The organism is Brevibacillus gelatini (assembly GCF_050920745.1).
In the GTDB taxonomy this organism is placed as follows: domain Bacteria; phylum Bacillota; class Bacilli; order Brevibacillales; family Brevibacillaceae; genus Brevibacillus; species Brevibacillus gelatini.
The window spans coordinates 4,117,843-4,233,185 of the sequence record NZ_CP154342.1 but is presented as its reverse complement, the minus strand read 5'-3'; the positions used below and the strand labels follow the sequence as shown (position 1 = coordinate 4,233,185).

The following is a 115,343-nucleotide window of genomic DNA, read 5'->3' as shown; positions in this document are numbered from 1 at the left end:
GCTTTTCCTTTTTGGGCTTTGATGCCGTGACTACGCTGACCGAGGAAACGGTCGAGGCCAAAAAGACGATTCCCCGAGGGATTTTGCTGGTCGCGCTGGCAGGGGGAGCGCTGTTCATTACCGCTTCGTACTTTATGCAGTCGTTGTTCCCTGATGTTTCCGTATTGTCTGACCCGGAAGCTGCCTCGGCGGAAATTGCGCTGTTTATCGGCGGCTCCGTGTTTCAGCTTGTCTTTTTGGCGGCAGCCTTGTCGTCTACGCTCGCATCCGGGCTTGTGTCAGTTACCAGCGTCACGCGGCTTTTGTACGCGATGGGGCGGGATGGCTATTTGCCGAAAAAATGGTTTGGCTATGTGCATCCGAAGCTGAAAACGCCGCTTCTCAACGTCCTGCTGGTCGGGACGCTGATGCTGTCCGCCCTGTACCTGGACTTGTTGACCGCGACGTCGTTCATCAACTTCGGGGCGCTGATCGCCTTCAGCTTTGTCAACCTGAGCGTCATCGCCTTCTATCTCAGGTTCAAGCAGGATAGGAGCATCGCCGATTGGTGGGGCTACCTGCTCGCGCCGCTGATTGGTACGGCGTTTCTCGCGTTTTTATGGCTCAGCCTTGACACCCAATCCATGATGCTCGGACTTTTGTGGACGTTTGTTGGCCTTGTTTATTTGCTCTATCTGGTCAAAATCAAGGGGGCGCGGCTGGAGTTGGTGAAATTTGATGAGTAGAGGATCCGCTTCATTTGCTGATGGTGACGCATCCGCAGGAGACGGTGAAGGCATTGAAAGGGACAAGCGCGCTGCTTGTCCCTTTTGTCTATCGCTATCGCTTCGCCTCGCGGAAGAGCCTGTCCAGCTCGTCCGCCATTTTTTTGTCCCGGTTGTTGTCTCGCAAATACTTTTTCACTTTTTCCAGCGAGTCGATTCCTTTTTTTGAATGGACCGTCCATATTTTCGCATCCGTGCCGTACAGGCGCTCTACGACGGTGCGCGCCTGCGTGAACAAAGCGTCCCGATCACTGGTGCCGAGCACGCCTGTCGTGTTGGTTCTCGCCTTCGCCCCTGCGATGCCGTTTGCCGTATCGTTGCCTCTGCTGCTGCTGCCCGCATAGTTGCTCAGCAGGTGGGACTGCATCGGGTCCATCGAATTGATCGAAGCCTGGTTGGCAGTCGCCGGAGCAAGAAAAATCGCATCGCCGACGATCAATGCCTGGACGCCGTGCACTCCGGCTGCACCGAGCTGTGCTTCCAGCTTGGTCGAGGGGCCGCCGCTGTGCAGATGCGAACTGCCGATGGAGCTGTACAGGTTGTTGCCCATTCCGCTGAAAGTGGTGCCGTGTGCATTGGTTGTCAGCTTTTTGTCGCGGTCTACGCTGGGAATGACCGTCTCGCCCGCTCTGTCCGGATGTACGCTTTGTGTCCGGGCCGGTTCTTGCGGCGCAGCCTGGTTGTTGCAGGCAGCAAGCAGAAGCGCGATGCCCAATCCGGTGCTGCCCACCCATGTGCCTAAGCGTTTCATTGTAATCCCTCCAACTGGTGCTGTGTAAGTAACCATATCCTTTGTTTTCCTCTGGAAACTATGTGTGGAGCATGTTGGGAAAATTTCCGGAAAATACGTTTAGCCTGTCGGAAAAATGCGCAAACCAAGGGGAGAGATAACAGGAGGTGGTAGGATTGGCAGAATCAAACAACAAATATGAGCAGCCAGTGTCACGGCGACACTTTTTGAAAAACACAGGCCTGGTGCTCGGTGGACTGGTCGTCGGGGGAGTGGCAGGCAGTCTGCTCCGCAGGCCGGAAGCACCACAGCAGCCGGGAGCGGCACCGGCTCCTGCTGCCGATTACAATCAGGCGCTGATGTATTTCAGTCCCGAGCAGTTCAAGGTAGTGGAAGCCGCATGCGAGCGAATTTTCCCAGAGGACGAGCTCGGCCCGGGGGCAAAGGCGCTCGGCGCGGCTTACTTTATCGACCACCAGTTGGCAGGCGACTGGGGGTTCAACGCCCGCGAATACATGCAAGGTCCTTTTTATCCGGGGGAAGCGACCCAGGGCTATCAGGGCAGGCTGAAGCGGCGGGAAATATTCGACATCGGGATTCAGGAGCTGAACAACTACAGCCAGTCAACATATGGCAAACGTTTTTACGAGATTACGCCTGAGCAGCAGGACGCCGTGCTGAAGGCGTTTGAGACAGACGAGGTGAAGCTGACCGCGGTCTCCGCCAGCGCTTTTTTCAAAATGCTGCGCGCAAGCACAATCGAAGGAATCTACGCTGACCCGCTCTACGGCGGCAATAAAAACATGGACGGCTGGAGACTGAAAAATTTTCCGGGAAACCAGATGACCTATACACAGGTGATCGAGCAAGACAAATTCGTGAAAATGGAACCTTTGAGTTTGCGGGATCATCAACACTGACAGGACGGGGTGAAACAACATGGCCAGAAAACTGCCCAAAGTGGATGTCGTCATCGTGGGTGTAGGCTGGGGCGGAGGAATTATCGCCTCGGAGCTGACGAAGCAAGGGCTGACAGTCGTTGGACTGGAGCGAGGCAAAGAGCGGAAAACCGAAGACTACTTCATGGTCCACGACGAACTGCGCTACGCGCTCCGCTATGAAATGATGCAGGACTTGTCCAAGGAAACGATCACCTTCCGCAGCAACACCAACGTTCGCGCGCTCCCCATGCGCTCGTACGGCTCTTTTCTGATGGGAACGGGGCTGGGCGGAGCGGGCGTTCACTGGAATGGCCACACGTTCCGGTTTTTGCCGTACGATTTTGAGATACGCAGCAAGACGATCGAACGCTATGGCGAAAAGAAAATTCCCGAGGGCATGACGCTTCAGGATTGGGGCATCACGTACGATGAACTGGAGCCTTACTTTGACAAATTCGAGCAAATGGCGGGCATTTCGGGAGCAGAAAATCCGCTCGGGGGCAAACGTTCCAAACCGTACCCGACGCCGCCGATGAAAATGACGCCGAGCTTGAAAATGTTTGAGGAAGCGGCGAAAAAGCTGAATTTGCATCCGTACCCGCTTCCGTCCGCTAACCTGTCGGAAGCGTACACCAATCCGGACGGCATTTCCCGGGCTGCCTGTCAATATTGCGGCTTTTGCGAGCGGTTTGGCTGTGAATACGGCGCGAAGGCAGACCCGGTTGTCACGGTCATTCCCGTGGCGAAAAAGACCGGGAAGTTCGAAATTCGCACGCATTCCCACGTGCGCCGCATTTTACATACAGGCAACAAAGCGACAGGCGTGCTGTACACGGATGTGACGACGGGCGAGGAAATCGAGCAGCCCGCAGATATTGTGGTGCTGACCAGCTATGTGTTCAACAATGCCCGCTTGCTGCTGCTGTCCAAGCTGGGCAGACCGTACGACCCGAATACAGGCAAGGGCGTCATCGGGAAAAACTACTGCTACCAGGTCATGCGCGGCGGAGCGACTGGCTTTTTCGAGGACAGAGAGTTCAACAACTACGCTGGCGCAGGTTCGCTCGGCATGGTGCTCGACGATTACAACGGCGACAATTTTGACCATTCCAACCTGAATTTCCTGCACGGGGCAAACATCAGCGTCTCCCAGTACGGCCAGCGCCCGATTGCCAACAACACGGTTCCGGAAGGCACGCCGAGCTGGGGCAAGGAGTTCAAGGCCGCTTCCCTCAAATACGCGAACCGGACGATCAACGTCGGGGCGCAGGGAGCTTCCTTGCCGTTCCGCCATCATTTCCTCGATCTCGATCCGACGTACAAAGACGTCTTTGGCGATCCGCTGATGCGGATTACATTTGACTTCGAGGAACAGGACAGGCAGTTGGCCGCCTTTATGTCCGAGAAATGCGGGGAGCTTGCCAGGGAAATGGGCGCCAGCAAAGTGGAGGTGCGCGGCAAGCTGGGGCCTTACGATATTACCCCGTACCAATCGACGCACAATACAGGCGGGGTCATCATGGGGGCCACGCCGGAAACATCTGCGGTCAACAACTACTTGCAAATGTGGGACGTGGAAAACGTGTTCGTCGTCGGCGCTTCCGCCTTTGCGCACAACAGCGGCTACAACCCGACAGGCACGATGGGGGCGCTCTCGTACCGTGCGGCAGAAGGCATTTTGAAGTACCACAAGAGCGGCGGCATCCTCGTCTAAGCCGTTTTTTACCCATGCAAAACTTCATTGTCAGCTTTGCGAAAAAGTCGTTGGTGTATCTGACGGCTTTTTTGCGTTTGCGGTCAAATCTTTTTGCAAAAATGCGAAGAAAACCCGGCATGAGCTGCGGAAAGGGGCGGTTTGATGCGCTTTTTTCGTTGGCACGCTCCTTGCTAATAACTTTTGTCAAAAGATGATCGAGAAAAAGGAGAGACGATAGATGAAGACAAACGGCTGGAAGCTGGACACCGCGATCATTCATACGGCTCAGGAGCCGTGCCAAAAGACAGGGGCAGTCGCGGCTGCCGTCGTGCCTGCGGTCGCCTATGCGTTTCCCGACGCGGATTCTGCTGCTGCCTGCGTGGCCGGAGAGCGGGAAGGGACGTATTACGGCAGGTACGGCAACCCGACGATTGCGACGCTGGAGCAAAAAATCGCCGCGCTCGAAAACGGCGAGGCCGCTTTGGGCGTATCGAGCGGCATGGCGGCCATTTCCGGGGCGCTGCTCGCCTTTTTGCAGCAGGGCGACCATGTGGTGTGTACACGGGACGTTTACGGCGGGAGCTACAAATTTCTGACGACGTTGGCTCCGCGCTGCGGGATCGCTGTCGATTTCGTCGATTGCACCGATTTGCAGGCGGTGGAGCGTGCGCTGCGTCCGAATACCCGTGTGCTCTACCTTGAGACGCCATCCAATCCGTGCCTGACCGTGCTGGATATTGCGGCGCTGTCCCGTCTGGCCCACGCGCGCGGGGTTGTCGTGATCGTGGACAATACGTTCATGACCCCGTACCTGCAGCGGCCGCTGGAACTGGGCGCTGACGTCGTCGTGCACAGCGCGACCAAATACTTGAACGGACACGGGGATGTCATTGCCGGGTTTATCGTCGCAAAACATGAGCAGATTCAGTTCATGAGAAAACACATTATGGGCGATTTGGGGCAAAACCTGAACGCCTGGGATGCGTTTCTGATTTTGCGCGGCTTGAAGACGCTCGGCTTGCGCGTTCGCCAGCATTGCCACAACGCCCAGGCTGTCGCGGAATTTTTGGCGCAGCACCCGGCGATTTCCCGCGTCTACTATCCCGGCCTTGCCTCCCATCCGCAGCACGAGCTGGCGAAGCGGCAGATGGCGGGAATGGGCGGAATCGTCTCGTTCGAGGTCAAGGGAGGGTACGAAGCCGCCAAATCTTTCATTAACGCGCTGCGTCTTGCTATGATATCGTTTAGCTTGGGAGATCCCGAAACGCTCGTCCAGCACCCCGCCTCGATGACGCATGCTTCTGTTCCCGTTGCAGACCGGCTTGCCTTCAATATCACGGACGGCTTGATTCGCCTGTCTACCGGGCTGGAGGATGCAAGCGACATTATTCATGATCTACAGCAGGCACTTTCCCGTGTGCCTGCGGCGGGGGCTACGGGCAGAGGGTAAGGAACGAAGGAACGCAACATGGCAGGAGGGCCGCTCATGACGGAATTTTCCCGGATAGAGGAGTTCATTCAATCGTACGCAGACAATATCGCCAAAGTGCTCGGGCTGGATGTCACGATCCTCGATGAGCAGGGAATACGGGTGAGTGGCACGGGCTACTATTCAGATCTGGTTGGCTTGCCTGCGCCGGAAGGTTCGTTTTTCCGGATGATTTTGCAGACCGGACAGCCGGGCATGATTTTTGACATGAAAAAGAACGACTCGCAGTGCATGAACTGCAAGTTTCTGCCGCAATGCCGGGAGCTGGCGACCATCGGTTTTCCGGTTCACAAGCGGGAAAAGACGGTCGGCGTGATCGGCATTATCGGGTTTTCCCCCGAGCAAAAGGAAAGGATGCTGCACCATTCGGAAAAATGGATGCCTTTTTTGCAGCATACGAGCGCACTGATCGAGCACAAGCTGCTGGAGCTGGACGCGGAGCGGGAAAAGGGCTGCAACATGCAGGAGGAAATGCCCCAGGCAACGCTCAGCCCGGTCTACTTCGCCCAGCTCATCGGCGCTGATACGGGCTTGCGCGATGTGATCGCCAAGGCGAAAAAAGTGGCGAACAGCATCTCAACGGTGTTGCTTCGGGGAGAGAGCGGAACGGGGAAAGAGCTGCTCGCCAAGGCGATCCACAGCGAGAGCCAGCGAGCCAGACAGCCGTTTGTCGCCGTCAATTGCGCAGCGATTCCCGAGACGTTGCTGGAAAGCGAGCTGTTCGGCTACGAGGGCGGAGCGTTCACAGGCTCGCGGCGCGAAGGCAAGCCGGGCAAGTTCGAGCTGGCGCACAAGGGCACGATTTTTCTCGACGAAGTAGGCGACATCCCGTTGTCGTTGCAGCCGAAGCTGCTGCGCGTCCTCCAGGAAAAAACGATTGACCGGGTCGGCGGGGTCAAGACGCTGGAGGTGGACGTCCGGGTCATTGCGGCTACGCACAGAGATTTGGAGAGCATGGTCAGAGAGGGGACGTTTCGCGAGGATTTGTACTATCGGCTGAACGTCATTCCGCTTCGCCTGAAGCCGTTGCGCGAACGGCGCGAGGACATCCCGCTTTACCTGCAGCATTTTTTGCATCGGTACAAGACGATTTTGCAAAAAGGCAAGCTGGAACTGGACGCCGGACTTGCCAGGCGGCTTGTCGCGTACGATTGGCCGGGAAATATCCGTCAGTTGGAAAATGCGGTGGAGTACATGGTCAACATGGCCGAGGGGCCGACGATTGGCGAGGCCGACTTGCCGGAGTATTTGCTCGCAGGCGAGGAGACGGTGAACGGGGAAAAGGCGGGAGTGGGACTGGAGCAGCTACTGGCTGATTACGAGCGCACCCTTTTGCAAAAGCATTTGGCGGACGGCGGCAGGCAGGGCAAGGACAAGGCGGCGATTGCCCGCGAACTGCAAATCAGCCTTTCTACGTTGTATCGGAAAATGGAAAAATACGAGCTTGATTGAACAGCGACGCGAAAAAGGACAGCGGCTCCCCCAAATGCCACTGTCCTTTTCGGTATATAGGATAAGTGCTGTTTACAGCAAAGATTTCACTTCGCCTGTGTTCGGATTCACCACGAACCAGCCGTATGTGCTGGTGTAGCTGTCGCCGGACTGGAAGTTGTTCACGACGGTTTGGTAAATATGAATGACATAATGGCCTTTTTCATCATCGTGGTCATATTCGACTACGTGTGCAGGAGTAAGGCTGGCGGCGTATTTCTTTTTGACCAGCTCGACTGCTTCCATTTTCGAGTACATTTTGGCAACTGGCAGCTTGCCGATGAAAATCGACTTTGTTTTGGCATCGTAAATGACGGATTTGTTCAGGTTTTCTGCTACGAAGCGGATGGGCACGTACACGGAGTTTTTGTACATGATGCCCTGGACATCGCTGTTTGGCGACTTGGGCACGCCGTCAAAGTAGTAGGTAAACGGCGTTTTCGTGCCTTCTGTCAGATCCGGATAGTTCGGAGCCGCGATTGCGATTCCTGAAAAGAGTGCGGAACCGACAACAATTCCCCCCAAAAATGATTTCAAGTCCCATTTCATGTCGAAAAACCTCTCCCTTTGTCTAAATCTTCCCAGAAAGTATTATGTCAAAGATCATGGGAGAAAAGCTATCAAGCGAGGGTAATAGGAAACATAGACTACGAATGGCAAAAAAGGTAGGACTGGAAGAGACAAGTCCCGGTTTGCGGCAGGACGAAGCGATGGTTCAGAGATCGGGCACTTTGTGTTAAGGTAATAGATAGAATAGCGGACAAGGTGAGGAAAATGGCAATATTGCATAACGACTGGGCGCCGATATTGGCGGAGGAATTCGAGAAACCGTACTATTTGAAGCTCCGTCAGATTTTGAAGGAAGAGTACCAGACGCGAACGATTTACCCGGACATGTATCATATTTTTACAGCGCTCCACCTGACAAGCTACGAGCAGGCGAAAGTAGTCATTTTGGGACAGGACCCGTACCACGGGCCGGGACAGGCACATGGCCTGAGCTTTTCCGTCCGGCCGGGCATCAAGCCGCCGCCGTCGCTCGTCAACATATACAAGGAGCTGCAAAACGATCTGAATTGCACCATTCCCGAGCACGGTTACTTGAGTCACTGGGCCAAGCAGGGCGTGATGATGCTGAATGCCGTGCTTACCGTGCGGGCAGGTACCCCCAATTCGCACAAGGGCATCGGCTGGGAGCAGTTTACCGATCGGATCATCCATCTGTTGAACGAGCGCGAGAGGCCGCTTGTGTTCATCCTGTGGGGAAGGCACGCGCAGGAGAAGGCAGCTTTCATCGATAAAAAGCGGCATTGCATCATCGCTTCGCCGCATCCGAGTCCGTTCTCGGCCAATCGCGGCTTTTTCGGCAGCCGCCCGTTCTCTCGCGCGAATGCGTTTTTGCGTTCACAAGGAATGGAAGAGATTGATTGGCAGCTACCGCTGCGCGTCGAAGAAGAATAGGATGAAAAAAGATCTCCACCGTTGCTGTAACGGCGAAGATCTTTTTTTGTTGGGTGCGGCTCAATCCTTGCTTTTCATGACGAGCAAAAGACCTGTCGCTACGTCAATCGTTCCTGTCTGTTCGGTGAGCACGTTGCTGATGCCGAGTGTGTCGCCGATGCAGAGCGTGGCGTTCTCCAGCGGATACAAAAAGCCGCGCAACGTAATTCCGGTGACGTCTGCCGTCAAAGGCAGCAGGGAGACGTGCGTAAAATGATCCCGCTCGATGGTGCAGTGGCTGTCGACCAGGCGAATTTCATTTCGTTCATCGACAATCCGGCAGGGAACGTTTTCCCGCAAAGCCTTGCGCAGCAAGTGCACGTTGGCGAGCGTATGGTCGAAGCGCGAGCCAAGCACGCCGAGCAGTACGATTTCCGCTGGCTGCTGCTGGAGCGCCCAGATGAGCGCCATCTCGGTATCGGTCAAATCCTTCATCACGGGGTCGCATGAAGAGACGTGAAGGCTGCGGCGTTCGATTTCCGCCATTTCTTCGGCGGTGACAGAGTCGAAATCGCCAATTGCCAGGCGCGGCGCAAAGCCGTGGCGAACGAGGAACAGTGCGCCACGGTCGACGCCGACGAGCCAGTCGTCTGCGCGAATGTGGCGGATCGCCCAGTCACCGAGCCTCCCTCCTGCGAAAAGTAGGATACGTGTTTGTTTCATGCTGCTGCCACCTTTTAATCCCGTATCGTAGAGCGAAAAGTGCTTTGACAAGCAAGGCGATAGCCGGAGGCAAGCTGTTCGGCCAGCTTTTTTGCTTCCTGCTTGGTCGGAGCTTCGAGCAGAGAGCCGCCTGATACGACCAGGACGCGGCACTTCCCGCAATAGCCTTGCCGGCATTTGTAGGAGAGCGGCTGTCCCTGCGCGATTGCCGCTTGCAGCAGCGTCTGACAGGGGGCTTGTTCAACCGAAATCGTCCGGTCGTCCTGCTTGACCTGTACCTGCTTGCGCTGGATGGTAGTTTGGGGCTTGCCCGGAAGCCTGGAAAAGCTGCCAGCTCGCCTGGTTGTTTCCGGCATGTTGGCATGCACAGGAGCAGGGGCTGGCGTCTGCACGGGAGAGCGCCCGGCGATCAGAGAGCCTACGGTGAGCTGTTTGCGCATAGGAACCTCCCGGGTACGTGATTTTTTCCATCTTACCATGCGAAAAGCAGGCGTGACAAAGAAAGCGAAATGTCGGATGGAAAAGATTGAATTTTTCGACCTCTCTGATTAAAATATTTTTATCGAAAAAGAATGGAAGGTGCATGGGATGATTACGATCAAGCGGATGAGCGACTGTACGTTTGCCGAAGTGACGAAAGCGTGGAACAGAGGATTTGAGGGCTATTTTATTCCGATTACGATGACGGAAGAGATGATGCTGCAGCGTCTGGCGAACGAGGGCTGTGTAACGTCCTTGTCTGTCGTCGCTTTTGACGGAGACGAACCGATTGGGCTGGTCGTAAACGGACTTAGGACGATTGGCGGTCAAAAAGTCGCATGGAACGGGGGAACAGGTGTCGCCACCGAATATCGCAGGCAAGGGGTGGGCCGTCAGTTGATGGACGCTACGCTTGCGCTGTACCGGGAAGCGGGCGTGGAGGTCGCCACTCTGGAAGCGATGAGCCAAAACAGCAAAGCGATTGCCTTGTACGAGCAAAAAGGCTACGAGGTGATAGACCGCCTCTTGTTCTGGCAACAAAGCGGTTCGCTGCCAGCACAAGCTTTTAACGCGCCGAACCAGTCTGACTACCGGGTCAGAAGCGTGCTGGCTCAGGAAGTGGCGGCTCTGCCGTTTTACGCGGCGGATGCTGCCTGGCAAAACCATTGGCAGAGCTCGCGCGACGGACTGGCGCTGGTGGTGGAGGACAGCAACGGACAGGCAGTCGGGTATGCGCTGTACAAACCAATGCTGAATGAAGCGGGACAGGTCAGCGCGATTGTTTTGCGCCAATGTGCGGCTCAGCCGGGGCACAACGATGCCCGCACCATTTTGAATGTCGCGCTCGCCCATGTGTATGCGCCGTATGAACTGGATTGCAAGCGGTCCACGTTCAATTTGCGCGCATCCGAGCGGCTGCTGCTCGAAGTGCTGGAAGCTGCGGGCTTTGGACCTTCGGAAACAGAGCAGGTGTACATGGTCAAGCAGATGGAGGTCGCAGAACAAGTCGGGCAGTGACCGGGCAATTTGCCCTTCAATGCTGGCAGTTGGGGCAGGCAAACACTTTGCGGGAGGAAAGCTCGCCTTTTTCAATCGGCTGTCCGCAGCGCGGGCAAGGATCTCCCCCGCGGTCGTACACCTGGCAGCGCTCGTCGAATCCGCCTGTCAAACGGTCGCCGCGATACAGCGGCTGGTCCATGTAGCCGCCGAAGCGGATCGCTTCTGCAAGCACTGTCTGCATGGAATGGTACAGTCGCACTCGCTCTTTTTCCGTCAGCTCGGGAATGCGCCGCGTCGGCAAAATTCCCGCGTGAAAGCAGATTTCGTCCGAGTAGCAGTTGCCGATGCCCGCGATCCAATGCTGGTCGACCAGTGCCGTTTTCAATACGCCGCGTTTTTCCTGGAGCCGTTCGAGAAAACGTTCGAGCGTGAAGTCTGGTGCGAGCGGCTCCGGGCCGAACGGGGCCATTCGCTCGTCGATCTGGTCAGGCGTTAAAAGGTGCAAATAGCCAAGGCGCAGCCCGTGAAAATAAAGAATGCGCTCGCCAAAAGACAGCGTCACCTGGGCTGTTCGCGCCAGCTTGTCTTCCGCTGTGCCCAAGTAGAGGAAGCCGCCCAGCATGAGGTGCAGCAGCAGGACGTGCCCGCTCTGCAAATGAAACAAAAGGTGCTTCGCGCGCCGTTCGATGAGCGTCAGGCGGTTGCCCTGTACAGTCTGAACAAACTCGGCGGGAGGAACGTTAATCGTCTTTTCCCGCTGGACAGTGGCAGCGGTAATGGCAGCGCCGCCAATTTTTTGGTGAAGCAGCCCGCGATACGTTTCCATCTCTGGCAATTCCGGCATCGACGTTTCCCCCTTTTATGGAATGGAAGTGAATGTATTTTCATAGGATTGCCAGTATCGGCAGTCCGCATGCCAGACCCGTCGCTTTTTGGTGGCGGGTCTTTCGGCATTGTTTTTGCACAAGATTACCAACCCTGTCGGCAAATCGGGTAATATAGTATAAGGGTAAGCCCGAAGCAATTTGGACGGACAGGAGATTACATCATGCAAAAAGTAGAATTGATCGCTACGGCGACTTTTGGACTGGAATCGGTGGTGGCGGAAGAAGTCAAAGCGCTCGGTTACGGCCCGGTTCAGGTGGACAACGGCAAAGTGACGTTTACCGCCGATATTTCGGCGATTCCTCGCGCAAATTTGTGGTTACGAACGGCCGACCGTGTGCGTCTAAAGATAGGGGAATTCAAAGCGACGACGTTTGACGAGCTGTTTGAACAGACAAAGGCCCTGCCTTGGGCCGACTGGATTACGGAAGACGCCACGTTTCCGGTCGAAGGAAAATCGGTCAAGTCGACCTTGTTCAGCGTGCCGGACTGCCAGGCTATCGTGAAAAAAGCGGTGGTGGAGAGTCTGAAAAAGACGTACAAGCGCGACTGGTTTGAGGAAAAAGGACCGCTGTACAAAATCGAGGTAGCGCTGCTCAAAGATGTGGCGACGCTGACGATTGACACTTCGGGGCCGGGGCTGCACAAGCGCGGCTACCGCGGGCTGATCGGCACGGCGCCGTTGAAGGAAACGATGGCGGCGGCGATGATTTTGCTATCGCGCTGGAAGCCGGATCGCGTCTTCATGGATCCGTTTTGCGGATCTGGCACGCTTCCGATTGAGGCAGCGCTGATCGGCCAAAACATCGCACCGGGAATGAACCGGGAGTTTGTGTCCGAAGCATGGCCTGTCATTCCGAGAACGGCCTGGAGGGAAGCGCGTGCCGAGACGCACGATTTGGCCCGCTACGACCAGAAGCTGGAGATTATCGGAACCGATGTGGATGACGAAATCTTGAAGGTTGCGCGCCGCAATGCCGCCGAAGCGGGCGTGGACGAGCAGATTCACTTCCAGCGCATGGACGTGCGCGATGTGCGGACCAAGCGCAAGTACGGCTATCTGATTTGCAATCCGCCGTACGGGGAGCGCCTGGGCGATTGGAAGCAGGTCAGCAGGCTGTACGGCGAAATGGGGAAGACGTTTGCAGCCATGGATACGTGGTCTTTTTACATCATCACCTCGGACGAGCAGTTTGAGGAACATTTCGGGCGGAAGGCGAGCAAAAAGCGCAAGCTCTACAACGGCAATATCAAGGTGGACTACTATCAGTTTTTCGGCCCCAAGCCACCTCGTCAGCCTGTAGTTTCCCTGACCGAATAAACGCAGGAAAAGGGGCATATTGGAGGAGAAGGTTGCAATGAAAAAGAGAACATTTGGGAGCAAGGTGCTCTCTGCCTGTCTGGCGCTGTCTGCGTTGCTGGTTCAGGCAGCTCCGCCATCGTATGCGGCAAATGGGCAGGAGCAGAAGGCAGAAACCGGAAAAGTGGCGCAGGAGACGGTTGCATTTACCGATTTGGGCAACAGCTACGCGCGCAATGCCGTCAATCGGCTGGCCGGGCAGCACCTCATCAGCGGTCAGGGCGATGGCCGCTTCAACCCGCAAGGCACAATGTCGCGTCAGGATGTCGCGGTGTTGCTGGCAAAGGTAGTGGGCTTGCAGCCGAGCCAGATTGAGCAGGCTGTTTTTGCCGACGTACCGAAGGAAAGCCCGTATGCTCCGTTTGTTTACGGTCTTTCCGACCTTGGCGTGATGACTGGAAGAGGCAATCAGACACTCGGCGGCTCCGATCCGCTTACCCGGCAGGAGCTGGCCGTCATCCTGTCGAGATTGATGAAGGCAAGCGGCGTCCCAAAAGCGCCGGCACAAAGCACAGTCGCCTACAGCGACGAAGCGGACATCGCCGACTACGCGAAAGCGGCGGTCGAGGAAGTGACCAACCAGCGCTGGATGCAGGGCGCGGCAGGCAAATTCAATCCGAACGGAACCGTGACCCGCGCCGAGGCGGCTGTCATCGCGGAGCGCGTCCTCGATGCCCGCTACCAGCAGGCGGAGCAGGCTGATTTTACCGTGAACACACCTCGTCTGAGCGTGCTTGCGGGAACGAGCGAGCGGCTGGAAGTAAAGTACACGAAGGGGGACAAGCTGCCTTTTACCCCGATCTTCGCCTTTGATCGCCCTGAGCTGGGTACGGTATTGGCGGACGGAACCTTCGTTGCTGGCCCGACTCCGGGAAAAGGGAACCTGACCGTAACGGTCGGCTATAAAACCGTGACCGTTCCTGTGGAGATCAAGGACGCTGGCAAACCGCCTGTCGCAGAGACGGAGGAGTCCAGCTCCACTGGCACAACGACCCCGCCTGCGGACAGCTCGCAAGCGGGCGAGAGCAAGTCAGCGACAGAGAGCGAGAAAGCGGCGACTGACCCGGCAAATGCTGCGGATGATAACCAGCAGCCAGCAGAAGAGGAAGAAGCGGTCGCGCCTGCCGAGCAGGACGAGCTGGTCAACATCGCACCAGGCAGCTTCACCTCGGTTGCTACTTTTGGACCACCGGACTCTTATTTCCAGCAGGTGGAAAAGCAGTATCCAGGCCCTGTAGGCGGACTGGTCACGCCTTCGGAGGAGTGGACCGGATACAACCGCCAGTTCGGCCGCAAGGTAACGGTTGCGCTCAACGAAGCAAAGCCGTTGGAGCGGGTTACTTTGACATTCAAGCAGCAAAAAACGTCTGGGATCACCCTGCCGGAATACATGGAAGTAGAAGTGTCCCGTGACGGAAAAGCATGGTCGTACGCCGGACGGGCAGTCCACGACGTTCCTGCTGCCGAGACTCAGGTGGTCGTACGCACACTCGCCGTCACCCTGCCTGATGTGCACACGCGCTATGTCCGGGTATCGTTCCCGGTGAAAGTATTTGCCTTTGCCCGTCAATTGGAAGTATGGGCGAAAAACGAGAGCGACTGGCAGGGGGGAGCAGTGCTGCTGCCGCCGCCAAGTCCGGCGCAAGTGATGGAGGACCAGAAAACGGTACGCCGCGTGGAAAACATGCTGCTTGCCTATTCGGGAGCGTATGGGGAGCGCGGAACGTGGACGAAGGAAGATTTTCTGCCGATGGTCGGCTACCGCACGGCGGACGGCTACATGCGTGACCAGATGTTTGATACGATCCTTTTCCTGCCGTACCAGAACATGCCTGTGACCAAAGAAGGCTGGCGCGGCTACATGAATGACTTGTTCGGCACCGGCAAGCAGCTCGATGCGCTGAACCAGGCGATGCGGGAGTACAACCGCCTGCGCGGCACGCTGTACACGACTCCGACCCAGGAAAATGTCGTGCTCGCCTTGCCGTATCCAAACGCTGCGCAGACGAACTTTGGCCAGATTGCGGACAACAAGCCGTCCCTGTCGTTCAATCCTGCGGGAATCGGGGAGGAACAGGCTTACCTGAACCGCAAAGCGGCGTTGGAGTGGTACTTCCAGGAGCTGCTAAAGCGTTGGAACAAGGAAGGGTACACCTATCTGAAGCTGGAGGGCATTTACTGGTTCCACGAGCTGATCGAGGACAGCGCCCCGAAAGAGCGCACCCTCATTCGTGACATGGCCAGCATGGTGCATAACGAAGCGCTGCGTTTTTACTGGATTCCGTACTTCGGGGCGCCGGGCGTGGCTGAGTGGAAGTCGCTGTCTTTTGATTACGCGTTCCTGCAGCCGAACTACTACAGCGACAAGCCTGTGCAGCTCGACCGGATCGAGGGCGTGCTGGATGTCGTCAGCAAGTACGGCATGGGTGTGGAGATCGAGGGAGACGAGCGGATGTACCGCGATCCGAAGTTTTACCAAACCTACTACAACCAGCTCGTAGCTGCCCACAAGCTGGGGATGGACAAAAACAACGTCCACGCTTACTACTACGGCTCCAAGACGCTGATCGAGTCGGCGAACAGCAAGGACCCGGTCATGCGCGCCATTTACGACGATACGTACAAATGGATGCGCGGACGTTTTGACCGGGAAGAGTATTTCGAGGCGACTGAACTTCCTTAAGTACAGTAGAAAAAAGAGTCTGTTTTCCCACGTGTGGCGGGAGACAGACTCTTTTTTGTACCAGTCGGGTTCACGTCCGGCCCGAATCGAGCGTTGATGCAGGAGAGGACGGCCTTTTCCCGAGCGTCTCGCGATAGATCGTGACGAGATCGTGCAGGATGGCTGCTCGCATGGAAAAGAGCTGCGGACATGGATGATGGTAATCTTGACCGTTGGCGCACCTTTTGCCAAACGCAGGGACGCCGGACAGGGCAATCTGTTTTTGCCACAAGCTTTTCAGTGCCGAAAAGTGCCGCCCTGTTTTCCGCTGCAAGCACCCCCAGCCGAGCAAAAGCCACGGATGCTGCCGCAGTTCCTCCAGCGGGGCGATTTGCTGCTCTAGCGTGGTTTCTTGCTTTTCCACCAGTTGCTCGAAGCTTTCGATGGCATCATTGGAGGAAGGGTTTTGCAAGGAAAACAGATGGTACACATACAAACGCCCTTTCAGGGGACGTTCCGGGTAAACGGCTTCCGTAAAACGAATCAATTGCTCCATCGTCGGATCGGGCTTGATCTGTCCCATGATCGCGTGACCAGCGGCTGGCCTTGTCTGAAAGAGAGCTGCCGACCCAGGGTTGAGCAGCAGGCAACTGCCCAGTGAGCGGGACTCTGAGGCGTCACCCCACTGGATGTACGTCGACGTGCGGTACTGATGCCCCCGCTGCTCGCGGAATGCAGTATATGCTCTCGGGTGGTTCATGCCTGCTCCCTCCTTGGACAGCTTTTCTACTACCCACTCTATGCAAAAAGGAAGCTATTATTCTGTACAGGCTGCACGACGTCCCTGAGCTAGTCCTGGCCTGTCTGTCTGGCCGGGATCATGCGGAACAAGACGATGTACAAGTAGGCGCTGAGCAGGGTAACGCCGAGTATCACGCTGAACACTCCCAGCGGCGAAAGCCATTGGGACAGCCCGATCGTCAGCGGGGCGATGAAGCGCCCGATGGAAAACTGCAGCGAGGAAGCCCCCATGTACTGACCGCGCGCGTCTTCCGGCGAGTATTTGCTGATGAAGCTTTGCGCAACCGGCGTGCGGATCAGCTCGCCCAAGGTCAGTACGCCCATACAGACGAACAGCAGCCAAATATTTGTGGTAAAGGCCATGAAAAACATGCCGAATCCGTACAGGACAGACGAAAGCACGAGACTGTTGCGGTCGCTCCAGGTCTGAAACCAGCGCGTGACAGGCAGAGTGAACAGGACGACGAGCAGGCCGTTTAGTCCCATCAGCCAGCCGAATGCGCTCGTGCCCCCGATTGACAGCTTCCAGTCGCCCCAGGACAGGAGCGTCTGGTTAAAGACGTGTTCTTTGACGTACAAAGCCATGTACATATCGAGCTGCATGAAGGCGAAAGCGATCAAGATGCCTGCGACGATGTAGAGGGCGAAAACCTTGTCGCGGAAAATAATTGCGTAGCTTTTGAATTGCTGGGCCAGGGAGAAGCGTTCCTTCGCTTTTTCCTGGCGAATGTGATCGGGCAGCGTTTCTTTTATCAGGAAAAAGAGGGCGACCGCAAACAGAAACTCGATGATCGTACAGACGAGCAACAGCTCCGAGCGGTAATGGACGAAAAAGAACGAGCCGAGAACAGGGCCAGCTACAACCCCGATGTTCATCGCGGTGTAAAACGTGGCGAACACGATCCGGCGGTCTTCCTCTGTCGTCAGGTCGGCGACCATGGCCGAGCTGGCCGGCCAGTAAAGCGCCCCGGCAATCCCGATCCCGATAAACGCGATATAGTCAATCCACGGCGATGGGGAGAAAGCAAACAGGGCAAACATCGACGTCGACATACAGAGCGAGAGCAGCATCGTAAATCGCCGTCCTGCCCGGTCAGCCAAATAGCCCCCGAACAGATTGGACAGCATGCCGAGCAGCGGCGGCACCATCAGCAGCAGCCCGGCTACGTCCTTGCCGAACGTATCGCTGAAGTACAGCGCCATAAACGGAAAGTACATCCAGAAAAAAGTATGGGTAATCAGTTCGCCAAACAGACGCACCTTTAAGTTCAAATCCCACGAACGCCATTGCATGATACAAATTCCTCCATTCCTTTTTACGTGCAAATCATCAGCAGGTGCCGTGACCGCGCATTTTCCCGTAAAAGGACAAGGCGGCTGCGCTTTTTGCCAAACATCTCGATGCACGGCTCTTCGCGGGTTTTTCCACAACAAAAAGCGCAAACGGCTGTAGAGACAGTGCTCTTTTCCGCTTGCGCTTGATCGGATACAAGGGTGGTGGGAAAGCCGAAAAATCGGGGAGCAAAGAAAGGCTTTGTGCCCACGAAAAAAGGGTACAAAAAGCCAACGACTCACACCGCATATCGGCACCCGCCAGTCATATCGGGAAAAAGACGGAAGCGGTTCAGGCATCCTGCAGTATCAAACGATAGATAGGGTTGGTTTTGGTAAGAGGCCGGGCCTCTTTCGCAAAAGGCCCTACCTAAGCAGTGATAACTACAGAAAACACCATGAACTCAGCACTCCCGTCTTTTCAAAATATTTGAATAGGTAAACTCTTGTTGATTAGAATACTCTATGGGGATGATTTTAGGCAAGAGAAATTTTTGCTTTTATTGGAATTGGACCAAAACGTGGGGATTAGCGGTCCTGTTGCGCGTTCGCAGGTGGTAGGATCGGCAGGACGTGCCGGAAAGCGGCGGAGCCTGATTGAAAAAGTGCCGCTTATTCGGTAAAATATTTTTTATTAAATTCACGATGAAAACGGGGGAAATGGCATGTTGGACACGCGAATTGTCAAGCTGGCAGAAAATCTGCTCAGTCATTCCGTGCGGTTGCAGGAGAAGGAAACGCTGTTGATTGAAGTGCGCGGGGAAGGCCACGCGCTGGCAAAAGAGCTGGTCAAGCAAGCGTACGCCATGGGAGCCTATCCGTTTGTGCGGGTTCTCGACATGCAAATCCAGCGGGAGCTGATGATGGGAACAAGCGCAGAGCGGGCGACTCATCTGGCCAAGTGGGAAGAGCCGATGTACAAGGATCTCGATACGTACATCGTTATCAACGGACCGTCCAACGACAGCGAAATGTCAGACGTGCCGGTAGACCGTCGCCGCGCCCACCTGAGCGTGATGCAAGAGCTGAACGATTACCTCGTATCGAATGTGCGCTGGACGCTGCTCAACTACCCGACAGCAGCGATGGCCCAGAGTGCCAACATGTCTACTGAGGCGTTCGAAGACTTTTACTTCGATGTCTGTTCCCTGGACTACAAAAAGATGCACGAGGCATTCCTCCCATTGAAACAACTGATGGACCGCACAGACAAAGTGCGTCTGGTCGGGCCGGGAACCGACCTGCGCTTCTCGATCAAGGACATCCCGAATGTCATCTGCTCGGGACTGCGCAATATCCCGGACGGCGAAATTTTCACCGCCCCTGTGCGCGACTCGGTGAACGGCAAAATTACGTTCAACACAGCGACCAGCTACATGGGCACCCGATTTGAAAATGTCAGCCTGACGTTTGAAAACGGCAAAATCGTAGAAGCGACCGGCAACAACACCGAAAAGCTCAACCAAATTTTCGACACGGACGAAGGCGCACGGTACATCGGCGAGTTTGCCATCGGCGTACACCCGTACATTTTGCATCCGATGAACGACATCCTGTTCGACGAGAAGATTGCGGGCAGCTTCCACTTCACGCCAGGCCGCGCGTACGAAAACGCGGACAACGGCAACCGCAGCCAGATTCACTGGGACATGGTGAACATCCAGCGCCCTGAGTACGGCGGCGGCGAAATCTGGTTTGACGACGTCCTGATTCGCAAGGACGGTCTGTTTGTCCTGCCTGAGCTGCAAGGGCTGAACCCGGAAAACCTGAAAGGGTAACAATGAGCTTGCACAAGCCATCATGCAAAAGAGCATGGTGGTTTTTTTGCAGCGAAAACTTCTGCCAATGGCATGACGCAGTCAAGCTTTGGACTGCGCTAGCATCTCGCGAAAGCAGAGTGGCTTGCCAGGCGGGCATGTCAGGCGTCCTTTTGTTACAATAGGGAAAAAGCATGGAACAGAGGGATCAGACGTGAGCCGCAAAGACTGGATGGAATACATGGTCAAGGAAGAAGACACCGGAATGAACGTGGAACAAATCGTCCGGCAAAAGCTGAGCGTATCCGGGCGGATGATGCAGCGGCTGACGAGAAGCAAGGGGATTTTGCTCAACCGCAAGCCGCCGTTTTTGCAGCGGCAGGTGAAGGCGGGCGATGTGGTCGCTGTGCGCGTAGCCGATCGACAGGAGCAGCTTCAGGCACCGCCGCAGCTTGCTGCCCAACCGCTGACAACGGACAGCAAGGTTGTTCCGGTGGACATTTTGTATGAGGACGATCATTTGCTGGTCGCAAACAAACCGGCAGGCCTGATGGTGCATCCCGTCAAGCAGGAGCATCATGAAACATTGTTGCATTCATTGGCTGACCTGTTCAACAAAAGGGGAGAGAGTGTCAGCATTCATCCTGTGCATCGACTCGATAAAGACACCTCCGGGGCGATTCTCCTGGCAAAGAGCAGCTACGGCCATCAACTGGCAGACCGCGTGCTGCGCGAGGGCGGTCTGCATCGTGAATATTTGGCGGTGGTAAGCGGACGGCTTGCGGAGGGTACAGGCACGATTGAGGCCCCAATCGGCAAAGACCCGCGCCATCCGACAAAAAGGCGGGTAACAGACGGCGGAGATCACGCTGTCACGCATTACGAGGTGAAACAGACTTCGGAAGGGATGTCTCTCGTCCGCGTCTGGCTGGAGACAGGGCGGACGCACCAGATACGCGTACACTTCGCGCATATCGGCCACCCGCTCGCAGGCGATACCTTGTACGGCGGTGCGAGAGGGCTAATGCGCAGACAGGCTTTGCACGCCGCCAGTCTGCGGTTTATGCATCCGCTGCTGGAAAAGGAGCTGGTGGTGGAAGCGCCAGTGCCAGCAGACATGAGGCGGTTGTTGCAGGCTGAATTTGCATAGGGTGTGAGGAAAAAGGACTTTGCCGGAAGTCCTTTTTTTCGTTATGGAGACGAAAGGGAGTTGATTAGCGTAACAGGCCAGACCTCGTCATTCACGGCTCGGTGAATGCTTCGGGAGGCACGTATAACAAAGTAGATGTGCAGGGCTTTGGCAAGATCAAAGGGGATGTGGAGTGCGAGAAGCTACATTGCGCGGCATGCTGAAGACGTCAGGAGATTGCGAAGCGGAAATGTTCTCGGCAAAAGGGGCATTTACCGTTGGCGGCCTGCTGAATGCAGGGCGGATCGAAGTCTATCTGCACGCCGGCTGTGAGGCAAAGGAAATAGGCGGAGAGTACATCGAGGTCAAAAAAGGCGGCAGCAGCACGCTCAACAAGCTGTTGAAGCACATTTTCAACAGCGCGACCATCCTCTCGGCAGAGACGATTGAAGGCGATGACATTTATTTGGAATATACACGGGCCAAGGTGGTTCGTGGCAAAAACGTCGCGATTGGACCGGGCTGCGAGATTGAACTGGTCGAGTCTGCGGAACAGTTTCGTCTCGATCCTGACTCCCGGGTCAAGCAGCATGTAAAGCGGTGAGGCAGACAGGTGGAAACGATGCAGCCGGACAAAAAACAAGCTGGGAGAGCTTGTTTTTTTGTTAGGGAGAAGAAGTGAATTTTTTGTTTGCCAGCGCATGCAAGTATTTACATGCATGCATTGCCAAGTTATAATGAGCGTGGAAATTACAGGAATGTAAGCAGTTGCTTGCATAGTTGGAGGTGCATTATGGATCACTCATTTTTAGATCAGGCATCTGGAGGGAGGGGAGAGGAGCAGGAGACGCGGGAGAGAATTTTGTCTGCCGCTCGTCAGTTGATGGCACAAAAAGGCTACAAGGGAGCGACGACTCGCAAAATTTCCGAGCTGGCCGGTGTCAATGAGGTAACGATTTTTCGCCACTTCAAAACAAAGGTGGCGATTTTGGAAGAGCTTCTCAAGGACATTCTCGACGTGCGAGAGCAACTGGAGAAAGGGCTTGAGGGCGAGTTCACCAACGTCAAGGAAATGCTTATTACGTATGCGAAGACGTATTACCACTTGCTGGTGGAGCGCAAGGAAATTTTAATGATTTGTCTTGTCGAGGCAGACAATCACCCGAAGGTTGTCAAGCTGTTCAGCAGCCTGCCGATGACGGCTGTGGATGTGCTGTGCGCAAAGCTCGCCGAGTTTCAGGAGCAGGGCCATCTGCCCAAATCTGATCCTTGCACACCAGCCTTGATGTTCATCTCGACATTTTTCTATGCGTTCATGGCCAAGTACCGCGTCGGCCTGGACGTTTCGATCATCAATGATGAGGAAAAGCTGTATGAGCATGCATCTGAGATTTTACTGGAAGGAATCAAACGGGCGTAATCATCCAAAATCGTGCGAAGGTACATAGGGGCGAAGGAAGTCATGAAGAGAAAATGGCTTGTAACTGTAATGATGATGGGATTGTTGACAACTACAGCATGCAGCGAGCAGCAGCCTGCCGCAGCTCCGCAAAAGGAAGTCAAGCATGTCGTCGTGGAAGCAGTCAAAAAGGAACAGGCGGAAACGGTGTCAGAATTGTCTGGAACGTTGGAGCCGCTGGAAGAGGCCGTCGTCTCCTTTGAGGTGGGCGGTCAGCTTGTGGAAATGACCAAAAACGAGGGAGACAAGGTCAAGGCGGGGGAAGTGCTGGCGCGGCTCAATGCACAGGATTATTCACTGCAGGTCGCTTCCTCGAATGCAACGGTTCAGCAGAACGCTGCCAATCTGAGCAAGATCAACAACGGAGCGCGGGAACAGGAGATCATCCAGGCGCGGCTGCAGGTCGAAAAGGCAACGGTCGCTCTGCAAAAAGTGCAGGATGATTTCAAACGGATCGAACAGCTTTATCAGCAAAAGGCGATTTCGCAAAGCGAGTTCGAGACGGCGCAGAACGGACTCACGCTTGCCCAAAAAGATTTGCAAAATGCGCAGCTGGCGTACTCGCTCGTGACCCAGGGGGCGCGTCAGGAAGACAGGGAGCTGAGCCAGGCCACCTACAACCAGGCTGTCATCGCCAAACAATTGGCGGCAAGCACCCTGGCAAAAACACAGCTCCGCTCTCCCATTAACGGAACCATTATCGCCAAGCTCACCTCTGCGGGCAATCTGGTCGGCTCCGGAACTCCTGTGTACAAAGTGGGCAATATCGACACGCTAAAAGTCGTGCTGCCCGTACCTGACCGCGAGATTTCCACCTGGAAGGCAGGCGAGACGGTTTCGCTCGATCTGTACGGAAAGAAACGAGAAGGCAAGGTCACGAAAATATACCCTGCCACCAACGAGAGCACCGGAACGATCGGGGTGGAAGTGCAGGTGGCAAACGCTGCCCATGACTGGTTTGCCGGGCAAGTCGTCAAGGCGATCAAGACAGTCAAAGGGCAGGTTGGCGTCTATGTCCCGGTCGAGGCGGTTATCAGCAGAGGCAAAGACGATGCCCATGTGTTCGTCGATGCAGGTGGAACGGCACTGAAAACAAAAGTGGAAATCGGGCAAATTTCCCATGACAAACTGGAAATCAAAAGCGGGCTGAAAGAGGGGGACCGACTGATCGTCAAGGGCGTCGACCGTTTGTTTGACGGCGATCCGATTGAGGTGGCAGGAGGGAACCAGCCGTGATTAGGTACATCGTCAAGAAGCGCAAAATCACTCTGCTGTTTTTTGTCATGGTCGTGCTGGTCGGCTTCCTCAGCTTTTTCCAGCTACCGAAGCAGGAGTCACCTGACATCATCGTCAACGTGGCGACTGTAACGACCATTTATCCGGGGGCGTCGCCAGAGAAGGTCGAGCAGACGGTGACGAAGAAGCTGGAGGAAAAAATTAACGAGCTGCAAGGATTGAGTTATATTTCCTCCACTTCTTCGCTTGGCGTTTCCTCCATTATCGTGGAAGCGAAAAGCGACGTGGACCCGAAGCAAAAGTGGGATGAACTGCGCAAAAAGGTCAAAGACGCAGAAGCCGAGCTTCCGGCAGACGCAAAGCAGCCGATTATCAACGACGACCTGAACCGCACGTTTGTCCAGACGTTTGCGGTTACGGCAGATTCGCGGGAGCAACTGTACAGCATGCGCGACATGCTGAAATCGTGGAAAGAGCAGTTGCGCACGATTCCAGGCGTAGCGGACGTCCAGGTAGAAGGCTTGCCCAAGCAGGAAGTCCACATCGAGGTGGATACGCAAAAGCTGAGCCAATACGGCATTACGTGGAGCCAGGTCATGATGGCCGTCAAACGGGAAAATGAAAAAACCCCGTTGGGCGATTTGACGACTGACAAGCGCACTTATCAATTGAAGTTGGCGGAAAACACGAATGTGGAAGAGTTGAACAACGTATTGGTCTCCCGCACACAGGAAGGCTTTCCGATCTATTTGAAGGACATCGGACAGGTGAAGCTGACGACGGAGACAGTCAAAGCAACCTCCTATTACAACGGCAAGCCTTCGGTCTCGGTCAGCATCAATGCGGAGACAGGAAGCGACGTGCCATCGCTGCAAAAGCGCGTGGACGAAATGATGCTGACACTGGACAAATCGCTGCCAGCCTGGGCGGAAAGACATTCGATCTACAGTCAGAACGAGCGCGTGGATGAGCTGTTCAGCGATCTTACCCGGGAAATGATTATCGCCGTCATCGCTGTTTTGCTCGTTTGCACACTGGGCTTGAACCTGATTACCGCGTTTGTCGTGGCGCTCGCGATCCCAATATCGCTCGCGATGGGACTTTTGTTTTTGCCGTCGCTTGGCATCACGATGAACATGATCTCGATTGTCTCGCTGATTATCGTGCTGGGGATTTTGGTCGATGACGCCGTGGTGGTGAATGACAACATCGAGCGGCGCTTGTCCGTGCTGGGCGAGAAGCCGTTGGCCGCAGCAGTCAACGGCGCCAGGGAAGTGTCCATTTCGATTGTGACTGCGACGTTGGCAACGATTGCCTCGTTTGCCCCGTTGATGTTTTTGAACGGAAACGCTGGCCAGTTCATTCGGCCTGTCCCGGCGATCATTTCGTTGACGATGCTCGCCTCCATGATTATGTCGCTGACGATCATTCCGATCTTCCGGCAATGGTATGAGCAGCGGCGCAAAGCAGGTGTGGAAGGGTACCGCAAGCCTGCGGGTCTTTTGGGCAAACAACTGACGCAGTTGACGAGCTGGTACGCAGGCAGGCTGATGCCGAAAATTCTCAAGCGTCCGCTGTTGGCCGGGATGATTGGCGTTTTGATCGGGACAGCCGCTTACGGCTTGATTCCGCTCACCCCTGTGCAATTGTTCCCGAACGATGACCGTCCGCAGTTTCTCGTCGATATTCGCGTCCCGGTCGGAAGCAGTCTGGAGGAAACAGATCGGGTCGTGCGCGGCGTGTCCGACTGGATCATGCAGCAGCATGGAATCGAGTCGGTCGCTTCCTACGCCGGGGGCAGCGCGCCGAAGATGTTTGGCGGCGACACCGCGGCAGGAAGCGGCATCACTGTCGGGCAGCTCGTGGTGCGTTTTCATGAAAAGGAAACGAAGATCGAAAACATGCTGGAGCCATGGACGGAAGAATTTAAAAAAATGTACCCGGAAGCGACCATTTTGCCAAAGCAACTGGAGGCAGGACCGCCTGTCGGCAAGCCGGTTGTGATCCGCGTGTACGGGGAAGACATCGAGACGCTCCGCTCGCTTGCCGCGCAAATCAAAGACAAGGTTGCGGGGGTTGCAGGCACTTACGACGTACAGGATGATTTCGGTGTAGAGCGGTATACGCTTGAATTTGTCGTCAACAAAGAGCTGATGGAGCAAAAGCTGGTCAACTATACGGATCTGTCAACGACACTTCGGCTGGTCAGCGAAGGCATCACTGTCAGCGAGTTCGATACAGGCGACGAGTTGATCGACATGAAACTGTTCCTGCAAAAAGGCGAAGAAGACCCTGCGCTGTTGTTCCAGCGTCTGAGCATTGCCAATGCCCGCGGCGAGCTGATTCCGCTGTCGCAACTGGCGGAAGTAAAGCCGACTTTCAGCACGCAGGCGATTCCGCATCGCGATTTGTCGCGGAGCGTCACGATCTCGGCTGACGTCAAAAACCGCACGGCAACAGAAGTGATGGAGGAAATCAAGCCGATGCTCGACAGCATGGCTTTGCCTGACGGATACCGCATTGATATTGGCGGGGAGACGTCGGAGCAGACGGATATTTTTATCGACATGGGCAAACTGTCCATTCTCGTCGTGTTCCTGATTCTGATTTTGATCGCGATGCAATTTTACTCGCTGTCCATTCCGGTGCTGGTCATGAGTACTGTCTACTTGGCGGTAGCGGGCAGTCTGATCGGGCTGTTCGTGACGCAGACGCCGCTTGGCTTCATGACGATGATGGGCGTCATCTCTTTGTCCGGGATCGTCGTGCGCAACGGCATTGTGTTCATCGAGTTCATCGAAGAAGCGCGGCACGCCGGGGCAGAGTTGAAACAGGCTGTCATTTCGGCAGGGGAGGCGCGGCTCAGACCGATTTTGCTGACCTCGTTTACGGCAGTAGCAGGTCTGATGCCACTTGCCATCTCAGGCGATGTCCTGTTCAAGCCGCTCGCTGTCACGATCATTTTCGGCTTGCTGTTCTCGACGCTGTTGACGCTGATTGTCGTGCCGTCCTTCTACACGGTGCTCGCCCAGCGCAAGCTGAAAAAGCAAGCGGAAAAAGCGGCAAAACGTCCGGATTTGTACGGACCGGAGGCAGAAATGCTGTAAGGAAAACCAGCGGCGGCAGTCTCTCGCGCCTTTTGCGAGGGGCATGCCGCTGCTTCGTTTTGCTTGCGACAAGAAACACATTCAGACGTATGATATGATAGTACCAACGATACTGTACTCATAGAAAACAGAGAGAGAACGCAAAACAGGAAGGGAGTGTCCAGGATGCAACAGCCCCAGCTTTTACATGAAGAAAAGGTATTTAAAGACCCTGTTCACCGCTACGTCCACGTGCGGGACAAATTCATTTGGGACTTAATCAACTCGCCGGAATTTCAACGTCTGCGCCGGGTCAAGCAACTGGGCACCAGCTTTTTTACCTTTCACGGTGGAGAGCACAGCCGTTTTAACCATTCGCTTGGCGTGTACGAGCTGATGCGGAGAATTTTGGAGACGTTTGAAGGCCGGATTCAACTGACGTATGAGGAAAAGCTGTTGTGTCTGTGCGCAGCCCTGCTCCACGATGTCGGGCATGGGCCGTTTTCCCATTCGTTTGAAAAGGTGTTCAAATACCATCACGAGGATTGGACGCGGGCGATCTTGCTGGGAGATACGCAGATCAACCGGATTTTGCGCCGTTTTGATGAAGAGTTCCCGAAAAAGCTGGCGGAAGTCATCAACAAAACATACGACAACAAGCTGATCGTCAGCCTGATCTCCAGTCAACTGGACGCGGATCGGATGGATTACTTGCTGCGGGACGCCTACTACACAGGTGTCAACTACGGCAATTTCGAGATCGAGCGCATTTTGCGCGTCATGCGGCCGCAGGAGGATGGCATCGTCTTCAAGTTCAGCGGAATGCACGCGGTCGAGGACTACATCATGTCGCGCTACCAAATGTACTGGCAAGTTTATTTCCACCCGGTGACGCGCAGCGCGGAAGTTGTTCTTTGCAAAATTTTCCAGAGGGCCAAGTGGCTGTTTGCGAACGGCTACCCCTTTTCCCAGGAGCCGGTCATGCTGCTTCCTTTTTTGCAGGAAAAAGTGGAGCTGGCGGATTACTTGGCGCTGGATGAATCGGCTATTCTGTTCTACATGCAGCTTTGGCGCAAGGAAGACGACCCGATTTTGAAAGATTTATGTGCCCGTTTCCTGGACAGGAATCTCTTCAAGTACGTCGAATATAATCCAAGAGATTTTCGCTTGTTAGCTGAACTGAAAGAGCAGTTCCAACAGGCAGGCATCGACCCGATGTATTATTTGGAGGTAGACACGACCTCCGATCTTCCGTATGATTTTTACCGTGCCGGAGAAGAAGAGGAGCGGATTCCGATCATGCTCCAGATGCCTTCCGGCGAGCTGGTAGAACTGTCGCAGAAGTCTGAGATTGTACAGGCCATTAGCGGAAAGCGGCGATTTGACTACAAATTGTACTTTCCATTGGATAAAGTCATGGCTTTGCCGGGGGATCTCTCCCGAAAGATTCGAGAACGTCTGGGAGTGATGGAGGATGCTTAGTCGTCACGCCAAGATCATTCGTCTGATCGAAATTGTCGGCGAAGTGAGCGGGCGAAAAAAATTGCAGAAAATGGTGTACATAGGAAAGCATCTGGAGATGGATTTCGATGAGCGCTTCGAGTTTCACATGTACGGCCCGTATTCCGAGGAACTGACGCTCCGGGTGGACGAGCTGTGCAACATGGGCCTCATTGACGAGCAGGTGGAGAGCAAAGGCGCCATTCACATGTACCGCTATTCTCTGAACGAAACGGGACGCGACTTCCTCCGTTTTCACGAAGTGGACTTCGGGCTGGGAGAGCGGGCCATTGTGCGAATGAACGAGGAAAACTCCCGCTTTCTTGAACTGGTATCCACCATCCTGTACTTCAACCATTTGCCCTACGAAGAAATGAAGGGCAAAATTTTTACTTTTAAGAGCAAGCAGCGCTACACCGAGGAAGAAATCCGGAAAGGTCAGGCGTTTATTGCGGAATTGCGGTCATTGATGCAAGGCGGCGGTACGAAACCGATGTAGCCGATTTTGAGTACGGCGTACGGAACACTTGCTACAGTTGTGGTACGTCATTTTTTTGTCATTTTCAACAGAATAAGCTTTCTCTTGCAGTCGACCACATCGCGGGTCGGCTTTTTTTGTCTCAGGGCGGCGCTGCATAATACGAGCATCGTTCTTTGACAATAGCATAGCGATCATTTTTGTGCTGATTCAGGAGGATCAAGGGAGGAAGGAAGATGAAAGGAAGCAGGTACTTGTGGCGGTGGAGTTTGCTGGTCGGCGTTTTGGTGCTTGCCGCGCTGGCCTGGCTGGCTGTTGCCAGTGCACAGGAGACGAGAATTGTTTACGTTTACAGCGAAAACTGCAGGTATTGCACGACGTTTACCCCCACATTCGAAAAAGTGATGGCGGACTACCCCGACTGGCGAGTAGAAAAGCTGGATGTCAATCAACAGGCAGATTTGGATAAAGCGACAGAAATGGGGGCTACCGCAACTCCGACTGTATTTTTGCTCAAAGATGGGGAAGTGATCGACAAGCTGGAAGGCGACGTGCCGGAGAGGGCATTTCGGGAATATTTGGAGAGGAATTTGAAAAAGGAGGATATGGAAAGCGAAGCTTAGCTGCTTGCATGGTTGATTATGCAGGTGGACTTGGGGGTGAAGGAGGCAGAGGTATTGTCCAAACTGCGGTTTTTCTTACTAGCGATTCCACCTGTGCAATATATATCCAGGTTGAAAAAGATGGTAGAATCAGGTAAGGGGGGATGTTCAATGCTGAAAAGAAAATGGGTGTCTTGCCTGTTTGCAAGTGTACTCACGTTAACGAGTGTGACGGGCGGCGTCTTTGAAAATACTGTGCAAGCTGCTGCGATAAATAAAGACTATGAATCACACGCTGCCAAAGCAGCGATTGACTTCGGCATACAGAAAGGCTATTTGTGGCTCAGTGGCGGCAAGTTCTATCCCAATAACCAAATTACGCAAGGTCAATTTGTGGCCAGCCTGGTTGCCATCCGCGGTGTAAAGGAAACGGCAGCAGTACCGCAACTACCTGCAGGGCATTGGGCTAAATATAGCTATGAACGGGCTTTAAAAGCAGGCATACTGGACAATGTAAAAATTGATCCGAATAAGCTGCTTACGAAAGAAGAAGCGGCAATGCTGGTGTTCAACGCGTGGAAGCCTTTCCGGGGAGAGAAAGACCCGAATCTTTCCAATACAGGTGCTTTGATTACCTGGGGGTGGATGAAGGCTGCTCCTAGTGGGCAACCGAAATTTCGTGAGGATTTGCCTGTAACGCGGGGGGATGCGGCGGAAATCTTCCGTTATCTTTGGACTGATAAATGGCAGCTCGAAAAGGGCGCAAAATATGCAAATGAGTTTCATAACAGCTTGAAAATTGTAAATGGAAAGATCGTGGGCAAGGTACCAAAGGGTGACAGAAACTTCACGATCATTGCAACTTTCGTCACGAAACAAAATGGAAGAGAAGGTTTTGTGAATAATCAATCGTTTAGTGTCCCGTTAAGCAATGTGAACAGTTTAGCTTTTTTTGTAATCAACAGTAACGATTCGACAGATGCAAGTTCTTTCAGATATACCAAGTTTCCAAGCCTAGAAAGAATTAACATGAATCAAAAATTTTATACACCGCGAGGCGAGGAATGATGCAAATATACTCGATGAAGCACAGGAAATTATTTTTTTCTGTGCTTATTTTGTTCCTTCTTAATGGGATTATTACTGTTCATCCGAATTATGCTGCAGCTGCCCCGAACCTCCATGGCATTACTGTTGCTACCGTTGATTCAAATAAAGAACTCGCTCCTAAAGGTAAGTTCGATATTATTCAAATTACGCGCATTGGTGGGAGTCTAGGGGCAACTATTTCACAAATTGAAGTGGATGGTAACATTGACGGGATGAGAGTTTTAGGATTTGCGGATACAGATACCAAAGCCGATAGAGGATGGTATTTTGTTGATAATAGTGAAGCTGCGTACTGGATCGCTCGTTTTGGCGGAAACCCGAACTACATTCTCGGTGGATCTGCCAACGTCTACAGTAAGACAGTTTCTAATAAGACAACTTTTAACGAATACCAAGCCTACAACCTCGCCGAACTAGCAACCGCCTCAGGCGGCGCGGGCTATACGAAAGGAGACAACCTTGTACCAAACGGTTCAGGCGGCTACATCTCAGTCGGCCACTTCCGCACAACACCACAGCCAACAGGTGCAGTAACCACCGACAAAACAAAATACAACGTCAACGAAACAGTGACGATCAGTGCAAATGCCACGGACTATTCTTACTATGACCGCGGCATTTTTGTTTGGTCGTTAAGCGTCATCAATAAAACGACAGGCCGCGGCTATAAAAGCTTCCTGACCAACCAAGATTTCCGCGACCCAAGCGGCACCGTTCCTACCGTAAATGAAACGAGCAATCCGCCTGGATACACCTGGACCTACAAAAACACTGAGTATAAGCCGACGGAGCCAGGGGTGTACGAAGTATCTTTGACGATTACCGATTTGCACCACCGGAGCCGTCAAGGTTCGAGTAGTATAAGCGTTTCTACCCCGTATATAGCTCAATTTACCGTGGGAGAAGTAACACCCGGCCCGGAAGCCCCCGATCCAGAAGAACCTGACCCAACCCCATCCTGCTCCATAGAAACCACGAAAACCAAAATGGATATTCAGGTCGTGGGCGACAAAGACATAAAAAATTACACGGCTGTTTCCAGCGGTGGTTCGGATGTCGTTGTCGAGAAAAATGCAGAGATCACCGTTTTTGCAAAGAAAAACGGCACATTCACGCTGAATGGTTCACCAATGGCTACGGGTTCCGGAGGCAACAAAAAGGTCGGAATAGGCAGTATAGGCTCATCTGGACGAGTAAAGGTAGTGTACAGAAGCGATGACGGAACCGAATGCTGGGAAAAATACTTTCGCGTGGAAGCCAAAGACGGCGAAGATAAATGCCCCATCATTACGCTAAACAATTCTGTCATCCGTAATGGGGAAACAATTGAAATTTTACCGATAGACAAGCTGTACTTCAAAGCGACGTACAAGGATAAGTACGGAGAAACTGGCCCAGCCGAGATTAAGTGGGACGTTACACAACCAAATGGCAGCGTCGTCACATTGCCTGGCCAATACGACGATAAAGACAGATGGCGGACGTACAACTCTGACAAATTAAATCTGCCATCCCCACCTGAACTCGTTTTGGAAAAAGGAAAAACATACAAACTCAAGTTAAACTACTCTTCCTCGCTATGGGAGGGTAGGCCGGAATGCGACTTCGAAATAACCATCGTCGTAAAAGACGCATCCTGCTCCATTGCTGAGCTTCGAAAAGTCGTGTTTTTTGTCCATGGACAATATCCGAATCCTTTTTCACCCGAAGGAGATTCGCTGAATAGTTCTTCCAATGGTCCGAGCACACTGCCTCAACCAGTCTACATGAGGTATTTCACTGATGCAGGAGATTACTACGAGACAAACATAGGCTTCTCCACGAAGCTCTCCGGCAGATGGTACTTGAACAGGAATGGACAAAAGCTCCCTTTAACCGATGGGGTAGTGCCGGCCAACCAAAAGTTCGATCTCAAACTACCGAACGATGTGGACGTTGGTGATACCATTCTCATCTCGTTTGAATCCGAGAATGGATGTGTCGGCGAATTGACGTTTACCATTGTATCGGACCGCAAATGCCCGGATATTCTCGTATCGGTTGAAACGAAATTAAACTCCGAAAAGTGGAGCAAGAATGTAAAACGCGGAGAAACCATCGAACTGGCAGCAGATGAACTGCAAGGGGATTACTGGTTCAGGATGTTTTTGAGCCAGGACAGCTCGTACATGGTGAAATGGTTCGATCCAAACACAGGAATGTGGGAAAGAAAACGGGACGGTAAGTATTTGTATAGTTCATCAGGTAATAAAGATGAAGACCATTGGCTCCTGTTTCCGACAGGTAATGATGGCCTACTTTTGGATGGACTCTACCAAATAGAATTCTCCTCGTATGAAGACGAGAATTGTCACGGCTTCTTTTTCGTGAAAATTGGCGAAGGTAGCCCTGGTCCAGACCCAGATGGAGAGAACCTTTTGATCGTCAAGAACAGCTTCGACATTGACCCAGGCCATCCGCAAGCTCCAGGAACGGAAGCGACGATTACTTTCAACGTGAAAAACGCTGGCAAGTTGACGCACGACACCAAACTGGCGGTGAGATGGGAAAGCTCCGAAAAAGAAACAATCCTCGATGTAAATGACTTTAAACCAGGTGAGGTTCGGAAAATCACTGTCCCAACCAAATATCCGCAAAAGACAGAGGACTTCATTGCCAATATCAATCCGTCCAAAAACAAGCCGGATAACGAAACAATATGGCCTGACAACCGCGCAGAGTGGCCTGTCAAGATCGTTGGCGGAAACATCCCGCAGCCTCCCGGAGGTGGAGAGAACTATGACGGCGGCGAAATTGCTCTGGAGATATTTGACAGTGAAAATCGCCAGTTGCAAAAGCTTCCGGTACAAGCAGACGGCGTATGGGAGCGTGAGCCGGCGAAAATTCGCGTCGTGATCGATCAGGCGAAAATTAACGAAGGCTTTCAAAAGACACAACAGCAGATCAATCAAAAAATTACGGAATACAAGCAGCAACTGGAACAGTCCGTCAGCGGAGAGGATGTCAGGAACATTACCGTGACAGCAAGTCCCGGCTGGATTGCGGACGCAAAAAGCCTTGCAGTCTACACCCCGGCTCTTCTGGATTTGCAAGTGACTGGCCCAGGAATTCCCCAGCAATGGCAGGTAGCCAGCACGTCAATGGGTGGGGAATTTGTGTATACAGGCACGCACGTTCCTACCCAGACAACGTGGAGGCAGGTGCTGCAAAATCAGCCATACAAAGCGCAAATCAACGGCTTTGTCATTGCGATGGACTACAAGATTGATTTTACGCTGACCTACGACGTGTGTTCCAAAGGCGAAGAGGACGAGGAGACGTGCGAGACACAAACTGCCGCCAGGTCGATGACAGGACGCTATACGATTACGGTAAAAGGGAGCGAGCGCACTTTTGCGGTGTTTGAGCCGAATGCGACAAGCTCTATTCAGCATACGCCGGAATGGCTGGAATACCATTCGCGGGACCGCTACAAGGACAGTGCGCCCAACGATTTTTACGCGGGCGAACGGATTTTGCCTCGTGTGGAGCTGCAGGATCGTCATCGCCACCCGGTCAGCGGCCAGTTTCCGCTGATTGTCTCAGCAAAAGCATGGATCTTTGAGACGGGGCGCAGACAGACGTCTTTGCAATCATTGCTTCCGTTACGAGCATTTTCAAACGAGCGTTGGGGTGGACATTCCTATGCTGCCTCCAAGCTGGGGACGCGCGAGGCGGGAGTGGATACACTATTGATGGGAGACAAGCAGTACGGCTTTGAAAAGGGCGGTTCCTATGCCGTGTATTATCAGGTGCAGTTTCGGTTTGGGGTGGACAAAGGCTTTCCTTATTTGAACAAGACGTCTGGACAGGGGCATGAACAGGCGGATTATCGGGTGCCTTTCCGGATTATCGCCAATGCCTGGGAGCGGCAAGGAATACGCAACCATACAACGCAATAAATATATTTGCACCCCTCATCTGTCTTTTTTTACTGTTTTAGGTAGAAAGAGGATGAGGGGGGCTTTATAATGAAAACGACCAGGCGTCTGTCTTTGTTGCTTGTGTTGCTTGCGCTTTGCTGGGTGAATGCTGTTGGCACCGGATGGGCCAAAGAGCGAGAGCTTTTCGTTGAGGATGCATGGGCTTGGGTAGAGGAGGGCGAGGTGCGCATTCAGGCGCAGCTGTCCACGAAGCCTGAGCGGATCGAACTGGAGATTGCTCAGGAGGGTGAAAGCAAAAGCCGCGTCTTTCGCAACGATTCACGCCTATCCGCTGCTGTCCGGCCTGCGGGCGACAGCCCATTGCTGATAAGCCTGCGTGAGCCGGATGAAGACGAGCCACTGGTAAGCTGGCAGCTTGATTTGGCAGATGGAGATATGTCTTACGTGGAAAAGCTGGAGGTAAAGAAGGCGGACTGGGACAGACGTGCAGAGGATAAAGCGGATAAGCTGGCATTAACCACGCTTTTCGGACAAGGAAAAGAGCTGGCGAATAGCGAGGCAAGTGAGCCTGACACAGACGAGCCAGACGCAAGCGATGCCGAGAAGACGCTGGACGAGCTGGCGCAGGAGTTCTACACAGACCTTGCAGCCAGCGGCAAGCCGGAAGAAATCGAGCTGCGCAGCAGAGAGGTTATTTTTGAACTGGAGCCTAACGATACGATTGGAAAAGCCGACTGGCTGTTTGACGCAAAAGATGCCAGAGGAAAGATCCGGACGGCTGGCGACGTGGATTATTGGAAGGTCAAAGGGGCAAAGCATGGACAGATGAATGTTTCCCTGCGCGAGATTCCGTACGGTCAGAACTACGACTTATACGTGTTGGATGAAGAGGAAAAAGAGCTTGGCCGTTCTGAACGTCCGGGAACGGACGATGAGGCTGTGGAAGGCATCGGCCTGGAAAAAGAAAAATGGTATTACATCGTGGTAAAAGGGTACAAGGAGTCTCATCATAAAGACTTCTACTACCGCCTGCGGGTTGATTTTCTGGCTGACCAGGCGGAGGCAAAAAGCGATGCGTACGAGCCGAATGACACGCCACAGGAGGCGCATGAGCTGCCATCCGATTATTCCGCGTCCCTTACCGGGAATCTCCACACGAAAACGGACGTCGATTACTACCGCTATTCGTTTTCGCTGACATCGACTTTCACAATCGATCTAAAAGACATTCCTGCGGGGATGGACATGGACCTGTATGTGCAAGATGAAAAAGGCAAGGTATTGGCCAAATCAGAAAAACCGAAAAACGCCAACGAGCAAATCGTTCTGAACGTCAATCCCGGAAGCTACATCGTAAAAGTAATGGCCAGCAAGCGGTCCGGTTTTACGCCCAATTCCTACAAGCTGGACATTACTGCGAAGACGATTCCCGTCATCCTGATTCCGGGGATAGGCGGCTCCCGCCTGATCGCAGAGGAAAACGGCAAAACCACCGAAATATGGCTCGGCCTCGGCGACAGCCTGATCGGAATCAATGACCCGAAGCATCGGCGTTTGCTCTCTCTTGTGCCGACGAAGCCGAACAGCGTCGAGGTCCGTCCAAGGGAAGCAGGCGTCTCCATTTACCCGGAACCTGACAACGAAGGGTTCAGCGCAATCGAATATCTCTCGTACTCCCCGCTCGATCCTGTCCGCAACTTGACGGAGCAGTATTACAGCATGGTGAAGGAACTGGAGAGGATCGGCTACAAAAAGCACCGCACTCTTTTCGCCATGCCGTATGACTGGCGATACAGCAATACGAAAAATGCAGCTGAACTGAAGAAAAAAATTGATCTCGCCCTGGAGCGGTCAGGGGCAAGGCAGGTTCATTTGGTCGCGCACAGCATGGGAGGCTTGCTGACGAGGGAGACGCTGCTTGCAAACGTCTCGTATCAGGCGAAAATTAATCGCATCATCTATATGGGCACGCCGTTTCTCGGTTCCCCGCGTGCGTACCAGGCGATCAAGTACGGGTATGATTTCTCCATTCCCTGGATGGATGAGGGTACGGGAAAAATCATTTCGGAATACGCTCCGGCTGTGTACGAGCTGCTGCCGTCGAAAAAGTATTTCGAAACGGCAGGCTTTCTGAGAAAAAACCGCAACGACCCTTACAGCTACACCGAATTTTTGCAGGACAAAAAAATCAAGCTGGACTACGCTCCACTGGTCAAGCAGGGCGGCTCGCTGCATGAAAAGTGGGAAAAAAAGACGATCAATGTGCCGCAGTATTCCATTATTGGCACAGGCCAACCGACTTTTTTAGGCTACTTTTTCGACGCGTACCACAACGAATGGATGCCTTATTACGACAAGGGACTGGGAGATGGAACCGTCCCCTACATCAGCGCCAACTACGCCCAGAAAGACATAAAGAAACGGTACTATGTAGTAGGGGAGCATGCCAAGCTGCCTACCATCCCGGCAGTCATGAAGCAAGTGACGCAGCTGCTAAAAGGAATCGAGGAAACTCAGCCAGGGCTGCGAAATCAAGCCCCAGGCAAGAGTGCCGAGTATTTGTACTACATTATTTCCAGGGAGGACGGAGCTTTTCCTGAGATTACCTTCCGCAAAAACGGTAAATCTATCACCCTTTCTGCCAAGGAAAAGGGAGTATGGGAAGATCTCGCTATCGAATACCACGGCAATGTTGTCGTCATCCATGTGCTGGATCGTGAAGAACTGGAGTTTGAGACATCGCCAGCGCGGTTGGATGAAAACGCGCCGAAGTTTTTCATCAAACGTTTTTCGTCGGAAGATTCACAATACGATAACGGAAACAAAAGGCGCTAAATCGGACAAGCAGCCAAAATCGACAAGCGGCAGCATCGCGTTGGGAGCGGCCGACCGATAGAAAGGATTTGGAAAAATGGACAATTTGTTTGTCTGGCTGTTTCTCGGCCCGTTTATGTATTCAATTGAATTGGGTGGCCCAATTATCGGGCTGATTGTGACAGGCTACATGCGGGCGGTTTTTGGGTTTCGCGGTTGGCCGACGTTTGGTGCAGCGTTTCTCACCAGCTTTTTGTACTACTTGGTAGCTGTTCCCTCCAGCACGATGCTGGGCGCGCTGATAATTATCAAAGCGGCGATGGCGGTTCATACTGCACTGCTTTTGACCCTAATCATGTGGGTATTTGACAAGATCATGAAGCGCTACCGGAAAAAGCAGACGGAGAGCAACGAACCGCGTGAACCATAAACGGTCTGAATGAACCGCCCGAACTGTGAACCGCCCAAAAAAATAAACGGGAAATAACCGGGCACATGGGCACTCATAATCTTTTTTCAACATATTCCCTTAAACAATAAGAAAAGTTTGCAGCGTGGTAGTGCTATCTAAAAAGTCATGGACACCCTACTTTCACACAGATGAGCTTCAAAACTAGCAAAAAAATTTTTAATAGGAGTTTTCAACTTTATGCTGGGTATGGTAATATTTTACTGTAAAGAAAATGAATTCTTTGAAGGGTGTTGTTTATGAAAAAGTTTATTTTAGGAACAATTGCAACAACTCTCTCTCTGGCCTCTCTAGCTTTCACATCAAACGTAATGGCGTCGCCAAATGCAGCATCACCTGAAAAAGTTGATGAACGGCAAACATTAACTGAGCAAGACAGGGGTGCTCAGATTAACAGACCTGATTCTATTAACGGCATAAAAGATAAAGGCATGCAAAGAGCTACTAAAAAACCGGTCAATGATTTTACAATTGCAGCCGATACTCAGCATACTATTGATTTTGATATTCCTAAAGGATACGGCTGGGTCAAAGTTTATGTACAAAACACAGGAAAAGCAGATATCAATGTCGTAGTTATCAATAACGTGACAGGGGAAGAAATGCTGAGTGGAGTAGCAAAACCTGGTAAATCTTTTTCGAAAATAAGCTCCTCACCTTGGGGAGCCGATGAACACTCCATTTCACTTACATCAGTTGAAAACATGAGTGGATCTGTGTCCGTAAAACTCGCTCAAAAAAAGAGTGAGTTACAGTAGCTAACCGCTATTTTAAAAAGCATTTTCACGAATGGTAAACATAGCTACATTTTAAATTTTCGCCCCAACAGGATACCTGCGTTGATCGATCAGGACGCGTCGATGATCCGCGGAAAAGCCAGATGCTCACCCGTGTTACATGGGCAAATTGCGTCGCTGCTGGAATCCGGGTAGAATAAAGACAGGAGAATCTGTGTCTGGAGGGCGTGTGAATGGATATTTTCGACAGCAAAAAAGGCGGCTTTACGATCATGAGCGGCAAAACCAATGTGCATGGCGGGTTTGGTCAAGGGGTGCTCGACTTGAGTGCGGTTTCGTCGGTCATCATCGACGGCGATGAGGCATACATCGATATGGGCGCTCTGCATGCGAAAAGCTCGGTTGAAAAAGGGATCAAATGGACGACCAACAAGGAGGAAGTTCCGAACGGCAAGCCTTATTGGCTCATTTGGGTGACGGTTGATCGCAACGAAAATGGTCCTTTCTATGCTGGTGCGACTGCGTGCTATATGGAGATTGATCGGGAAGCGCGCCGCGGATACAAGATTTTGGCAGACCATGTGAACCGGATGGACTACTCCATGAAGCGCCGGATCATGCTTGATGAGCTGGGGGAAAAGGAAAAAGCGGCGCTGAAAAAATTGTTAATCGACAACAATGCCGCCATGTTTGAGAATTCCTCGGAGGAATTAAAGCAAGCTTTAGCCTGAAGCGAAAAATCGTGAACGGTATGTGAACAAATTGTGAAATCAATTGTTACCAGAATTGAAGTCAGGTAAACTTATTTCTATATCTGTGTACATGTACACTAGGTCAACAAACAGGGAAAGAGCCGTCACTCTTTCCCTGTTTGTGTTTATATAGCTGTTCTTTGAAATGATGGATTTGCCCATGAACATCAGGTTTTTTTTACAGGTCATGCTTTGTGCCGAACGCGGAACACTAATGAGGCTAAAACCAAACTGTCTGACGGAAGGGGCGGTACGAATGAGTGAAAATCCGCGTGAGCTGGAGCAGTCCCATGACCATTTTGTGAAGTACGGCGGAGTCCATTTCCGTTCGCATGTGTCACCTGTTGAGATCAACAACTTCGTCCGGAAGCTCCCGGCGGGCAAACGGGAAAGCTTGTTTGAAGTAATGGATCAGCTCGAAAAAGCCGGGATGATTACCGTCGTCAATGACCACGTTTTCGCAGATGGAGATGGTGTGGTAGGCGGCGGAGACAACCAGTCGTTGACATGAATGAAAAAGGCCACCAGTAGACTTTGGTTGACCTAATCATACGAAAGGGGCAGTCTCAACAGTCGATATGTCGACTTCGAGTCGCCCCTTTTGTCTGCGAGAAACGTTGATACAGCTATCATTCCGCAGGCTTCCACCAACTGCCCATCCGTTGCCAGAACGTGGATGAATCAGGCGGGGTAAGCGGTGTAGGCTCCTGGTTCGCCGGGATATGATCGGTACAGTAGTCTTGCGGTTCTGTTCCGCTGGCGAAATAAAACAACTGGGGATTCGGGCAGTGCTCGGTCGCGAGTTTTCCCGATGCCGGATCAATGTAGACGGACACTACGCCTGCCGGCATTTCGAAGAGGGCGGGTGGCTGTCCTTTGAGCGCGCTTTCCATGAAGCTTGCCCAGATTTTTTTGGAAAAATTGCCTTCCTTGACATCGTCCACTTTTTGATTTTTGTCGTATCCGACCCATACTGTCGCTACCAGTTGCGGCGTGAAGCCGCTCAGCCAGGCATCGTAGTCGGTAGAGCCGGTTTTCCCGGCCACAGGCCGATTCAATTCGTTTGCGACCCGATACCCGGTTCCGCCGCGTTCAAATACGCTTTGCATCATATTGACCAAAAGAGCAGAAGCGACGGGATCGGCGACGCGGGTTTTTTGCGTCTTTTCTTGCACCAAAATGTTTCCTTCGCTGTCTTCAATCGACGTAATCGCGATGGGCTGAACAGCTTCTCCCGTGTTGACGATTGCGGCGTAGGCTGTATTCAGTTCCAGCGGGGAGACAGGTGATGTTCCCAGCGCCAGCGAGGGGACGGCTTGCAAGGGGCTGGTAATGCCCAGTGCTTTTGCTTGCTCGACCACTTTTTGCGGACTGAGAAAATCAATGGTTTTCACCGCGTAAATGTTGTCGGAAGTTTTGATGGCTTCGCGCATGTTAATCATCGCGTTTGCATACCGTCCGCCGAAATTGCTTGGAATGTACTGCTTGTTATTGTCGTAGGTGAACACGGTTGGTTCGCTTTTCATCATCGTGAGCGGCGTGTAGCCGTTTTGCAAGGCGGCCAGGTACATGATCGGCTTAAAGGAAGAACCGGGCTGACGTTTCCCGAGCACCCGGTTGTACTGGCTCGTTTTGTAATCGCGCCCGCCGACCATCGCCTTGATGTGCCCGGTCGCAGGGTCCATGGCAATCAATGCTGCCTGCAAGTTTGGATTGTCTTTTGGCAAAGTCGAAGCGACGATTTCCTCAGCCTTCTTCTGCATGACCGGGTCGAGGGTCGTATGGATTTTCAGGCCGCCGTGGATGAATTTTTCCTCATCAATGCCGTACTTGTTTTTCACCAGATTGGCAATGTAATCACGAAAATAGGGGGCCTGCTCAGTGACATTTTCCGCTGTGCGGTCTTTCAGCTTGATGGGCTCCGCATAAGCTTGCTCGACTTCCTTGGCCGTGAGCATTCCTTCGCGCTCCATCGCTTCGAGAATGAGCTTTTGCCGCGATTTTGCCCGCTCAAAATCAACAAAAGGAGAATAATAAGTAGGGCCTTTTGGAATGCCTGCGAGCATCGCACTTTCCGCTACGGACAAGTCTTTGGCATCTTTGCCGAAATACGTCTGCGCTGCCGCCTGGGCTCCGTAGGCAGAGTGCCCGTAAAAAATCTGGTTCATGTACATTTCCAAAATTTCATCCTTGCTATAATTCAGCTCTAGCTGGATGGCGAGCAGGGCTTCCTTGATTTTTCTTTCCCATGTTTTATCCATGGTCAAATACAGGTTGCGAGCCAACTGCTGGGTGATGGTACTGGCACCTTGACGCATGTCCATGTTGATGACGTCGACGTAGGCGGCCATGGCCAGCCGTTTCCAGTCAAAGCCGTAATGCTCCCGAAACGAACGGTCCTCGATGGCGATCGTCGCATTGATGAGCGCGGGCGCTATTTCCTGGAGCGGGACAGATATGCGGTTTTCTCCCCGATGCATCGTGTCCAGCACTTCCCCGTTGGCGGCGTAAATCGTTGTCGTTTGCTTCACGAAAGTTTCGGGAAGCGGTTGGGAACGCAAATACAAGATCAACAGCAAAATGGCAAACGATAAACACAACAGGCTGAGTATGGAAAATTTTACAAATTTCTTGACCCAGCGTAAATAACGGAGCAGGGAGGGCTCGCGAATGACTTCCATTTTGCCTTTCCTCCTTTCTATCGTTTGAATGGACAAAACGGTTTCGGTTTTTTGCAGACTGACAAGTTTGCATGAAAAACGAAGAGACGTGTTTCCCGAAAAAGAGGACATACTAAGGGACACGCGATACTTCCAGTATGGGCCAGCAGTGTATTGGATAAACTTGTCTGTCGCCTGAAAAAGTGGCAGGCCGTACAGCTTTTTCGACCCTGCAGAAAAAAAACTTGCTTTTTGATTGGCAGCTACTATAATTTTCTTGTTATATTGTATTTTCATGCGGTTAATCGAAGGAGGTTACATAACCATGAATATGGAATTGTGGTACACCGAAAAACAAACGGAAAATCACGGGATTACAACGAAAATTACTGAAACCCTATATAGTGAGAAATCCGAGTTTCAACAAATCGACGTTATTAATACGAAGCAGTTTGGTCGCATGTTGGTACTTGATGGCATGGTTATGACCACCGATGTCGATGAGTTTGTATACCACGAGATGATTTCTCACGTTGCTCTCAATACGCATCCAAACCCGAAAAAGGTTCTCGTTGTCGGTGGCGGCGACGGCGGTGCCATCCGTGAAATCGTGAAGCATGCCGCTGTGGAAAAAGCTGTTCTGGCCGAAATCGACGGGGGCGTAATTGAATCCTGCAAAAAATACTTCCCGGAAATTGCGAGCGCACTGACCGGCAATCCGAAGGTCGACGTGCAAGTCATTGACGGGATCAAGCATATCCATGACCACAAAGGCGAGTACGATGTGATTATGGTTGACTCGACAGAGCCAGTGGGACCAGCGGTAGGTCTGTTTGAAAAAGGCTTCTACCAAGGTATTTACGATGCGCTGAAACCGGACGGCATCATGGTGGCGCAAACCGAATCGCCTTGGTTCAACCGCGATCTCATCAAACGCGTATTCAAAGACCTGAAATCCATCTTCCCGGTAACTCGTCTGTACACTTGCAGCATCCCTACTTATCCATCCGGTCTGTGGAGCTTCACCATCGCTTCCAAGCAGTACGATCCGTTGGAAGTAGATCCGGCGAAAATCAAAGACCTGGGAACAAAATACTACAATGCGGAAGTTCACCACGCTGCGTTCAAACTGCCAAACTTTGTGGCTGAGCTGACCCGCGACTAATCGGAGGAGGACAACCCTGATGCGTTTTGACGAAGCATACTCTGGCAATGTCTTCATCCGCAGCCACAGCAGCTATGAAGAAAGCCAGGCAGTAATTTACGGCATGCCGATGGACTGGACGGTCAGCTTCCGTCCGGGCTCCCGTTTCGGCCCTGCCCGTATCCGTGAAGTATCCATCGGTCTGGAAGAGTATAGCCCGTATTTGGACAGGCTGCTCGAAGACATCAAATACTTTGACGCAGGCGACATTCCGCTTCCTTTTGGAAACGTTGAAGGCAGCCTCGATGCCATCCGCACGTTTGTAGCAAAAGTGCTTGCAGACGGCAAGTTCCCGCTCGGACTGGGCGGCGAGCATCTCGTGTCCTGGCCGGTATTCCAGGCAGTTTATGAAAAGTACAAGGACATGGTAGTCTTCCACTTCGACGCGCATACCGACCTGCGCGATAACTACGAAGGATACGAGTATTCCCACTCCACGCCGATCAAAAAGGTGTGCGACCTGATCGGCGGCAAAAATGTGTATTCTTTCGGTATCCGCAGCGGCATGAAGGAAGAGTTCGACTGGGCGAAGGAAAACATGAACCTGTACAAATACGATGTGCTGGAGCCAGTGAAGCAAGTGCTGCCGACAATCGGCAACCGTCCGATCTATCTGACCATCGACATTGATGTTCTGGACCCGGCACACGCACCTGGCACAGGCACAACCGAAGCAGGCGGCATTACTTCCCGCGAACTGTTGGACACCATTCACTACATGGCGAAAAACGGCGCCAACGTCATCGGCTGCGACCTGGTGGAAGTGGCTCCTGTGTACGACCACAGCGAGATGACGCAAATCGTGGCATCGAAAATCGTGCGCGAGCTGCTGCTCAGCTTTGTAAAATAACCATACGAACACAAGACAAGCTCCCGGCTCTTTTGCAAGCAGCCGGGGCTTTTTTCATGCAAAGATGCCCACCTTCCACGAAAACACTCTGCCAATCCCCGAAAAACGCGGAGGCAGACCTGTCACTTGCCACTTAATAAACATTTTCATTTACAAAGTATATTAAATGGGATAAAATGGCCATACAGAGTAAAAAGCTGCCAAGGCTTTTCGAAGGAGATGTTTCAGATGAGAGAGGTTTTTGCGCATGTAGAGTTTCGCAAGCTGTTTTTCTCTAATCTTTTCTCCGGCTTCGGTCAGGGCATGACGATGATCGGGATTGCCTGGTATTTGGTGGAGACGACAGGCTCTGCACAGTTGTTGGGGTCGACGATGTTCAGCTCGGCGGTACTGATGTTTTTCATCGGGCCGTATATCGGGACGCTGATTGACCGTTTTTCCCGCAAAAAAATGCTGCTGGCAGAAAACCTGATCGGCTTTGGCGTACTCGGGATATTGGCTGCCTGGGGATTTTTCGGAGAGTACGACGAGTGGATGCTGATTACCATTTACCTGGTGACGACCTTCATGTACCAGATTCACTATCCGGCGCAGTCTGCTCTCGTTCAGGAAGCGTTTGAGCCGAGACACTACAGCGACATCAACAGCCTGCTGGAAATCGAGGGGCAGACGGCGTCGGTACTGGCTGGAGCTTTTTCCGGGGTTTTGCTCGGTCACTATGGCTTGCACGTCGTCATCTTGTTCAATGCGCTGACCTACCTGTTTGCCTTCGGTCTGCTCTCTACGATGAAATACACGTTCACGCTGGAGGGGGAAGCCAGGCTGAGCCAGGGCGTATCCTGGGTCAGTCAGTTCGGCGAAAGCTGGCGCTACATAAAAGAGAAAAAAGGCTTTCTCGTCTTTGGCATATGTGCGCTGATGCCGTTTATCGCAGTGATGGCAAGCAATCTGCTGAAGCCCGTCTACGTCAGCCAAACTTTGCGGGCAGATGTCTCGGTGTATTCCTTCGGGGAGATGGCGTATGCGCTGGGAGCGGTAGCAGCGGGTATTCTGGTGTCGCTTGTCGTGCGCAAAATGGGCCAGCTTGCGGCAATGGTCGGAAACACGCTGCTGTTTGCCGCCGTGATCGTCGTAATGGTGGCTTTGCCCTACGGCTGGGCTTTGATCGCCGCCTACATGTTTTACGGCTGGTCGAATGCCTCCGTCCGCCTTATCCGACAGTCGCTCTACATGACTGTCGTGCCGAAGCAGTTTATGGGACGGGTGATGAGCTTTTTCAATTCGCTCGGCATGATTATGCGGCTGGTGCTGATCGGCGTCTTTACGGTCATGATCGACTACACGGGAGCAGGCGCAGGGTACCTGGTGCTCGCAGGATTGCTCTTGCTGGCGGCGGTTGGGGTCTCGGCGACGATGCGCTACCTGTTGGCTGATGCAAAAGAACAAGCTGCTGTTGCAACCCACGAGGGATGATCGTAAAATGAATGGATGATTTGTCGGACAGAAAGTAGAAATCATGGAGTGTGGAAGTCGTCATGCAAGAAGTACAGATAAAGCTGTCAGCGAGACACCGCGTCGATGGGGAATGGGATGAGTCGACGCATCAGTACGAAGGAAGACTCGTCCAAAAGGCCAGCGCCTGGTATTTGACGTACAAAGAACAGCTGGAAGGCGTAGGCGAAGTCAGCACGACGCTCAAGCTGACAGACAAAGCCGTTACGCTCGTGCGCCAGGGAGGCGTGTCGACCAGACAGCATTTTGAAAAAGGGGCCAGCACGCACGGCACTTACCAAAGCCCGTACGGCCCGTTTGCGATGGAGACGCATACGAGCAAGCTGCGCATTCGCTATGCGGAGGAAGCTCCGGTACAGGTGGAAGTTTTTTACCAAACCTGGATGAATGAACAGTACGCAGGCGAGCATGAACTGAAAATCGAGCTGGGAAAATAAGCCGCTCTTTGCAAGGGCGGTTTTTTGCACGTACAATAGAAGGTACTCGCGGCAGGATATGGAAGGGGGCACAGGCGTGTTCGTACTCGCAAATGGCCTCATTTCCGGGCAGGGTCTGACCGCCTTTTTTTGCCTTTTAGCCTGCCTGGCAAGGCGCAAATGACGCGGACCGCGTTTAACACGCCGACGCCCTCGATTCAGGTTGCGCAAAACCGGAAGGCTAATGCGCATCTGCCGAATTTTCGGCATAGTGATGATTTTTTGGCAGCAAGGTTGAAAGGAGTGGAAGCCAGCATGCCGTTGTCTGATACGGTGGAAATGTTGCAGGCAATACTGGGGGCAATTGACGAAGGGATTCATGTAGTCGATGCGGATGGCATCACCATTTTCTATAACCACGTCGCGGCCAGGCTTGACGGGCTTACGCCAGAGGAAGTGCTCGGTAAGCCGCTTTTAGAGGTGTTTCCGTCGCTTGATCGGCAGTCGAGCACGCTCTTGCGCGTGATCGAGAGCGGGGAAGCGATCTACAACCAGACACAGACGTATAAAAACTGGAAAGGGATGCGCGTCGAAACGATCAACACGACGCTTCCGGTACGCGTCGGCAAACGGCTGGTGGGCGCAGTTGAGGTCGCCAAAGATATTGGCAAGCTGAAAGAACTGTCGGAGCGCCTCGTCGACTTGCAGGCGAAGATCAGCAAGCCGAAGCGCGCCAAGCGGGGAGCGGAGGAAGTCTCTTTTCACTTCGACGACATTTTGACGAAGAGCGAAAAAATGAAGCGGCTGAAGGAGCGGGCGAAAAGAGCGGCGCGAACGACTTCGCCCGTGCTGATTTACGGCGAGACCGGGACGGGCAAGGAGCTGTTTGTCCAGTCCATCCACCAGGCGTCTTCGCGCAGCGGCAAGCCGTTTATCGCGCAAAACTGTGCGGCGCTGCCTTCGTCCCTCTTGGAAAGCCTTTTGTTCGGCACAGTGAAGGGCAGCTTTACCGGAGCCGATGACCGACCGGGGCTGTTTGAGTTGGCAAACGGCGGTACGTTATTTTTGGATGAGCTGAACAGCATGCCGCTCGATTTGCAGGCAAAGCTGCTGCGCGTACTGCAGGACGGGCAGATCAGGAGAATCGGCGGAAGCCAGTCGACCAAAGTCGATGTGCGCGTCATTGCGGCCGTCAACGAAGCCCCGCAGTCGCTTGTGGAGCGCGGCCTGATGCGAGCCGACCTGTATTACCGGATCAACGTCGTTTCCTTTGAATTGCCGCCTTTGCGCGAGCGCAGGGAAGATGTGGAACTGTTGGTCGAACACTTTTTGGCCAAGTTCAACCGCGAATTCGCCATGAACGTGCGCGGCGTCAGCGAAGAGGTGGTCCGGTTGTTTGCGCGCTACGACTGGCCGGGAAACGTCCGGGAGCTGGAGCACGTCATCGAGGCGGCGATGAACATGGTCGAAGGCGACATGTTGCAGTTGGAGCATCTGCCTGCGCACATGCTGGAGCGTGCGCTGCCGGAAACGCCCCTGCGCACAGTCGCGCCAGACCCGTTTTCCTTGCTCGTGGAAAAAGACGGCTGTACGCTGCCCGAGATTATGCGCGAGATGGAGGAGCGGCTCATCGGGGAGGCATTGAAAAAGACAGATGGCAACGTACTGCGTGCGGCGAAGCTGCTGGGCATCCCCCGCCAAACGCTGCAATACAAACTTTCGCAACGGATGATCCCGCCCTGTTGAATGCCGAAAATTCGGCAGTCCATATAGACGATCCGATTGAATCCGGTCGAAAAACGCTTACAAAATGTTCTATTTCCTATTTTCTAAATCTTTAGATTTGATTGGCACGACCCTTGCATCTTTTCTTCGTTGAGTGAAACGCATGAAGGTTCACTACAGACGAGAGGAGATGTGAAGCAGATGACAGTAGCGACAAGACGTGACTGGCGCTCTATTGAACTTTGGAAAGATGTGCCCGAAGAAAAGTGGAACGACTGGATGTGGCAGTTGACCCACACCATCAAGACCGTAGATGATTTGAAAAAGGTCATCAACCTGACGCCGGAAGAGGAAGAAGGCGTGCGTATTTCTTCGCAAACCATTCCGTTGAATATTACGCCGTACTACGCTTCCCTGATGGACGTGGACGATCCGAAAGATCCGGTGCGCATGCAATCCGTGCCGCTGTCCTCGGAAATGGTGCGCACGAAGTACGACATGGAAGACCCGCTCCACGAGGATGCCGATTCTCCGGTTCCCGGTCTGACGCACCGCTATCCGGACCGCGTGCTGTTCCTTGTGACAAACCAATGCTCGATGTATTGCCGCTACTGTACGCGCCGCAGATTTTCCGGCCAGATCGGGATGGGCGTACCCAAGAAACAGCTCGACGCCTGTATCGAATACATCCGCAGCAGACCGGAAGTGCGTGACGTGCTGATCTCTGGCGGAGACGGACTGCTGATTAACGACCGCGTTTTGGAATACATTCTCAGCAGCCTGCGTGCCATCCCGCATGTGGAAATCATCCGCATCGGTACCCGTGCGCCTGTCGTCTTCCCGCAGCGCATTACGGAAAACCTGTGCAACATCCTGAAAAAATACCACCCTGTATGGCTCAACACACACTTCAACCATCCGAAGGAAATTACCCCGGAAGCGAAGCAGGCATGTGAAATGCTGGCCAACGCGGGTGTTCCGCTCGGCAATCAGTCCGTCATTCTCGCGGGAATCAACGATTGTCCGAACACGATGAAAAAGCTCGTGCAGGATCTGGTGAAAATTCGCGTTCGTCCTTACTACATCTACCAATGCGACCTGTCTGAAGGGATCGGCCACTTCCGCACGCCCGTCAGCAAAGGGATTGAAATCATTGAGCACCTGCGCGGCCATACCTCCGGCTACGCCGTACCGACCTTCGTGGTGGACGCTCCGCACGGCGGCGGGAAAATTCCGGTCAGCCCGAACTACCTGATTTCCCAGTCGTCCGACAAAGTGGTGCTGCGCAACTTCGAAGGTGTCATCACTTCGTATCCGGAGCCGAAGCAGTACCATGAGCACGACGAGGAAAACTGCGAATACTGCATCGCGGCAAAAGGCAAGGCAGTCGGTATCGCAGCGCTTATGCAGGATGAAGCAAACAACCTGGAGCCGACCGATCTGCCGCGCAACAAGCGGATCAAGGCGACGAAGGTCAAGTCGCTGGCCGATGTGCGCATGGAGCAAAAAGCGAAGAAGCAACAAAGTGCAGTAGAGACAAAAGAAGTCTCGGGAAAATAAAGCTGGCAAAAACCAAAGCAGTTGCCTGGTCAACGGGTGGCTGCTTGTTTTTCGTGTGAATATTTTCAACTTTATTTGGAGGATGGTTGATTTGCGACTTATGTGATAAGATCAAATTACAGTTATTCGAGCGACCGTTCAGTCAGTTTTGTTTCATTTTTTAAAAAACTCAATTTTACAGACTGAATAGTCATTCATTTTTCCTCTCGATTCTGATAAGATGGAATCTAAAGACAACTCGTGAAAGTGGGGGAGTAGAAACATGCTGGCACTTGTCAATCTGATCGCGTTTTTCCTGGTGCTCGCTTACGGGCTGTATCTGGCCGGACATGTTGTGTACAGCAGATATTTGTTCATCAAGCTGGGCAAAAAGCCCGAGGTGAAAGATGACTTTGGCGCACGCATCAACCTGATGCTGGACAACATCATTTTTCACAAGAAACTGTTGAAGGACAAAAAAAGCGGGCTCATGCACGTAGTCATGTTTTACGGCTTCATCATCCTGCAATTCGGCGCGATTGAGCTGATTGTCAAGGGGCTGTCCAAAGGCTTTGAGCTTCCTTTTGGCAGCGCTCACAAATACTTCTCGCTCATGCAGGAGATTACCACGTTTCTGATCCTGGTCGCCGTCGGATACGCCTTTTACCGCCGCTATATCGAGAAGCTGAAACGGCTGAAGCGCGGCTTCAAGTCAGGGATCGTCCTGCTGCTGATCTCTTCCCTGATGGCGACCGTGCTGCTCTCCCTCGCCTTCGAGCAAATCTGGCTCGGGCATGAAGCGTCCGGCTATGCGCCGTTCTCTTCCGCAATCGCGATGGCGTTTTCCGCGATGGGCGTAGGGACGACAGGTGGAGCGGTTCTGTTTTACGTATTCTGGTGGGCGCACCTGATTATTTTGCTCGGCTTTGCCGTCTATGTGCCGCAATCCAAGCACGCTCACTTGCTGTTTGCTCCGGTCAACGTCTGGTTCAAAAAGCTCGACCCGCCTGGCAAGTTGTCCAGCATCGACTTCGAGGACGAGACGCAGGAAGTGTTCGGCGTAGGCAAGATCGAGGACTTTACGCAGACGCAACTGATCGACCTGTACGCCTGTGTCGAATGCGGGCGCTGTACGAATATGTGTCCGGCAGCCGGTACCGGAAAAATGCTCTCGCCGATGGATTTGATTACAAAAATGCGCGACCATTTGACGGAAAAAGGCGCAGCCGTCACCTCCCGCACGCCGTGGATGCCGAGCTTTGCCTTTTCGCAAACGACGGCCAACCAGATCGCGCTGCAAGCATCGGAAGTAGCGGCGACAGCCGAAGCGGCAACCTCCGTTTACGAGAAAAACCTGATTGGCGACGTGATTACCGAGCAGGAGCTGTGGGCTTGTACGACTTGTCGCAACTGCGAGGATCAGTGCCCGGTTATGAACGAGCACGTGGAAAAAATCATCGACATGCGCCGTTACCTGGTGATGACAGAAGGCAGCATGCCAGCGGAAGCGCAGCGCGCCCTGAACAATATCGAGCGTCAGGGCAACCCGTGGGGAATCAACCGCAAAGACCGGATGAAGTGGATCGAAGGTCTGAACGGACAATACGAAGTGCCGACCGTCAAGCAGGTGGAAGAGTTCGAGTATTTGTTCTGGGTAGGCTCGATGGGATCGTTTGACCTGCGCAGCCAAAAAATTTCCCAGGCGTTTGTGAAGCTGATGCACGAAGCAGGCGTCAAGTTCGCCATCCTTGGCAACGAGGAAAAGAACTCGGGAGACACGGCGCGCCGCATCGGAAACGAGTTTTTGTTCCAGCAGCTGGCCCAGGAAAACATCGCGCTGTTCGAGGCCTACGAAGTCAAAAAGATCGTCACCTGCGACCCGCATGCGTACAATACGTTCAAAAACGAGTATCCGGAGTTCGGGCTGAAAGCAGAAGTATATCACCACTCCGAACTGCTCGCCCAGTGGGTGAAGGAAGGCCGCCTGAAGCCGACCAAGGAAGTCAAGGAGCGCATCACATACCACGACTCCTGCTATCTGGGCCGCTACAACGAGATTTACGACAAGCCGCGCGTCATTCTGGAAGCGATTCCTGGCGTAGAAGTAGTGGAAATGAAGCGCAGCGGCTGCGACAGCATGTGCTGCGGAGCGGGCGGCGGCCTCATGTGGATGGAAGAGCATGAAGGCACGCGGGTCAATGTGGCGCGCACAGAGCAGGCATTGGAGGTCAATCCGACCGCAATCGCCAGCGCCTGCCCGTACTGCCTGACCATGATAAACGACGGCATCAAGACGAAGGAAAAAGAAGACGAAGTCAAAACGCGCGATGTGGCAGAAATTTTGGCGGACGCGATCTGACAAGGAAAGGATCGGCACCGTTGGAACAGCCTGATGCAAGCGAAAAGTCAGGCTGTTCTTTTTTTCCTAATTCATTGACTAATCGAACAGAAGACGGCAAAATGAAGATAGCAGAAAAGTGAACGAACGCTCGATCAATTTATTTTTCGTTGATAAGCACGAAAAAGCCGAATGGAGGTCATGCGATGAAAACGGTAATTGCAGGGGCGGCACGTACCCCGTTTGGTAAGTTTGGCGGCTCTTTGAAAGCGTTGTCTGCAGTAGAACTCGGTGCCATCGCCATCAGGGAAGCAGTGGAGCGCTCCGGTATATCCGACGATCAGGTCGATGAAGTCATCATGGGGATGGTCGTACAGGCAGGCGCGGGTCAGGTTCCTTCCCGTCAGGCTGCTCGCAAGGCCGGGCTGCCCTGGAATGTGGCGAGCGAGACGATCAACAAGGTATGTGCCTCCGGGATGCGCGCCGTTACGATGGGCGACCAGATCATTCGCGCAGGGGACGGGGAAATCATCGTCGCAGGCGGCATGGAGAGCATGAGCAACGCGCCGTACGCTCTGCCGAATGCCCGCTACGGCATGCGGATGGGTGACGCCACCGTTCGCGATCTGATGATGTACGATGGCCTCACCTGCCCGTTTGACCAGGTGCCGATGGCGATTCACGGCAGCAACGTAGCCGAAGAGTACGGCATTACGCGGGAAGCGCAGGACGAGTGGGCGCTGCGCAGTCAACAGCGGGCGGCCAAGGCAATCGAAGCCGGACTTTTTGCCGAAGAGATTGTCCCCGTTTCGATCCCGCAGAAAAAAGGAGAGCCGGTGCTGGTTACAAAAGACGAGGGACCTCGCCCGGATACGACGCTGGAAGGACTCGCCAAGCTGCCTCCGGTCTACAAAAAGGACGGCACGATTACGGCAGGCAACGCGCCGGGAATCAACGACGGAGCGGCAGCGATGGTGCTGATGTCCGATGAAAAGGCGAAGCAACTGGGAATCAAGCCGCTGGCGACGATTCTCGGACACGCGCAGGTAGGGGCAGAAGCGCCGTACATCGCGACAACCCCTGGGCTTGCGATCAACAAGCTGCTCGAAAAAACAGGCGTTTCGCTTGCGGAGATCGATTTGTTCGAGGTGAACGAAGCGTTCGCGGCTGTGACCTTGACGAGCGGCAAAATCGTCGGCTGGGACGACGAGAAAGTGAATGTGAACGGGGGAGCAATCGCGCTCGGTCATCCGATTGGCGCGAGCGGAGCGCGCATTATCATGCACCTCGCTTATGAATTGAAGAGACGCGGTGGCGGATTGGGAATCGCGGCGATATGCAGCGGTGCCGCACAGGGAGACGCCATTTTGATAAAAGTGGAATAGGGAGGCCTTTTACATGAACGTACAAACGATTATGGTCGTCGGAGCAGGACAGATGGGCAGCGGGATTGCCCAGGTAGCAGCACAGGCTGGCTTTCGCGTTTATTTGAACGATGTGCAGCAGCCGTTTGTGGAGCGCGGTCTGGCGACGATTGCGAAAAACCTGACGCGCAACGTGGAAAAAGGCAGGCTGAGCGAAGACGACAAGCAGGCGATTTTGTCCCGGATCACAGCGTCAACGGATCTGGCAGACGCTGCGGAAGCGGATTTTGTCATCGAAGCTGTGACGGAAAACATGGCGGTGAAATCAGCCATTTTCTCCAGGCTGGACGAGATTTGTCCGCCGCACACGATTTTGGCGAGCAACACGTCCTCTCTGCCGATCACCGAGATTGCGGCTGTGACAAAGCGCCCGGAAAAAGTGATCGGCATGCACTTCATGAATCCGGTGCCGGTGATGAAGCTGGTCGAGATCATCCGTGGACTGCAAACCGCCGATGAGGTGTACCAACTGACTGAGGATTTGTCCAAGCAGATGGGCAAGGTGCCTGTGAGCGTCAACGATTTTCCGGGCTTTGTCTCCAATCGGGTGCTGATGCCGATGCTCAATGAAGCGATCTACTGCGTATACGAAGGTGTGGCGACGCCGGAAGCGATTGACGAAGTGATGAAGCTCGGCATGAACCACCCGATGGGCCCTCTCCAACTCGCGGACTTCATCGGTCTGGATACGTGTCTCTACATCATGGAGGTACTGTACGAAGGCTTCGGTGATTCCAAATACCGTCCTTGCCCGCTCCTGCGCAAATATGTGAAAGCGGGATGGCTTGGCAAAAAATCCGGTCGAGGATTCTACGTGTACAACTAACTGGGTAATTTTCGCAGAAAGGTAGGACGGCCATGGATTTCAGGTTGAATGAAGAACAGGAAATGATGCGTCGCATGGTGCGCGACTTTGCGCAAAAAGAAATTGCGCCATTTGTTCCCGTTATGGAAGAAAAAGATGAGTTTCCCCGTCAGGTCATCAAAAAGATGGGCGAAATGGGCCTGATGGGCATTCCGGTCCCGGAAGAATGGGGAGGTGCCGGCGCCGATTTTGTCTCCTACATTTTGGCGATCCATGAGATTTCCAAAGTGAGCGCAACGGTAGGCGTGATCTTGTCCGTGCACACCTCTGTCGGGACAAATCCGATTCTGTACTTCGGAACGGACGAGCAGAAACGCAAATACGTGCCAAAGCTCGCCAGTGGCGAATATCTCGGCGCTTTTGCCCTGACAGAGCCGCATGCCGGATCGGATGCGAGCAGCATCAGGACGACGGCTGTGCGAAATGGCGACGAATACATCCTGAACGGCAACAAGGTGTTTATCACGAACGGCGGCGAAGCCGATACGTACATCACGTTTGCCGTCACCGATCCCGCGAAAGGCACCAAGGGCATATCCGCCTTCATCGTGGAAAAGGATACGCCAGGCTTTCACGTCGGGAAAAAAGAAAAGAAGATGGGGCTGCACGGCTCCTACACGACCGAGCTAGTATTCGACAACGCGCGTGTGCCTGCCGCCAATCTGCTGGGGCAGGAGGGAGAAGGCTTTACGATCGCCATGGCCAACCTGGACACGGGACGCATCGGGATTGCCGCACAGGCGCTGGGCATCGCCGAGGCTGCTGTTCAATACGCGACAGAGTACGCCAAGGAGCGCAAGCAGTTCGGCCAACCAATCGCCAAACAGCAAGCCATCGCCTTCAAGCTCGCAGACATGGCGACCAAGGCGGAAGCGGCCAGACTGCTCGTGTATCGCGCGGCGTCGCTGCGCAGCCAAGGCATCTCCTGCGGCATGGAGGCATCCATGGCAAAGCGCTTCGCAACGGACACGGCCATGGAGCTGGCAACAGAAGCAATCCAGGTGTTCGGCGGCTACGGCTACACCCGGGAATATCCGGTAGAGCGGCTGTTCCGCGACGCCAAGGTCACGCAAATTTACGAAGGTACGAACGAAATTCAACGCATCGTCATCGCCAAGCATTTGCTTGCTGATTAATAGAGCCTGTCGTCCCGTCAGACTTGTGGCCTGACAAGGACCGGCGCAAAGCACATGGGGGAGTGAAAAATATGAATTTCCAGCTTACGGAAGAACACGACATGATGCGCAAAATGATCCGAGACTTCGCAGAAAACCAGGTAGCTCCGACAGCGGCCGAGCGTGATGAGGAAGAGCGCTTCGACCGATCCATTTTCGAGCAAATGGCCGAGCTTGGCCTGACGGGCATCCCATGGCCGGAAAAATACGGAGGCGCTGGCGCGGATTACTTGAGCTACGTGATTGCAGTAGAAGAGCTCTCCCGTGTGGACGCGTCAATCGGAGTAACCTTGTCCGCGCACGTTTCGCTTGCCAGCTGGCCGATTTACAAATTCGGCACGGAGGAGCAGAAGCAAAAGTTTCTGCGTCCGCTCGCAGAGGGCAAAAAAATCGGAGCCTACTGTCTGACTGAGCCAGGCTCCGGCTCCGACTCGGCGGGAATGCGCACAACAGCGGTGCGCGATGGCGATCACTACATTTTGAACGGCAGCAAAATTTTCATTACCAATGCGGGCGAAGCGGAAATCTACATCGTCTTTGCCGTCACCCAGCCAGAGCTGAAGCACAAAGGGATCACCGCTTTTATCGTGGAAAAAGGCATGGACGGCTTCACGATGGGGAAAAAAGAGAAGAAGCTCGGCATCCGTTCCTCGCCAACACTCGCTGTCAATTTCGAAGATGTGCGCGTGCCGGTAGAAAACAGGCTGGGTGAAGAAGGGCAAGGCTTCAAGATTGCGATGATGACCCTGGACGGCGGACGCAACGGAATCGCGGCCCAGGCACTCGGAATCGCGCAGGGCGCATTCGAACACGCGCTGAACTACGCGAAAGAGCGCAACCAGTTCGGCAAGCCGATTGCTTCGTTGCAGGCAATCCAGTTCAAGCTCGCTGACATGGCGACCAAGATTGAAGCGGCGCGCCTGCTCACCTATCAGGCGGCATGGCTGGAAGACCAGGGACTGCCTTACGGAAAAGCATCGGCCATGTCCAAAGTTTTCGCGGGCGATATTGCGATGGAGGTTACGACCGAAGCGGTGCAAGTGTTTGGTGGCTACGGCTACACACGCGAGTACCCCGTGGAACGCTTCATGCGCGATGCGAAAATCACGCAAATCTACGAGGGCACAAATGAAATCCAGCGTGTCGTCATCAGCAACTATTTGCTAAAAGAATAGCAAGACGCCGACCAGCAGCCACGATCAATCCAACCAGAAGAAAGCAAAAAGATTTTTTGATAGATTTGTGGAAAAGAAAGGTTTGGCTTTACGCTCTTCCTCGCGTATAATGGTGTGCGAAAAGATACACAAGAAGAGCGTTTGCTCCTTTCTTTTCCCGAAAGTGTCTGACTAAACGCTCAGTCGGTTGGAAAGGTGGATTGGCTGTGTCCGAAAAGAGAAAAACCATACCGTCCTTGGTAAAGGACCCGAAACTGATTGAAAAACGGCGGGAGCAAATTATTGAGGCTGCCGTTCATCTCTTCATTAATAAAGGCTTTCACAAGACGACGACAAGGGAGATTGCCAGAGCCTCGGGGTTCAGCATCGGAACCTTGTACGAATATATTGAATCCAAAGAGGACGTACTCTATCTCGTATGCGATGCGATCCATGCCGAGATGGAGACGCGCCTGCGCGAAGCGATCAATTTTAGCGGTACAGGTCTGAAAATTTTAAAGCTCGCGATCAGAAGCTTCATTCGTGTAATGGATCAGATGAGCGACCGCGTCCTGCTCATTTATCAGGAGTCGAAGTCGCTGCCGAAAGAAACGCTTCGCTACGTTCTCGGACGTGAAGAGGAAATTGCGCAAATTTTTGTGGAGATCCTGCGAAAAGGGATTGCCGACGGTTCGCTGCGCATTGATGAGAAGCATGTCAAGCTGATGGCTGACAATATCATGGTGTTGGGTGAAATGTGGGTGTTCCGCCGCTGGGCTCTGCATAAGCACTATACGTTGGAGGAGTACACCGAGAAGCAGATTACACTGCTACTGCGGGAAGTCAGTGTCTCCGGCTAACGTCCATTAATTGATTCTCGGGGAGAGTGGAACGATGGAAACCGAAGTGTATCGTCCGCAAAACAAGGTTCGCTTCGTGACCGCTGCCAGCTTGTACGACGGTCACGACGCCTCGATCAATATCATGCGTCGTATTTTGCAGTCTTCGGGAGTGGAAGTGATCCATCTCGGACACAACCGTTCTGTCGATGACATTGTGACCGCCGCCATTCAGGAGGATGTGCAAGGCATTGCCATCAGCTCCTACCAGGGCGGCCATGTGGAATTTTTCAAATACGTGATTGATCTTTTGCGCGAACGGGGAGCTGAGCATATCCGCGTCTTCGGAGGCGGTGGCGGTGTCATCGTTCCACGCGAGATCCGGGAGCTGGAGGAATACGGCGTTTGTAAAATTTACTCGCCGGATGACGGCAGACGCCTGGGCTTGCAAGGCATGATTAACGACATGATTCGGCACTGCGATTTTCCGACAGTCAAGCAGTTGGAAAACGAAGTGGCCGGCTTGCGCGAGCAAAACCACCAGGCGATTGCCCGCCTCATCTCTGTGGCGGAGTATGCTGTCGAACAGCCGGAGTGGCGGGAACCGCTCAAGGAATGCGTGCGGGAAGCGCAAAGCTCGATTCCGGTGCTGGGCATCACTGGCACGGGGGGAGCGGGGAAAAGCTCGCTGACGGATGAGCTTGTGCGCCGATTTTTGCGCTTTTATCCGGAAAAGACGGTCGCGATTTTGTCTGTCGATCCGTCCAAGCAAAAAACGGGCGGAGCGCTTTTGGGCGACCGCATCCGCATGAATGCCAACAACACCCCGCGCGTTTACATGCGCAGTCTGGCTACCAGAAAGTCCGGCATGGAACTGTCTGCCGCTTTGAAGGACGCGATCCAGGTTACTCGTGCGGCTCATTTTGATTTCATCATCGTAGAGACGAGCGGGATCGGTCAGGGCGATGCGCAAGTGACCGAAGTGTGTGACGTTTCCATGTACGTCATGACCAGCGAGTTCGGCGCGCCGTCCCAACTGGAAAAAATCGACATGCTTGATTTTGCCGACGTGATCGCGATCAACAAATTTGAGCGAAAAGGCTCGGAGGATGCGTTGCGCGAGGTGCGCAAGCAGTACCGCCGCAACCATCAGCTGTTTGATCTGCCTGACGAAAAAGTTCCTGTGTACGGAACGATTGCCAGCCAGTTCAACGATCCGGGGACAAATGTTCTGTTTGCCGCTCTGATGCATAAAATTGTAGAAAAGACAGGCGTGGATTGGTCTGTAGAGAATTTGGATACCACTCCGGTAAAAATTCATAAAACTTCGTTGATTCCGACGGAAAGAACCAACTACTTGCAAGAAATCGCCAACACAGTACGCCAATACCGTGCGTATACCGAAGAGCAGTCTGCCATCGCCCGCAAGCTGTATCAGCTGCACGGCGCCAAGGAGACGTTGCTCGCATCTCAGGAAGAGGCAGCGACAGAACTGGTTGCCGTGCTCGACAAGCAGATCAAGCTGTTTGAGGAGAAGTTGCATCCCGAGTGCCGCCGGATTCTCGACAACTGGCCGAAGCTCAAGGAAGCGTACCGGAAGGACCAGTTTGTCACGAAAATCCGCGACAAGGAAATCGTCACGAAGCTGTTCACCGAATCGCTGTCGGGTACACGCATTCCAAAAGTAGCGGTGCCGGATTTCGAAGACTGGGGCGAGATTTTGAAATGGTCGCTGAAGGAAAACGTGCCGGGCGAATTCCCGTACACAGCAGGCGTGTTCCCGTTCAAACGGGAGGGCGAAGATCCGAAGCGGCAATTTGCCGGCGAAGGCACGCCTGAGCGCACGAACCGACGCTTTCATTTCCTTTCGCAAAACGACGAGGCGAAGCGGCTCAGTACAGCTTTTGACTCTGTAACCTTGTACGGCGAAGACCCGGATTACCGCCCGGACATTTACGGAAAAATCGGGACGAGCGGAGTGAGCATCTGCACGCTGGACGACATGAAGAAGCTGTACGCAGGTTTCGACCTGTGCGCGCCAAGTACGTCTGTGTCCATGACGATCAACGGTCCGGCACCGATGATTTTGGCGATGTTCATGAATACCGCCATTGAGCAGCAGATCGAGAAGTTTGTCCAGCGGGAAGGCCGTCAGCCGACCGAAGAGGAAGCGAAAGAGATCAAGGCGTACACCTTGTCGACTGTTCGCGGAACCGTGCAGGCGGACATTTTGAAAGAAGACCAGGGGCAGAACACGTGCATTTTCTCGACGGAGTTTGCCCTGCGGATGATGGGCGACATCCAGCAGTATTTCATCGACAATAAAGTGCGCAACTACTACTCCGTGTCCATTTCGGGCTACCATATCGCAGAAGCGGGGGCAAACCCGATCACGCAGCTGGCGTTTACGCTGGCAAACGGCTTTACGTACGTGGAGTATTACTTGAGCAGAGGCATGCACATTGACGATTTTGCGCCGAATCTGTCGTTCTTCTTCTCCAATGGACTCGATCCGGAATATACGGTTATCGGCCGGGTGGCTCGCCGCATCTGGGCGACGGTGATAAAAAACCGCTACGGCGGCAACGAGCGCAGCCAGAAGCTGAAATACCACATCCAGACTTCCGGACGTTCCCTGCACGCACAGGAGATGGATTTCAACGACATTCGGACGACGCTGCAAGCGTTGATCGCGATTTACGACAACTGCAACTCTCTGCATACCAACGCCTACGACGAGGCGATTACGACGCCGACAGAGAACTCTGTGCGCCGGGCTATGGCGATCCAGATGATTATCAACAAGGAAATGGGACTCGCGAAAAACGAGAACCCGCTGCAAGGCTCGTTCATCATCGACGAGCTGACCGATCTGGTAGAGGAAGCCGTCATGCAGGAGTTTGAGCGAATCAGCTCGCGCGGCGGCGTGCTGGGAGCGATGGAGACGCAGTATCAGCGCGGCAAAATCCAGGATGAGTCGATGTACTATGAAATGAAAAAGCACACCGGCGAGCTGCCGATCATCGGTGTAAACACCTTTATCAACCCGAACGCGTCCGAGGAAGATTACGAAATCGAGCTGGCGCGGGCGACAGAGGAAGAAAAGGAACAGCAGATCAACAACCTGCGCGCCTTCCAGGAGCGCAATCGCCACCTGGCACCACAAGCCTTGCGACGTTTGCAGGAAGTGGCGATGGCAGGCGAAAACATTTTTGCCGAGCTGATGGAGACAGTGAAGGTCGCTTCGCTCGGACAGATCAGTGCCGCTTTGTACGAGGTAGGCGGTCAGTACAGACGAAATATGTAAACGAGAAATGGGGCCTCTCCGGTAGTCGCAGCTACTTTTATGGGAGGCCCCTTCCGTTGGCTTGAGGGACGGGACAGCATTTTGCCATGAATACCGGGGCGATGTAAGCGCGTATATTCTTCTGTCAAATATTCAAGACTATGGAAGGTGCAACTTCTTACATTAAAGTTATTATAAAAGAGGTTGACAAATGGAATGTTTTGAATGATAATTGTTATCAAGTTAGAATTATTACATTTAATAATTCTCGAAAACAATCATGTAGGAGGATGTTCACTATGTCCCTTATCGGAAAAGAAGTATTGCCTTTCAAAGCACAAGCTTACAAAGACGGTCAATTTGTAGAAGTGACAGAAGCTGACTTTAAAGGCAAATGGAGCATCGTTTGCTTCTATCCGGCAGACTTCACATTCGTTTGCCCGACTGAGCTGGAAGATCTCCAAAACCATTACGAAACCTTTAAATCCATGGGAGCTGAAGTGTACTCCGTTTCTACAGATACTCACTTCACTCACAAAGCATGGCACGATTCTTCCGAGACTATCGGCAAAATCACTTACACCATGATTGGCGACCCAACTCACACCATCTCCCGCAACTTCGATGTACTGATTGAAGAAGAGGGACTGGCTGACCGCGGTACGTTCATCATCGACCCGGATGGTGTGATCCAGGCAGTTGAAATCAATGCAGGCGGCATCGGTCGCGATGCAAGCGTGATTGTTAACAAACTGAAAGCCGCTCAATACGTGCGCAACAACCCGGGTGAAGTTTGCCCTGCGAAATGGCAGGAAGGTGCTGCTACCCTGAAGCCAAGCCTTGATCTTGTCGGCAAGATCTAAGGAGTGGGATCAATGATACTGGACGCAGATATAAAAGCACAACTAGAGCAATATCTTCAGCTGATGGAAGGCGAAGTGCTGCTGAAATACAGTGCAGGCTCCGATAGCGTTTCCCGTGACATGCTGCTTCTCCTGGAAGAACTGGCAAACATGTCGCAGAAAATCAAGCTTGAAGAAGCCTCCATGCAGCGTACACCAAGCTTTAGTGTCAATCGTATCGGTGAAGATACCGGAGTAACTTTTGCAGGCGTACCATTGGGACATGAATTCACTTCCTTGGTGCTGGCTTTGCTGCAGGTGAGCGGTAGACCTCCAAAGGTCGACCAGCAAATCATCGATCAAGTGAAAAGTCTGAAAGGCGAATATCACTTTGAAACATATGTCAGTCTGAGCTGCCACAATTGTCCTGATGTCGTTCAAGCGCTGAACGCGATGAGTGTTCTCAATCCTGGTATTACACATACTATGATTGACGGTGCTGCGTTCAAAGAAGAAGTCGAAAGCAAAAACGTCATGGCTGTGCCAACCGTTTTCCTGAACGGGGAATCGTTCGGCAGCGGTCGGATGTCGCTCGAAGAGATTCTCGCCAAGCTGGGATCGGCTCCGGACGCATCCGAATTTGCGAACAAAGAGCCATACGATGTGCTTGTCATCGGCGGGGGCCCATCTGGAGCAAGTGCTGCCATCTACGCGGCGCGCAAAGGCATTCGCACCGGTATTGTAGCTGAACGCTTCGGCGGTCAGATCATGGACACTCTGGGTATTGAAAACTTTATCAGTGTAAAATACACCGAAGGTCCGAAGCTCGCAGCAAGTCTGGAAGAGCATGTCAAAGAGTACAATGTCGATGTGATGAATTTGCAGCGTGCCAAGCGTCTGGAGAAGAAGGACTTGATCGAAATCGAACTGGAAAACGGTGCTGTTCTCAAGAGCAAGGCCGTTATCCTTTCAACAGGTGCCCGTTGGCGCAATGTAGGCGTTCCTGGCGAGGCCGAATTCAAAAACAAAGGCGTGGCGTACTGCCCTCACTGTGACGGTCCGCTGTTCGCCGGCAAACGCGTTGCCGTCATTGGCGGCGGCAACTCCGGCGTGGAAGCAGCCATCGATCTCGCGGGCATTGTCAACCACGTCACGGTTCTTGAATTTGCTGCAGAGCTGAAAGCCGACTCCGTTTTGCAAGATCGTCTGCGCAGCTTGCCAAACGTAACGGTTATCACGAATGCACAAACGACGGAAATCACCGGTACCGACAAGGTAAACGGAATTTCCTACAAGGACCGGGAGACCGGAGAGGTTCATCACATTGAACTGGAAGGCGTGTTTGTCCAGATCGGTCTTGTGCCCAATACGGATTGGCTGGGAGATACAGTCGAACGTAACAAAATGGGCGAGATCATCGTCGATAAACACGGTGCCACTTCCGTCCCTGGCGTATTTGCTGCCGGCGACTGCACGAATAGTCCGTACAAGCAGATCATTATCTCGATGGGATCAGGTGCAACAGCAGCCCTGGGTGCATTTGATTATCTAATCCGAAACTAATGAACAAAAAAAGAGCCGCTTTGCTATCCATATGGTAGCGAGGCGGCTTTCTTTTTAAGCGGTCAGGCAATCGTCTGCAATTAATGGACTTTCTCTTGTTTGAAAGCCTTGCATTTTCGTCTAAAATAAGGAATACTGTATGTTAGCCTTCGTATGTTGTACGATGTATAATGGAGGCCATCGACATTATTTATGAGTTGCCTAAGCAAAGCCTGCGTCCCCCAGCAAAGGGCGAGGTCGGTATTGAAGCCAATAGTTTTCTAATGGAAAGGACGTGCCCTGGGTGAGTCAATTGTTTGCTCATATTGATCCCGAGAAACTGAGCGAGATGGCGTTGGTTGATATTGCGTATGAAATTTTGCGTGAAACCAATCGCACATACAACTTCCGCGAGCTGATGGATGAACTGGCTATCGTTCGTAACATGACAAACGAACAACTCATGGCTATCATCGCGCAAGTATACACTGAGATTAATATTGACGGCCGTTTTGTGTGCCTTGGAGACAACGTGTGGGGACTGAAACGTTGGTATCCGACTGACACCGTTGAAGAAACTCAGGAAGGCGGCGGAACCAAGAAGAAGAAAGTTATCCTGGACGACGACTTCGACGATTACGATACCGAAGACGAAGGTGTGGAAGACTACGAGGATGACGACGTGGTCATTTTCGAAGACGAAGAAGAATTCGTTGATGACGCAGATATTGATGATGATGAGATTGATGCTGAAATTGACGAAGAAGAACTCGAAGACGAGGACGACGACCTGTTCGACGAGGAGCTCGAAGAAGAGGAAGTTGACGAAGAACTGGAAGATGACGAGGATGAAGTATAAGTCCTTGACTTCCGCCTGACGGACAGATAAAATACTCCTTGGGCTTCACATGAAGAAGGATTAAATAAGGGAAACTATAAAACAAAAGTGCCCCTACCCCATTGCCAAAAGGGATAGGACTCGCTTTTGTTTTTCTTTTTTTGGGAGCCGTCTTCATACGTTTTTTACTACTACCAAAGGGTTAGGGAAAGAGGGGACGTTTACGATGACGAAGTATATTTTTGTGACAGGCGGGGTCGTATCCTCGTTGGGAAAAGGAATTACAGCGGCTTCTCTGGGCCGACTCCTGAAAAATAGGGGCTTGAAAGTAACCATCCAGAAATGCGATCCATACATCAACGTAGACCCAGGAACGATGAGCCCGTATCAGCACGGGGAAGTGTTCGTCACGGACGATGGAGCGGAAACAGACCTGGACTTGGGGCACTACGAGCGTTTCATCGACATCAACCTGAGCGCCAACTCTAACGTAACGACCGGGAAAATCTACTCGACCGTCATCGCCAAAGAACGTCGCGGAGATTATTTGGGAGGAACCGTTCAGGTGATCCCGCACATCACGAACGAGATTAAAGACCGGATTTTCCGCGCTGGCCGTGAAACCGGGGCAGATGTGGTTATCACCGAAATCGGCGGAACAGTAGGGGACATCGAAAGCTTGCCGTTCCTCGAAGCGATCCGTCAAATCAAGAGCGATATTGGCCGCGAAAACGTCATGTACATTCACGTTACGCTGGTTCCTTACATCAAGGCAGCAGGCGAGATGAAAACAAAGCCGACCCAGCACAGTGTGAAGGAACTGCGCAGCCTGGGCATTCAGCCAACAGTGATCGTGACTCGTACCGAACAGCCAATGACCCAGGAAATGAAGGACAAGCTGGCGCTGTTCTGTGACATCGACAAAAACGCAGTGGTAGAGTGCGTAGATGCGGAAACTCTCTACGATGTGCCGCTGCAGCTGCAAGCACAAGGCCTTGACGAATACGTTTGCCGCCACCTCGGCCTGACTTGTCAGGAAGCGGACATGACCGAGTGGAAGTCGCTGGTAAATAAAATCAAGAACCTGTCCAAAACAACCACAATCGCGATTGTCGGGAAATACGTGGAGCTGCATGACGCGTATTTGTCCGTAGCAGAAGCGCTGTACCATGGCGGTTTTGCGAATGATTCCAAAGTGGAAATCAAATGGGTGCACGCAGAAGAAGTGACGCCGGAAAACGTAGGCGAACTGCTGGGCGATGTAAACGGCATTCTGGTTCCAGGCGGCTTCGGCGATCGCGGTATCGAAGGCAAAATTATCGCTACGCGCTATGCTCGTGAAAACAAAGTGCCGTTTTTGGGCATCTGCCTTGGAATGCAAATTGCGGTTATCGAGTTTGCCCGCCACGTGGCAGGATTGGACGGCGCGAACAGCTCCGAGATCGACCCGAATACCGCTTATCCGGTCATCGACCTTTTGCCGGAACAAAAAGAAATCGAGGACAAAGGCGGAACCATGCGCCTTGGCATCGGTCCTTCCAAAGTGGAACCTGGCACGCTGACCGAAGCTGCATACGGCAGCACACTCGTTTACGAGCGTCATCGTCATCGTTATGAATTCAACAACGAATATCGCGAGCAATTGGCGCAACTGGGCCTGCGCTTTGCGGGTACGACCCCGGACGGACGTCTGGTGGAAATCGTGGAAGTGCCAGACCACCCTTGGTTTGTGGCTACCCAGTTCCATCCGGAGTTCACTTCCCGTCCGAACCGTCCGCAGCCATTGTTCCGTGAGTTCGTCAAAGCTTCCCTGAACCTGAAAAAATAAGCGACACAGCAAGACGCACCGGCGACTGAAACCGTCGGTGCGTCTTGTTTCGTTTCCTGCTTTTTTTCAGTGAAAAAGCGGAGACAGCCAGGCTACCCAGTAGGCTGCCGGGACGAGCAGGAACTGGGCGAGAAGCGTCCCGCAAAAACGGGAAATCATCAGCCACAAATACATGTCCCGAATCGATTCCTGCGTCGCTTTTCCCTGCATGGCTTTCTCGGTCAACAGGGCCACCTGCGGGTCTACGAGAATCGTCATGAAAATCGTGGCGAAGCCGTTAATCATGCCGGAGGACATCAGCACGGTTGCCTTGTATTCAGGGACCAGCAGTGTCGCGTAGAGCACGGAGAGTACGCTGCTCGTGTAAATGGCTGTTCCCAGGCAATTGAGCAGCAGGAGGCGCTTCGGGATGCCTTTGATGCGAAAGCGGGAGATGGCTTGCCAGCTTGGGATTCGCAAGTGGTGGCGAACGCGGCGGATGCTGTCAACGGTGACGGCTGTGCGCAGCATCTGCGGAATCGAGCCGGCCAGTTCGAGATGCGAGATGACTCGACTGGAAATTTGGACAAACGAGGGAAACAGCAGGATGGCCGCCAGCGTGCCGACAGAGGAAGCTGCGATAATCACATGCAGCTGCCAGCTGGGGTCTGTGTGCAGGATGGCGGCTTGATCCATCAGTCCCCCGGTGAACGGCCCCTGAATCAGGTTGGAGGTGCGGGAGAGCAGCAGCGTGACGCCGACGAGCGACAGGGCGACGGCGATTCTCCCGGTCTTGACTCCCGCGAAGCGAATCGCATAGGAAAGTGTCTCTGTCGTATGGATAATAAACGTCAACAGGCAGATCAACCAGAGCGCATCCATATGTTTGTTAGCTCCTTGCATGGTTCAAAAATAGTATCCCTATTATAATCGAAATGGACATAACGAGAAATTTTCAACAGTAAATACGTAAAATGTGCAGGAGTTTCCTGATTTTAGGCGAAAACTATTTCATTAGGTTAAGGAAACGATTCGTCAAGGGGGACTAACCGTGTTCGACAAACAAGATAAAAAGGTGCTGGTTGTCGATGACCAGTATGGCATTCGCATTTTGTTGTATGAAGTGCTGGGAAAGGAAGGCTACAAAACCTTTCAGGCAGCAAACGGGAAAATGGCCCTGGAGATTGTAGAAAAAGAATCGCCTGATCTGGTCATTCTCGACATGAAGATTCCAGGCATGGACGGCATTGAGATTTTGAAGCACATTAAAAAGATCAATCAGGACATCAAGGTCATCATGATGACTGCTTACGGAGAACTGGACATGATTAAGGAAGCGACCCAACTGGGAGCGTTGACCCATTTTACCAAGCCGTTTGACATCGACGAACTGCGAATGGCCGTACAGCAGCAACTCGCCTGCTAGTCTTTTGGCAACGTATAGGTGGGGATAAGCGTACCTGTTAACAAACGCCTGTCTGTGATATAATAAGCCTCGTGATTTGAAGCTAGCAGAGGAGGATTTACCAGATGCCATTGGTACCTATGACCGCTTTTACCGAAGACGTCAAATTGCATAAATACGCCGTCGGACAATTTAACCTGAACAATCTGGAGTTTACGCAAGCGATTACGGAAGCTGCGATGGAAGAAAAATCGCCTGTGATTTTTGGTGTTTCCGAGGGAGCACTCAAATACATGGGACTGGATTACACGGTAGCCATTGCAAAAGTGGCGGCTGAGCGCGCAGGAGTACCGGTTGCCCTGCACCTCGATCATGGCAGCAACTTTGATATTGTCATGAAGTGCATTCGCGCAGGATTTTCTTCTGTCATGTTCGATGGTTCCCATCATTCGTTTGAAGATAACCTTCGCTTGACCAAACAGGTTGTTGAGGCTGCTCACGCTGTTGGCGTTTCTGTAGAAGGTGAGCTCGGTACCATCGGCGGGGTAGAGGACGACCTGTCTGTTGACGAGGAAGATGCTACGCTGGCAAACCCTGAGGAAGCGATCCGCTTCTGGGAAGAAACAAAAGTAGACTACCTGGCGATTGCAGTGGGAACAGCTCACGGCATGTACAAAGGCGTGCCAAAAATCCGCTACGACATCATCGAGAAAGTAGCAAGCAACATTGGAGCGCCAATCGTTCTGCACGGTGGTTCCGGTGTACCGGACGAAGCGATTGTAGAATCGATCCGCCTGGGTGTCGGAAAAATTAACGTAAATACCGAAAGCCAAGTCGCATGCACCGAAACGGTTCGCAAAGTGCTGGCTGCGAAGCCGAACGAAATCGACCCGCGCAAATATCTGGGCCCTGCTCGCGACGCGATCAAGGAAGTTGTCAAAGGAAAAATGCGTCTGTTCGGCAGCAGCAACCGCGCGTAACTAGGAGGCTAATCATGCGTTTTTTGATTGATACAGCTAACGTTGAAGAAATTCGCGAGATTCACGAGTGGGGAGTCCTGGCCGGAGTAACCACGAATCCTTCCCTGGTTGCCAAGGAAGGACGCGACTTCATCGAGACATTGAAGGAAATCATCGACATCGTTGACGGTCCGATCAGCGCCGAAGTCATCAGCACGGATGCAAAAGGCATGATCGAAGAGGGCGAAAAGCTCGCTTCCCTCTCGAAAAACATCGTCATCAAGCTGCCGATGACTGCCGAAGGTTTGAAGGCGACCAAGTATTTTGCCAAGCGCAAAATCAGAACAAATGTCACGCTGGTGTTTTCCGCAAACCAGGCGCTGCTCGCGGCGCGTGCCGGAGCCAGCTTCGTGTCCCCGTTCCTGGGACGCCTTGACGATATTGGACACGACGGCATGCAGTTGATCGAAGACATTGCAGAGATTTTCTCTGTGCATGGCATCGAGACCGAAATCATCGCAGCATCTGTTCGTCACCCTGTGCATGTGACAGAAGCTGCTCGCCGTGGTGCACACTTCGCGACCATTCCGGCAAAAGTGTTCAAGCAGCTGATTGCCCATCCGCTGACAGACAGCGGCCTGGAGAAATTCCTCGCTGACTGGGCAAGCATGCAAAAATAAGGACAAGTACCGAGAGTTCAAGCACCTTTTCCATTGGGGAAGGTGCTTCTTTCCCGATTACACCTGAGGAGAGCGATGCATGGATAAGCTGATTATCAATGGTGGAAAACCGCTCGCGGGGACGGTAACCATCAGCGGAGCCAAAAACAGCGCAGTCGCACTGATTCCAGCCGCGTTGCTGGCAGATGGACCTGTAGTGATTGACAATCTGCCCCGTATTCAGGATGTAGAAATTTATCACGGGCTTCTGAAGGAAATGGGAGCTGACGTACTGTTCGAAGATGACTGGATGGAAATCGACGGGCGCTCGATGAAGCTGATGCTCATGCCAAACGGCAAGATTAAAAAGCTGCGTGCCTCTTACTATTTGTGGGGGGCCTTGCTCGCCAAGTTCGGCGAGGCACAGGTCGGACTGCCTGGCGGCTGCGATCTTGGCCCAAGACCAGTCGATTTGCATATCAAAGGCTTTGAGGCGATGGGGGCCGAGGTCGAGAACAAAAACGGGGTAATGACCATCCGCGCCAAGCAAGGTCGTCTAAAGGGCGCGAGAATTTACCTCGACCTCGTCAGCGTCGGAGCTACGATTAACATCATGCTCGCTGCCTCCAGGGCAGACGGCGTGACCATCATTGAAAACGCTGCCCGTGAGCCGGAGATCGTCGATGTGGCGACACTGCTCAACAATATGGGAGCAAACATCAAAGGCGCAGGAACGGATGTCATTCGCATCCAGGGCGTGGAGCGTCTGCGCGGCTGTCGCCATACCATTATTCCTGACCGGATTGAGGCCGGGACGTACATGATTGCGGCAGCGGCGACAAACGGCAATGTACTGGTTGAAAACGTGATCCCCAAGCACCTGGAGTCGCTGACTGCCAAACTGCGCGAGATTGGCGCGGAAGTGGTGGAGATGGATGACTGCATTCAGGTGATCGGGCGGGATTCCTATCGCCCGATTGATGTGAAAACGAGTCCGTATCCTGGTTTTCCTACTGATTTGCAGCAGCCGATCACGACGCTGCTTACTCTTGCCAAAGGATCGAGCATCGTGACGGACAACATTTACAGCTCGCGTTTTCGCCATGTAGATGAATTGCGGCGCATGGGAGCGACGCTCAAGGTAGAGGGACGCTCCGCTGTCATTGAAGGCGGAAGCAAGCTGAACGGAGCCAAGGTGGTAGCTTCCGATCTGCGGGCCGGCGCAGCGCTTTTTATCGCAGGGCTGGCGACAAACGGCACGACAGAACTGGAAGGTCTGGAACACATTGACCGCGGCTATGAGAATTTGGTGGGCAAGCTGCAAATGCTGGGTGCCGACGTGACGCGGGTAGGCTTGCAGCATACGGAAAGCCCACAGCGTTAACCAATCATCAGGAGAGGAGTCTTCCAGAATGGAACGCAGTTTAACACTTGAACTGGTACGTGTAACTGAAGCGGCTGCTTTGGCTTCCGCCCGTTGGATGGGACTTGGGCGCAAAGATGAGGCCGACGACGCGGCGACGACCGCGATGCGCAAGGAATTTGAAAAAGTGCCGATGGATGGCGTAGTCGTGATCGGAGAAGGCGAAATGGATGAAGCGCCGATGCTCTATATCGGCGAGCGTCTCGGCCAAGGGGTAGCGCCGGCAGTGGACGTGGCTGTCGACCCGCTGGAAGGAACGAATATCCTGGCAAAAGGTACATGGGGCGCCATTTCTGTTATTGCCATTGCGGACCGTGGAAATTTGCTGCATGCTCCGGACATGTATATGGAAAAAATGGCAGTAGGGCCAAAAGCGGTGGGCAAGGTCGACATCAACGCGCCCATTCGCGACAACCTGAAAGCTGTTGCAGCGGCACAGGGCAAAGACATCAGCGACCTGGTAGCGATCGTGCTTGATCGGGATCGCCATTCCCGCATCATTCACGAGATTCGTGAAGCCGGTGCCCGCATTCGCCTCATTTCCGACGGGGACGTGGCGGCTGCGATCAACACGGCATTCCCGGATACGGGTGTAGACATTTTGTTCGGCTCCGGTGGAGCGCCAGAAGGTGTATTGGCTGCAGTTGCATTGAAATGCCTTGGCGGGGAAATTCAGGGCAAGCTGTTGCCGCAAAACGAAGAAGAAATCCAGCGTTGTGTCCAGATGGGTCTTAGCAACCCGCACCAGGTGCTGTTTATGGATGATTTGGTCAAGGGCGACGATGCCATTTTTGCGGCAACGGGCGTAACAGACGGGGAATTGCTGAAAGGGGTTCGCTTCCAGGGAACTCGTGCGACTACCCACTCTGTTGTCATGCGGGCAAAAACGGGTACGGTACGCTTCATTGAAGGAAACCACCGCCTGGAACGCAAACCGTCACTCGGTTTGTAGGAAAACGAACAACTCGGTTTAAACATGATTTCCAAGAGTAAAAAAAGAGTGGTGGACGTATGTTACTTTCTGAACTAGAAGAGAAGAAACTGACCGATCTCTATAAGCTGGCCAAGGAGTATCATATCCCGTACTACGCCCAGCTGAAGAAGAAGGAATTGATCTTCGCGATCCTTCGGGCACGGGCGGAGCGGGATGGCCTGATGTTTATGGAAGGAGTGCTGGAAATCTTGCCGGAGGGCTACGGCTTCCTCCGTCCGATTAACTATCTCCCCAGCTCGGAAGACATCTACATCTCCCAGTCGCAGATTCGCCGTTTTGATTTGCGCATGGGGGATGTGGTGTCAGGCAAGGCCAGACCTCCCAAGGAAAACGAGCGTTATTTTGGACTGTTGCAAGTGGAAGCAGTGAACGGAGAAGACCCGGAGGCTGCTTCAGAGCGTCTTCACTACCCCGCCTTAACACCGCTATATCCTCAAACCAAGCTCGTGCTGGAGACTGCTCCTGAGCGTGTTTCCACCCGCCTGATGGATCTTATTGCCCCTGTTGGACTGGGACAACGTGGACTGATTGTCGCTCCGCCAAAAGCGGGAAAAACCATGCTCTTGAAAGAGATTGCCAACAGTATTACGGAAAGCCGACCGGATATTCATCTGTTTGTGCTGCTCATCGACGAGCGTCCGGAAGAGGTTACGGATATGCAGCGTTCTGTCAAAGGGGAGGTTGTCGCCTCCACGTTTGACGAATTGCCGGAGAATCACATCAAGGTGGCTGAGCTTGTATTGGAGCGGGCTAAGCGTCTGGTTGAGCACAAAAAGGATGTCGTCATCCTGCTCGATTCGATTACCCGTCTCGCTCGCGCCTACAACCTGGTCATTCCTCCGAGCGGCCGGACGTTGTCTGGCGGTATCGATCCGGCGGCGTTTCACCGTCCGAAACGCTTTTTCGGTTCGGCGCGCAACATCGAAGAGGGCGGCAGCCTGACGATCCTGGCTACGGCTCTGGTCGAAACCGGCTCGCGCATGGACGATGTGATCTACGAGGAGTTCAAGGGAACGGGGAACATGGAGCTGCATCTGGATCGCAAGCTGGCAGAGCGCCGGATCTTCCCGGCGATCGACATTCGCCGTTCGGGAACGCGCCGCGAAGAAATGCTGCTGACCAAAGAAGAACTGGATAAGCTGTGGATGATCCGCAAAAACATGAACGAAACGAGTGATTTTGTCGATTCGTTCATCAAAAAGCTGGCGGACACGAAAACAAACGAAGAATTTTTGCAGACCCTGGAAAGCAAGCAGCAAGGCCGGGGGAAAACGGCAGGTACGACGGTGAGCTCATGACTCGCCGTCATTTTTTTTGCCCGTTTTGCATACCGTAAGGAGAGTTGGAAGAGAGGGAGGAGAGAGTCAGTGGAGTACGTGCAGGTTCCCGTGCCCATCGAGAGCCACGCGGAAGTGAAAAAGGCTGTCGTGGAGCAAGCGTTGTTTCAGGCGTTCAATCCGTACGCGAGTTTGACAAAGCAAGCGCCTGCTGCCAAAAGCAATACGATGGTGTACGCAGTGCGCCAGGGCGACACTCTTTCCGGAATTGCCGAGCGCTACGGCCTTACGCTGAAAAAGCTGGTGGAGACAAACAAAATCAGCAATCCGCACCTGCTTTCCGTCGGAATGAAGCTGATTATTGCCAAAGACGAAGTGGCACATATGGTCAAACGGGGTGAAACACTCGATTACATTGCGAGAAGATACGGAGTCAGTCGCGAACTGCTCCTGGAACGCAACCCGCTTTTGAAATGGCTGTCGGACAACCTGTACGTCGGACAGGTTGTGTACATCCCTGTTACCGGAGGGCCGCCGATGCAGGCAGAGGAGCTGCAGCAAAAGCGAAACACAGCCCAGGCGGCAAGCAGGCAGGCCGTGGCGCGGATTCGCGGCCGATTGGATTGGCCTGTGGAAAAAGCGACGATTACAAGCGGCTTTGGAACACGCTGGGGCAAAATGCACAAAGGCGTAGATTTGTGGAACGAGCAGGAAGCCAAAACGCCGATTTTGGCAGCGAAGGCAGGGAAGGTGGTCGAGGCGGGAGCCAATCGGTCCGGGTACGGGCGCATGGTCGTCCTGGACCACGGAGACGGCCTGCAAACCTTTTACGCCCATATGCGCACGATTGTGGTCACGCCCGGCCAGAGCGTAGAGGCGGGCGACATACTCGGATACATGGGCCAGACAGGCGACTCCACCGGGTATCACCTGCATTTTGAAGTCAGGCAGGACGATGTGCCGGTAAACCCGCTCCCGTATCTTGGCAGATAACCCTGCACAATTTACATTGCTTTTTCAATGCGTTACAATGGGCAAAGCAAAGAAGCGAGGCGATTTTCCCATGTATTTAGTGTACGCAGATGAAAAGGGCAATGTTTACGACCACCCGGGATTGTTCGCGGTGGCGCGCAACGGCGATATATTGACAGAAATTCTGGAAGAAGAACTGATCCCGCTGCCGGAAGGGGCGACGCTGGTCAGCCTGCCGGATACAGTGCCGATCGGGATGGACCCGGAAACGGGTGAAATGATTAAGCTGGACGGCTTTACAGCGGTCGGGGCGCTCGTTCCGCAAGGGATTACCCGACTCTTGCTTCCAGGTTATGTAAAAACAAACAAGGAAAGCAAGCTGCCGCTGTTCGGGTATTCGGCAGTCGTTTGGAAAGACGACCGCTTTTGGGTAGCAGGCAGAGCGAGCGACGACATCTACAAGTGGGACCCGCTGAATTTCCCGATGGATGAGCTGCGCCAGCGAGTGGAAAAGACGTTGGAGCTGTTCCCGAACAACCGCATCTTGAAACACTTGTCGCACTGTGCACTGGAGTACGAGTGCCTGACTGCCTCCAATAACTTTTTCAACCGCTGGGAAGGCAGCCTGCCTGTATCCTACACCTGTAATGCCGGTTGCTACGGCTGTATTTCCGAGCAACCAGACGACAGCGGCTTCCCGTCCCCGCAGACGCGGATGAATTTCAAGCCGACAGAGGACGAGCTGGTGGAGGTCATGCTGCACCATTTGCAGACGCCGGAGAGCATTATCAGCTTCGGGCAGGGCTGTGAGGGCGAGCCGTCGACCATGGCCGGGATCATCGTTCCGGCGATGCGCCGCGTGCGGGCGACGACCGACATGGGCTATATCAACATCAATACAAACGCAGGCTTGACCGACCATATCAAAGGAATTGTCGATGCCGGGCTGGATTTGATGCGCATCAGCATCATCAGCGCGATTGACGAGCATTACAATGCCTACTACCGCCCGCGCAACTACACGCTGGAAAACGTGGCGCGATCTGCGGAATACGCGGCCTCCAAGGGCGTGTACACCTCGATCAACTACTTGTGCTTCCCTGGTGTTTTTGACCGCGAAGAAGAAATGGAAGCGATGATTAACTTCATCCGCCGCACAGGCATCAAGCTGATTCAGCTGCGCAACCTGAACATTGATCCGGAAAGCTATCTGGCGATGATTCCAAAAGCGCAGGGCGAAGTCTTCGGCATGAAGCAGGCGATTGAAATCTATCAGGAGGAGCTGCCGGATGTGGTGATCGGATCGTTCACGCACATACCGCCAGCAGAGCTGCGCCGCAGGAAAAATATGGCCTGAGCAGGCAACCTGTTGCATTTCGGCTGACAGCATGCTACTATCTTGTATGTGTGTTTATATAACTCTGTTTCGGCAAACGATTCAGGGCGAAAAGAGGTGTAGCGCGATGAAACAAGGTATTCATCCACAGTACAATGTAGTAACCGTTACATGTGCATGCGGTAACGAATTTGAATCCGGTTCCGTGAAACAGGCGCTGAGAGTGGAGATCTGCTCCAACTGCCATCCTTTCTTCACCGGAAAACAAAAATTCGTAGATGCTGGCGGCCGTGTAGACCGTTTCAAACGCAAATACAATCTGTCCTAATCAGACAGGATTGGAGCAACCAGGTAGAGCGATCTGCCTGGTTTTGTCTTTTTCCGGGGCATGGGAAGGAATTATGAATCCGCTTTAGGCAAAGGGAGATGGAGACGTGGCACAATTATATTTTCGTTACGGGGCGATGAATGCCTCCAAATCCATTCAGTTGCTGACTGTCGCTCACAACTATGAGCAATCGGGGAAAAAAGTAGTAGTGTTCACGCCAGCCGTCGATGACCGGTACGGGGTGGGAAAAGTAGCTTCGCGGGTTGGCATCAGCCGAGAGGCGATTCCGATCAGCGAAGAGACGAATATGTACGAAATTGTGGCAGCAGAGCCTGTAAAGCCGCACTGCGTACTGCTGGACGAGGCGCAGTTCATCAGCCGCCATCATGTGGATCAACTGGTGGCGATTGTCGATCAGTTGGGCATTCCCGTCATCGTCTACGGCTTGCTGAAAAACTTCAAGAACGAGCTTTTCCCCGGCAGTGCCGCTTTGCTCTGTGAAGCGGACAAGGTGGAAGAAATCAAAACAGTGTGCGTGTACTGCAACAAAAAAGCGACGCATATCCTCAAATTCAAAAACGGACAACCTGTCTACACCGGAGAGACGATTGAAATCGCTGGCAACGACACGTACAGCAGTGTCTGTCGCAGGCATTACTACCATCCCCCGGCCAATCGCTGACCCAAAAACAGCAGGAAAAAGCCACCCCTTTATGCAGGTGTGCATGAGCCTGAAAGGCGCTGCGCAGACTAAGCAAAACAGGAGGTGGCTTTTTCGTGCGAATGAAGCCTTTTGGAAAATACTCGCTGACCGTGCTGGGCATGCTCGTCCTTTCCTCGGCCTTGACTGTCGGGTGTGGTCAAAACGCAGCTCAGGAGAAAAGGACCAATACACAGGCGATGGACGGGCAGCATCCAGCGGCGATCAGAGGCGAGCGCAGCGGAGATATTCTCCATCGGCCTGCTTCGCCTGCGGTGGATCGCGACACATTGATGGGGCGCAACCAGAATCCGAACCTCATCATCGGCCAGTCCAATGTGCGCAACACGCAAATCGACATGAACAACATGGAAATGATGGCGAAGTCGGTAAAAGGCGTTGAAGACGCCCGTATCACACTGAATGGCGGCAATGCATATGTTACTCTTGACCTTGTGCATAACATTACGGCGAGTCAGGCGCGAGCGGTGGAGCAACAGGTGATCTCTCTTCTCCGGCAAAAAATCCCGCGCTATGACTTCCACGTTACCTCTAATGAAGGCTTTCACCGTTGACAGGTGACTCAAAAACGGGGATGACAAGGCTCGGCATTGCCGGGCCTGTTTTGCATCGAAAAAAGAACTAAATTCCATTGCAATAGTATGAGTAAAATGTTCGTGGGCAAACCGAAAAGAAATTTTTGAAGAAAAATCAGTTGGAGGGTATAGAAAAGGGCTTCTCTTCTTGGTAAAGTGTAAAGCGCCAAAACCAAACACACCAAGGAGGAGAAACCCTGTGAGCAAGTTTACCACGGAATTTCCCACAATGAAAGAGCTTGAAACGTTGTTGTTTCGAACGTTGCAGGAACAGTTCGCTGCCGGTATGGCTTATATTTTGGAAGCGTTGGACGAGTATCTGATGCATCAACGGGATCATTCACGCTTTCGGCTGAAGGACCAACGAGAAGTCCAGATCGACACGCTCTTTGGTACGGTTCGATTCAAACGGCGATTGTATCAGGATCGCGTGAAGGGTCAACATGTGTATTTGTTGGATCGTATGCTGGCCTTTGACGGGCGGGAGAAGCTAAGCCCGTTTTTGGAAGAGATAGCGATCGAATTTGCTAGCCAAGGCCCCTCGTACCGGGACAGCGCAAAACGCTTGGAAGCGTTACTGGGGTATCGGGTACTGAGCCATGAGGCCATTCGGGACAAACTAATCACGCGGGTTGAACAAGCATCAACCATCGTGTCGAAAGCGACCCGAAGGTCGGTTCGCGTATTGTTTGTGGAAGTGGATGGACTTTACACCTCATTGCAGAGGCAGCGCCAGCGGGGAATGGAAAATCGAATGGCGATTGTGCACGAAGGATGGGAACAAGAGGGGGACCGAGTGCGGCTTAGGTCGAAACGCCATTACCTGCATACGACGAAGGGAGAGTTCTGGGAAGGGTTTGGCGACTTTCTGGTTCGTCATTACGACATGGATGAAAACACATGGATCGTAGTCAATGGGGATGGGGCCAATTGGATTGGAGAATGCGAATCCTACTTTCACCGCTGTATTTACACACTGGATCGCTTTCATGTGGCGCGAGAATTGCGCCGATTCCTGGGTCAGTTGCCAGAGACGTGGCAGACGGTACGGCAGGCGTTGGTGGCCTTTGAAGCGGATATCTTGCTGGCGACAGTAGAGTCCGTACCGGAGGAAAAGATTCTGGAAGAGCACCGGAACGAATGGCGGAAATACGTGGCCTATTTACGGCGGCATCGAAGGCATCTTATCGACTATCGAAAGGTTCTGGGTGAAGCTGGTATCGACACGACGGGCATGCGTCCAATGGGGAGTGCGGAAGCGCAAATGCGGGTGATGGCAAAAAGGACCAAACGAGGCGGCTACAGTTGGAGTGTACGGGGAGTACAAGCGATGTTGCGAGCCATTATGGCACGACAAGAGGGAAGTCGTTTGAGCGGCCAGGCGATAGCGAAGAAGCAAGTGTTACAGCCCAACCCAATGGTCCGAGTGAAGGACTTGCTACGGGAAGTGAAAGAGCAGGCAAAAGGCTATATAAACGGGACGATCCGCCTGTTGCACGGGCCATATCAAAGCAGCCCTACCGGGCTGGCCTTAAAAGCCCTTCGCGGATGAGGCAAAAATCGAGTGGAAGAAAGGAATCATACAAAAATAAAGCGCTTTCAAGAAGAGGAAACCAGAAGTCTTATTTTGGAGACAAAAAAATCCTGCCCACTATGGCTTGACTCACACATTGCAATAATGCGCTTTGACTTATCTTCGCTTTCCTCCTATAATTTATCTGTTATAATCGTTCTTAGTATTCTTTGCGATGGGGTGAAGTACAATGTTTGCACGCTTATCCGCAGTTGAAGAGCGTTTTGAAGAAGTAACGAATCTCCTATGTGACCCCGACGTCATCAGCGATACAAAGCGCTTGCGTGAGCTGTCCAAGGAACAGGCTTCATTGGAAGAAACAGTGACGACCTACCGTGAATATAAATCAGTTGTAAGCCAAATGGATGATGCCAAAGCGATGCTGGAAGAAAAGCTCGACGATGAAATGCGTGAAATGGTCAAGCTTGAAATCAGCGAACTGACTGAGCGCAAGGAAAAGTTGGAAGAACGTCTGAAAATCCTGTTGCTGCCAAAAGATCCGAACGACGAGAAAAACGTGATCGTGGAGGTGCGCGGGGCAGCGGGCGGCGATGAAGCAGCTCTGTTTGCGGCTGTCCTGTTCCGCATGTACACCCGTTTTGCCGAGCGTCACGGCTTTAAAGTCGAGGTGCTGGAAGCAAGCCCGACAGATATTGGCGGCTACAAGGAAATCGTCTTCTCGCTGTCCGGTCGCGGCGCTTACAGCAAAATGAAGTTCGAAAGCGGCGCACACCGCGTACAGCGCATCCCGGCGACCGAATCCGGCGGGCGCATCCACACTTCTACGGCTACCGTACTGGTACTGCCAGAGGCGGAAGATGTGGAAGTGGAAGTACACGAAAAAGACATTCGCATCGATACGTTCTGCTCCAGCGGTGCTGGCGGACAGAGCGTCAACACAACCAAGTCTGCCGTTCGCGTGACACACATTCCGACCGGGATCGTGGTATCCTGTCAGGATGAAAAGTCCCAGCACTCCAACAAAGACAAAGCGCTGCGTGTACTCCGCGCGCGTCTGTACGACTACTACATGCAACAGCAAAATGCGGAAGCAGATGCTACGCGCAAAAGCCTGGTCGGTACCGGTGACCGCAGCGAGCGCATCCGCACGTACAACTATCCGCAAAGCCGCGTGACCGACCACCGCATCGGTCTGACCCTGCACCGTCTGGAAGCGGTACTGGAAGGCGATCTGGATGAAGTGATCGACAACCTGATTTTGCATGAGCAGACGGAGCTGCTGAAAAGCCATGCACACACAGCTTGATTGGTCTGATGTCACGACGATTCGAGAAGCCCAGGTACGGGCTTCTTCCTTTTTGCGGGAAAAAGGGGCAAAGGACCCGCTGTTCGAGGCGGAGCTGATGATTCGCCACTGCCTGGGCTGGGACCGCACGCGCTATTTGATCTCGATGGCAGAGCCGATCTTAGCCGAGACACTGGCGAAGCTGGACGAGCTATGCCAGCGCCGCAGCAGGCACGAGCCGTTGCAGTACATGTTTGGCGAGCAGGAGTTTTTCGGGCGTGCCTTCACGGTGCGGCCAGGAGTCTTGATCCCCCGGCCGGAGACGGAAATACTCGTCGAGCAGGTACTGATTGCGGCAGCGGATATTTGGCCGGAAAACGAAGCGCTCGCCGTGGCGGACATCGGGACGGGCAGCGGAGCGATCTGCATCACGCTTGCCCTGGAGAAACCGCATTGGCAGGTGACGACGGTTGATTTGTCGCCGGATGCGATAGCGGTTGCGCGGGAAAACGCGGAACGCCTGGGCGCCGCCGTGCGCTTTTTGCAAGGCGATCTGGTCCAGCCGTTGCTTGCAGCAGGGGAGAAGGTGGATATTCTCGTCTCCAATCCGCCGTATATTCCGAGCCGGGATGTCGACGAGCTGGACGAAGAGGTTCGTCTGCATGAGCCGCGGCTCGCATTGGACGGCGGGGACGATGGGCTGGATTGCTATCGCCGTCTGTGCGAGGCGCTGCCAGCTCTGCTCAAGGAGCAGGCGGTCGTCGCTTTCGAGGTAGGCATTCATCAGGCGCGTGATGTGGCAGCTTTGATGCGGGCATCCGGCGTCATCGAGCAGGTGTGGATCGTACCGGATTTGGCGGGAATCGAGCGGGTTGTTATCGGCGTAAGGCGGTAACGGCCCGGGCGTCTCGCCTTTTTTTCGCTAAAATTGTATGAATGTTTGTGCTTTTGGGTTTGGATTTCCGGCTCCTTGTCCATACTGAGGCTATAGAGAGAAAAGGTTTGGAAGACTCAGTAGAGAGGGAGACGGTTTGTGATGAAAAGGATGTTACTGATCGCGTTCAGCTTGTTTATGCTTATGATGTGCTGGGAGGGACAGCTTACTTCGGCCAATGTACTCGATAACGGGCCGATCCCTCAGGAATCGATTCGCCTGCGCATTATCGCCAACAGCGACTCTGTACAGGATCAGTGGCTCAAGCGAGAAGTGCGCGATGCGCTGATCGCCCAGATGAACACGTGGGCGGAAGACATCAAGTCGTTTGAGGAAGCCGAGCAATTGGTCGCGTCCCAGTTGCCCGTTTTGCAAGAAGTGGTGGATAAAACGATCCGCGAACGCGGCTTTTCCTATCAAGCCGTCGTCGATTACGGGCAAGTGCCTTTTCCGACCAAGCTGTACGGTTCTTACGTGTATCCGGCTGGCAACTACCAGGCGCTGCGGGTGCAAATCGGCGAGGCAAAAGGGCAAAACTGGTGGTGCGTGCTGTTTCCGCCGCTCTGCTTTATCGACATGGCAAACGGAGATGCCGTACAGGCGGCAGAACCAGCGGCAAGGACCCAAACAGAGCAGAGGCAGCCAGTGACCGATCTGGAGCAGACGTCCGCCGCTGCTGCATGGAAGCTCGATCAGGAAGTCGCAGAGCAAAAAGAATGGCGGCAAGACCGTCTGGAAAGCGAGGACGCTGCAAACCGTGACGATCAGACTGCGGGTGTTTTCCGTGCGGAACAGGCAGTGGTCGAGCAGCCAGCCCCTGCGCCGCAAGTACAGGTGCGCTTCTACCTGTGGGAAAAGCTTGAAAGCTGGTTCTCCTGAGCCTTACCATCAATCCGCAAAAAAACGACACCCCGCTGTCATGGCGCAGGTGTCGTTTTGGGTGGAAAAAGGCTTATTTTTGAGTCAGGGCAGCGAGAATCTCCGGCTTCAGCAGGCTGTGGAAGCGATGGGCAGGGATGGTGAAGGAAGGCATTCCTGCCGCATACGGAGCAATTTCGTACTGTTCGAAATGAATGACGAGATTGCCGTTTTCAAACGAGAAGCCCTGGTCGTCTGTAATGCTCTCAAAGCTGTACGGATTGTAGCCGTCCGCTGCGGTTCGTTCCTTGATTTGCTGGCGGATGAGCTGGTTGATAATGCTGCGGTAGTCGTAGCCGGACTGGAACAGGTCGGCGAGCTTGAGCCTTTTTGCTTTGTCCTGGTTGTCGATCGTATAGTAGGTGACGTTGGTCATGCCATGCGCTCCGCCAGTATAGACGTATGTCTGGATGGAGAAAGACACGAGCTTGCCTGCCTGGTGTACCTCGTAGGAAATATCGAGTGCGTGCGGGCGCGGCTCCCAGCCGTATTTTTTTGCTTCTGCTGCATCCTGCTTGCCTGCTTTTTGGCCTTCGGCAAGACCTGTTTGTGCTTCTTTCAGCAGATCGGCGTTCAGTTTGGCTTCAAACGCTTTATCCTTCAATCCGCTAATGACCGGGATCGTCACTTTGCCCTCGAACTCTTTTGTGCTGACGGACATCACTTTCGGGGTGAACACCACTCCGGCTGTTTGCGGCTTTTGTGCTTGTACGGCAGGCACAGGCTTGGCCGCAGCAGGGGAAGCTGCCAGGACGGGGGCAGTAGCGGCGGTCAGCAATACGGCTGTGCCGAGCAGGCTGGAAGTAACGGATTTCAACAATGTCATGTTCATTCACGATCCTTTCGATCCAAGAGAAGATGTATCTCGCTTGCATGGACTTATTCTACTACACCGTTCTGACGGATGAGGTTAAGAATTGGTAACAAAGACTTTTCTGAAAGTTATTCACAAGTTACCCACAGCCTGTTGAAAACTTCTGGATGCACATCTATACTAAAGGCACTTATGACATAGAAACGAGATAAAGAAAGGATTTTATTAAGATGGAAACCAATTTGGTGACAAAAGTCTGGTCTGTGGATAACGATGTGGAAAACATCCGCAGTTGTACACAGATTGTGGATGCAGCCCGTTTGCTGCGCGCGGGGGAAGCGGTCGCTTTTCCAACGGAAACGGTGTACGGCCTGGGCGCGAATGCATTGTCTGATGCCGCAGTGGAGAAAATATTTGCAGCAAAAGGCAGACCGAGCGACAATCCGCTGATTGTGCATATCGGAGAGCTTGCGCAATTGTCCACAGTCGCAGGTTCCGTTCCGGAAAAAGGCCGGAAGCTGATGAACGCATTTTGGCCGGGTCCGTTGACGATCATCCTGCCGAAAAACGATCAGGTAGCGTCGCTGGTAACGGCAGGGCTGGATTCAGTCGGGGTGCGCATGCCGGACCATCCGATTGCGCTCGCCCTGATCCAGGAAGCAGGCGTGCCGATTGCAGCTCCAAGCGCGAACCGTTCCGGCCGTCCGAGTCCGACTACGGCTGCGCACGTGTTTGCCGATCTGGACGGACGGGTAGCGGGGATTGTGGATGGCGGAGCTACCGGAGTCGGTGTCGAGTCGACGGTCATTGACGTGACGGTCGATCCGCCTGTCATCCTGCGGCCAGGAGGCATTACCCGGGAGCAGATGGAGCGCGTGATCGGTGCGGTCGAGCTCGATCCTTCTTTTCAGGTGGGCGCGGTAGAGACGCCGCGTGCGCCCGGGATGAAATATACGCATTACGCCCCGGAGGGGGAAATGTGGCTGGTGACAGGCGACGAAGCACAGGTCCGCGCGAAAATGGCGGAGCTGCTCGCTGAAGCAAAACAGCATGGGCAAAAAACCGGAGTGCTGGCGACGGAAGAGTCGGCTCGATACTGGCGGGAACAGGCGGCGGCCGACGTCGTCTTGTCTGTTGGCTCCCGGCACGATCTGGAAAAAGTCGCCCAGCAGCTTTATGCTGTATTGCGCGAGTTTGACAATCAACACGTTCAGTTTATTGTAGGTGAAACTTTCAGCCGCGATGGCCTGGGTATGGCCGTCATGAACCGTCTGGAAAAAGCGGCGGGCGGTCGCATCCTGTCCGTCTAAAACAGTCTAAACTCCCCCTTGTCCGCATAAGGTGAAGAGACAGGGGGGAGGCCGCTTGGACCAGGTGTTGTTTCATTGGGGGCAATTTTTGACGCTGCTCATCATCGCCTTTGCTTTGAGCATGGATGCGTTTTCGCTGGGGATCGGCGTAGGCATGGTCGGCATACGTTTGCGGGAAATTGTCAAAGTGAGCATTACCATCGGACTTTTTCATATTATGATGCCTGTCGTCGGGATTGCTGTCGGCGCTTATTTGTCTGACTTGGTGGGCGACATTGCCGTTTTCATCGGCGGCGGAGTGCTGATCCTGATCGGTTTGCATATGCTGTGGAATGGACTGTTTCACGGCGACCAAAAAAGCGTCCTGAAAACAAAAGGAATCGGGCTATTGCTGTTTGCCTTCAGCGTCAGTCTCGACGCGTTGACAGTCGGTTTTTCGTTTGGGCTGATTGAAGTCAATAAAATTCTCGCCATCTCCCTGTTCGGCATCATGGGGGCGGCCATGTCCTATTTCGGACTTTTGCTTGGCAGAAGTGTAGGAGGATGGTTGGGCGATTACAGCGAATTAGTAGGAGGACTTATTCTGTTTTGCTTCGGGCTGAAGTTTGTCATCTAGCAGATGGACAGAAAGGAGGGGCGATCATTGAAACGGATCTTATTTGTCTGCACGGGAAATACTTGCCGCAGTCCGATGGCAGAGGCGATATTTCGCGCCAAGACAGCCGGACAGGAATTTGAAGTGCGTTCGGCCGGAGTGGCGGCATATGCAGGACAGCCTGCTTCCGCACACGCCCAGGCGGTGCTGGCGGAGCGGGGCATTGAGCATGCACATGAGTCGAGCCAGCTGAATGAAGAGCTGATCGAGTGGGCTGACCTCATTTTGACGATGACGAACAATCACAAGCACGCCATCCTGAGCTTTTTTCCGGCGGCTGCTGACAAGGTGCATACGCTGCAGGAGTTTGCCGGAGTGGAGGGCTTGCAGGATATTGCTGATCCTTTCGGTGGAGCGCTGGAGGATTACCGTCGTTGCGCCGAGGAAATCGAGGAGTCGCTGGACAGGCTTTTGGAGCGGTTGATGGAAGCGCGTTTTCGTAAATAACGGAACAAAAGGAGGTGCTGGTTGGTAGCCAGGACCTTGTTTCGCGTGAGAGTACGAACATTTTTTAATCAATCAAACAAAATGTTCACTTTTTACCTCCAGCTTTTTGATGTATAATGAGTGAGATCATGAAACAAGCGAGGGATGGCAGAATGAAAGTGGCGATTGCTGCAGATCACGGGGGATACAAGCTGAAAGAGGAAATCAAGACTCTGCTCGCCTCCATGAACATCCAGACGGAAGACTTCGGTTGCTCTTGCGAGGATTCGGTAGATTACCCTGATTACGCCTTGCCCGTAGCGGAAAAAGTGGCAGCAGGCGAGTTCGACCGGGGCATCCTGGTTTGCGGAACCGGCATCGGCATGTCGATTGCAGCCAACAAAGTTCCTGGCATTCGCTGTGCGCTTGTGCACGATACTTTTTCTGCACGAGCTACCCGTGAGCATAACAACTCGAACGTGTTGGCCCTGGGAGAGCGGGTTATCGGACCTGGTTTGGCGCTTGATATTGTGAAAATTTGGCTGGAGACAGAATTCCAGGGCGGCCGCCACGAGCGTCGTGTGGAAAAGATCGCGCACATCGAAGCGAAGCACACGGGAGTGAAGTAAGTGAACCTATCCGCTATCGAACAAGAGGTTCGTCAACTGGTGGAGGAAGTCGCCGGGCTTGCCAATCTCAAGGCCGGACAGGTCATGGTGATCGGGTGCAGTACAAGTGAAGTGCTGGGCAAGCACATTGGAAAAGCCGGCAGCCGGGACGTGGCCGCCGCCATTTATCGCGGCATCCGCACTGTGCAGGAGCAGCGCGGCTTTGCTGTGGCCTTTCAATGTTGCGAACATTTGAACAGGGCGCTCGTGCTGGAGCGGGAAGTGATGGAACGCTACAGGCTGGAAGAGGTCTCGGTCGTTCCCGTGCCGACTGCTGGCGGTTCCATGGCTGCACACGCTTTTACACAGCTTGCCGATCCGGTTGTGGTGGAGCAGATTCGCGCCCATGCAGGCATTGACATCGGTGACACGCTGATTGGCATGCACTTGAAGCAAGTGGCCGTGCCTGTGCGTCCCGCGCAGCGGACTGTGGGCGAAGCGCATGTCACCGCTGCACGTACACGCCCCAAGCTGATTGGCGGCGCGCGAGCAGTCTATGAAGTTGTACCCCAAAATGAAAGCTGTACCTAATAAGAATGTGGGACAAGCCCATTTTCGAGGAGGAAAATAAATCATGCTAGAATTTTTGCGTAAACAGGACCCGCAAGTATTGGAAGGCATTCAACTGGAGCTGGGAAGACAGCGTGACAAAATTGAGTTGATTGCATCCGAAAACTTCGTAAGCCGTGCGGTTATGGAAGCAATGGGAACGGTATTGACCAACAAGTACGCCGAAGGCTATCCAGGCCGTCGCTACTATGGCGGTTGCGAATACGTGGACATCGTGGAAAACATCGCGCGCGATCGCGTCAAGGAAATTTTCGGTGCCGAGCATGCGAACGTACAGCCACACTCCGGCGCGCAAGCAAACATGGCGGTTTACTTCACCATTTTGCAGCCGGGCGACACTGTACTCGGAATGAACCTGTCCCACGGCGGCCACTTGACACACGGAAGCCCTGTAAACTTCTCCGGTACGCTGTACAACTTCGTAGAGTATGGCGTGGATCAAGACACTCACCTGATTAACTACGACGATGTTCGTGCAAAAGCGCTGGAGCACAAGCCAAAGCTGATCGTAGCAGGAGCAAGTGCTTATCCGCGCACAATTGATTTTGCCAAATTCCGTGAAATCGCGGACGAAGTAGGCGCATACTTCATGGTAGACATGGCGCACATCGCTGGTCTGGTTGCGGCTGGCCTGCATCCAAACCCGGTGCCACATGCGCACTTTGTCACCTCCACTACGCATAAAACATTGCGCGGTCCTCGCGGCGGTCTGATCCTCTGCAAAGAAGAGTTTGCAAAAGCAATCGACAAATCCGTGTTCCCAGGCGTCCAAGGCGGTCCGTTGATGCACGTTATCGCGGCAAAAGCAGTTGCCTTCGGTGAAGCTCTGAAACCGGAGTTCAAAGACTACGCAACACGCATCGTAAACAACGCCCGCGTCTTTGCAGAAACGCTGCAGGCAGAAGGACTGACACTCGTCTCCGGCGGAACTGACAACCACCTTGTACTGGTTGACGTAAGCAAAATCGGCCTGACTGGCAAAGTAGCCGAGCACCTGTTGGACGAAGTAAACATCACCACCAACAAAAACACCATCCCTTACGATACACAAAGCCCATTCGTCACAAGCGGTATCCGCATGGGTACACCAGCCGTCACCAGCCGCGGCTTCGACGAAGAAGCGATGAAAGAAGTAGCAGCCATCATCGCCCTGACCTTGAAAAACCCGGAAGACGCAGCCAAACACGAAGAAGCACGCCAACGCGTAGCCGCGCTGTGCCAACGCTTCCCGATGTACGAAGGCTTGACGATCTAATTTTCAAGAACATTTCTCAAGCAGACAGACCCCGTGAGCAACCTCATGAGGGTCTGTTTTTTTACTTTCTTTCAGTCTCTTCCCCGCAGCCCCAACCTAGCCAAAGGAGAAATAACCCAGCCAAAGAGAAAAAAGTACGAAGATTAGGCAAATTGACGGCAACCCTCTCCTTCGCTATGATGGAAAAGATGCATTGATACGGAAACGGAGGAACGTACATGAGCCGTGTATATGTGTTTGACCACCCGCTGATTCAGCACAAACTGACGTTTATTCGTGACAAGAATACAGGAACCAAAGAATTCCGCGAACTCGTGGACGAAGTAGCAACCCTGATGGGCTACGAAATCACCCGCGACATGCCGCTTGAAGAAACCACCATCGAAACCCCGGTAGCCACCTGTAAATCCAACGTGATTGCCGGCAAAAAAGTTGGACTCGTACCAATCCTCCGTGCAGGACTTGGCATGGTCGACGGACTGCTCAAGCTGATCCCTGCCGCAAAAGTCGGCCACGTGGGACTGTACCGTGACCCGGAAACATTGCAGCCTGTCGAATACTACGTCAAGCTGCCTTCAGACGTAGCCGAGCGCGAACTGATCGTGATTGACCCGATGCTCGCGACTGGCGGTTCTGCTGTCGCGGCGATTGCTGCGCTGAAAAAACGCGGAGCGCGAAATCTCAAGCTCATGTGCCTGATTGCCGCTCCGGAAGGCATCAAAATGGTGCAGGACGAACATCCTGACGTAGATATTTACGTAGCAGCGATTGACGAATATTTAAATGACCATGGATACATTGTGCCAGGCCTTGGCGATGCGGGCGACCGCTTGTACGGCACAAAGTAGGCGGAGAGGGAATTCAAGATGAAAAAAGTAAAAGTAATGACGGTATTCGGGACGCGTCCGGAAGCGATCAAGATGGCCCCCCTTGTGCATGAACTGAAAAAGTACAGCGGGCAAATCGAATCGGTCGTTTGCGTGACCGCCCAGCATCGCCAAATGCTCGATCAGGTGTTGGGGATTTTCGATATTACACCGGACATTGACTTGAACATCATGAAAGACCGCCAGACGCTCGTGGATGTGACGACACGCGCCTTGCAAAGTCTCGATGCGGCGATCAAGGAAGTAAAGCCGGACATCGTTTTGGTGCATGGCGATACGACGACGACATTCGTTGCGAGTCTGGCCGCTTTTTACAACCAGGTAGCAATCGGCCACGTGGAAGCGGGCTTGCGCACCTGGGACAAGTATTCGCCGTTCCCGGAAGAGATGAATCGCCAACTGACAGGCGTGATGGCGGACCTGCACTTCGCTCCGACAAACGGGTCTGCCGACAACCTCAGACGGGAAGCGAAGCCGGAGGAAAGCATTTACATTACCGGAAATACAGCGATTGATGCGCTGAAAACAACGGTGCGCGAAGATTACACGCACCCGGTTCTCGACCGCGCAGGCGACCACAAGCTGGTGCTGATGACCGCCCACCGCCGCGAAAACCTGGGTGAGCCGATGCGCCGCATTTTCCGTGCGGTCAGAAGACTGGTGGACGAGCATCCCGAGATCGCCGTCGTCTACCCGGTGCATCTCAACCCGGCCGTGCAGGAAGTAGCGCAGGAAATTTTGGGCGATCACGAGCGCATTTCGCTGATCGAACCGCTCGACGCGCTTGATTTTCACAATTTCGCCCGCCGCGCTCACCTGATCCTGACCGATTCCGGCGGCGTTCAGGAAGAAGCGCCGTCCCTTGGCGTGCCTGTGCTGGTGCTCAGAGATACAACCGAGCGTCCGGAGGGGATTGAAGCGGGTACGCTCAAGCTGGCGGGTACAGACGAAGAACAAGTATACACAATGGCAAAAGAGCTGCTGACCAATCAGGCAGCCTACGATGCAATGGCGCATGCCGCGAATCCGTATGGGGACGGAGAGGCTTCCCGCCGTATTGTAGAAGCAATCCTGTATCACTTTGGATTGCGTGCCGAGCGTCCTGAGCCGTTCAAGCCGGGACAGTAATCATTTGCCCATACAGCCAAAAGTGACCCGTCCGGTAGCGAGTGCCATCATCCGGACGGGTTTTCTTGCTGCTATTACAGACTGACAATTTGGTTTGTTTTGCCAACAGGGAATCTGCAAAATTGGCGAAACTATCCACTACCTCACTGCGTCTAACGAATAGTTACCGACTTACATAAGAAACAGACAGAGTTTGGAAAATGGAGAGGAGTCACCAACATGAGAGCGCAAAGGATAGTGACGCTGCTCACGGCTACGACAATGGCCTGGGGAGCTTTTGTTCCGTTTGTGCCCCTTGCGACGAACGTCGCGCACGCCAGGGCAGAAACCAGTGCATTGAACATGGTGTGGCAAACCCCGATTGGCGAGGGAACCACATTGCTCAAATATACGAAATCGTTTGCGAATCAGCCCGTCACCATCATGGTAACCAAGGTGGACCTGAACAACCCGTACGTGGAGGTCAAGCCCGTCTACGGGACTGCCGGCAAACTGACGGAAAGACAGACCGTTACCCAGATGGCTCGCGAAACAGGCGCGATCGCTGCGATCAACGCGGACTTTTTCAACATGTCCAAGCGGGGCGCGCCGTTTGGCATCGTGCTGAAGGACGAGCAGTTGATTTCCTCGATGGGCTTGATCTCGTACTGGTATAGCCTGGGGCTGACCGGGGACAAGATCGCGATCATTGAAAAGTTCGGGTTTGGCGGAAAAGTCACCGCACCAAACGGGGCTGTCTACTCGATTCAAGGTGTCAACAAAGAAGAGTACAATCCGAGCGACGGCCGCAAAAGCCACCAAAACCAGTTGAATGTCTATACACCTTCTTTTGGCAAAACAAGTCTGGGGGCGATTCCTGGCTACAAGGATGTCGTCGAGATTTTGTTCGTGGACAACGTCGCCAAGGAAGTGCGCGTCAATCAACCGGGAGTATACATACCGTACAACGGCTACGTTCTGTGGGGACACGGCGCGGCAGCGGCCTTCCTCAAGCAAAATTTCCCGGTTGGCGCCAAAGCGACCATCGAGTACCAGACCACCCCGCAAACACTCGACTTGAAGCAAGCGGTAGGCGGCAACGTGCTGCTCGTGGATCAGGGCAAAGCCTTGACGTCGTTCCAGGCGGACAAGTCGATCACTTCTGCCAATGCCCGCACGGCAGTAGGCGTTTCCCAGGATGGAAAAACGCTGTACATGGTAACGATTGACGGGAACAAAGGCGTTTACCTGGACGAGCTGGCAAAAATCATGGCAGAGCTGGGCTCCTACCGCGCTGTGAATTTTGACGGCGGAGGCTCGACGACGATGGCTGTGCGCATGCTGGGCGAGACGCACGCCAACCTCGCCAACAAACCGACCGGCGGTGCCGAACGCCGCGTGCCGACCGGACTTGCTGTGTACAACACCGCTCCGCCAGGAGAATTGCGAGGATTCCAAATTGACGTGCCAGCCGACATCCTCATCGGCCAGACCGTTACGCTCAATGCCTCCAAAGGGTATGATACGCATTACCAGCCATACGCGATCAATCCGGCAAATGTCACTTGGGAAACAGATGCGGGTACAGTAGAGGGACAACGCTTCACGCCAGCGCGCTCGGGCCAGATCAAACTGACAGGCCGACTGGGCAACGTGACGCAAAACAAAGAGATTCACGTCATCGCGGGCAGCGAGGTCCAACAGATCGTCGTCTCCCCGAACCCGGTCACGATTGCACCGGGACAAGCTGTCACGCTTGACGTGAAAATCAAGACGAAAAAAGGAGCGACACTCCAGGCGACGCCGCTTAGCGTCAAAGCGAGCGTAGACTCTGCTGTCGCTACCGTCAACGACAAGCTGCAGCTTGTGGCAGGCAATGAACCGGGAAATGGACAGCTGACGATTACCTATGACGGTGTATCGACAACCGTTCCATTTGCGGTCGGCCAATTCGAGCAGCCATGGCTGACGTTTGACAACCAGGTCGGCATGTACCACGCGGCCAACCCGAGCAGCATCAGCTCGGCGGGCTCGTTTGCGCTCGTTTCGGATCAGGTGTTCCGCACGAAAAAAGCGGCAAAGCTCGTCTACAACTTCTCCGGAGCGCCAGCGAACAACATGCGCATCTCTTACGGCGTGCTTGGTTCTCAGCCTGTCACCATCCCGGGCAAGCCGCTCGGACTCGGCCTGTGGGTATACGGGGACAACAGCAGACACTGGCTGCGCGCAGAAGTGCTGGATGCCAACAACAAGCCCGTCTACGTCGATCTGGCAAAAGAAATCGACTGGACAGGCTGGAAGCAGGTAAAAGGCTACTTCCCGAGCAACGCCGCCTATCCGTTGAAGCTGAAGAGCATCTACGTTGTAGACCAGGCGAACGACGGCATTACACACGACAAAGGAACGCTGTACTTCGACGAATTCTCGCTCCTGTTGCCAAACCAGACAGGACAGCCGGGCAATGCGGTTGTTGTGCCTGAACTGCCGGGCAGCCTGTCGCTTGGTGCCGAGCTTGACCTTGGCTACTCGTTTGAGAAGACTGCTCCGTTTTTGGACAGCGCTCTGGTGGAAGTCGAATCGATCGTCACCCAGCAACTGCCAGGCTATGTCCCCGCGGACTACTCGTTCACGATCAAGCCGGGTGAACGCAAGGCGGGCACGGACGATGCGATCTCGACGTCTCCGATCAAGCTGACGCTGGTGCCGAAGAAGTGGATCGCCGGAAAAGGAGTCGGACTGCTGTACGTCAACGAAGTCAATCAGACGCTCGACCCGCTCCTGGGCACCATGAACGCACAAGGACAGTGGGTATATGAAGTAAACAGCTACGGCAAATACATTCCGTACTACATGGACAATGCCGGACTGGCGAGCCCGTCGTTCACCGATATTGCCAACCATCCAGCCAGGAAGGAAATCATGTACATGGCAGAGAACGGCTATGTCAAAGGGCTGACGGAAACGACGTTCGGCCCGGAAGCTTCGCTCACCCGAGCGCAGTTCGTCACTTTGCTGGCGCGCGCGTTCAATTGGGAGCTGCCCGCCTCGCCGAAGCTCAGTTTCAAGGACAAGGTGCCTGACTACGCGCAGGGAGCTGTGCAGGTTGCCGTTGCCAAAGGCTTGGTCAAAGGCTACGAGGACAAAACGTTCCGTCCGGACAAACCTGTGACCAGAGCAGAAGCGGCTGTCATCCTGGACCGTCTGGTGAACAAAAAAGGAGCAGCCAAAACGGTTTCTGACAAAGGAACATGGCCGTCCTGGGCAGCCTCGTCCATCACCAACATGGTCGGACTCGGCCTGATTGATCCGGTCGGCGGAAAATACCAGCCGAACAAACCGACAACTCGTGCAGTATGTGTCGTAGCGCTCTATCGCATTTTGCAGCAAACCAAATAAACCGGGTAAACCGCACAAAGCAAAGACCACGCTTCTCCAATCGGGGAGGGCGTGGTCTTTTTTATGAATCGGAAAGCCACCTTATCCTGAAAAAAGTCATTGCCAAAAACGGTAAACCGAATTAACATTTCAGTTAACAAATATATGTTAACCAAGGATGTGATTTGGTTGTTACATACTTCTTACTATGACTACGCCGAACTGGCGCAAAAGAACAGGCAATTTTTGTGGCATCCATTTACGCAGATGAAGGACTACAACGCGCAGGAGCCTTTGATTATTGCCAGAGGCGAAGGGGTCAAGCTAATCGACGTCAATGGAAAGTCGTATTACGACGGCTTTTCTTCTGTATGGCTGAACGTGCACGGCCACAATGTACCGGAGCTGAACCGGGCGATCACGGAGCAACTGACTCAGATCGCGCACTCGACGCTGCTGGGAATGGCAAACGTGCCGTCCATCCTGCTGGCAGAGCAGCTGGTGCGAATTGCCCCGCCCGGACTCAGCAAAGTATTTTACTCGGACAACGGCGCGACTGCGGTGGAAATCTCCCTGAAAATGGCGTTCCAGTATTGGCAAAATCGCGGCCGGACGGGCAAGCAGGCTTTTATCACGATGAACAACGCTTACCATGGCGACACGATTGGAGCTACCAGCGTGGGAGCGATCCCGCTGTACCATCAGGTTTACAAGCCGCTGCTCTTTTCTCCGTATGTCATCCCGTACCCGTATCCGTACCGGGACGGAGGCGAGCAGGCTGCTGTGGAAGCAACCTTGAGCAAACTGGAAAGCCTGCTGCAACAAAAAGCAGGAGAGATTGCCGCGATGATTGTCGAGCCTGTCGTTCAGGGCGCAAGCGGGATGATCGTCATGCCGGACGGCTGCTTGCAGCGGATTGCCGAGCTTTTGCGCGCGCACGACGTATTGCTGATTGCGGATGAGGTGGCGACAGGCTTTGGCCGGACGGGAAAAATGTTCGCCTGTGAGCACGACGGTGTAGTGCCGGACATCATGGCCGTTGCCAAAGGGTTGACCGGAGGCTATTTGCCTGTAGCAGCCACACTCGTTACGGAAGAGATTTACGACGCTTTTTACGCGGACTACGAGGAACAGAAGACGTTTTTCCACGGCCATTCCTATACCGGAAATCCGCTGGGCTGTGCCGTAGCGCTGGAAAACTTGCGGCTCATGGAAGAGCGAAGGCTGGTCGAGCAGGTGGCAAAAAAAGCGGTCGGGCTGGAGCAGCTTTTGCAGCCGCTACAGGCAGAGCCGCACGTTGGCGACATCCGGCAAAAAGGGCTGATGGCAGGAATTGAGCTGGTTCGCGACAAGCAAACGAAGGAGCCGTACCACTGGAACGAGCGCATTGGCGTCCGCGTCTGCCAGCGGGCGAGAGAAAAAGGACTGTTGACGAGACCGCTGGGCAATGTCATTGTCTTCCTTCCGCCGCTCGCCTCAAGCATGGCCGAGATCGCGGAAATGGTGCAGATTTTGGCGGAATCCATTCGCGAGGTCACGCTGGAACAGAAGGAGCAGGCGGTGCGATGACCAAGCCATTTGCCGGATTGTTCATTGCCGGGACGGACACGGATGTAGGCAAAACCGTCGTCACGGCTGGAATTGCCGCTGCGCTGCGCGAGCGGGGATACGATCTCGGCGTGTGGAAGCCTGTCCAGTCCGGGGCGTTGACACATGAGCAGAAGAGCGATGCTTTTCGCTTGCGGGTCTGGAGCGGTGTAGAGGACTTGTGCGACGAGATTGCGCCACTGGCTTTTTCTGCGCCGCTGACACCTTGGCTGGCAGCGCAAGCGGAGGGCAGGACGCTCACGCTGGACGACGTAATCGCGGGCGGGCGTTCCTTGATGGCGAAGCACGACTGGCTGCTGGTCGAGGGAGCAGGCGGGCTGGCTGTGCCGCTGACGCAAACGGATCTGATGGTCGATCTCGCTTTCCGGCTGCAACTGCCGCTTCTGCTGGTCGCCCGCGCGGGGCTTGGCACGATCAACCATACGCTTTTGTCGCTCTGGTATGCGCGCTCCAGAGGGCTTGAGGTGGCGGGTGTGATTTTAAACGAAGCAGCCCCTGCAACTGCGACCGATGAGAGTGTGGCCACCAATGCCGCGATGATCGAACGATACGGAAATGTTTCTGTCTGGGGAGTGCTGCCGTACATGGGCGGAGCGTTTACCCGGCAGCAACTGGTGGAATCGATGCGGGCGCATGTGGACGTGTCGCCTGTCGAAAGTGTGCTGAAAAAGCAATCCATTAAAGGGGAGATACAAAAATGAACAAGACGGTTTCCATGAACTGGAACGAGTACGCAGACAAGGCTGTGCAAAAAGAAGCGCTGACGCAGGAGGAGGCGTTGCACGTCCTGCAAGCGCCAGACGACGAACTGCTGCCGCTCTTGCACGCCGCTTTTCGGGTCAGGAAGCACTTTTTCGGGAAAAAGGTCAAGCTGAACATGATCCTGAACGCGAAAAGCGGACTGTGCCCGGAAGATTGCGGATACTGCTCGCAGTCAATCGTTTCTACAGCTCCTGTTGCCAAGTACACCATGCTCGACAAAGACACGCTGCTGGCAGGAGCGCGGGAAGCGCTGAATCGGAAGGCAGGCACTTACTGCATCGTCGCTTCTGGCCGCGGCCCGACCGAAAAGGAGCTGGGACAGGTGATTGAAGCGGTAAAAGAAATTCGTGCGACGATGCCGCTCAAAATATGCGCCTGTCTCGGCATCCTGAGCGACGAGCAGGCACAGCGGTTGAAGGAAGCGGGCGTACACCGCTACAACCACAACCTGAACACAAGTCGCAACCACTACTCGGCGATCACGACTACCCATACGTACGATCAGCGGGTGGAAACCGTTGATACAGTAAAAAAAGCGGGGATGTCACCGTGCTCTGGCGTCATCGTCGGCATGGGGGAGAGCGACGAGGAGATCGTGGAGATGGCGTTCGCCTTGCGCAGCCTGGATGCGGATTCGATTCCGGTCAACTTTTTGAATGCAATTCCAGGGACGCCGCTGCAAAACCAGGGCCGCATTCCTGCGAAAAAAGCGCTGAAGGTGCTGGCGCTGTTCCGCTTCGTCTGCCCGGACAAAGAGATTCGTGTGGCAGGCGGACGCGAGGTCAACCTGCGCAGCTTGCAGCCGCTGTCACTCTATGCGGCCAATTCGCTGTTTGTGGGCGACTATTTGACGACGCCGGGGCAGGAGATTTCAGCCGATCACCAAATGATCGAGGACCTTGGCTTCGAGATCGAGCTATGTGCGCTCTAGGCAAAGAGGTGCGGCCCATGAAGCACAGGTACGAATGGCTGGAGACGGAGTGGAAGCGGATGCGGGAGCAGTCGCTGGACAGAGCGTGGCAAACGGTGGAGCCGCTGGCCGAAGCAGGGGGCGCATGGATTCGTGTTCGCGGAAAAAGGCTGCTGAATTTGTCCGCCAACAACTATTTGGGCCTTGCGCATGAGCAGCGAATTGTGGAAGCAGGCGAGCGGGCCGCGAGGAAATGGGGCGCGGGAGGCACTGCTTCCCGCCTCGTGCTCGGCAATTACCCGCTGTACGACGAGCTGGAGCAGCGCCTTGCGGAGTGGAAGCGGCGCGAAGGAGCGCTCGTGTTTGCGAACGGCTATCAGGCGAATACAGGAGTGATCGCTGCACTCGCTGGCCGCGGCGATGTCGTTTTCAGCGATCGGCTGAATCACGCCAGCATCGTCGACGGCATCATCGTGAGCCGCGCCGAGCACGTCCGTTATCGGCACAACGATCTGGAGCACCTGGAGTTTTTGCTGCAAAAGCATCAGGGCAAAAGACGAAAATGGATCGTGACGGACAGCATTTTTTCCATGGATGGCGACAAAGCTCCTTTGCTTGCTCTCGCCGAACTGCGCGAGCGCTACGGCGCCCTGCTTATGGTCGACGAGGCGCATGCGGGTGGAGTGCGCGGGGAACAGGGCCAGGGCTTGTGCCACGAACTGGGGATGGCCGATCAGGTCGATGTGCTGGTAGGTACGTTCAGCAAAGCCTTCGGAGTGTACGGCGCGTACGTATGTGCCGATCAGCCTGTGATTCGCCATCTGCGCTCAAAGGCTCGCTCGCTCATTTACTCTACCGCTCTGCCGCCTGCCGTCATCGGCTCGACGCTGGAAGCCTTGACGCAGATCGAGACGGACACGTGGAGAAGGCAGGCTCTCCGGGAAAATGCGAGTCTGTTTCGGCAAATGCTGCAAGAAAAAGGTTTTCACATAACAGACGACGATACGCAAATTATCCCGCTTGCGATCGGAGAAAACGAGCGAGCGCTGCAATTCAGCCAGAAGCTTTTGGAGCGCGGGATTGCCGCTGTCGCCATTCGTCCGCCTACCGTTCCGGACGGGACGGCGCGCATCCGCTTTACCGTGATGGCGACGCATACGCCGCAGGAACTGACGTGGGCCGTCCAGGAGCTGACTGCAATTCGCGATGAGCTGGACGGGAGGGATGCGATGTGACACCCGCTATACTTTGGCTGACAGGCTGGGGGATGACGGTCTCGTGTTGGCAGGAGGTCCGTCAACAGATTCCTTGCGCGTTGCATCTGGCACCGGACTATTCTCGCGTATCCCGCCCGGAACAGTTTTTGGAGGTGGTAGAGCAGACGGTCCGCTCTATCGCCGGAAACGAGCTGATTGTCGTCGGCTGGTCCATGGGCGGGCTGCTGGCGCTCAGGCTGGCAGCTTCCCGGCCCGTAGCAGGGCTTGTTCTCATCGGGACGACCATGCGCTTTGTCCGCGAGCCGGCAGAGCGGGATAAAGGCTGGGGAGCAGCCGTGCTGCAACGGATGAAACGGCTGCTGCCAAAAGAACGCGAGCGGGTCATGGCTCAATTTGCGGAACAGATGCTGTCGGCAAAAGAACGTGAGCAAAACCGACTGGAAATGGAAAAGGCCGGGGGACAGTGGAGCGAGCAAGCGCTGCTCGCAGGTCTCGACTACCTGGCAAGCGAGGACTGTCGGCATGCAGCCGCGTCGCTTTTCTGTCCTGCCATCGTCATTTCCGGCACAGACGACCTCATCTGTCCGCTGGCGGCGGGCGAAGAGCTGGCGAACACCTTGCCGGATGCCGATTTTTTGCCGCTTAAAGACTGCGGCCACATGCCCCACGTCTTTTACCCGGATGTAGTCGGGACAGCAGTGACGAGGATGGTGAAGCAGATTGCCCGCAAACACGGTCAAGCATCGTTTCAGTAACAAGGCAGCTTCCTATGAGCAGTATGCCATCGTGCAAAAGGAAATGGCCAATCGTCTGAGCGCAATGGTTCAGACGGCTCTCCCCCGTGACGCGGTTGCCAGCATCCAGGAGGTTGGCTGCGGCACGGGGCGGCTGACTCGCCTGGTTCGGAGCCAGTACCCGCATGCCGATTACGAGGCGATTGACGTCGCCGGCGGAATGATCGCGCAGGCACAGGCCAGCCTTGCCAGTCTCGGCCTGACAGCGCGCTTTTGCCAGGCCGATGCAGAGGAATGGGTCTGGACGCAGCCAGCGGCCTCCCGGGATTTGATTGTGTCGGGAGCCTGCTTTCAGTGGTTTTCTCGTCCCGAACAGACGATTCGCGGCTTATGCCGCTTGCTGAAGCCAAACGCCCCGCTCTTTTTTTCCACCTTCGGGCCAGCCACCTTTTGCGAGCTGCACGATTCTTTTGCCTATGCCCACGCAAGCCTGGGCGAAAACAACGTGCGCCACGGCCTGGCGTTTTTGGCGGCGGAGCAGTGGCTGTCCATGCTGGAAGCGGCGGGAATGGGCTCGTTGCAGGCGGTACAGCAAAAGGTCGTGCTGCACTATCCGCGTGTAGCGGACTTTTTGCATGCAATCAAGGCGGTAGGCGCAAATACGAGCGAGGACAAGCGTGCGGGACTGGGGCGAAGAAGGCTGATGCTGGCGATGATGGACTATTACGAGCGGACGTACGGCGAGGAGCAGGGCGTGCGGGTTACCTACGATCTGCTCTACATCAGCGGGAGTCGTAAACCGCGCCCGTAAGCGGGCCGCATTTGCTCTGTTCGCGCGACGTATTGCTTCAACCCCTGACAAACTGGCAGCTACTCAGATTGCGGAAAGCAGCTTTTTCTGTATGAAAGCGATTTCTTTGCAGGATTTCGTATAAAAAGATGGAATTTTAAGAAGGTTGGCTATCCTGTTCATTCGAGGAGTGTTTGAAAGATGGGTCAAAAGGAAATCGTGATTGCAAGTGCAGTGCGTACGGCTATCGGCAGCTTTCAGGGCACGCTTGCGGGAATCAGCGCGACAAAGCTGGGCGGAATCGTCCTCGAAGCCGCTTTGGAGCGCGCTGGTGTGTCCAAGGATGCCGTTGATGAAGTGATTATGGGAAATGTGCTGTCTGCGGGTCTGGGACAAAATCCTGCACGTCAGGCTGCCATTCAGGCGGGCTTGGCCCACGAAGTGCCGTCGTTGACCATTAACAAAGTATGCGGCTCCGGGCTGAAAGCCGTTCATTTGGCTGTGCAGGCGATTTTGAGCGAAGACGCCGAGGTCGTGCTGGCAGGCGGTATGGAAAACATGAGCCAGGCCCCTTATTTGCTGGAGGGTGCGCGCTCGGGGTACCGCATGGGTGACCAGAAGGTGGTCGACACGATGATCCGCGACGGTCTTTGGTGCGCATTCAACGACTACCATATGGGAATCACGGCTGAAAATCTGTGTGCCAAATACGGGATCGGACGGGAAGAGCAGGACGAGTTTGCGGCGTGGAGCCAGCAAAAAGCCCAGAAAGCTCTGGAAAGCGGTCGTTTTCGAGACGAGATCGTACCTGTTTCGATTCCGCAGCGCAAAGGCGATCCGGTGCTGTTTTCCGTCGACGAGTTTCCTCGTGCCGGCGTAACGACCGAGATGCTCGCCAAGCTGAAGCCAGCCTTTAAAAAGGACGGAACCGTAACGGCGGGCAACGCATCCGGCATCAATGACGGGGCGGCAGCCTTGCTGATTATGACCAGGAAAAAAGCGGACGAGTTGGGCGTCAAGCCGCTCGCGCGCATCGTTGCCAACGCCAGCGCAGGGGTCGATCCGAGCATCATGGGCTACGGTCCGGTTCCTGCTACCCAGCGCGTATTGGAAAAGGCAGGACTGTCCTTGTCCGACATCGATCTGATCGAAGCGAACGAAGCCTTTGCCGTTCAATCGCTGTCTGTCGGAAAAGCGCTCGGCATTGATCGGGAAAAGCTGAACGTTAACGGGGGAGCCATCGCGTTAGGACACCCAATTGGCGCAAGTGGGGCGAGAATTTTAGTAACGCTTGTTCACGAATTGCAAAAGCGCGAAGGGGCAAAATATGGATTAGCAACCTTGTGTATTGGCGGCGGACAAGGCGTTTCGACGATTGTTGAAAAATTGTAGGTTTTTAATTGTGAACGCTTTGTGTACACAACAAGACGAACATTGACAAAAGGAATAATTCTTCGTTAATATGGATGAGGGCAAAGGGGCACTTGACACCAGCCCTCTCCTTATTGTATGAAAGGAGAATGTTGTTCCGTGTCAAAAATTGATAATCCTTGGCGAGCTATCACGTTGGTCACCCTGATTGGTGTCGATATGGCCGTTTGTGTGATTGCGGGAGTCCTGCTGGGAAAATATCTCGATGGTCTCTTTGCTACCAATCCGCTCTTTCTGATGGTTGGACTGCTCGCGGGATTAGGAATAGGCGTGTACAGCGTCTACCGCATCATTCGCGGTTACCTCTAGGGAGATGGAACATGCAAACGTTTTCTTCGGCAATGCGATCCACGTTTCGCTATGCCTTTTTCTGTGTGGCAATCGCCGCGATACTCTGGGCGCTGTTGCCATCCTGTCGTTTTTTTTTGCAAAGCCTCCTGCTCGGGATGGCTGGCAGTCTGGTGAATGGCACGGTTCTCTTCAGTAAAACCTGGCGAATCGGCCAGATGGCTGTTGATCCAGGTGTGCGCCCCAAAGGGACAGGCATGCTGCAACGATTGGTTGTGGCTGGCTTTGCTGTCTTTTTGACCATGCGCTTTCCTCACTTGTTTGGACTGGCCGGAGTGCTCATCGGCTTGTTCCTCTTTCAGATTCTCAGCTTCCTTTTTGTGTATCGCTCCATTAAATAGATAAGTAGAATTCTTTTTCACACATGCACGCTAAGCAATTTACTCGCGCGGAAGAAAGGGGTGAAATACATGCATTATTCTCTGCGATTTGAATGGTTGGGCATGGTATTTGACATCTCCACTATTCTCATGATTTTGGTAACCTCTCTGGTGGTGCTTTTGCTCTGTATCGGGATGACTCGCAACCTGACCTCCGCTACACCAAGCGGCGCGCAAAACGTGATGGAATGGATTGTGGACTTCGTAACCGGTATTACAAAAAGCTATATTTCACCGAAAAAAGCTGCGGGTTTTGTCTCGCTGGCGCTGACTTTGTTCCTCTACATTTTCATTGGAAACCAACTCGGTCTTGTATTTAACGTGAATACAACTCACCACAACGCTGAAGGTGAGCAGGTAAGCGAAAAGGTTAAAGACATGCTGACGGTTTCCACGAACGAAGAGGCGAAGCAGCAAAAGCTGGCCAAGCTTGAGGAAGAGTTGAACTCTACCGATCCGCACTCACACGGTGTTGTCATCGGATGGTGGAAATCGCCAACCGCAACTCCGAGCGTAACTTTCGCCCTCGCACTCACTGTGTTGCTGTACGCGCACTACCTGGGCATCAAGAAGAGCTTCGGCGGATGGTTGAAACATACATTCCTGAACCCGATTCACATTCTCGAGGAGTTCATCATCAAGCCGCTGACGCTTCCTTTGCGTCTATTCGGTAACATCTTTGCGGGTGAGGTATTGATTGCCTTCCTGTTGGGTGTAGGGATTTTCGGAAGCATTCCGTTGTTCCTGTGGCTTGGCTACTCCGTGTTTGTCGGCTCTGTACAGGCATTCATTTTCACTACGCTGGCGATGGTTTACATCTCTCAGCAAGTGAATGAAGATCACTAATCTGCATTTCCCGATTTTATACTCGTTTTTCACAACACTAAGGAGGTTTTTAAACAATGGAAGGTTTGGCTCTTGCAATTGGTATCGTATTTGGTCTGGCTGCTCTTGGTGCAGCGATTGGTAACTCCCTGGTAATTTCCCGTACAATTGAAGGTGTAGCTCGTCAACCAGAAGCACGTGGTAACCTCATGGGTCTCATGTTCCTGGGTCTCGGTCTGGTAGAGGCGGTTCCGATCATCGCTGTAGCGATCGGTTTCATTCTCTTCGGTCGTATGTAGTCAGCGAGCTAGGTAAAAATAGGCGGGCGCTTGATACCCGCCTCTATTTTTGAGTGAGTGGAAGCCTGTGCTTTCATTCGGCAAGAAGTTTGGAAGCTTCACGGCAAACGTGAAGTCAGATGATTGGCAAAGAGCGGTTCATACCGTGATGATACATCTTTCTTTTCGCAGGAAGGAGTGAAACGAATGCTCGACTTTGGAGCGGTATCCCTGGAATGGGGAACGCTTTTAACCCAAGCAATTGTGTTCTTGTTGTTGCTCTTGCTGGTTCGCAAATTGGCCATGGGCCCAATCGTTGGCATCATGGAAAAACGTCGTCAGCATATCGAAAATCAAATTTCAACGGCTGAGCGCAACCGTGCGGAGGCAGAAGCTCTCCTGGCAGAGCAGCGCCGCGTACTGGATGAAGCTCGCGCTGAATCCAAAGCGATCATCGACCGTGCTACCAAGCAGGCGTCTGATGAAGCTAACAAAATCGTGGCAGAAGCTCAGGCTGCATCCGAACGTATGAAAGCGGACGCAAGCGCTGAACTGGCACGCGAAGTAGAAAAAGCAAAACTCGAACTGCGTGAGCAAATGACAAGTCTTTCCGTACTCTTGGCTTCCAAGATTATCGAAAAAGAACTGGACGAAGCAGCGCAAAAGTCCACTGTTGACAAATTCCTTGCTCAAGTAGGAGATCGCCTATGAGTAGCGCAGTAGGGAAGCGTTATGCTCGCGCTCTCTTTGAAGTAGCGAGCGAGCGTGGCAAGATCGATCAGGTAGAAGCAGACCTTGGTGCGATCGTGCAGGCTGTGGAAGGCAACGAAGATCTGAAAAAGATCATGCAGCACCCGCACATCGCGGCAGATGCAAAGGGCAAACTGGTTGAAGAACTGTTCAAAAACCATGTAGGGGAAGAGAGCTTCAACTTCCTGAACGTCTTGATTGACAACGGACGGGAAGTGCAACTGTCTGACATCTACAGCTCCTTTGTACAATTGGCAAACGAAGCGCGTGGCTATGCAGATGCTGTCGTCACAAGCGCGAAGCCGCTTTCTGAAGAAGAACAGGCGGAGCTGGCTGAGAAGTTCGGCCAAACAGTAAAGAAAAAGCTGCGGATGACAACGGTGGTAGACCCTTCGATTCTCGGCGGCATTATTATCAAAATCGGCGACCGTCTGTACGATGGCAGCCTGAAAACAAAGCTGGAAACCTTTGCGCAAAAAGCGTAAAGCTCGGTCTTTAAGAAGTTGGATGAATGGGGTGAATTAAGTGAGTGCAATCAGACCAGAGGAAATTAGCTCCCTCATCAAAGAGCGGATCGCTAATTTTAAATCTGAAATCGAAGTTGTAGATGTAGGCACAGTCATCCAGGTAGGTGACGGTATTGCCCGCGTTCACGGTTTGGAAAAGGCCATGCAAGGGGAGCTCCTCGAGTTCCAAAATGGCGTAATGGGTATGGTACTCAACTTGGAAGAAGATAACGTGGGTGTCGTTATTTTGGGACCTTTCCGCGACATCAAGGAAGGCGACACTGTAAAACGCACCGGCCGCGTTATGGAAGTTCCAGTAGGGGAAGGGCTGCTTGGCCGCGTAGTAAACCCGCTGGGTCAACCAATCGATGGTCAAGGACCTATCGTAAATAACGGATACCGCCCGATCGAGAGCCCGGCTCCTGGCGTTATGGCGCGTAAATCCGTACACGAGCCGCTGCAAACCGGTATCAAAGCGATTGACGCGATGATTCCGATTGGCCGCGGACAGCGTGAGTTGATTATTGGTGACCGCCAAACTGGTAAAACAGCAGTGGCGCTCGACACAATCATCAACCAAAAAGGCAAAGACATGATTTGTATCTACGTAGCGATCGGTCAAAAGCAATCGACCGTTGCGAACATCGTAGAAACGCTGCGTAAAGCAGGCGCTCTGGAATACACCATCGTCGTTTCCGCTACAGCTTCCGATCCGGCGCCAATGCTGTACCTGGCTCCTTATGCTGGTGTTACGATGGCTGAGTACTTCATGTACAAAGGCGGACACGTTCTGTGCGTATACGATGACCTGTCCAAACAGGCTGCTGCATACCGCGAAATGTCCCTGTTGCTCCGCCGTCCTCCAGGCCGCGAAGCGTATCCTGGTGACGTATTCTACCTGCACTCCCGTTTGCTGGAGCGCGCTGCGAAACTGTCTGATGAACTGGGTGCAGGTTCCATTACTGCTCTGCCGTTCATTGAAACCCAAGCGGGTGACATTTCCGCATACATTCCAACCAACGTAATCTCCATCACGGACGGTCAGATCTTCCTGGAGACAGACTTGTTCAACTCAGGTCAACGTCCAGCGGTTAACACCGGTCTTTCCGTATCCCGTGTAGGTGGTGCCGCGCAAATCAAGGCGATGAAAAAGGTTGCAGGTCCGCTCAAGCTTGAGTTGGCTCAATACCGTGAGCTTGCTGCGTTTGCCCAGTTCGGTTCCGATCTGGACAAGGCTACCCAAGCTCGTCTGACCCGCGGTGAGCGCTTGATGGAAATCATGAAGCAAGGCCAGTTCGATCCAATGCCTGTTGAGAAGCAAGTTGCTTCCATCTACAGCGCGACTCGCGGCTACCTGGATGACATTCCAGTAGCAGACGTACGCCGCTTTGAGAAAGAGCTGCTGTCTTTCCTGGATTCCAACAAACCACATCTGCTGGAGCACATCCGCACTACGAAAGACCTCCCAGATGAAAAAGAACTGAACGCAGCGATCGAAGAGTTCAAAAAAGGCTTTTCGGTAACTCGCTAATCGTTAACCTGATAGACATCAGATGCATGCCGGGCCAATAAGCCCGGGCATGCGTCCTCAAGGTGGTGAAAACGAGTGGCAAAAGGAATTCGTGAGATTCGACGCAGTATTAAAAGTACCAAAAATACGCGCCAAATCACTAAAGCGATGAAAATGGTGGCGGCAGCGAAGCTCCGCCGCAACCAGGAGAAGGCTGAGGCAGCACGTCCTTACGCTGACAAGATCCAGGAAGTGATCGCCAGCATTGCGAGCGGGACATCCGGTTCCAAACATCCGATGCTGCAAAAACGTCCGGTGAAAAAGACTGGTTACATTGTCATCACTTCCGACCGTGGACTTGCTGGCGGTTACAACGCCAACATGCTTCGTAAAGTGGTTACGACCATCAACGAAAAACACAAGTCCAAGGACGAGTACGGCATTTTTGTAATCGGACGCAAAGGCCGCGACTTCTTCAGAAAGCGGAACTATCCGGTTTTGGAAGAGGTGACAGGTCTGCCAGCCAGCCCAACCTTTGCTGACATCAAGAAAATTGCCAGTGCGGCAGTCCAGATGTTCGCAAACGAACAAATCGACGAGCTGTACCTGTGCTACAACAAGTTCCAAAGTGCAATTTCGCAAATACCGACCGTGAAACAATTGCTGCCATTGGAAGCTCCCGAGAGCAGCGAAGTGCGCACAATCAATTACGAGTATGAGCCGTCCTCGGAAGAAGTTTTGGCTGATCTCTTGCCAAAATACGCGGAAACACTGGTGTACAGTGCGCTTCTGGAAGCGAAGGCTTCCGAAGAAGGTTCCCGTATGACCGCAATGGGCAACGCGACAGACAATGCAACGGATATGATTAACCGTTACACCTTGAGCTACAACCGTGCCCGTCAGGCAGCCATTACACAAGAGATTTCCGAGATCGTTGCAGGTGCAAACGCACAGGCTTAAGCGGCAGTGAATAGCTCCCAATTTAGCTTTACAGGAGGGAAGAAGTAAGATGGCGAAAGGACGCGTGGTTCAGGTAATGGGTCCGGTTGTTGACATCGAGTTCGAACGTGGACACCTGCCTGCCATTTACAATGCGATCAAGATTCAACATAAAGCACAAAGCGCTGGCGAGCGCGACATCGACTTGACAGTTGAGGTTGCGACTCACCTGGGCGACAACATGGTTCGTACTGTTGCGATGTCTTCTACCGACGGTTTGGTTCGCGGTATGGAAGCCGTTGACACAGGTGCACCAATTTCCGTTCCAGTGGGTGCAGTAACCCTTGGACGCGTATTCAACGTATTGGGTGAACCAATCGACCAACAAGAGCTCGGCGAAGTTGAGCGCCGTGACCCAATTCACCGCAAAGCTCCTGAGTTCGTAGAGCAAGCAACCACTGTTGAAATTCTGGAAACAGGGATCAAAGTTATTGACCTCCTGGCTCCGTACATCAAGGGTGGTAAGATCGGTCTGTTTGGTGGTGCGGGTGTAGGTAAAACCGTTACCATTCAAGAGCTGATTAACAACATCGCGCAAGAGCACGGCGGTATTTCCGTATTCGCTGGTGTAGGGGAGCGTACCCGTGAAGGTAACGACCTGTACCACGAGATGAAAGACGCAGGCGTTCTGCCGAAAACCGCGATGGTATTCGGTCAAATGAACGAACCGCCTGGTGCGCGTCTGCGCGTAGCGTTGACTGGTCTGACAATGGCGGAATACTTCCGTGATGAAGAAGGCCGCGACGTTCTTCTGTTTATCGACAACATCTTCCGCTTTACCCAAGCGGGTTCCGAGGTTTCCGCTCTCTTGGGCCGTATGCCATCTGCGGTAGGTTACCAGCCAACACTGGCTACCGAAATGGGTCAGCTGCAAGAGCGCATTACCTCCACCAAAAAAGGTTCTGTAACGTCCATTCAAGCGATCTACGTACCAGCGGATGACTATACTGACCCGGCTCCTGCGACTACGTTTGCTCACTTGGACGCGACGACCAACCTGGAGCGTTCCATCGCTGAGTTGGGTATCTTCCCTGCGGTTGACCCACTCGCATCCACTTCCCGTGCTCTGACTCCTGAAGTAGTTGGTCAAGAACACTACGATGTGGCTCGTGGCGTGCAAAAAATTCTGCAACGCTACAAAGAACTGCAAGATATCATCGCGATCCTTGGTATGGACGAGCTGAGCGACGAAGACAAGCAAGTCGTTGGCCGCGCACGCCGCATTCAACGCTTCCTGTCCCAGTCCTTCCACGTTGCCGAGCAATTTACCGGTAACCCAGGTCAATACGTACCATTGAAAGAAACTGTTCGCAGCTTCAAGGAAATCCTTGAAGGCAAGTATGACCACCTGCCAGAGGGTGCGTTCCTCTACGCCGGTACGATTGAAGATGTGGTAGAACGCGCGAAGAACATGGCGTAAGACACCCTGGAAAGGGGAGACGAGTAAGTGAGTAAGATGACAGTTGAAGTCGTAACTCCTGAACGGGTTGTCTACAGCGGTCAGGCTGAAATGGTCATTGCTCGCGGCGTTCAAGGGGACCTCGGTATTTTGCCGAACCACATGCCGCTGGTAAGCCCGCTGAAAATAGCGCCAGTTCGGATCAAGACTGAAGGCGATAAAGAAGTAAAGATGGCTGTAAGCGGCGGCTTCCTGGAAGTGCGCGGCGATAAAGTAACCATCCTTGCTGAAACGGCTGAATTGCCGGGAGACATCGATGTTGAACGTGCGAAGGCAGCGAAAGCTCGCGCCGAAAAGCGTTTGGCTGAAAAATATGCCGAACTCGACGTTCAGCGTGCTGAACGTGCGCTGCAGCGTGCGATGGCACGTCTCGACGTAACGAAGTAAGCGTAAGCTTGCGATCCCCGCGCCCTTGTGGCTGCGGGGATTTTTCAGTTGCACGGCATGTATGGTGATACATGCTTGCAGGGCATGATATTTCCAGTTGGTAATTGCCTAACGTTTCTGTGTATAATAGACCTAATGCCCTGCCGCCGGACTTGAGGTTTTTGCAACAGCATAAGGGGCGGCACTGGCTTTCTGGAATTAAAGGAGAGTGTAACTGATGCAAACCATTCGCGATATTCGCCACAATCAGGATGGCGTAGTGATTCCAAGCGGCTTTACGGCCAATGGCTGGTCGAGCGTGCTGTCTCATGAAATGAATGTCCTGTTTCAATCCATGTGTCTAGTCGTAACAGAGTACGAGACAAAAGCAGAGATGGAAAAAGCACTGGATGAAATCGAAGCGTTGAAAGGCACGTTTTCCGAGCCTGTGAAGGAAGCTTTCAAATCAGAAGCGGACTACGAAGGCTACGTCAACCTCCTGAACCGCTTCAAAGCGTTCCTGAAACGCTCCGATTATGACTACCCGACCTCCCGTGCGGAAGCCATCCAGCTTTTCGTAAAATGGGGTCTGGTGCTCGACAAAGAGGACGTATGGGATGTCCCTGTCTATCCGTTCCCGGATGCCTCCCAGCTGTTCAAGCTGAGTGAGGTTGAATCGCTCGCTTTGGCGCATGTGAAACTGGAAGCGCTGGTACACCCTATTTTCAGCCGTCTGGTCATGCATCTGCATGAGCGCGACGAAAATACGTTCAGCATGTCCAAGGCAGAAATGAAAGAAATCCTGAACACCAACGATCAAATGCTTGCTGAGGTTTTGATTAAGCTGACCCCGTACATGGAAGAAGCAATCGAGAACATTCTGGAGCTGCCAGATGATGAGAAGCTGAACTTCACCATTGTGTGGGAACGCATTTACGAAGATTTCCTTGGTCAGCAGTTTTCAAGCAACGTTCAATAATGAATGAATACGAGAGCCAAATCGGGCATTTTTGTTTGGCTATTATATGATGTTGGAAAAGCTTAGAGAGATTTCTCTAAGTTTTTCCCTTTATATGGCATTACAGGAAGGCTTTCGTTAGACACTCAATTGGCAATTTGTTATAATGATAAAGGTATTTTTTTCTAGCAGTATCGACCTGCGACAACGTTCATACCTTCATCTGCGATGCTGCGAGCAATATCCCTTTGATGAGGTGACTACTTCATCTGGAGGGCAGCGCAAGACAGATTCAAATCTTTCTTACGAGCGGAGGGAACGTGGGTGAATGAGATCTATACCAACAATTATGTTATTGTCGCGATCTTTTTGATTCTGGGTGTGTTGTTGCCCGTGGCTACAGTCAGTTTCGTTGGTCCACTGCTGCGTCCAAAGAAACCGACACGGGAAAAGCAAACCACTTATGAAAGCGGTAACATTCCTGTTGGTGACAGCTGGGTACGCTTCAACGTAAAGTATTACATTTTCGCCCTCTTGTTTGTCATTTTTGATGTAGAGACGCTCTTTCTGTACCCGTGGGCCGTCGCTTACAAAGAGCTGGGGCTGTTCGCCCTGGTTGAGATGGTCATCTTTATAGCCTTGCTGGTAGTAGGGTTGATTTACGCGTGGAGAAAGAAGGTGCTGGAATGGAACTAGACTTGACAAGCATTGCGCCTGAATTGCAAGAAGAGCTGGAACGCAACGTCATGTTTACGACATTGGAAACGGTAAAAGGCTGGGTCCGCAGCAACTCGCTCTGGCCGCTGACCTTTGGTCTTGCCTGCTGCGCCATTGAAATGATGGGAACAGGTGGATCGCGCTACGACCTGGACCGGTTCGGCGTGATCTTCCGCGCATCGCCAAGGCAATCGGATGTCATGATCGTCGCCGGAACCGTCACGAAAAAAATGGCGCCGCTGCTGCGCCGTTTGTATGACCAAATGCCCGAGCCGAAATGGGTGATCGCCATGGGGTCCTGTGCGACGGCAGGAGGTCCTTACGTACGCTCGTACAGCGTGGTAAAAGGTGTCGATCAGATCGTTCCTGTCGACGTATATATTCCGGGCTGTCCGCCTAATCCGGCTGCCCTGATTTACGGAATCAACAAGCTCCAGGAAAAAATTCGCTATGAAGCGAAGACTGGGAAGCGGGTGACCAGTCAATGAGTGAAGAAAAACGCAAACCAACGCCGGAAGAAAAGGCGAAGGCCGCCGCTGAAGCCCGTGCCAAGGCTGAAGCTTTGCGAAAATTAAGAGAACAGGGGGCGCAGGCTCCACAGGGGGAAAAGGAAGCGGAAGAAGTTCCGGTACAAGCCCAGGCCGCAAAAGAAGCCAAAGAAGCCGGGACAGAGTCGGCAGGCCCACAGACAGAAGCAGCTTCGGCCCCAGCCGCGAAGCCCTTCTCGGAAATGACGCCAGAGGAAAAAGCCGCTGCGAAAAAGGCCGCCGCTGCCGAGGCGATTGCAAAGGCCAAGGCCGCGAAAGAAGCGAAAGAAGCCGGAGCAGAGTCAGCCCCAGCGCCGAAGCCTTTCTCGGAAATGACGCCAGAAGAAAAAGCCGCCGCGAAAAAAGCCGCCGCTGCTGAAGCGCTGGCAAAAGCAAAAGCTGCGAAAGAAGCCAAAGAGGCTGCCCAGCAGGCTGATGCTGCTCCGACAGCATCCGGTGCAGACGCAGAGGCGAAGGCCAAAGCGGCGGCTGCTGCAAAGGCCAAGGCCGCTGCCGCAGCTGCAGCGAAGGCGAAGGCCGCGAGGGAAGCAGGCGGACAGGCAGCAGATGGCGCAGATGCCGACGCCAAGGCAAAAGCAGCCGCCGCTGCGAAAGCCAAAGCAGCAGCCGCCGCAGCAGCGAAAGCGAAAGCCGCGCAGGGAGAATCCCCAGCTGCGGAAGAAGCGCCGAAAGCTCCTTCCAAAAATCAGCCGTATCTCGACAAGTACGTGCAGCGCATTACAGAAGTGTTTGGCAAGGAAGTGCTGGAGGCTGCCTACATAAACGAGCTGGGCAAGGAAGTTCCGACACTGGTCATCAAGACAGAGCGTTGGCATGAAATCGCCCGCTTTTTGAAGGAAGACGAGCCACTCGCATTCGATTACTTGTCTGATTTGCACGGCGTCGACTATGAGGACCGGATGGAGGTTTACTACCACTTCTACTCCTACAAAAACCGACAAAGTCTGGCCGTAAAAGTCAAAACAAACCGGGAACAGCCATCTGTGCCATCCGTTATGGACCTATGGCATGGCGCAAATTGGAACGAGAGAGAGACTTTTGACTTGTTGGGGATTCATTTCCCGGGACATAAGGATTTGCGTCGAATTTTGCTGCCGGATGATTGGGTAGGCTATCCGCTGCGAAAAGATTACGTGCAATACGACGAGGAGGTTTAACAGATGAACCAAAACATCCTCACAACAAATGTCGATACCTCTCCTGAAACGGGCATTCGCACGGAAGAAATGCTCTTGAACGTCGGGCCGCAGCATCCGAGTACACACGGCGTTTTTCGTCTGGTTGTCAAAATTGACGGGGAAACCATCAAGGAAGCCATTCCGGTGATGGGCTACCTCCATCGGGGAACCGAAAAGCTGGCGGAAAACTTGAACTATACGCAAATCATTCCCTACACAGACCGGATGGACTACGTGTCCGCCATGACCAACAACTACGTCTTCTGCCACGCGGTAGAAACCATGATGGGATTGGAAATACCGGAGCGCGCCCAGTTTCTGCGGCTGATCGCCATGGAGCTGAACAGGGTAGCGAGTCACCTGGTTTGGTGGGGAACGTACCTGCTTGATATTGGCGCGATGGGGCCGTTTCTGTATGCGTTCCGCGATCGGGAAATGATCCTCGACCTGTTCAACGAGCTGTGCGGGGCGCGGATGACCTTTAACTACATGCGGATTGGCGGCGTGAAATGGGATGCTCCTCCAGGCTGGATCGACAAGGCCAAGGAATTCGTCCAGTACATGAAGAAGGAGCTCGGCAACTACCATAAGCTGGTGTCGGGAAATGAAATTTTTATCAACAGGATCAAAGGCATCGGCAAATTCGACACCAAGACGGCGCTGGACTACTCGCTGTCCGGAGTCATGCTCCGCTCTACCGGAGTCAAATGGGACTTGCGCAAGGATGAGCCTTACTGCATCTACGATCGCTTCGATTTTGATGTTCCGACTGCCACAGAGGGAGACTGCATGGCTCGCTACCAGTTGCGAATGGCGGAGATCGAACAGTCGCTGCGCATTTTGGAGCAGGCTCTGGAGCAATTCCCGAGCGAGGGGGAAGTCATCGGCAAAGTGCCGCGCGTCATCCGTCCGCCAGCCGGTGAGACATATGTGCGCATCGAAGCACCGCGGGGAGAGATTGGCTGCTACATTGCCAGCCAGGGCAAGGATAAGCCGTGGAGAGTGAAATTCAGACGTCCGTCCTTTACCAATCTGCAGATTCTGCCCAAATTGTTGCAGGGCGAAAACCTTGCCAACATGATCGCAATCCTGGGCAGCATCGACATCGTGCTCGGGGAGGTTGACTGTTGATGAACGAGCTTCTGCAGCAAGCCCCCTCATGGGGAAACACGCTCTGGTTTATCGTGGCGGCGGTGCTCCTGCTGGCTGTCCTGCTGGGCTTCGTAACGTATGCCATTTACTTCGAGCGAAAAATCATCGGCTGGATGCAGCTGCGAATCGGTCCCAATCGGGTAGGACCGCTGGGGCTTTTGCAAACCGTTGCTGACGTTACCAAGCTTCTTCTGAAAGAAGATACGCGTCCGCAGCATGCAGACAAAGCGCTGTTTACGCTGGCGCCCATTCTCGCCTATGCGCCTGCCTTCGGGGTTCTCGCCGTCATGCCGTTTACAGAAAGCATCCAGTTTGCCGACTTGGGCATCGGCCTTCTGTACTATATCGCTCTGTCGGGAATTACCGTGCTGGGCGTAATTACGGCGGGCTGGGCGTCGAACAACAAGTATTCGCTGATCGGCGGTCTCCGCTCTGCGGCGCAGATGATTAGCTATGAAGTGCCACTCGTCATGTCCGTGGTGGGCGTTGTCATGCTGACGGGCAGCATGAATCTCAGGGAAATTGTCGAGGCGCAGCGGGATGTCTGGAATATCGTTCCGCAGTTTATCGGCTTTGCCGTCTTTCTTGTAGCGGCCCAGGCCGAGCTGAACCGCACGCCTTTTGACTTGCCGGAGGCCGAGTCCGAGCTTGTGGCAGGCTACCACGTCGAATATTCCGGCTTCCGCTTTGCGATGTTTATGCTGGCGGAATACGTGTACATGTTCGGGATGGGGACGTTGATTACGATTTTGTTTTTGGGCGGCTGGCTGCCCATTCATCCGGCTTTGGACTTTATCCCGGGAATCGTCTGGTTTGTCCTCAAGTTCTCGCTGTATATCTTCCTTCAGTTCTGGCTTCGGGCTACAATGCCGCGCTTGCGGGTCGATCAGTTGATGTCGTTTGCCTGGAAAGTTCTGCTGCCAGTGGCCTTGTTCAACATTTTGCTCACGGCTGTCGTCATTTCCTATCAAAACGGCATGTTCTAAGCTTCGCGGCCAAGAGGCAACTGCCAGATGTCCCACGTTTATACGGTCGGCAAGGCGAAAGACAAGTTCTCAATTTCTGAGGGGTGACATACATGCTTGGACTGGCCAAAGGCCTGGGGTACACATTTAAAAAGCTTACGGAGAAAAAAGTAACCCATTTTTACCCGGACGTGCCTTTTCCCATGCCGCCGCGCTTTCGCGGCATCCAGCACTTTTCCCCGGAAAAATGCATCGTGTGCAACCAGTGCGCGCGCATTTGTCCGACAGAGTGCATCCAGTTGACAGGAAGGCCCCATCCGGATCCGGAGAAAAAGGGGAAAATCATCGATACGTACGATATTAACTTCGAATTGTGCATCCTGTGCGATCTTTGTACAGAGGTTTGCCCGACCGAAGCGATTGTGATGACCAACAACTTTGAGCTGGCTGTATACAGCAGGGACGAACTGTACAAAGACCTGAAATGGCTGGATGACAACAATACGAACGTCAGGGAGGAGAACTAGCATGACTGGCGAATTTGTAGCCTTTTTTATCCTGTCTCTCCTGACGATTGGCGGCGCTGTTTTCATGATTAGCTTTACGCGAGTCGTTCACATGGTAATCTCGCTCGGGGTTACGTTTATCAGCATCGCCGGACTGTTCGTTTTGCTTGGAGCGGAGTTCGTAGGTGTAGCACAGGTGCTGGTTTACTCCGGGGCGATTTCCATCCTGATGCTGTTTGGCATCATGCTGACCAAGCACGATGCCCAGGATGAAGGAACCGGACGGACCTGGAAAAACCGCTTTATCCTGCTCTTTGTCGTCGGACTGTTTGGTCTGTTGTTCTGGGGTGTGCAAAACACGCCGTGGCCGGGACCTCCGCCGCAAGCAGCATCGTCTGTGAGCAACGCCAAAGAAATCGGCCTTGAAGTATTCACCAAGTACGTCATTCCGTTCGAGCTGTTGTCCGTACTGCTTTTGGTCGCATTGGTCGGTGCGATCATCATGGCAAAAAAGGAGGGGGATAACGAATGACAGTAAGCATTACCTCCTATTTAATGGTCGCGCTGATTCTGTTTTGCGTCGGATTGTACGGAGCGCTGACAAAGCGCAACGCGGTTGTCGTGCTGCTTTCGATTGAGCTGATGCTGAATGCGGCCAATATCAACCTGATTGCCTTCTCAAAATACGGCTTGTACCCGGCTGTAGCCGGACAAATTTTTACCCTGTTCTCCATGACGGTGGCGGCGGCCGAGGTCGCGGTAGGTCTGGCAATCCTGATTGCACTCTACCGCAACAAGGAAACCGTCAATGTGGATGAAATGAACCAAATGAAACGATAGATGGAGACCTGATAAGGAGGACAAAGATGGATACTTTTTTGCACTACGCCTGGCTGATCCCTCTGTTTCCGCTTCTTGCTTTCATCGTGATCGTTTCATTTGGTCGACAGTTGAAAGAAGGAGCGGCCATCGTCGGCATCGGGCTGACGGCTGTTTCTTTTGGAATCGCAGTGCTCACCTTCTGGCAGAGATTCCGGGATGGCGGAGGAGACTACAACTACGTGGTAGATTGGCTGCAAGTCGGTGACATTGTCATCAACATGGGCTTTGAGGTAACGCCGCTCAATGCCATGATGCTGGTCATCGTGACCTTGGTCAGCCTGCTGGTTCAGATTTACTCCAAAGGCTACATGCACGGTGACGAGCGTTTTCCGGTGTTTTACCAGTACCTGGCGCTGTTTACGTTTTCCATGCTCGGTCTGGTCATTTCGCCGAACCTGTTGCAAGTGTACATTTTCTGGGAGCTGGTCGGTGTCTGCTCCTTCCTGCTCGTCGGCTACTACTACTTCAAGCCGGAAGCGAAGGCTGCGGCCAAAAAGGCATTTATTGTCACACGGATCGGCGACCTTGGACTGTTTATCGGGATTTGTCTGCTGTTCTGGTGGACAGGAAGCTTCGAGTACGCGGCGATTTTTGAGAGCGTGGCGCTCGGACGTCTGGAGCCTTGGATGATTACTCTTGCCGCGATTCTGATTTTTGTCGGGGCAATCGGAAAATCAGGCCAATTCCCGCTGCATACATGGCTGCCTGACGCGATGGAAGGTCCTACGCCAGTGTCTGCCCTGATCCACGCGGCGACGATGGTCGCAGCCGGGGTGTATCTGGTGGCGGCGACGTATCCGCTGTTTATCGCCTCGGAGACAGCGCTGACAGTCGTGGCCTATGTGGGAGGCTTCACAGCAATTTTTGCCGCTTCCATCGGTTTGACGCAGCGTGACATCAAGCGCGTGCTGGCGTATTCCACCGTCAGCCAGCTGGGCTACATGATGATGGCGCTCGGCGTTGCCGGAGCTGCCGGTTATGTAGCCGGATCGTTCCACCTGATGACACACGCCTTTTTCAAAGCGTTGCTCTTTCTCGGAGCGGGTAGCGTCATTCATGCCGTACATACGCAGGACGTTTTCGAGATGGGTGGCTTGTGGAAAAAAATGCCTGTTACGGCATTGACCTTTTTGATCGGCTGTCTGGCAATCGCGGGGATTTTTCCGTTCGCCGGGTTCTGGTCGAAGGAAGCAATCCTGGGCGCTGTGTACGGAGCGCATCGCTATGATCTGTTGGTCATTGCGCTCGTTGCCGCTTTCTTTACGGCATTCTATATGTTCCGACTGTTTTTCCTCACGTTCGCCGGAAAGGCCAGAGGCAAGCACGAAGCGCACGAGTCGCCAGCTGTCATGACTGGTCCGCTGCTGATTTTGGCGCTGCTCGCTGTGGTGGCTGGTTTTGTAAACACGCCTTACGCTCCGCTGCTGTCTGACTGGCTCCTGTCTACAGACACGGGAACGGCGATTGCAGGCATTTTTGGAGAGGGATCAGAGCATGCGGCAGCATGGCTGCAAATCGTGGCGCTGCTCATCTCGGTGCTCGGCGTCATTTTGGCCTATCTGATGTATGGCAAAAAGTCGATTCCTTCGGACAGCATTCCCGAGACGATGCCGTGGCTCTATCAACTCTCTTACCGCAAATACTACGTGGATGAGTTGTATCACCATGTCGTTGTGCGGCCGCTCGGCTGGCTCGGCGTAATCCTGAACGGCTTTGACAAGTACGTGGTGGATGGCCTGGTCGGGCTGACAGCCAAGCTTTCACAGGGGATCGGCTCTCTGCATGCGCGAGTGCAAAGCGGTCAGATTCAGTCTTACGGGGCGATGGTCCTGTTCGGTCTTTTGCTGCTGATTATCGCCATCAGTTTGACGGTCGAGGGAGGTGGACTCTTTGGATTCGGGCGCTAATATCCTTTTGTCGTCGCTGGTGTTTTCTCCGCTCCTGGCGATTCTTGTCATCGCCTTCATCCCGAGCAGCCGATTCGGGGCAATCAAGCAGGTTGGGGTACTGGGAACCTTGCTGCCGCTGATTCTGGCCTTCTGGATGTTCGGAGCTTTCAATTACGATACGTCCAATCTCCAGTTTGTCGAGCGTCACAACTGGATTTCCATCCCGATCGGACTTGCGCAGACGGGGACGGTCTTTGCCTTTGAAATCAACTACGAGCTGGGCGTGGATGGCATCTCGATGCCGCTGATCTTGCTGACGGCGATTATCGGCACGATGGCTGCAGTCGCTTCCTGGCAGATCAAAAAGCGGCTGAAAGAATATTTCATCCTGTTCCACTTGCTGCTGATCGGGATGCTGGGTGTGTTT

General features: G+C 53.5%; 104 protein-coding genes (2 of these 104 only partly in view). 94 read left to right on the top strand and 10 right to left on the bottom strand.

The features are described 5' to 3' along the window. Positions 1 to 725 carry the 3' portion of an APC family permease gene (locus tag AAFJ72_RS20345; RefSeq protein ID WP_432775482.1) on the top strand. 610 nt of this gene lie to the left of the window's left edge, so only the last 725 of its 1,335 coding nucleotides appear in the window; its start codon lies beyond the left edge, outside the window; its stop codon occupies positions 723 to 725. 94 nt (positions 726 to 819) lie between these two features. Here the strand turns inward: AAFJ72_RS20345 and AAFJ72_RS20340 are convergent, their stop codons facing one another. Further along, positions 820 to 1,515: a hypothetical protein gene (locus AAFJ72_RS20340; RefSeq protein WP_432775480.1), complete on the bottom strand. Its 696-nt coding sequence runs from the start codon at positions 1,513 to 1,515 to the stop codon at positions 820 to 822. 155 nt (positions 1,516 to 1,670) lie between these two features. On the opposite strand from AAFJ72_RS20340, the gene AAFJ72_RS20335 reads away from it, so the two are divergent. From AAFJ72_RS20335 to AAFJ72_RS20320, 4 genes are all read left to right on the top strand, one after another. Then, on the top strand, positions 1,671 to 2,414 hold the full coding sequence (locus AAFJ72_RS20335) for a gluconate 2-dehydrogenase subunit 3 family protein (protein WP_122902916.1): 744 nt from the start codon (positions 1,671 to 1,673) through the stop codon (positions 2,412 to 2,414). A 19-nt stretch (positions 2,415 to 2,433) separates the two neighbouring features. Then, positions 2,434 to 4,149: a GMC family oxidoreductase gene (locus tag AAFJ72_RS20330; protein WP_432775479.1), complete on the top strand. Its 1,716-nt coding sequence runs from the start codon at positions 2,434 to 2,436 to the stop codon at positions 4,147 to 4,149. A 220-nt stretch (positions 4,150 to 4,369) separates the two neighbouring features. Beyond that, a complete protein-coding gene (locus AAFJ72_RS20325) occupies positions 4,370 to 5,581 on the top strand; it encodes a trans-sulfuration enzyme family protein (protein ID WP_432775478.1) in 1,212 nt (403 codons plus the stop codon). A 36-nt stretch (positions 5,582 to 5,617) separates the two neighbouring features. Continuing rightward, entirely contained in the window at positions 5,618 to 7,072 is a 1,455-nt protein-coding gene (locus AAFJ72_RS20320) for a sigma-54 interaction domain-containing protein (RefSeq protein WP_432775477.1), read from the top strand. A gap of 72 nt (positions 7,073 to 7,144) precedes the next feature. On the opposite strand, the gene AAFJ72_RS20315 is transcribed toward AAFJ72_RS20320, so the two are convergent. Further along, complete coding sequence (locus AAFJ72_RS20315; RefSeq protein ID WP_432775475.1) at positions 7,145 to 7,660, bottom strand: stalk domain-containing protein; 516 nt, start codon at positions 7,658 to 7,660, stop codon at positions 7,145 to 7,147. A gap of 225 nt (positions 7,661 to 7,885) precedes the next feature. Here AAFJ72_RS20315 and AAFJ72_RS20310 point away from each other — a divergent pair, with 225 nt between their 5' ends. Beyond that, positions 7,886 to 8,572, top strand: coding sequence for a uracil-DNA glycosylase (locus AAFJ72_RS20310; protein ID WP_432775474.1), 687 nt, complete (start codon positions 7,886 to 7,888; stop codon positions 8,570 to 8,572). Positions 8,573 to 8,632: 60 nt separating this feature from the next. On the opposite strand, the gene AAFJ72_RS20305 is transcribed toward AAFJ72_RS20310, so the two are convergent. Together AAFJ72_RS20305 and AAFJ72_RS20300 are read right to left on the bottom strand one after the other, a co-directional pair. Then, complete coding sequence (locus AAFJ72_RS20305) at positions 8,633 to 9,274, bottom strand: thiamine diphosphokinase (protein ID WP_432775473.1); 642 nt, start codon at positions 9,272 to 9,274, stop codon at positions 8,633 to 8,635. Between the two features lie 14 nt (positions 9,275 to 9,288). Then, on the bottom strand, positions 9,289 to 9,714 hold the full coding sequence (locus AAFJ72_RS20300) for a 2Fe-2S iron-sulfur cluster-binding protein (RefSeq protein WP_122902908.1): 426 nt from the start codon (positions 9,712 to 9,714) through the stop codon (positions 9,289 to 9,291). 148 nt (positions 9,715 to 9,862) lie between these two features. Here AAFJ72_RS20300 and AAFJ72_RS20295 point away from each other — a divergent pair, with 148 nt between their 5' ends. Further along, complete coding sequence (locus AAFJ72_RS20295; protein WP_122902907.1) at positions 9,863 to 10,771, top strand: GNAT family N-acetyltransferase; 909 nt, start codon at positions 9,863 to 9,865, stop codon at positions 10,769 to 10,771. A gap of 16 nt (positions 10,772 to 10,787) precedes the next feature. Here AAFJ72_RS20295 and AAFJ72_RS20290 read toward each other — a convergent pair whose 3' ends face one another. Then, positions 10,788 to 11,597 carry an Fpg/Nei family DNA glycosylase gene (locus AAFJ72_RS20290; protein WP_432775472.1) on the bottom strand — a complete coding sequence of 270 codons (810 nt, stop codon included), beginning with the start codon at positions 11,595 to 11,597 and terminating at the stop codon, positions 10,788 to 10,790. A gap of 204 nt (positions 11,598 to 11,801) precedes the next feature. On the opposite strand from AAFJ72_RS20290, the gene AAFJ72_RS20285 reads away from it, so the two are divergent. Further along, positions 11,802 to 12,959 carry a THUMP domain-containing class I SAM-dependent RNA methyltransferase gene (locus AAFJ72_RS20285; RefSeq protein WP_432775471.1) on the top strand — a complete coding sequence of 386 codons (1,158 nt, stop codon included), beginning with the start codon at positions 11,802 to 11,804 and terminating at the stop codon, positions 12,957 to 12,959. Positions 12,960 to 12,996: 37 nt separating this feature from the next. Then, positions 12,997 to 15,681: a DUF4855 domain-containing protein gene (locus tag AAFJ72_RS20280; protein ID WP_432775470.1), complete on the top strand. Its 2,685-nt coding sequence runs from the start codon at positions 12,997 to 12,999 to the stop codon at positions 15,679 to 15,681. A gap of 70 nt (positions 15,682 to 15,751) precedes the next feature. On the opposite strand, the gene AAFJ72_RS20275 is transcribed toward AAFJ72_RS20280, so the two are convergent. Together AAFJ72_RS20275 and AAFJ72_RS20270 are read right to left on the bottom strand one after the other, a co-directional pair. Next, positions 15,752 to 16,420 carry a hypothetical protein gene (locus AAFJ72_RS20275; protein WP_432775469.1) on the bottom strand — a complete coding sequence of 223 codons (669 nt, stop codon included), beginning with the start codon at positions 16,418 to 16,420 and terminating at the stop codon, positions 15,752 to 15,754. A gap of 89 nt (positions 16,421 to 16,509) precedes the next feature. Next, a complete protein-coding gene (locus AAFJ72_RS20270) occupies positions 16,510 to 17,754 on the bottom strand; it encodes an MDR family MFS transporter (protein WP_432775468.1) in 1,245 nt (414 codons plus the stop codon). A gap of 704 nt (positions 17,755 to 18,458) precedes the next feature. Here AAFJ72_RS20270 and AAFJ72_RS20265 point away from each other — a divergent pair. From AAFJ72_RS20265 to AAFJ72_RS20190, 16 genes are all read left to right on the top strand, one after another. Then, positions 18,459 to 19,571 (top strand): aminopeptidase, encoded by a 1,113-nt coding sequence (locus tag AAFJ72_RS20265; RefSeq protein ID WP_432775467.1) that lies wholly within the window; start codon positions 18,459 to 18,461, stop codon positions 19,569 to 19,571. A gap of 193 nt (positions 19,572 to 19,764) precedes the next feature. Next, the gene (locus AAFJ72_RS20260) at positions 19,765 to 20,700 is read left to right on the top strand and encodes an RluA family pseudouridine synthase (RefSeq protein WP_432775466.1); all 936 of its coding nucleotides are present in this window, start codon (positions 19,765 to 19,767) and stop codon (positions 20,698 to 20,700) included. A 172-nt stretch (positions 20,701 to 20,872) separates the two neighbouring features. After that, complete coding sequence (locus tag AAFJ72_RS20255) at positions 20,873 to 21,283, top strand: cell shape determination protein CcmA (protein ID WP_432775465.1); 411 nt, start codon at positions 20,873 to 20,875, stop codon at positions 21,281 to 21,283. A 189-nt stretch (positions 21,284 to 21,472) separates the two neighbouring features. After that, a complete protein-coding gene (locus tag AAFJ72_RS20250) occupies positions 21,473 to 22,099 on the top strand; it encodes a TetR/AcrR family transcriptional regulator (RefSeq protein WP_432775464.1) in 627 nt (208 codons plus the stop codon). A gap of 42 nt (positions 22,100 to 22,141) precedes the next feature. After that, positions 22,142 to 23,374, top strand: a complete 1,233-nt coding sequence (locus AAFJ72_RS20245; RefSeq protein ID WP_432775463.1) for an efflux RND transporter periplasmic adaptor subunit — start codon at positions 22,142 to 22,144, stop codon at positions 23,372 to 23,374. Beyond that, positions 23,371 to 26,481 carry an efflux RND transporter permease subunit gene (locus AAFJ72_RS20240; RefSeq protein ID WP_432775462.1) on the top strand — a complete coding sequence of 1,037 codons (3,111 nt, stop codon included), beginning with the start codon at positions 23,371 to 23,373 and terminating at the stop codon, positions 26,479 to 26,481. The genes AAFJ72_RS20245 and AAFJ72_RS20240 overlap by 4 nt, the downstream gene beginning before the upstream one ends. A 165-nt stretch (positions 26,482 to 26,646) precedes the next feature. After that, complete coding sequence (locus AAFJ72_RS20235; protein WP_122902897.1) at positions 26,647 to 27,942, top strand: HD domain-containing protein; 1,296 nt, start codon at positions 26,647 to 26,649, stop codon at positions 27,940 to 27,942. Next, entirely contained in the window at positions 27,935 to 28,459 is a 525-nt protein-coding gene (locus tag AAFJ72_RS20230) for a YwgA family protein (protein ID WP_432775461.1), read from the top strand. The genes AAFJ72_RS20235 and AAFJ72_RS20230 overlap by 8 nt, the downstream gene beginning before the upstream one ends. Positions 28,460 to 28,674: 215 nt before the next feature. Beyond that, complete coding sequence (locus AAFJ72_RS20225; protein WP_122902895.1) at positions 28,675 to 29,061, top strand: thioredoxin family protein; 387 nt, start codon at positions 28,675 to 28,677, stop codon at positions 29,059 to 29,061. 150 nt (positions 29,062 to 29,211) lie between these two features. After that, positions 29,212 to 30,108 carry an S-layer homology domain-containing protein gene (locus AAFJ72_RS20220; RefSeq protein ID WP_432775460.1) on the top strand — a complete coding sequence of 299 codons (897 nt, stop codon included), beginning with the start codon at positions 29,212 to 29,214 and terminating at the stop codon, positions 30,106 to 30,108. After that, entirely contained in the window at positions 30,105 to 34,091 is a 3,987-nt protein-coding gene (locus AAFJ72_RS20215; protein WP_432775459.1) for an ABC transporter permease, read from the top strand. Before AAFJ72_RS20220 ends, AAFJ72_RS20215 begins: the two co-directional genes overlap by 4 nt. 69 nt (positions 34,092 to 34,160) lie before the next feature. Next, positions 34,161 to 36,908 carry a lipase/acyltransferase domain-containing protein gene (locus AAFJ72_RS20210; protein ID WP_432775458.1) on the top strand — a complete coding sequence of 916 codons (2,748 nt, stop codon included), beginning with the start codon at positions 34,161 to 34,163 and terminating at the stop codon, positions 36,906 to 36,908. A 76-nt stretch (positions 36,909 to 36,984) separates the two neighbouring features. Next, positions 36,985 to 37,317, top strand: a complete 333-nt coding sequence (locus AAFJ72_RS20205; RefSeq protein ID WP_122902891.1) for a hypothetical protein — start codon at positions 36,985 to 36,987, stop codon at positions 37,315 to 37,317. A 278-nt stretch (positions 37,318 to 37,595) separates the two neighbouring features. After that, a complete protein-coding gene (locus tag AAFJ72_RS20200) occupies positions 37,596 to 38,114 on the top strand; it encodes a hypothetical protein (RefSeq protein WP_432775457.1) in 519 nt (172 codons plus the stop codon). 212 nt (positions 38,115 to 38,326) lie between these two features. Next, complete coding sequence (locus AAFJ72_RS20195; protein ID WP_432775456.1) at positions 38,327 to 38,824, top strand: YwhD family protein; 498 nt, start codon at positions 38,327 to 38,329, stop codon at positions 38,822 to 38,824. A 277-nt stretch (positions 38,825 to 39,101) separates the two neighbouring features. Beyond that, a complete protein-coding gene (locus AAFJ72_RS20190; protein ID WP_432775455.1) occupies positions 39,102 to 39,356 on the top strand; it encodes a hypothetical protein in 255 nt (84 codons plus the stop codon). Positions 39,357 to 39,474: 118 nt separating this feature from the next. On the opposite strand, the gene AAFJ72_RS20185 is transcribed toward AAFJ72_RS20190, so the two are convergent. Beyond that, a complete protein-coding gene (locus AAFJ72_RS20185; RefSeq protein ID WP_432775454.1) occupies positions 39,475 to 41,526 on the bottom strand; it encodes a transglycosylase domain-containing protein in 2,052 nt (683 codons plus the stop codon). Positions 41,527 to 41,836: 310 nt separating this feature from the next. Here AAFJ72_RS20185 and speE point away from each other — a divergent pair, with 310 nt between their 5' ends. The 17 genes from speE (at position 41,837) to AAFJ72_RS20100 (ending at position 64,882) form a co-directional block, all read left to right on the top strand. After that, a complete protein-coding gene (gene speE, locus AAFJ72_RS20180; protein WP_122902950.1) occupies positions 41,837 to 42,670 on the top strand; it encodes a polyamine aminopropyltransferase in 834 nt (277 codons plus the stop codon). 19 nt (positions 42,671 to 42,689) lie between these two features. Further along, positions 42,690 to 43,559, top strand: coding sequence for an agmatinase (speB, locus tag AAFJ72_RS20175; protein WP_122902886.1), 870 nt, complete (start codon positions 42,690 to 42,692; stop codon positions 43,557 to 43,559). A gap of 228 nt (positions 43,560 to 43,787) precedes the next feature. Next, on the top strand, positions 43,788 to 45,032 hold the full coding sequence (locus tag AAFJ72_RS20170; protein WP_432775453.1) for an MFS transporter: 1,245 nt from the start codon (positions 43,788 to 43,790) through the stop codon (positions 45,030 to 45,032). A 62-nt stretch (positions 45,033 to 45,094) separates the two neighbouring features. Then, positions 45,095 to 45,508: a DUF1934 domain-containing protein gene (locus tag AAFJ72_RS20165; protein ID WP_122902884.1), complete on the top strand. Its 414-nt coding sequence runs from the start codon at positions 45,095 to 45,097 to the stop codon at positions 45,506 to 45,508. A 294-nt stretch (positions 45,509 to 45,802) separates the two neighbouring features. Then, on the top strand, positions 45,803 to 47,233 hold the full coding sequence (locus AAFJ72_RS20160) for a sigma-54 interaction domain-containing protein (RefSeq protein ID WP_432775452.1): 1,431 nt from the start codon (positions 45,803 to 45,805) through the stop codon (positions 47,231 to 47,233). Positions 47,234 to 47,413: 180 nt separating this feature from the next. Continuing rightward, positions 47,414 to 48,772, top strand: coding sequence for a lysine 2,3-aminomutase (gene ablA, locus AAFJ72_RS20155; RefSeq protein WP_432775451.1), 1,359 nt, complete (start codon positions 47,414 to 47,416; stop codon positions 48,770 to 48,772). 262 nt (positions 48,773 to 49,034) lie between these two features. Continuing rightward, positions 49,035 to 51,110, top strand: a complete 2,076-nt coding sequence (locus tag AAFJ72_RS20150; protein WP_432775450.1) for a (Fe-S)-binding protein — start codon at positions 49,035 to 49,037, stop codon at positions 51,108 to 51,110. Positions 51,111 to 51,295: 185 nt separating this feature from the next. Further along, positions 51,296 to 52,474, top strand: coding sequence for an acetyl-CoA C-acetyltransferase (locus AAFJ72_RS20145; RefSeq protein ID WP_432775449.1), 1,179 nt, complete (start codon positions 51,296 to 51,298; stop codon positions 52,472 to 52,474). A 13-nt stretch (positions 52,475 to 52,487) separates the two neighbouring features. Continuing rightward, the gene (locus AAFJ72_RS20140) at positions 52,488 to 53,339 is read left to right on the top strand and encodes a 3-hydroxybutyryl-CoA dehydrogenase (protein ID WP_432775448.1); all 852 of its coding nucleotides are present in this window, start codon (positions 52,488 to 52,490) and stop codon (positions 53,337 to 53,339) included. 32 nt (positions 53,340 to 53,371) lie between these two features. Then, positions 53,372 to 54,514: an acyl-CoA dehydrogenase gene (locus tag AAFJ72_RS20135; protein ID WP_432775447.1), complete on the top strand. Its 1,143-nt coding sequence runs from the start codon at positions 53,372 to 53,374 to the stop codon at positions 54,512 to 54,514. Positions 54,515 to 54,585: 71 nt separating this feature from the next. Next, on the top strand, positions 54,586 to 55,728 hold the full coding sequence (locus tag AAFJ72_RS20130; RefSeq protein ID WP_122902878.1) for an acyl-CoA dehydrogenase: 1,143 nt from the start codon (positions 54,586 to 54,588) through the stop codon (positions 55,726 to 55,728). Between the two features lie 206 nt (positions 55,729 to 55,934). Next, complete coding sequence (locus tag AAFJ72_RS20125; protein ID WP_122902877.1) at positions 55,935 to 56,567, top strand: TetR/AcrR family transcriptional regulator; 633 nt, start codon at positions 55,935 to 55,937, stop codon at positions 56,565 to 56,567. Positions 56,568 to 56,601: 34 nt separating this feature from the next. Continuing rightward, positions 56,602 to 59,853 (top strand): fused isobutyryl-CoA mutase/GTPase IcmF, encoded by a 3,252-nt coding sequence (gene icmF / locus AAFJ72_RS20120; RefSeq protein WP_432775445.1) that lies wholly within the window; start codon positions 56,602 to 56,604, stop codon positions 59,851 to 59,853. Positions 59,854 to 60,131: 278 nt separating this feature from the next. After that, positions 60,132 to 60,695: an alkyl hydroperoxide reductase subunit C gene (gene ahpC, locus AAFJ72_RS20115; protein ID WP_432775444.1), complete on the top strand. Its 564-nt coding sequence runs from the start codon at positions 60,132 to 60,134 to the stop codon at positions 60,693 to 60,695. Positions 60,696 to 60,707: 12 nt separating this feature from the next. Next, on the top strand, positions 60,708 to 62,237 hold the full coding sequence (gene ahpF / locus AAFJ72_RS20110) for an alkyl hydroperoxide reductase subunit F (protein WP_432775443.1): 1,530 nt from the start codon (positions 60,708 to 60,710) through the stop codon (positions 62,235 to 62,237). Between the two features lie 283 nt (positions 62,238 to 62,520). Beyond that, positions 62,521 to 63,075 carry a DNA-directed RNA polymerase subunit delta gene (rpoE, locus tag AAFJ72_RS20105; protein ID WP_432775442.1) on the top strand — a complete coding sequence of 185 codons (555 nt, stop codon included), beginning with the start codon at positions 62,521 to 62,523 and terminating at the stop codon, positions 63,073 to 63,075. A gap of 205 nt (positions 63,076 to 63,280) precedes the next feature. Beyond that, a complete protein-coding gene (locus AAFJ72_RS20100; RefSeq protein ID WP_122902872.1) occupies positions 63,281 to 64,882 on the top strand; it encodes a CTP synthase in 1,602 nt (533 codons plus the stop codon). A gap of 66 nt (positions 64,883 to 64,948) precedes the next feature. Here the strand turns inward: AAFJ72_RS20100 and AAFJ72_RS20095 are convergent, their stop codons facing one another. Continuing rightward, positions 64,949 to 65,743, bottom strand: coding sequence for a lipid II flippase Amj family protein (locus AAFJ72_RS20095; RefSeq protein WP_432775440.1), 795 nt, complete (start codon positions 65,741 to 65,743; stop codon positions 64,949 to 64,951). A gap of 169 nt (positions 65,744 to 65,912) precedes the next feature. Here AAFJ72_RS20095 and AAFJ72_RS20090 point away from each other — a divergent pair, with 169 nt between their 5' ends. From AAFJ72_RS20090 to spoIIR, 15 genes are all read left to right on the top strand, one after another. After that, positions 65,913 to 66,287, top strand: a complete 375-nt coding sequence (locus tag AAFJ72_RS20090; protein ID WP_122902870.1) for a response regulator — start codon at positions 65,913 to 65,915, stop codon at positions 66,285 to 66,287. Positions 66,288 to 66,391: 104 nt separating this feature from the next. Further along, positions 66,392 to 67,246, top strand: a complete 855-nt coding sequence (gene fba / locus AAFJ72_RS20085; RefSeq protein WP_432775439.1) for a class II fructose-1,6-bisphosphate aldolase — start codon at positions 66,392 to 66,394, stop codon at positions 67,244 to 67,246. Positions 67,247 to 67,260: 14 nt separating this feature from the next. Next, positions 67,261 to 67,905 (top strand): fructose-6-phosphate aldolase, encoded by a 645-nt coding sequence (gene fsa, locus AAFJ72_RS20080; protein WP_122902868.1) that lies wholly within the window; start codon positions 67,261 to 67,263, stop codon positions 67,903 to 67,905. Positions 67,906 to 67,984: 79 nt separating this feature from the next. After that, positions 67,985 to 69,268 carry a UDP-N-acetylglucosamine 1-carboxyvinyltransferase gene (locus AAFJ72_RS20075; RefSeq protein WP_432775438.1) on the top strand — a complete coding sequence of 428 codons (1,284 nt, stop codon included), beginning with the start codon at positions 67,985 to 67,987 and terminating at the stop codon, positions 69,266 to 69,268. Positions 69,269 to 69,296: 28 nt separating this feature from the next. Further along, positions 69,297 to 70,259 carry a class II fructose-bisphosphatase gene (gene glpX / locus AAFJ72_RS20070; protein WP_122902866.1) on the top strand — a complete coding sequence of 321 codons (963 nt, stop codon included), beginning with the start codon at positions 69,297 to 69,299 and terminating at the stop codon, positions 70,257 to 70,259. Positions 70,260 to 70,318: 59 nt separating this feature from the next. Beyond that, positions 70,319 to 71,599: a transcription termination factor Rho gene (rho, locus tag AAFJ72_RS20065; RefSeq protein ID WP_122902865.1), complete on the top strand. Its 1,281-nt coding sequence runs from the start codon at positions 70,319 to 70,321 to the stop codon at positions 71,597 to 71,599. Between the two features lie 69 nt (positions 71,600 to 71,668). Next, positions 71,669 to 72,571, top strand: a complete 903-nt coding sequence (locus AAFJ72_RS20060) for a M23 family metallopeptidase (protein ID WP_122902864.1) — start codon at positions 71,669 to 71,671, stop codon at positions 72,569 to 72,571. Positions 72,572 to 72,641: 70 nt separating this feature from the next. Then, positions 72,642 to 73,907 (top strand): radical SAM protein, encoded by a 1,266-nt coding sequence (locus tag AAFJ72_RS20055; RefSeq protein WP_432775437.1) that lies wholly within the window; start codon positions 72,642 to 72,644, stop codon positions 73,905 to 73,907. A gap of 106 nt (positions 73,908 to 74,013) precedes the next feature. Next, positions 74,014 to 74,214, top strand: coding sequence for a 50S ribosomal protein L31 (rpmE, locus tag AAFJ72_RS20050; protein ID WP_122902862.1), 201 nt, complete (start codon positions 74,014 to 74,016; stop codon positions 74,212 to 74,214). A 106-nt stretch (positions 74,215 to 74,320) separates the two neighbouring features. Next, positions 74,321 to 74,896 (top strand): thymidine kinase, encoded by a 576-nt coding sequence (locus tag AAFJ72_RS20045; protein WP_122902948.1) that lies wholly within the window; start codon positions 74,321 to 74,323, stop codon positions 74,894 to 74,896. A 101-nt stretch (positions 74,897 to 74,997) separates the two neighbouring features. Continuing rightward, the gene (locus tag AAFJ72_RS20040; RefSeq protein WP_432777228.1) at positions 74,998 to 75,489 is read left to right on the top strand and encodes a sporulation protein; all 492 of its coding nucleotides are present in this window, start codon (positions 74,998 to 75,000) and stop codon (positions 75,487 to 75,489) included. 220 nt (positions 75,490 to 75,709) lie between these two features. Further along, positions 75,710 to 77,062, top strand: a complete 1,353-nt coding sequence (locus AAFJ72_RS20035; protein ID WP_122906863.1) for an ISLre2 family transposase — start codon at positions 75,710 to 75,712, stop codon at positions 77,060 to 77,062. Positions 77,063 to 77,273: 211 nt separating this feature from the next. Then, positions 77,274 to 78,350 carry a peptide chain release factor 1 gene (prfA, locus tag AAFJ72_RS20030; protein WP_122902860.1) on the top strand — a complete coding sequence of 359 codons (1,077 nt, stop codon included), beginning with the start codon at positions 77,274 to 77,276 and terminating at the stop codon, positions 78,348 to 78,350. Next, positions 78,334 to 79,224, top strand: a complete 891-nt coding sequence (gene prmC, locus AAFJ72_RS20025; protein WP_122902859.1) for a peptide chain release factor N(5)-glutamine methyltransferase — start codon at positions 78,334 to 78,336, stop codon at positions 79,222 to 79,224. The genes prfA and prmC overlap by 17 nt, the downstream gene beginning before the upstream one ends. A gap of 141 nt (positions 79,225 to 79,365) precedes the next feature. Beyond that, a complete protein-coding gene (gene spoIIR, locus AAFJ72_RS20020) occupies positions 79,366 to 80,142 on the top strand; it encodes a stage II sporulation protein R (protein WP_432775435.1) in 777 nt (258 codons plus the stop codon). A gap of 73 nt (positions 80,143 to 80,215) precedes the next feature. On the opposite strand, the gene AAFJ72_RS20015 is transcribed toward spoIIR, so the two are convergent. Further along, positions 80,216 to 81,007 (bottom strand): DUF3298 and DUF4163 domain-containing protein, encoded by a 792-nt coding sequence (locus AAFJ72_RS20015; RefSeq protein ID WP_432775434.1) that lies wholly within the window; start codon positions 81,005 to 81,007, stop codon positions 80,216 to 80,218. 218 nt (positions 81,008 to 81,225) lie between these two features. On the opposite strand from AAFJ72_RS20015, the gene AAFJ72_RS20010 reads away from it, so the two are divergent. The 37 genes from AAFJ72_RS20010 to AAFJ72_RS19830 form a co-directional block, all read left to right on the top strand. Further along, positions 81,226 to 82,305, top strand: a complete 1,080-nt coding sequence (locus AAFJ72_RS20010; protein WP_432775433.1) for an L-threonylcarbamoyladenylate synthase — start codon at positions 81,226 to 81,228, stop codon at positions 82,303 to 82,305. A gap of 55 nt (positions 82,306 to 82,360) precedes the next feature. Beyond that, positions 82,361 to 82,921, top strand: a complete 561-nt coding sequence (locus AAFJ72_RS20005; RefSeq protein WP_432775432.1) for a manganese efflux pump MntP — start codon at positions 82,361 to 82,363, stop codon at positions 82,919 to 82,921. 27 nt (positions 82,922 to 82,948) lie between these two features. Then, on the top strand, positions 82,949 to 83,407 hold the full coding sequence (locus AAFJ72_RS20000; protein ID WP_432775431.1) for a low molecular weight protein arginine phosphatase: 459 nt from the start codon (positions 82,949 to 82,951) through the stop codon (positions 83,405 to 83,407). Positions 83,408 to 83,559: 152 nt separating this feature from the next. Then, positions 83,560 to 84,015: a ribose 5-phosphate isomerase B gene (gene rpiB / locus AAFJ72_RS19995; RefSeq protein WP_432777227.1), complete on the top strand. Its 456-nt coding sequence runs from the start codon at positions 83,560 to 83,562 to the stop codon at positions 84,013 to 84,015. Beyond that, complete coding sequence (locus AAFJ72_RS19990) at positions 84,016 to 84,585, top strand: TIGR01440 family protein (RefSeq protein ID WP_432775430.1); 570 nt, start codon at positions 84,016 to 84,018, stop codon at positions 84,583 to 84,585. Between the two features lie 43 nt (positions 84,586 to 84,628). Continuing rightward, complete coding sequence (gene glyA / locus AAFJ72_RS19985) at positions 84,629 to 85,879, top strand: serine hydroxymethyltransferase (RefSeq protein WP_432775429.1); 1,251 nt, start codon at positions 84,629 to 84,631, stop codon at positions 85,877 to 85,879. A 218-nt stretch (positions 85,880 to 86,097) separates the two neighbouring features. After that, positions 86,098 to 86,727, top strand: a complete 630-nt coding sequence (upp, locus tag AAFJ72_RS19980) for a uracil phosphoribosyltransferase (RefSeq protein WP_122902850.1) — start codon at positions 86,098 to 86,100, stop codon at positions 86,725 to 86,727. Positions 86,728 to 86,745: 18 nt separating this feature from the next. Continuing rightward, a complete protein-coding gene (wecB, locus tag AAFJ72_RS19975) occupies positions 86,746 to 87,894 on the top strand; it encodes a non-hydrolyzing UDP-N-acetylglucosamine 2-epimerase (RefSeq protein ID WP_432775428.1) in 1,149 nt (382 codons plus the stop codon). Positions 87,895 to 88,113: 219 nt separating this feature from the next. Then, positions 88,114 to 91,269 (top strand): phosphodiester glycosidase family protein, encoded by a 3,156-nt coding sequence (locus tag AAFJ72_RS19970; protein ID WP_432775427.1) that lies wholly within the window; start codon positions 88,114 to 88,116, stop codon positions 91,267 to 91,269. A gap of 144 nt (positions 91,270 to 91,413) precedes the next feature. Beyond that, positions 91,414 to 92,817, top strand: a complete 1,404-nt coding sequence (bioA, locus tag AAFJ72_RS19965) for an adenosylmethionine--8-amino-7-oxononanoate transaminase (RefSeq protein WP_122902947.1) — start codon at positions 91,414 to 91,416, stop codon at positions 92,815 to 92,817. Continuing rightward, positions 92,814 to 93,557: a dethiobiotin synthase gene (gene bioD / locus AAFJ72_RS19960; RefSeq protein WP_432775425.1), complete on the top strand. Its 744-nt coding sequence runs from the start codon at positions 92,814 to 92,816 to the stop codon at positions 93,555 to 93,557. The genes bioA and bioD overlap by 4 nt, the downstream gene beginning before the upstream one ends. Then, the gene (gene bioB / locus AAFJ72_RS19955) at positions 93,554 to 94,549 is read left to right on the top strand and encodes a biotin synthase BioB (protein WP_432775424.1); all 996 of its coding nucleotides are present in this window, start codon (positions 93,554 to 93,556) and stop codon (positions 94,547 to 94,549) included. The genes bioD and bioB overlap by 4 nt, the downstream gene beginning before the upstream one ends. Positions 94,550 to 94,566: 17 nt before the next feature. Continuing rightward, complete coding sequence (bioF, locus tag AAFJ72_RS19950; protein ID WP_432775423.1) at positions 94,567 to 95,763, top strand: 8-amino-7-oxononanoate synthase; 1,197 nt, start codon at positions 94,567 to 94,569, stop codon at positions 95,761 to 95,763. Further along, on the top strand, positions 95,760 to 96,500 hold the full coding sequence (locus AAFJ72_RS19945) for an alpha/beta fold hydrolase (RefSeq protein ID WP_432775422.1): 741 nt from the start codon (positions 95,760 to 95,762) through the stop codon (positions 96,498 to 96,500). Before bioF ends, AAFJ72_RS19945 begins: the two co-directional genes overlap by 4 nt. After that, positions 96,466 to 97,290 carry a malonyl-ACP O-methyltransferase BioC gene (bioC, locus tag AAFJ72_RS19940; RefSeq protein ID WP_432775421.1) on the top strand — a complete coding sequence of 275 codons (825 nt, stop codon included), beginning with the start codon at positions 96,466 to 96,468 and terminating at the stop codon, positions 97,288 to 97,290. The genes AAFJ72_RS19945 and bioC overlap by 35 nt, the downstream gene beginning before the upstream one ends. Positions 97,291 to 97,470: 180 nt before the next feature. Next, complete coding sequence (locus AAFJ72_RS19935; protein WP_432775420.1) at positions 97,471 to 98,661, top strand: acetyl-CoA C-acetyltransferase; 1,191 nt, start codon at positions 97,471 to 97,473, stop codon at positions 98,659 to 98,661. 138 nt (positions 98,662 to 98,799) lie between these two features. Beyond that, a complete protein-coding gene (locus AAFJ72_RS19930; RefSeq protein WP_122902841.1) occupies positions 98,800 to 99,009 on the top strand; it encodes an AtpZ/AtpI family protein in 210 nt (69 codons plus the stop codon). 11 nt (positions 99,010 to 99,020) lie between these two features. Beyond that, on the top strand, positions 99,021 to 99,389 hold the full coding sequence (locus tag AAFJ72_RS19925) for an ATP synthase subunit I (RefSeq protein ID WP_122902840.1): 369 nt from the start codon (positions 99,021 to 99,023) through the stop codon (positions 99,387 to 99,389). A gap of 69 nt (positions 99,390 to 99,458) precedes the next feature. After that, positions 99,459 to 100,274, top strand: coding sequence for a F0F1 ATP synthase subunit A (atpB, locus tag AAFJ72_RS19920; RefSeq protein ID WP_432775418.1), 816 nt, complete (start codon positions 99,459 to 99,461; stop codon positions 100,272 to 100,274). A 56-nt stretch (positions 100,275 to 100,330) separates the two neighbouring features. Further along, positions 100,331 to 100,552 (top strand): F0F1 ATP synthase subunit C, encoded by a 222-nt coding sequence (atpE, locus tag AAFJ72_RS19915; protein WP_005831752.1) that lies wholly within the window; start codon positions 100,331 to 100,333, stop codon positions 100,550 to 100,552. Positions 100,553 to 100,738: 186 nt separating this feature from the next. Next, positions 100,739 to 101,242 (top strand): F0F1 ATP synthase subunit B, encoded by a 504-nt coding sequence (gene atpF, locus AAFJ72_RS19910; protein WP_432777226.1) that lies wholly within the window; start codon positions 100,739 to 100,741, stop codon positions 101,240 to 101,242. Continuing rightward, positions 101,239 to 101,766, top strand: coding sequence for a F0F1 ATP synthase subunit delta (locus AAFJ72_RS19905; protein WP_122902837.1), 528 nt, complete (start codon positions 101,239 to 101,241; stop codon positions 101,764 to 101,766). The genes atpF and AAFJ72_RS19905 overlap by 4 nt, the downstream gene beginning before the upstream one ends. A gap of 40 nt (positions 101,767 to 101,806) precedes the next feature. Then, entirely contained in the window at positions 101,807 to 103,318 is a 1,512-nt protein-coding gene (gene atpA / locus AAFJ72_RS19900; protein WP_122902836.1) for a F0F1 ATP synthase subunit alpha, read from the top strand. Between the two features lie 75 nt (positions 103,319 to 103,393). Continuing rightward, a complete protein-coding gene (gene atpG / locus AAFJ72_RS19895) occupies positions 103,394 to 104,257 on the top strand; it encodes an ATP synthase F1 subunit gamma (RefSeq protein ID WP_122902835.1) in 864 nt (287 codons plus the stop codon). 49 nt (positions 104,258 to 104,306) lie between these two features. Beyond that, a complete protein-coding gene (gene atpD / locus AAFJ72_RS19890; protein ID WP_432775416.1) occupies positions 104,307 to 105,716 on the top strand; it encodes a F0F1 ATP synthase subunit beta in 1,410 nt (469 codons plus the stop codon). Positions 105,717 to 105,743: 27 nt separating this feature from the next. Continuing rightward, entirely contained in the window at positions 105,744 to 106,142 is a 399-nt protein-coding gene (locus AAFJ72_RS19885; protein WP_122902833.1) for a F0F1 ATP synthase subunit epsilon, read from the top strand. A gap of 217 nt (positions 106,143 to 106,359) precedes the next feature. Beyond that, positions 106,360 to 107,100 (top strand): DUF6042 family protein, encoded by a 741-nt coding sequence (locus AAFJ72_RS19880; RefSeq protein ID WP_122902832.1) that lies wholly within the window; start codon positions 106,360 to 106,362, stop codon positions 107,098 to 107,100. 303 nt (positions 107,101 to 107,403) lie between these two features. After that, on the top strand, positions 107,404 to 107,775 hold the full coding sequence (locus tag AAFJ72_RS19875; RefSeq protein WP_122902831.1) for an NADH-quinone oxidoreductase subunit A: 372 nt from the start codon (positions 107,404 to 107,406) through the stop codon (positions 107,773 to 107,775). Beyond that, a complete protein-coding gene (locus tag AAFJ72_RS19870; protein ID WP_122902830.1) occupies positions 107,766 to 108,284 on the top strand; it encodes a NuoB/complex I 20 kDa subunit family protein in 519 nt (172 codons plus the stop codon). Before AAFJ72_RS19875 ends, AAFJ72_RS19870 begins: the two co-directional genes overlap by 10 nt. Further along, positions 108,281 to 109,501 carry an NADH-quinone oxidoreductase subunit C gene (locus tag AAFJ72_RS19865; RefSeq protein WP_432775415.1) on the top strand — a complete coding sequence of 407 codons (1,221 nt, stop codon included), beginning with the start codon at positions 108,281 to 108,283 and terminating at the stop codon, positions 109,499 to 109,501. The genes AAFJ72_RS19870 and AAFJ72_RS19865 overlap by 4 nt, the downstream gene beginning before the upstream one ends. 3 nt (positions 109,502 to 109,504) lie before the next feature. Continuing rightward, positions 109,505 to 110,653 (top strand): NADH-quinone oxidoreductase subunit D, encoded by a 1,149-nt coding sequence (locus AAFJ72_RS19860; RefSeq protein ID WP_122902828.1) that lies wholly within the window; start codon positions 109,505 to 109,507, stop codon positions 110,651 to 110,653. Further along, positions 110,650 to 111,660, top strand: a complete 1,011-nt coding sequence (gene nuoH / locus AAFJ72_RS19855) for an NADH-quinone oxidoreductase subunit NuoH (RefSeq protein WP_211338196.1) — start codon at positions 110,650 to 110,652, stop codon at positions 111,658 to 111,660. Before AAFJ72_RS19860 ends, nuoH begins: the two co-directional genes overlap by 4 nt. A gap of 92 nt (positions 111,661 to 111,752) precedes the next feature. After that, positions 111,753 to 112,166 carry an NADH-quinone oxidoreductase subunit NuoI gene (gene nuoI, locus AAFJ72_RS19850; protein ID WP_122902826.1) on the top strand — a complete coding sequence of 138 codons (414 nt, stop codon included), beginning with the start codon at positions 111,753 to 111,755 and terminating at the stop codon, positions 112,164 to 112,166. A 1-nt stretch (position 112,167) separates the two neighbouring features. Further along, a complete protein-coding gene (locus AAFJ72_RS19845) occupies positions 112,168 to 112,677 on the top strand; it encodes an NADH-quinone oxidoreductase subunit J (protein WP_122902825.1) in 510 nt (169 codons plus the stop codon). Further along, complete coding sequence (gene nuoK / locus AAFJ72_RS19840) at positions 112,674 to 112,985, top strand: NADH-quinone oxidoreductase subunit NuoK (protein ID WP_122902824.1); 312 nt, start codon at positions 112,674 to 112,676, stop codon at positions 112,983 to 112,985. The genes AAFJ72_RS19845 and nuoK overlap by 4 nt, the downstream gene beginning before the upstream one ends. A 26-nt stretch (positions 112,986 to 113,011) precedes the next feature. Then, positions 113,012 to 114,934, top strand: a complete 1,923-nt coding sequence (gene nuoL, locus AAFJ72_RS19835; protein WP_122902823.1) for an NADH-quinone oxidoreductase subunit L — start codon at positions 113,012 to 113,014, stop codon at positions 114,932 to 114,934. Then, on the top strand, positions 114,918 to 115,343 hold the beginning of the coding sequence (locus AAFJ72_RS19830; protein WP_432775413.1) for a complex I subunit 4 family protein. The gene runs 1,116 nt beyond the window's last position; 426 of the gene's 1,542 nt are visible here — the first part of the coding sequence; it begins with the start codon at positions 114,918 to 114,920; its stop codon lies off the right edge, out of view. The genes nuoL and AAFJ72_RS19830 overlap by 17 nt, the downstream gene beginning before the upstream one ends.

Bases quoted from the DNA above. Each gene is read 5' to 3' on its own strand.
- AAFJ72_RS20135 (WP_432775447.1), top strand. From the start codon at position 53,372: ATGGATTTCAGGTTGAATGAAGAACAGGAAATGATGCGTCGCATGGTG.
- AAFJ72_RS19880 (WP_122902832.1), top strand. From the start codon at position 106,360: ATGCAAACCATTCGCGATATTCGCCACAATCAGGATGGCGTAGTGATT.
- AAFJ72_RS20185 (WP_432775454.1), bottom strand. From the start codon at position 41,526: ATGGAAGTCATTCGCGAGCCCTCCCTGCTCCGTTATTTACGCTGGGTC.
- AAFJ72_RS20195 (WP_432775456.1), top strand. From the start codon at position 38,327: ATGGATATTTTCGACAGCAAAAAAGGCGGCTTTACGATCATGAGCGGC.
- nuoI (WP_122902826.1), top strand. From the start codon at position 111,753: ATGCTTGGACTGGCCAAAGGCCTGGGGTACACATTTAAAAAGCTTACG.
- rpiB (WP_432777227.1), top strand. From the start codon at position 83,560: ATGAAAGTGGCGATTGCTGCAGATCACGGGGGATACAAGCTGAAAGAG.
- atpD (WP_432775416.1), top strand. From the start codon at position 104,307: ATGGCGAAAGGACGCGTGGTTCAGGTAATGGGTCCGGTTGTTGACATC.
- AAFJ72_RS20290 (WP_432775472.1), bottom strand. From the start codon at position 11,597: ATGCCGGAATTGCCAGAGATGGAAACGTATCGCGGGCTGCTTCACCAA.
- AAFJ72_RS20210 (WP_432775458.1), top strand. From the start codon at position 34,161: ATGAAAACGACCAGGCGTCTGTCTTTGTTGCTTGTGTTGCTTGCGCTT.
- icmF (WP_432775445.1), top strand. From the start codon at position 56,602: ATGGAAACCGAAGTGTATCGTCCGCAAAACAAGGTTCGCTTCGTGACC.
- AAFJ72_RS20015 (WP_432775434.1), bottom strand. From the start codon at position 81,007: ATGACATTGTTGAAATCCGTTACTTCCAGCCTGCTCGGCACAGCCGTA.
- bioB (WP_432775424.1), top strand. From the start codon at position 93,554: ATGAACAAGACGGTTTCCATGAACTGGAACGAGTACGCAGACAAGGCT.
- AAFJ72_RS20150 (WP_432775450.1), top strand. From the start codon at position 49,035: ATGCTGGCACTTGTCAATCTGATCGCGTTTTTCCTGGTGCTCGCTTAC.
- ablA (WP_432775451.1), top strand. From the start codon at position 47,414: ATGACAGTAGCGACAAGACGTGACTGGCGCTCTATTGAACTTTGGAAA.
- AAFJ72_RS20040 (WP_432777228.1), top strand. From the start codon at position 74,998: ATGAAGCCTTTTGGAAAATACTCGCTGACCGTGCTGGGCATGCTCGTC.
- AAFJ72_RS20300 (WP_122902908.1), bottom strand. From the start codon at position 9,714: ATGCGCAAACAGCTCACCGTAGGCTCTCTGATCGCCGGGCGCTCTCCC.
- AAFJ72_RS20285 (WP_432775471.1), top strand. From the start codon at position 11,802: ATGCAAAAAGTAGAATTGATCGCTACGGCGACTTTTGGACTGGAATCG.
- AAFJ72_RS20330 (WP_432775479.1), top strand. From the start codon at position 2,434: ATGGCCAGAAAACTGCCCAAAGTGGATGTCGTCATCGTGGGTGTAGGC.
- AAFJ72_RS20100 (WP_122902872.1), top strand. From the start codon at position 63,281: ATGACGAAGTATATTTTTGTGACAGGCGGGGTCGTATCCTCGTTGGGA.
- bioA (WP_122902947.1), top strand. From the start codon at position 91,414: ATGTTAACCAAGGATGTGATTTGGTTGTTACATACTTCTTACTATGAC.
- AAFJ72_RS20075 (WP_432775438.1), top strand. From the start codon at position 67,985: ATGGATAAGCTGATTATCAATGGTGGAAAACCGCTCGCGGGGACGGTA.
- AAFJ72_RS20160 (WP_432775452.1), top strand. From the start codon at position 45,803: ATGCCGTTGTCTGATACGGTGGAAATGTTGCAGGCAATACTGGGGGCA.
- rpmE (WP_122902862.1), top strand. From the start codon at position 74,014: ATGAAACAAGGTATTCATCCACAGTACAATGTAGTAACCGTTACATGT.
- AAFJ72_RS20250 (WP_432775464.1), top strand. From the start codon at position 21,473: ATGGATCACTCATTTTTAGATCAGGCATCTGGAGGGAGGGGAGAGGAG.
- AAFJ72_RS20205 (WP_122902891.1), top strand. From the start codon at position 36,985: ATGGACAATTTGTTTGTCTGGCTGTTTCTCGGCCCGTTTATGTATTCA.
- AAFJ72_RS20340 (WP_432775480.1), bottom strand. From the start codon at position 1,515: ATGAAACGCTTAGGCACATGGGTGGGCAGCACCGGATTGGGCATCGCG.
- AAFJ72_RS20270 (WP_432775468.1), bottom strand. From the start codon at position 17,754: ATGCAATGGCGTTCGTGGGATTTGAACTTAAAGGTGCGTCTGTTTGGC.
- AAFJ72_RS20010 (WP_432775433.1), top strand. From the start codon at position 81,226: ATGGAAACCAATTTGGTGACAAAAGTCTGGTCTGTGGATAACGATGTG.
- AAFJ72_RS19970 (WP_432775427.1), top strand. From the start codon at position 88,114: ATGAGAGCGCAAAGGATAGTGACGCTGCTCACGGCTACGACAATGGCC.
- AAFJ72_RS19925 (WP_122902840.1), top strand. From the start codon at position 99,021: ATGCAAACGTTTTCTTCGGCAATGCGATCCACGTTTCGCTATGCCTTT.
- AAFJ72_RS19905 (WP_122902837.1), top strand. From the start codon at position 101,239: ATGAGTAGCGCAGTAGGGAAGCGTTATGCTCGCGCTCTCTTTGAAGTA.
- AAFJ72_RS20280 (WP_432775470.1), top strand. From the start codon at position 12,997: ATGAAAAAGAGAACATTTGGGAGCAAGGTGCTCTCTGCCTGTCTGGCG.
- AAFJ72_RS20265 (WP_432775467.1), top strand. From the start codon at position 18,459: ATGTTGGACACGCGAATTGTCAAGCTGGCAGAAAATCTGCTCAGTCAT.
- speB (WP_122902886.1), top strand. From the start codon at position 42,690: ATGCGTTTTGACGAAGCATACTCTGGCAATGTCTTCATCCGCAGCCAC.
- AAFJ72_RS20165 (WP_122902884.1), top strand. From the start codon at position 45,095: ATGCAAGAAGTACAGATAAAGCTGTCAGCGAGACACCGCGTCGATGGG.
- glpX (WP_122902866.1), top strand. From the start codon at position 69,297: ATGGAACGCAGTTTAACACTTGAACTGGTACGTGTAACTGAAGCGGCT.
- AAFJ72_RS20310 (WP_432775474.1), top strand. From the start codon at position 7,886: ATGGCAATATTGCATAACGACTGGGCGCCGATATTGGCGGAGGAATTC.
- prfA (WP_122902860.1), top strand. From the start codon at position 77,274: ATGTTTGCACGCTTATCCGCAGTTGAAGAGCGTTTTGAAGAAGTAACG.
- AAFJ72_RS20230 (WP_432775461.1), top strand. From the start codon at position 27,935: ATGCTTAGTCGTCACGCCAAGATCATTCGTCTGATCGAAATTGTCGGC.
- AAFJ72_RS19935 (WP_432775420.1), top strand. From the start codon at position 97,471: ATGGGTCAAAAGGAAATCGTGATTGCAAGTGCAGTGCGTACGGCTATC.
- fba (WP_432775439.1), top strand. From the start codon at position 66,392: ATGCCATTGGTACCTATGACCGCTTTTACCGAAGACGTCAAATTGCAT.
- AAFJ72_RS19860 (WP_122902828.1), top strand. From the start codon at position 109,505: ATGAACCAAAACATCCTCACAACAAATGTCGATACCTCTCCTGAAACG.
- AAFJ72_RS20055 (WP_432775437.1), top strand. From the start codon at position 72,642: ATGTATTTAGTGTACGCAGATGAAAAGGGCAATGTTTACGACCACCCG.
- nuoK (WP_122902824.1), top strand. From the start codon at position 112,674: ATGACAGTAAGCATTACCTCCTATTTAATGGTCGCGCTGATTCTGTTT.
- prmC (WP_122902859.1), top strand. From the start codon at position 78,334: ATGCACACACAGCTTGATTGGTCTGATGTCACGACGATTCGAGAAGCC.
- AAFJ72_RS20215 (WP_432775459.1), top strand. From the start codon at position 30,105: ATGATGCAAATATACTCGATGAAGCACAGGAAATTATTTTTTTCTGTG.
- nuoL (WP_122902823.1), top strand. From the start codon at position 113,012: ATGGATACTTTTTTGCACTACGCCTGGCTGATCCCTCTGTTTCCGCTT.
- AAFJ72_RS20225 (WP_122902895.1), top strand. From the start codon at position 28,675: ATGAAAGGAAGCAGGTACTTGTGGCGGTGGAGTTTGCTGGTCGGCGTT.
- AAFJ72_RS20145 (WP_432775449.1), top strand. From the start codon at position 51,296: ATGAAAACGGTAATTGCAGGGGCGGCACGTACCCCGTTTGGTAAGTTT.
- AAFJ72_RS20275 (WP_432775469.1), bottom strand. From the start codon at position 16,420: ATGAACCACCCGAGAGCATATACTGCATTCCGCGAGCAGCGGGGGCAT.
- spoIIR (WP_432775435.1), top strand. From the start codon at position 79,366: ATGAAAAGGATGTTACTGATCGCGTTCAGCTTGTTTATGCTTATGATG.
- atpB (WP_432775418.1), top strand. From the start codon at position 99,459: ATGCATTATTCTCTGCGATTTGAATGGTTGGGCATGGTATTTGACATC.
- AAFJ72_RS20295 (WP_122902907.1), top strand. From the start codon at position 9,863: ATGATTACGATCAAGCGGATGAGCGACTGTACGTTTGCCGAAGTGACG.
- ahpF (WP_432775443.1), top strand. From the start codon at position 60,708: ATGATACTGGACGCAGATATAAAAGCACAACTAGAGCAATATCTTCAG.
- bioD (WP_432775425.1), top strand. From the start codon at position 92,814: ATGACCAAGCCATTTGCCGGATTGTTCATTGCCGGGACGGACACGGAT.
- AAFJ72_RS20320 (WP_432775477.1), top strand. From the start codon at position 5,618: ATGACGGAATTTTCCCGGATAGAGGAGTTCATTCAATCGTACGCAGAC.
- AAFJ72_RS20235 (WP_122902897.1), top strand. From the start codon at position 26,647: ATGCAACAGCCCCAGCTTTTACATGAAGAAAAGGTATTTAAAGACCCT.
- AAFJ72_RS20325 (WP_432775478.1), top strand. From the start codon at position 4,370: ATGAAGACAAACGGCTGGAAGCTGGACACCGCGATCATTCATACGGCT.
- AAFJ72_RS20130 (WP_122902878.1), top strand. From the start codon at position 54,586: ATGAATTTCCAGCTTACGGAAGAACACGACATGATGCGCAAAATGATC.
- speE (WP_122902950.1), top strand. From the start codon at position 41,837: ATGGAATTGTGGTACACCGAAAAACAAACGGAAAATCACGGGATTACA.
- AAFJ72_RS20170 (WP_432775453.1), top strand. From the start codon at position 43,788: ATGAGAGAGGTTTTTGCGCATGTAGAGTTTCGCAAGCTGTTTTTCTCT.
- AAFJ72_RS20220 (WP_432775460.1), top strand. From the start codon at position 29,212: ATGCTGAAAAGAAAATGGGTGTCTTGCCTGTTTGCAAGTGTACTCACG.
- bioF (WP_432775423.1), top strand. From the start codon at position 94,567: ATGAAGCACAGGTACGAATGGCTGGAGACGGAGTGGAAGCGGATGCGG.
- rho (WP_122902865.1), top strand. From the start codon at position 70,319: ATGTTACTTTCTGAACTAGAAGAGAAGAAACTGACCGATCTCTATAAG.
- AAFJ72_RS20140 (WP_432775448.1), top strand. From the start codon at position 52,488: ATGAACGTACAAACGATTATGGTCGTCGGAGCAGGACAGATGGGCAGC.
- AAFJ72_RS19865 (WP_432775415.1), top strand. From the start codon at position 108,281: ATGAGTGAAGAAAAACGCAAACCAACGCCGGAAGAAAAGGCGAAGGCC.
- glyA (WP_432775429.1), top strand. From the start codon at position 84,629: ATGCTAGAATTTTTGCGTAAACAGGACCCGCAAGTATTGGAAGGCATT.
- upp (WP_122902850.1), top strand. From the start codon at position 86,098: ATGAGCCGTGTATATGTGTTTGACCACCCGCTGATTCAGCACAAACTG.
- AAFJ72_RS20190 (WP_432775455.1), top strand. From the start codon at position 39,102: ATGAGTGAAAATCCGCGTGAGCTGGAGCAGTCCCATGACCATTTTGTG.
- AAFJ72_RS20315 (WP_432775475.1), bottom strand. From the start codon at position 7,660: ATGAAATGGGACTTGAAATCATTTTTGGGGGGAATTGTTGTCGGTTCC.
- AAFJ72_RS19870 (WP_122902830.1), top strand. From the start codon at position 107,766: ATGGAACTAGACTTGACAAGCATTGCGCCTGAATTGCAAGAAGAGCTG.
- AAFJ72_RS20200 (WP_432775457.1), top strand. From the start codon at position 37,596: ATGAAAAAGTTTATTTTAGGAACAATTGCAACAACTCTCTCTCTGGCC.
- AAFJ72_RS20245 (WP_432775463.1), top strand. From the start codon at position 22,142: ATGAAGAGAAAATGGCTTGTAACTGTAATGATGATGGGATTGTTGACA.
- AAFJ72_RS20305 (WP_432775473.1), bottom strand. From the start codon at position 9,274: ATGAAACAAACACGTATCCTACTTTTCGCAGGAGGGAGGCTCGGTGAC.
- atpE (WP_005831752.1), top strand. From the start codon at position 100,331: ATGGAAGGTTTGGCTCTTGCAATTGGTATCGTATTTGGTCTGGCTGCT.
- wecB (WP_432775428.1), top strand. From the start codon at position 86,746: ATGAAAAAAGTAAAAGTAATGACGGTATTCGGGACGCGTCCGGAAGCG.
- AAFJ72_RS20095 (WP_432775440.1), bottom strand. From the start codon at position 65,743: ATGGATGCGCTCTGGTTGATCTGCCTGTTGACGTTTATTATCCATACG.
- AAFJ72_RS19845 (WP_122902825.1), top strand. From the start codon at position 112,168: ATGACTGGCGAATTTGTAGCCTTTTTTATCCTGTCTCTCCTGACGATT.
- ahpC (WP_432775444.1), top strand. From the start codon at position 60,132: ATGTCCCTTATCGGAAAAGAAGTATTGCCTTTCAAAGCACAAGCTTAC.
- atpF (WP_432777226.1), top strand. From the start codon at position 100,739: ATGCTCGACTTTGGAGCGGTATCCCTGGAATGGGGAACGCTTTTAACC.
- fsa (WP_122902868.1), top strand. From the start codon at position 67,261: ATGCGTTTTTTGATTGATACAGCTAACGTTGAAGAAATTCGCGAGATT.